This is a genomic window from Coprococcus sp. AM14-16 (assembly GCF_003434675.1).
Lineage (GTDB): Bacteria > Bacillota > Clostridia > Lachnospirales > Lachnospiraceae > Coprococcus > Coprococcus aceti.
Window position 1 is genome coordinate 1 of record NZ_QTLL01000001.1, and the last position, 115,343, is coordinate 115,343.

Below are 115,343 nucleotides of genomic sequence, written 5' to 3' on the forward strand. Positions count from 1 at the left end.
GCTGAGAAGTACTAATAGGTCGAGGACTTATCCTTAGAGGTTTCTAAGAGATAGGCTTTAGAAGATACCTCTTTCTGTGTGAAATTCTGAAGGTACATACCTTTGAATATGGCCTGGTGGCTCAGCTGGTTAGAGCGCCGCCCTGTCACGGCGGAGGTCGTGGGTTCGAACCCCATCCGGGTCGCTGTATTCATAATAGAATACTTTTTAACAAATGGGATCTTAGCTCAGCTGGGAGAGCATCTGCCTTACAAGCAGAGGGTCATAGGTTCGAGCCCTATAGGTCCCACTTAAATGAGGACGTTTAGCTCAGTTGGTTAGAGCAATCGGCTCATAACCGATCGGTCCTGGGTTCGAGTCCCCGAACGTCCACTCTTACTAATAATAAGAAACAATGAATATGGCCTGGTGGCTCAGCTGGTTAGAGCGCCGCCCTGTCACGGCGGAGGTCGTGGGTTCGAACCCCATCCGGGTCGCTGTATTCATAATAGAATACTTTTTAACAAATGGGATCTTAGCTCAGCTGGGAGAGCATCTGCCTTACAAGCAGAGGGTCATAGGTTCGAGCCCTATAGGTCCCATTTTCTAAACCTTTTAATAAGGTGCAGAATGCCGGCGTGGCGGAACTGGCAGACGCACAGGACTTAAAATCCTGCGGGACTAATCTCCCGTACCGGTTCGATTCCGGTCGCCGGCATTAAATTAAAAGCCTGAAACCTAAGAGAAATCAAAGGGTTCAGGCTTTTTTCTTTACTTTAAAATATACCGTAGGGGCAAAAAGTCAAAAAATAGAGATTTATAATTTCATTAAAATAGATAAGAATATGAGAATGCGAAGCAACTTAATTATGGCAAGGCAAAAAAGGCATTCTTTGTAATATAATAAGGCGAAAACCGTTAAAAAAATAAAAAAAGAACAATGCAGTGTAAGAGTATTGACCATTTGGCATGGCAGTGCTAAGATACGAGCCATCAGGAACCAAAAGTTTTATCTGTTTTCCTTAACACCAAAACAGATAGCTGTATGGTTCTTTTTTTGTTTATACCGCGGAAAATGAAAATGTAATACAGAAGATTTAGAACAGGACAAAGGAGTCTTTTCAAAAGTAGTTTGTGTGGAACATTTTAACACACACTGCCGGGGAAGGACTCCTTTTTTAGTGGATATTCAAAGTCAGGAGGAATGAGCTATGAAGAGTTATGATCTGATAATCAAAAATGCGCAGATACACACAATGGATGAGGACAGAAAAGTGTATGCGAAGGGAATCATAGGAATAGAGGGAGAGAAGATAACTCTGATAAAGGAAATGAATGAGCTGACACCGGAGGAGCTTCAGGAATGTGAGGGCGCCGGACGTGTGATAGATGCCGAGGGCAAGGTGGTATTTCCGGGATTTATAGATACACATATACATATATTCCAGTCTTTCCTGAAAGGTCTTGGAGCTGATCACAGATTGATAGAGTGGTTGAATCTTTCAGCACTCCCATATGGACAGTATATGACACCACATCAGCATGAGCTGGCAGCACAGCTTGCATGTATGGAGGCAATAAAGAGTGGATGTACGACCATGAGTGAGTTCTTCTACACCAATCAGGATTCTGAACTGGCTCATTCCTGTATAGAGGGAATGGTATCAACGGGTATCCGTAGTGTATTTATCAGAACATTTCAGGATACCGGAGAGGAATACGGAATGCCGAAGTGCTTCCTTGAGCCTGTTGGCAAGGCCATGAAGGAAGTGGATGCACTGAAGAAAGCATATAAAGAAAATGACATGCTTTCGATATGGACTGGTCCGGATGTTACATGGTCGACCACGAAGGAAGGCTATCAGGAGATGCTTGAGTATTGTCTTAGCGAGAATGTTAGGTATTCAATGCACATCAAAGAGACCGAGGTCGACAATGAGATGTGCGGAAGATATTACGGCAAGGATATAGTGGATATGCTTGAGGAGATAGGATTCCTGACAGACAAATTCCTGGCAGTCCACTGTGTAAACCTCACACCTCATGACATAGAGAGATTTGCAAAATATGGAGTGTCGATAAGCCACAATCCAGCACCTAATCTTTATCTTGGTTCAGGAATACCACCTATTCCAGAGAGCCTTGCAGCCGGGGTAAATGTATCTATAGGAACAGATGGTGCGGCGTCCAACAACAGCACGGATATGCTGGAGAGCATGAAGCTGGCGGCTCTCATACAGAAGGGAATACACAGAGATGCGGCAGTCATCAGCGCAGACGATATCATACACATGGTGACGGCTGGGGGAGCAAAGGCAATAGGAATGGCTGACAAGCTGGGAACATTGGAGTCCGGCAAGAATGCGGACTTAATAATATTTGACCCTAATCATTTGAAGTCGGCACCTATGCATGATGCAAAGGCGACGGTCGTATATGCGTCATCCGAGGAAAATATCGATACAACGATAGTAAATGGAAAGGTTGTATATCAGGGAGGAAAGTTCACTTGTGGCATAGATGAGCGAAGCCTGATAGATGAAATAAACAGCGAGCTTGTGGTTCTCAGAAAGCAGCTTGCAGATAAATTATAGAATGGAAATTCGAATTATATAACAGCAGATAAGGAGGCGCATTTATATGGAAGATAAGAAGATAGTAGAAAATGACAGCCAGCTCATAGTTGGCGTAAATGAGAAGATAAGCTGTGGCAAGGCGGCATTTCTCGGAATGCAGCATGTATTGTCAATGGATCTGTATATCATGCCATTGATACTTGGAGCGGCGATAGGACTTGCCGGAGGAGAGTTATCATTTTTCCTTCAGATGAGTTTCTTTGCATGTGGAATTGCAACTATACTCCAGGCGGGATTCTTCATGAAGTACCCTATCATACAGGGCCCATCATATGTACCGCTTGGAGCTCTGTGTACGATAGGCGCGACCATGGGAGTCAGTGCAATGATAGGAAGTCTGATCCCCGGAGCGATCATGATCATATTGCTGGGTATATTCAAGGGATTCTCAAAATTTGTGAGAAAGGCAATACCTCCATTTATCGGTGGTATCATCATACTTATAGTTGGAATATCACTGACACCTACAGCGGCCAAAGGGATCGCAAGCTCAGATGGAAACTTAAGTGCAAATGTAGCATCAGGTCTTACTGCTGCAGGAGTGCTCATCGTATGTATGATACTTCAGTACAAGCTTAAGCATAACAGGATACTTCACATGGTATCAGTAATACTTGCACTGGTTGCCGGAACCGTGGTTGCTGCAGCAATGGGAGCTGCGGACTTCAGCTCTGTACACGAGGCAGCATGGTTCGAGCTTCCGGAGTTTTTCCACTTTGGACTTCCAAAGTTTGAGATCAAGTCCTGTATACTCATGATGTTCATTTACCTTATCGTACTTCTCGATACAACAGGAACATGGGTGACGATCAGTGCCATCACAGGCGAGGATCTCAGCGATAAGAGAATAGATCGCGCTACTATTGGTGAGGGCGTTGGATGTCTTGTCGGTTCACTGTTCGGAGGAACACCGATGACAGGATATTCGTCAAATGCCGGAGTACTTGCGATAACAAAGGTTGGAAGCCGTATGGCGATCATTGCGGGTGGTATGATACTCATGGTGCTCGGCGTATGTCCAAAGCTTATGACCGTCATATCATGTATACCGACACCTGTCGTAAATGGTGTATTTGCGGTTGTATGTATCCTGCTCATATCAAATGGAATCAAGATCATACAGAGTGAGCCTCTTGATGAGAGATCATCACTTATCGTTGGAATCTCAGTCGTGGCTGCTGTGGCAACTATAGTCATTCCTACAGATGTGATGAGCGCAATGCCTCAGTTCCTGAACTACTTCATGTCATCAGGTACTGCAGTTGGTGCAACCATAGCGGTGGTGCTCCAGCTCTGCCTTCCCAGAAAGAAAAAGGTTGTGAAGGTCGCGCTTGAGGGATAGCCCACTGCGTGACTTCTAAACTAGCGGTTCATTGATTTGACGATCATGGTTTGATATATTGGGTTCATAAGTTATTGAGGCCCTGAATACAGGATCATAAGAGGCTATGGTGGTGGTTCCTTCTTAATTGGGATGATAAATGTAAAAGCTTACCGCCACCGGTTTCCTCATTAATAGGGAGAAATGTTATGAACGAGATATTGCTCAGGCGTAAGAACAAAGTGATACTTGGCATTGGTACTGCAAAGGTGGCAAATGACCGCTGCATAACGACCATTATGAAGAACATCGAAGAACTTGGATATACATTTTCCAGGGAGGTGTTTGACGTTCTCAGAACATACAGCGTCAATGAACTGACAGAATTTTATCTTGAACTCAAAGCTGAGCTTATGAAGCTGAAAGGTGCAAATGTTGTGTATATGCCTATGTATGCCGATTTCCCTAAGGGCGTTATGGATGCACATTTTTCTGAGTTGTATATAAATGCGATGGTGCATTACTGGTCGGATGGTATCCTGTATCCAAAGAATCACAGAAAGCGTGTAAATGACAGACTGCCACTTTTTGATGAGACGAAGGTCAAAGTTCTGCAGCTTGGAAGTGAGGCTGATGTGAGACAGATATTTGACAATATCTGTACGTCGAGAACATCCATATCAAGAACTGACAGGGAGGATATAGCATATTTATTCGAGACTGAGAATATGAAGCTGCCTGATAACATACCACACAAGGAGAATGCTGCGTACATCTCTGCGCTCTATCTGCAGAAGAATCCTCTGGCAAGAGTCAGCGGGCTCAGAAAGTATATAAAGACAGCAACTGATGTGCTGAGACTCGTCACAGCAATGAGCGATGGTGATGTGAGCCTTGCGGAGAATACGAGATATAAGAGTTTTACCCGCAGACAGAGAAGGATGATCATGGAGCTTCTGTCGGGATGTCCGAATATAGAGGGGGACATGCTGAGATATAAGGAGAGATGGATCAGGATTGGAGAGAGGATCCATCCTTCTGAGTTTGACTGCAGCAGATACACTCTGGAGTATGACAGGGCGATAAATGCATTTGACAAGCTGAGAAATAACAGGAAGATAGAGACATTTGCGGGAAAGGTTGAGTTTGACCTTGCTTACGGTGAGTATGAAAGTGCGCTTGCAGAACTGGTGAAGAGACCGGGTGAACTGGCAAGGCGACTGGACCAACTGCTCAGAGTGGCACATAAAGAGTCTGTTATAAGGAGCTTTGCGTCTGTGGCGGAGAAGGTGTCGACACCGGTGCTGCTTCAGGTGAGAGAGCATTTCCTGCACAGAGCTGAGCAGGCGGATGTAAGAGTGTTCTTCCCAAAGGGGAGTCTTGCAAAGTGCCACAGCGAGCGAAACAATCTGCCAGATATAGATGAGAAATACTGTCAGGAAGTTATTCGGATCTGCGAAAATGCGCTTGTGAAGATATATGGACAGAGGGAGCCTATGGGTAAGGTGTACCTGTCTGAGGACTACAGGAATTATGTGGTACCATTCAGCCAGAGAAGCGCCAGCAAGGCGATGAAGACCATAGTCAGGGGTTCAAGACTTCCTATGGATTCGCAGACAAATGCTGTGAGGGCATTTATATGGTGGACGAATATGGACAAATGCGATTTTGAGTCCTATGATTCCGGAAGGATCGATATAGATCTGTCGGCGGCTATATTTGACGAGAACTGGAACTACATGGAGCACGTGTCATATACCAATCTGAAATCTGCAAAATATAAGGCATGCCATTCGGGCGACATTGTAAATGGCGGCCCGGTGGACGGCGATGGTGTCAGTGAGTTCCTTGATGTGGACGTGGATTCCGTTGTGAGATGTGGGGCAAGGTATGTGGTGTACCAGGTGTACAGCTTTACCTGTCAGACCTATGCGGATATGCCTCACGCAATGTTTGGATGGATGGAGAGAGCTGATGTGGATTCGGGCGAGATATATGAGCCAAAGACGGTGGAACAGAAGCTTGATCTGACGGCGGACAGCATGGTGTGCATTCCTGTCATATTTGACTGTGTGAAGAGGGAGTTCATCTGGTGTGACATGAATATGTCGCTCAGTGGCATCCATGCGAATATCGGTGGTAATAATCTGGAGAGCAATCTATCTGGAGTTGCGGCGGTATGCTATTCCATGGTGAATGTGAAGAAACCAGATCTCTATGATCTTATCGCGCTCAATGTCATGGGCAGAGGAGTGCTGGTGGACAACAGGGAGGATGCTGACATTGTGTTTGACACTGAGTTGTATCTGAATAATGACACAGTGGAGAATGAGCGTGATAAAATGGTGATAACCCCATACGACACGGAGCTGTTCATGGGTGAGTATCTGTAATTACATTTTTAGAGAACAGAATGAGCTGCGGCAAAATGGTTATTTTATCATGAACTGCAGCTCAATTATGTACTCACTGTCATCGTTGGTCTCATAATCATCTATATGACACATTTCAACAGGGTCACTGGCAATCTCAAGCTGATGATCCTGTGCGTATGTATAGAGTTGTGGCAGCAGTTCCTTTGTCTTGGTCAGGGCGCCCTTGTATGTCATGGAGAGATATCTTCCTGCTTGAAGTACATAATTGCAATCGGCGTCCTCAAGGTATGGTGCGAAGAAGAATACGTTCTTGGTACGGTAATACTTGGACTTTGGATTGCTCCCGGGGATGTCAAGGGTATAGCAGTCGCAAGCACCTATTGTGTCAATCCTGGTGTTGTGGCTCTGCATGTATTTGACCACATACATTCCGTGCAACCCATGTCAGGATGCGTGCCCGAAGGGATGTATAAGCATAGACGCAAATATTACATCACTTCCAACGGTGACGGAGAATCCATGTATAGGATGTGGTATGTGTGTTGCAAGCTGTTCAGTACAGGCGATATTCCTGGTGGACGAGGATACCGGGGATGGCTATGGAACGGTTACACTTCCGTATGAATTCTTGCCTATTCCTGAGAAAGGAACAAAGGGAGTGGCACTTGGCCGTGATGGACATGAGGTGTGCGAGGCGGAGGTCGTAAATGTCAGGAGTGCTTCATCCTGGAAGATGCGTTGATGTGATGGAAGAGACAATGGGACTCATGGAGGATGGGGATTTCCTCATGGGCGGCCCGTATAATGATGCCCATGGACTTATGTTATATTTCCCTAAGAAGTCGCCTATAGAGAATTTTCCTGTCAATAATGCAAGAGACAGAAGATTCATTGCTATGCCTGCAGATCAAGTCTCAGAGCCATCATGTCACAGAGATTTGACATAGACACCATCAAGATAAAGGGCAGCTCACCGACATCGGCAAATGCGATCAAGATGAAAGAGTACATAGAGGAAAATTATCCTCAGGTAAAAAATATAGTTCTGTGCAAGGATATGGAGGAGGCACTTAAGGATGCCGACATCATAACTGAGGCAGTCTCATGTAAGGAGGGCGAGTGGCCAGAGTACAAGCGAGAGTGGCTCAAGCCTGGAGCGCTGGTCATCTCTACAAGTACCTTCAATATGGTGCATAAGAGTATTGTTGACTTGAAAAAAGTTATAGACAACTACGGAATGTACGAGAATTATGCAGAGGAAGATAATGTTGGATATGATGCGGAGGGCAACAGACTCCACACAGGCTGCATGGGAGAGGATTTCGTATATATGGTGCAGGATGGATTGATAGAGAGGGATTCCCTTACTACATTCGGGGAGATAATCCGTGGCAAGAAGCCCGGCCGTGAATCTGACGACGAGATCATCCTCGTGTCCATAGAGGGAATGCCGACAGAGGACGTCGCCTGGGCATATGAGTGTTACACCTACGCCCTTGTACATGATATCGGCACGAAACTCAAAGTCTGGGATCGCCCATATGCATTTTAACAATTCTGAGAACCAGCTTTGAATAATAAGTCGTAGTCAGGCTCAAAACATATATTCAGCAAAAAAGCCGTGTATGTACATGGACAATCGGTAGTGAATACAGCCGAGCTTCGAGCATTTCTGTGCTAAGGCATAGCACGCAAACGCCCTTATCGCGTGCGGAGCCGCATGCATATAGAAATGCTTGAAGCGACAGCTGTAGAACGTGATTGACCATGTACATACACGGACTTTTTTATGTTGGATATATGTTTTGAGCCGTCCGTCAATTACGCTTCAAACAATTGGTGACAAAGTTTAATGGTTTCAGGGTTTGTGCTGCTGCTGTAGAACTCCACAGTGCCCTTCTCTATGGAAGGCGTGAGAAGCTCAGCGATGCGCAGTCTCCTCTGAAGCTCCAGGGCGGTGCCGTGGGCTCCATTGAAGATCTTCACGTCAGGTCCGGCTATGCGCTGTATAACCTTCTCCACAAATGGATAATGAGTGCAACCGAGAACGATGGCATCCACATGCTTCTCCAGAGATGGGGCGAGCAGTCCCTTCAGAAATTCTGTGATCTCCTCACCGTCGAATATTCCTCTCTCAACATAATCTGCAAGCCCCGGACATGGAACCGGGTAAATATCGGACTCCTTTGAATAATGTTTCATGAGTTCATGAAATTTAGGTAGAGCCAGTGTGGCAGGGGTGGCCATGACAGCTACCTTGTCGTGCTCCTTCCACAGAACCGCAGGCTTCAGAGCCGGTTCAATACCGATGATCGGTATGGAAGGATACTGCTGTCTCAGTGTCGAGGCTGCAACACTTGTGGCGGTGTTGCAGGCGATGACGATCGCCTTCACATCCTTTGCGAGAAGAAAATTGGTACACTGCTCCGATCTCTCAAGAATAGCCTCTCTGGTCTTTGTTCCGTAAGGTGCGTGTGCCGAATCGCCAAAATATATATAATTTTCACAGGGCATGAGCTCCACGATGTCGCGGAGAACGCTTATTCCGCCTAGCCCTGAGTCGAATACTCCAATTGAACGTGTGTCCATAATAAAATCTCCAATGTTTTGTATCACTTGTATTGATGGTTTATCTCTAACCCAAAATTATACTATTATAGTCAATAAAAAACAACTTACGGAAGTATATATTATAGAAGTAACAGAAAATCCGGGCGTAAGGAAGATTAAATGTTTATAAACTGTATAGACTATTCACAAATAGTGGTGTTAGAATGATACGAGTCACAAAGAAAGGCGGATGATGACATGGCACGAGATTTGGTTTCTATAGTAAAAGAGAAAATGATTGAATACTATGCCGGGGATTCCAGACGGGTACATCACTTCCTGAAGGTTCATTCATTTGCGAAGCTGATAGCTGAGATGGAGGGCATGGAGCCCGACGAGATGCAGGTCCTGGAGATCGCAGCACTTGCCCACGATATAGGCATAAAGAACGCAGAACTGAAATATGGATATAATAATGGCAAGCTGCAGGAACAGGAGGGACCTCCTGAGGCAAGACGGCTGCTCAGAGAGGCAGGTGCAGAAGATGCCGCAGTGGAGAGGGCATGTTATCTGGTGGCACATCACCACACCTACAGGAATATAGACGGTCTGGATTATCAGATACTGGTGGAGGCCGATTTCCTCGTCAACATGTATGAGGATAAGGCGGACGCAGATACTATAAGGACGGCATACGATAATATATTTGCCACGGAATCCGGCAAAATGCTGTGCAGACAGCTCTTTTCGCTGGAATATTGAAAAAAAGATGAATTATGTTATACTTAACAGGTCAGAGATGGTGACAGTGTAGATGCCACTGTCAGATTTGGAGGAGAAAGATGAAGCTTTATATATCAAAGTTACTGTCTACAGCTTTGCCAATAGTAGGAGTGCTGTGTATATTTGGATTTGCATTTGCAGGAAATATAAGCATGGGCTGGATTCTGTTCGTAGTGCTTGCGCTTATATCAGGCATTATAAACACCATATTCTTCAGATGTCCGCACTGCGGCAAATCAATACCGGCAAACTGTACGGTCAACCAGAAGTATTGTCCTCTGTGTGGAGAGGATCTCGGTATGAAGCCTTCAAGAATAAGCTACTACGGAAAATGCCGCAAGAATAAGAACGGAATTATGAGAGGTTATTCCACAGTTGGACCTATGGTATTCATAGTAAGCCTGCTCATATTGTTCCTCATTGTGGTGGCTGTATTTGGAGTGGACAGTCTCAATAAAGGTATGGGAAGGATTGCAGTCATACTTGCATTCTGTGTGAGCGCTATACTTGCGATATTCTGCAGGATAGCGGTATCATCGGCGGTGAAGATGGATGACAAGGCGATATATTTCAGTAAGATACCATTTATGTGGAGAAAATACGAGATAGATGATATAGTAGAGAATGAGCGCGTTGTAGAGCCGTTCTATCACGTGAACAGAGGATACATATTTGCAACCTCAAAGGGAATGGTGGCTATACCGATGGCATCATATGCAGGTGGCCAGGAGTTCTTTACGGAATTTACCTCAAGGATAGGCCAGAGCATGCCGGATGTGAGACCGGATCTTGTGTTGTCCAAGAGATCAGATCAGGCAAAGGCTGATGAAGAGCACTATGAGGAAGCGGTGAAGCTTTACAACGAGCATTACGGTGAGAAGAGATAATACACAATTAATTAATGAAAGGATAACGAGATGGACGTAAAAGACATTGGAAAAAAGATTGAGAACGTGGAGCTTGTTGAGGCTATGCACGCAGTTAGAGAAAATGAGAACAAGGATACACTTAAGCAGCTCTTTGAGTCAGTGGTCCATGCAGTATTTATAGTTCCTGCAAAGTTTGACCAGGAGCCAAAGCCTGATGAGAATGGAAAGGTTACATTCCAGGACGGAGTGAAGATCAACTTCTCACTTTTGACAAATGAGCAGGGAGACAAGGTACTTCCATGCTTCACAGATTATGAGTCGATGGCTTCATCACAGTTTAACGATGGCTTCCAGAGGATCATACTTCCATATAAGCAGCTTGAGGATCTTGTGTTCAATTCAAATGGAAACATAAGCGGAATAGCTATGAATCCTTTCACTGAGAACTGCTTTATATCAGGAGAGTTTATCCGTCAGTACAGAGAGAGCTCACGTACAGGACTTGTACAGAGCAAGATCAAGCCAGGCGCAACAGTCAAGCTCAGAACACCAAAGTATCAGCCGGTACAGATGCTTGATGCTGCAAGAGAGTATCTGGCAGACAAAGAGAATGTTGACAGAGCGTATATACAGATGATGGAGGAGCAGGGACAGGAGGATAAGTATCTTGTTGCTCTTGAGGTAAACGGAGACGAGAAGCCTGTATTTGCCGGACTCATACCTCTTATGAAGCCTCATTCATTTGGCATCGAGGTGGCACTGGTCAGAGCAGACAACATGCTTGGTAAGAAAGTGACAGAGGTAACAGAGCCGTTCTATGTTAGAGCTGGACTTGAAAATTAAATGAGAGGATCGTTATGTTAAAAAAATATCTGACTATATTTCTTATATCCATGGTACCAATACTTGAGCTTCGAGGCGCCATACCGTATTCGGTGGGCTTTGGACTTCCGAGTATACCGTCATTTATAGTGTGCGTCATAGGCAATATGATACCGGTTCCATTTATATACTGGTTTGCAAGACGTGTGCTTGAGTGGGGAAAAGACAAGAGATTCATAGGCAAATTCTTCACATGGTGTCTTGTGAAGGGAGAGCACGGCGGACAGAAGCTCATGGCAAAGTCCGGCACTGGAGTGTATATCGCACTTCTGCTGTTCGTGGGAATACCACTTCCGGGAACCGGGGCGTGGACAGGAACACTGGCAGCCAGCTTCCTTGAGCTTGACTGGAAGAAAAGCGTTATCATGGTCATGCTGGGAGTGATCATGGCAGGAGTGATCATGTACCTTGGAAGTATAGGATTGTTCGGAGCGATAGGTCTTTTGAAATAATACTGATATAAGTAAGATTTACAGAGAGGTTGATAAATATGGCATTTAATCCGGGAATGATGTTTAAGATCAAAGGAGCCTGGGAGCGGTTCGTCATGAATCATCCAAAGTTCCCTATGTTCCTCAGGGCAGCCGCAGCCACAGGAATAAAGGAAGGCTATATAATAGAAGTGAAGATCACAGATACAGAGGGCAAGACCATTTGTACCAATGTGAAGCTCACAGATTCCGACATGGATCTCATAGATGTCATAAAAGACATGAGTACAAACGGAAGATAGACGGACAGGATCAAATATACTAGAAATTATATAAAAGACTTCTTGACTTGCATAGGTCGATTGTGTTATTGTAGACTTTGCGATGAAAGAGGTCTTTTTTTTGTGCCTTAAAATAACAATGGAGGTAAGTGGAAATGCGCGTTAAAATAACATTGGCATGTCAGGATTGTAAACAGCGTAATTACAATATGACAAAGGATAAGAAAACGCATCCAGACAGAATGGAAACAAAGAAGTACTGTAGATTCTGCAAGGCTCATACAGTACACAAGGAGACAAAATAGTCTGAACCAGTAAGGAGGAATAGAGTTATGTCTAAATCTAGTAAAGAAGAAAAGTCAAATACTCTCAAGAGAAGCTGGTTTCAGGAATTAAAGGGAGAGTTCAGGAAGATTACATGGCTTGATAAGAGCTCCCTTGCAAGACAGTCATTTGCGGTAGTTGTTTCCTCAGTCGTACTCGGCTGTATCATAGCTATCGTAGATTGGTTGATCCAGATTGGTTTGAATTTCATAGTTGGGTAAAGGATGGTGAAGAATATGTCAGAGGCAGAGAATGCAAGATGGTATGTTGTTCATACCTACTCAGGATATGAAAACAAAGTAAAGGCTGATATTGAGAAAACAAAAGAAAACAGAAATTTACAAGACCAGATTTTAGAGGTAGTCGTTCCGGTTGAAGATGCCACAGAGATTAAGAATGGTAAGCCAAAGTCGATCGAGAGAAAGATACTTCCTGGTTACGTTCTCATCAACATGATCATGAACGATGTTACATGGTATGTTGTGCGTAATACCAGAGGAGTTACAGGATTTGTCGGATCAGATCCAAGAAAGCCTGTACCACTCACTGATGAGGAGCTGAGCAATCTGTATCAGACCTCAGAGGAGGTTGTCATCGATGTTGAAGTGGGAGACTCAATAACGGTTACTTCAGGTGCCTGGGAAGGCACAGTAGCAACAATTAAGGCAATTAATACTGCAAAACAGACCGTAGCCATCGAAGTAGAAATGTTTGGTCGTGTGAATACTGTTGATATTGCGTTTGCTGATATCAAGAAGTTGTAATTATCAAGTGGATTGTACCACAGTATTTTGGAGGAATGCTAAAATGGCAAAGAAAGTAGAAGGATACATCAAATTACAGATACCTGCAGGAAAGGCAACTCCTGCACCACCTGTTGGACCAGCTCTTGGTCAGCACGGTGTAAATATCGTTGCTTTCACAAAGGAATTCAATGCAAGAACAGCTAATGAGGGTGACATGATCATTCCTGTTGTTATCACAGTATACCAGGATAAGAGCTTCAGCTTCATTACAAAGACTCCACCTGCATCACTTCTTATCAAGAAGGCATGTAACATCAAGTCAGGTTCTGCAAACTCAAAGAAGACTAAGGTTGCAACAATTTCTAAGGCTAAGGTTCAGGAGATCGCTGAACTTAAGATGAAGGATCTGAACGCTGCAAGCCTTGAGTCAGCTATGAGCATGATCGCTGGAACAGCTCGTTCAATGGGCGTTACAGTTGAAGAGTAATACAGATATTTAGTGGGAGGGTCGCTCCCGATATGACCACAGGAGGTTTATAATAATGATAAAGAGTAAGAAATATGTAGATGCAAGCAAGCTCTATGATAAGACCGCTGCTTACGAGGCAACTGAGGCAGTTGCTTTAGTTAAGAAGATGGCTTCAGCTAAGTTTGATGAGACAGTAGAGGCACACCTCAGACTCGGTGTTGATGGACGTCACGCTGATCAGCAGGTTCGTGGTGCCGTAGTTCTTCCACACGGAACAGGTAAGACTGTTAAGGTTCTCGTATTTGCTAAGGGTGCAAAGGTTGACGAGGCTCTTGCAGCAGGCGCTGATTACGCTGGTGGAGACGAGCTCGTGCCAAAGATCCAGAACGAGGGATGGTTAGACTTCGACGTTGTTGTTGCAACACCTGACATGATGGGCGTTGTAGGACGTCTTGGTCGTGTACTTGGACCAAAGGGTCTCATGCCAAACCCTAAGGCTGGAACAGTTACTATGGATGTAGCTAAGGCTATCTCAGATATCAAAGCTGGTAAGATAGAGTACAGACTTGACAAAGCCAACATTATCCATGTGCCAGTGGGAAAAGTTTCTTTCACAGAGGAACAGTTAAACGAGAATTTCCAGACTTTAATAAATGCTATTGTTAAGGCAAAGCCAGCTGCTGCTAAGGGTCAGTACCTTAAGAGCGTTGTAATTGCTTCAACAATGGGCCCTGGTGTAAAGATCAACACAACAAGCTACGTATAAAAGCCGGTTGACCTGAGCATCAGTCACACAAAAGCCCCACACCACTATGAGATATCTTCAGGATATTGCGTAGGGTGTGGGGCTTTTTGTGTGCGAATAAGATAGAATAACTAAAATGCTATTGACTGCAAATATTGCAAAGGGTAATATTGTATATAAGTATGTTGTTGAAAGGGAGTTTGCTAGGAAGATGCTTGAGGTAAAAACATATGATCAGGAAAAGAATACATGGAATGTAGAGATAAATGGTAAGATGCATGAGATAAAGATAGACGTGTGGCATGATATCATCGTCGATGGACAAAAAGTAGCTAACCTTTTTGATTTGTGGAAAATGGGAGAATTACAGATATGTCATAATGGCAAGCTGTTCTATCGGGAGCGTAGGAAACCAATGTTCCCTGTAGATGGGGTGATGGTGGAATATAAGCGGTATTCATGGGAAACAACGCAAGACGCTAGAGCCCATCTTCTGGTAGATGGTATAGATCTTGAGACTGGTGAACCAGAGCCGGTAGTTAAGAAAATAAAAAAACCGTGGTGGGTAAATGTGCTTGTTGTAATCTTAAGTCTTGAATTTATTTTTCCATGGTCAGGTATAGTAGGATTTGTATACAGAGCGTCGGCTGCTGCTTTGATACCGCGTATTTCTGTGCTGTCAATAAATGAAAAATACTCTATGAGGAAAAGAGTTATAATAAGCGTGACTATTGTGATAGCTTTTTTTATAATAGGTATTATTTTGTTTATAAATAGCGAGATGGGAATTTACGTGAAGCACGGTCACTACTAATATAGAGCCCCATACTGTGTGATATCTTGAGATATTTCACAGCGTATGGAGCTTTTTGTTGTAATTAAAATATAATTTTATGCTATAAAATAGAAAAACTTAACAGCGTGTTGACAATAATATCATTAGGTGCAATACTATCTTTATGCTCATATAAATTAACAATGCATTAGTAAGACATTATACAAAAAGGAGGTTTATTATGAAAAAGGGATTACTAAAGAGATTGTTACTTGGAATTATGGGAATAGCGCTGGTGTGTGCCATGTGTGTTATTCCCGGAATAAGGCGGGTGTATGCGTCGGATAGTGGTGGAGTTAATTACACTTTTGATTACAAGACGGGCGAGCTTACGCTGTATGCAGATACGTCATCGGTTATGGCGGATTATAGTGCAAATGAAAAGCGTCCTTGGGAATATTATATTGTAAGAAGTGTTGTGGTAAAACAGGGAGTTTCCCATATAGGTGACTATGCTTTTGACGGGTGTGATAAGCTTACATCAGTTGTCGTAGAAGGTGACTCATTTATGACAATTGGTAAAAATGCTTTTTCCGGATGTACAAGTCTGAAAAGCATATCATTCTCTGAGGGAACAGATAGTATAGGTGAATATGCATTTTATAATTGCAGCAGTCTGACTAGTGTGGATCTGTCAGATGCACAGGTAAGTGAGTTGCGTGATTATACATTCGCTGGTTGCATTTCGTTGAAGGAGATAAAATTTTATTCAAACATGTATCGTATTGGGGCTAATTGCTTCAACGGATGTAGTGCATTAGAGTCGGTGAAGTTTCCTGATACCCTGACATATATAGGAGACAATGCGTTTGACCATTGTAAGCTGTTCGACAGGATAGTGATTCCAAGGAGAGTAAGGTATATTGGCGAATGTTGTTTTGCAAATTGCGAAAATCTTCATTATGTGCTGTTCAGTATGGTTCGTTCGGGTCTTAAGATTGGATCAGGTGCCTTCTGTGGAGACGTAAGTTTGTGCACATGGGATGATCCTAAGGTGTTGGAGAAGATATATACAGAATCAGGAACTGTTAAAATAGTTAAAGCAGTATCAATAAATGATCTGAGATTTGAAACAACTGATTTTGAAAACTGTGTGTATACTGGGGAGCCGATAGAGCCACATATTTACTGGCTTGCAGAGAATGAAGATGGAGCAACGGGTTATCATTCGGGTGATATGAGTATAGTATATGAGAATAATATCAATGCAGGAAAGGCCACTGCCAAGGTAACAGGGACAGGAAATATCTGGGGAACAAAAGATTTCACATATGATATAAATAAAGCTCCTTCAAGCCTCAATATTATTTATAACGGCAATGAGTCGGCAAAATCTTCTTATACATATTCATTAAAGACATCCAGTTCATCAGTAACTGCGAAGCTTAAGATAAGCACTTCCAATGGCGGGCCGGTGAAGGTTGTAAGTTCAGACAAGAATATTGTTGATGTAAAATATGACAAGAATTCAGACACATGGTCCATGGTGGTTTGCAAAGCAGGCAACGCTAAGATTACGATCACCGCAAATGATGAGGCTGGTTCAAACTACGAGAAGGTCACTCGTACAATATCTGTAAAAGCAAGATATGTGCAGAATATCACTGTACCAAAGAGTACGGTATATATGAATTTAAAGTCTGGAGCTAAGAAGAGTATAGGAGCCAAGGCTGGCGGTGGAGCGAAACTCACATACAGTTCATCTAATAATGGTGTAGTTAGAGTATCATCTGATGGCAAACTGACTATGAAGGGTGCAGGCAAGGCTGTGGTGACAATAAAGGCTGCAGAAAATAGTAAATATGAGTCAAAGAGTATAAAAGTCACATATTATGTTAGGCCTGTAGTAAAGAAAGCGAAAATTGAGGCCCTGACAACCGGAACCACAGTGACTGTTACGAATCCTACGCCGGGCTCTACACTGATAGTGAAAGTGTATTCTTCAGCTTCAAAGAAGAAGCTTTATACAACACGTACCAAGGCTGTGAAAAATAGCCGCAAGGTAGTGATAAAGACACCGTCATATAGAGGAATATACAAGTGCTACACAGAGGTATATCTCAAGAAAAATGGGGTCGAGTCAAGAAAGTACATAAATAAGTAGAGAAAAGTGTAAGAGAGGATCTGGTATGGCAAATACAGACAGATATAGTTGGAATGTCCAGATAGATGACACCGAGTATTTGGTGGAGTATATGAAGGGGAGTATATATATAAATGGTGGTGAGGCATTCAAACTTAGATCGCTGGAGAGAACAGGTAGCTTAAGAAAGGATAAACAGTTGAGCTATACAGTACCGTTAGCAGGAAAAGAACTGAATCTGGTTATAAGCGCAGTGAGTGGTATCAGTCTCATTATGGATGGAATGGATCTGGGAACATATCCAGATGGTGCAGGAGCTAATCAAAAAGCTCCTGCCTGGATAGTAGTATTTTATGTATTATATTTTATAGAATATTGGGGAATAATGGGTGGTGCCATAGGAGGCTTGCTGCTCGGAACTGCGGCAGTCGTGACGTTTATGGTTGCTAAAAGTGAGAAGCTTTCTACGAGCGTGAAGTTGGTAATATGCATAGCATTGTACGTTGTTGCTACTGCGTTGGAGCTGGTTATAAGATCTGCATTAGCAGGGGTGTCTGGCCGGTACAGATAAAATAAAGCCACATACCATATGAAAAATCTAAAAGATATTTCATGCGGCATGTGGCCTTGTTCTTTATCTTGTATAACTAACTAGTAAATTAGGAAATAGTTCCGTTAGCTGAACATGATATAGTAACTGATTTATTTACTGTCTGAAGCAGTACGCCCTTTGAGGAATACTTTTTTCCAACTGCAGTTGCTGTGGCTTTGTTGCCGGATCTCGTGCAACTGGACACAGACACCTTCCAAGATGAACTATTAGAAGTCACTGCAGCTTTAGCGGATGTGCATTTGCTAGAAGAACCTGTATAACTGAATGTTGCTGCAATCTGAAGACTCCAGAGAGTTTTTCCATTAGAATCGTTGCATAATACGGTTTTTACAGCACTTTTTGTTTTTGTGGCTCTACTCATGGATGGTTGAGTAGGAATTTCTTCGATAATTTCTACGAATGTAAGAGAATCATCACTTGTATCTTCTTCTGCGGCCTTAACAGTTGGAACGTTTATTGTAGACAAACAGATGAAAATCATACAACATATAGTTAATAATCTGCGTAATTTTTTATTCATATTTATTCCTCCATATCTGTATTATTGTTATTATCATTATTCTGAGTTTCCGAGCTATTATTTAATGGTGCGTCTTCAACAGAATCTATCCATGATTCATCAGATAAATCATTTGGCACTACACCCTCTTGAAGGATAATAGTAGTTGATGCAATATCAGTATGTCTAGATATCTGCCATTCCTTATACAACATAACTGATATACATATTGCAAAAACAGCTATAACAGAGAGTCCTGCAATAAAAAGATATTTTCCATATTTCCTTCCATTCATATTGGTACATATGGTGTCTGTTCCTAAAGATTGGACATATTCAGTGGCACATTCCTTAGGACTGCCAAACTCTGTATCCAGATTGGATGCTGTGACTGCCTTGTCGCCCAAGCTTATTGCGTAGTCATACATATTGCTACGCAACAGCTTTAAATATTTTCTTTCCCCCTTTCTACATATTGGAAGCTCTTTTTTAATTGATTTAATATATTTGTCTATTGTTTTTACATTCTCTTTAAATATCAGCTCTTCGTTCAAATTTTGTTCTCCTTTTATTATATTTCCTACATAAACTAATATTATTTTATACTAAAATATCATAAAATCAATAATTTTTTAGACATGAAATAACAAAAATTGATAAATTGTAGCTAATAGCTATAATTTGTCAGATAAAAAGATTTAGAAAAGCAAAAATATATTTAAACATGATCGCCTAAAATGCAGTAGATTACAGCTTTATTGTTGTAGAGAGTGTGTTGAGATTGCATATAATATTTTAAGAATGTTAAAAGAAAAACTAAACAGTTATTGACAAAAATAAATTACGATGCAATACTATTGCTTGATAATATAGCGAAGGAGATGGTGTTGTGTCGCGGGAAGATGATGTTGGAGCTGCGGGCGTTGGAGAAGCTGCGAAGGATAGCAGAGATGAGCTTGAAGACATTTTAAAAGCACTTGAAGCTGGTGATTCTGACAAGCATGGACCCAATATGAAGATCATCATAGGTGTAATAGCTGGGATCGTATTGGTTTCAGTTGTGTTAATCATCATAATGGTTAATAGGAAATCTGTTGTGCCTGATTTTGTTGGGCACACAACGGCGGAGGCAAAACAAATTGCCAGAGAGGCTGGTGTAACGCTTGTGGAGAAAAAAGAATACAGTTCTGAGGTAGAAGAAGGATGCGTTATCTCACAGGATATAGCCAAGGGAATGAAGGTGAAACGTAAGGCTTCAGTTGGAATAACGGTCAGTAAAGGCAAGGAGATGACAGTTCTGCCGGAATTTGTTGGTGAAACCCTGGATGATGCCAGAGCGATGGCTGCAGAGGCTGGTATAGAGCTCGAAGAAACTGAAGAATATAGTAAGGATGTTGAGGCTGGCTTGATAATTGAGCAGCAGGATCCACAGGGAAGCAGCGTAGAGAAAGGAAGTTCTGTGAAGGTCACGGTAAGCCTGGGAGAGCAGACGGTAAAACTTCCTGACTTTGTAGGTATGACCTTGAATGATGCAACTATACAGTGTTCAACCCTTGGAATCACCTTTAGTACCCTCCAGGAGAATTCTGATACCGTTGATGAGAATGTGATCATCAGACAAAGCGTAAAGGCGGGAACTGAGATGACTGAAGATACTCAATTGTATCTGATAGTGAGTAAGGGCAAGAAGACAAGCTCGGCTGTGGCTGCAAGCTCCGGTTCAGCAGGTGGTGGATCGGGATCATCTGGTGGTTCGGGAACAAATGAACAGGCGGACAGCGGAACATCAGGAGTAAATGAAGATGAGTTTATAACAGAAGAAGAAGAGTGGGGTGATTGATCATGAAAAAGGAGTTAAAGAGAAGGATAATTACAGTAATTGTAGGAGCAGTGATTATGTGTATGGTCAGCCTTGTTCCAGAAATGGTACAGGCATATGCTTCGACGAATGCAGTGTCAGAGGATGCTGGAATCAGGGCTGAATATAATGGTGACAGTGGAGTGCTGACATTGGATGTTTCCACAAATAAGGCGATGATTGACTTTGGACTGGAGGACAAGAAGCCGTGGACTAATTTCAATGTTATAAAGGTTGTAGTAAAGCCTGGAGTTACACATATAGGTAACAATGCATTTTCAGGATGTACAAATCTGGAGTCTGTGGTTATAGAGGGAGACGAACCTCTCACTATAGGACGAAGGGCTTTTTATGGATGTACTTCTTTAAAGTCTGTGGAGTTTTCGGAAGGAACCTTGTCTGTAGGCGCATATGCATTTGCAAGATGTTCAAGCCTGAAGAATGTAGATATGTCTGGATCTCAGATATACGAACTTGGTCAGTTCGCATTTGCAGAATGTTATAGCATAACTGATTTGAAATTATCAGAGTATACCAAGAATCTGGGAGACTATTGTTTTCAGGGCTGTAACAGAATAAAGAACATAGATATTCCTGATAATTTATCAAGTGTTGGAAATTGTGCCTTTGCGGGATGCGAATTGTTAGAGCATCTGGATTTTTCGGAAAGACTGACAAAACTGGGCGATTTCTGTTTTATAGGGTGTAAAAATCTTCAATATGTTAGATTGTTAAGAAGACCGGCGGATGCTGATTTTGGAACGGGCCTGTTCAAGGAGGGAAATTCAACTGGAACATATCTGTATACATATGAGGCTGGTAACAACATATATACTCCGGATTCTGATGAGAATGTGATTATCAAGAGGGCTTATAGGTTTGATGAAAACAGTATGAATGTAAGTATTCCGGCTAAGAGTTATTCTTATACGGGAAAGCCTATAAAACCGGTAATTAAAGTTACGGATAATGATGGCTCTGTAGTAAATGCAGATGCATATGATGTTACATACTCGAATAATAAAAATGTCGGAACCGCTGTTATAAAGATTACAGGAAAAAATGAGAATATCGGCACACTCACAATGAAATTCTCAATAGTTCAGGCAGCATGCAAGCTTTCTGTTAAGAAGGATGGTAAGCAGGCCGCAAGTACATATACGCTTCTTCTGAACAGTCGTGGAACAGCATCTATGACCCTGGCAGCTACGACTTCAGGAAATGAGAAGATAAGGTACACAAGTTCAAACGAGAATGTACTCAAGGTCAATGACAGAGGAGCCATAACAGCCACAAAAACGGGTACAGCCAAAATAACAATATGCGCTAATAATAAGACAAAGTCAAATTATAAGCCATGTTCGAAAACAATCACTGTGAATGTAAGAAAGCCTCAGAGCATACAGATAAAGAGCAAAAAGACACAGTATAATTATAAGAAGGGCGTGAAGAGAAGCATAGGAGCCTCAGCAAAGGGTGGAGTCAGACTTACATATAGTTCATCCAACCCTAAGGTTATTTCTGTAGCGAATAATGGAAAGATAACAATAAAGGGTGTTGGTAAAGCTATAGTTACGATAAAAGCAGGTGATAATGGTGTATATGAGCAGAAGGTAAGAAAGATTACATATTATGTAAGACCGGTGATGTCATCTGTGTCAATTGCCCATAACAGCAAAACACTTAAAGTAACAGTAAATAATCCTACTCCGAATTCAAAGGTTATCGTAAAAGTGTATGAATCGTCAAAGATGAAAAAACTATATGGTAAGCCACATATAAAAACTGTAAAGAAAGGCAAGAAAGTAGTTATTACTGTGAATGTATCAAAGTATAGCAGATACTATCCTGTAATTTATGTGAAGAAAAATGGCGTTGAATCACAGAAGGTTACAAATAGCAGAGGAGATATAAGGAAGTAAAGGGGGCATTTCAGATGACGAGAGTAAAAAAACTTATAGCGGCAGTGATGATTGTCTTGGCTATATGTTCATTTGGTATGGTGCAGGCACACGCTGATGAGTCGGATTCGACTGATGCGGTAAAAACCTATTATTGCATAGCAAATTATCCAGTTGGAGTAAGATTAAGTACATCACCAAACGGAAGAGCGCTTGCATGGATAACCATGACCGAGTCTGAAGCAGCGGATGCGTATGTGTATGGAAAAATAGATTACAGTGAGGATAAAGACGAGCTGAAGATACGTGGACTTACCGCACAGTCCATGAGACTCTACTGCGAAAAACTGGCCATAGGCAGTGAGCCATGCAAAATAGACAAGATAATCTCATGTGGAGGCAGTATCATGACTCTTGAGGTTAAGTCTGGTTCATATCTAAAGTGCAATGAAGTCGTGGGGGCTCACCGTTTTGATATTGCTCCAAGCGGACAGGATAATAATGTGTACAAGCCTTCAGCCTTGAATTTGTCAGAGGACAGTGCTGAGGTGATCATTCCAGATGATAAACCATATGTATATACAGGCAAGGCGATAGCTCCGACAGTACAGGTCAAGTATGAGGGAAGAGTTATTGAACAGGGTACAGACTATAAGGTCACCTATAAAGACAATATTAATGCAGGAACACAAGCAAAGATTGTGGTGACTGGATGTGGAGATTATGGCGGAGGGATCCAGAAGGAATTTACAATTAAGCCTGCAAATGTGCAGTCTGCATCGATAGATGTGGCATCTTGTGTATATGACGGAACAGCAAAGTTACCAAAGGTTACAGTGAAGCTGAATGGTGCGGTAATGGGTACTGATAACTATAGGATCACTTTAAAGAATAATGTATCGGCCGGAAATAAAGCGGAGGCAGCCATAGAGGGTTGTAAGAATTTAACTGGAAAAGTAAGTAAGACATTTACAATTTCTCAGGCGGATATAACAAAAGCGACAGTGACATTAGCTGCTAATTCTTATACATATAGCGGAAGTTATTTCAAGCCTGCAGTTACAGTTGCGTATGGAAGTGCAAAGCTGAAGGCATCAGATTATACAGTACAATACGCAAATAATAAAGAGCCTGGTACAGCGACAGTTACTATTACGGCAAATGGTTCCAACTGTGTATCAGGAAAGAGAGTTGTAAAGAATTTTAGAATTGAAAAAAAGGTACCAGTGATCTCGTTCAAGAGTCCTATATCAACAACATGGCACAATGCAAATGGAACACATGGCTTTGAGTGTGTTGCACCTAGTGATTGTCAGGGTACATTTAGCTTCAAATCAAGTAATCCTAAATTGCTTGCGATCAATGCGGCAGGTGGAAGAGTTCAGGTTATGAATAACAAAGCATTTGGCAGTGTAGTGATTACAGCTACCTTTACACCAAAGGGAGCGGATGCTGCGCACTATAGTACAAAGTCTATCACCAGAACTATAAAAGTGGTGCCAAACATAGTTAAGATAGCGAATACAGAATCTAAAAAATCAGGACAGTTATATATACAGTGGTCTAATAGTAAGAAGGAGTATAATGCCAGCGAATATAGGATATATTATTATGGCTACAAGAAGGACAGTGAAGATTGTGGACAGATGTCACTATATAATTCAAAGAGTAAGATAACGGGTACCAGTACAACCATAACCGGACTGAAAGCTGGAAAATATTATATTAAGGTTGTTCCTTGCTATAAGTCAGGCGGAAACGTGCAGAATGGTGCCAGCACAAGTGCTGTAAAGTGTGTTATTAAATAGTCGAAAGAGGAAATCTTATGGAATTTATGACTCCTGTGGATAAATATATGATATCGGGTGTCCATCGTATAAGAATAGGAAGTCTTGACGAGAATGAGATTGTGGTGAGAAGCCCGGAAATGATTGGCGTTCAGGCCGAATTTGCGGAAAATGAAAATGGATGGAGTATATGTGATACTGGCAGCCGTAGCTTGACCGTGAACGGCAATCCGGTACAGTCAGGATACAAGCTTAAATGTGGAGATATTTTAGAACTCGATGCTTTAAGGATAATATATTGTGTGCAGTTTATCGGCGTGCTAATACGGAATCACTTAAAAGATGGTATTATTGTCAATCTGCCATATATGGATCCTGAGAGGCTTCAGTATGCGGATGTTCAGGAAAAAGACAGATTTTTTCACAGATCCCCCAGAAACACGAAGGAGCCGGTTATAGAGTCTGTGACAATTGAGAATCCACCGGCAAAGCAGCAGATAGAAAAGAAGCCACTCTTGATGGTTATAGGGCCAACATTTACAATGATGATTCCAATGATGCTTGGAGGTGTTCTTGCTATGTACAGCTACAGATCATCAGGGAGCAATTCTGGAATGCTTATGTATACAGGCCTTATCACTGCTGCTGCGTCTGCGGTTATAGGCGTGTTATGGGCCTTCATCAATATGCATTATGATAAGAAGAGAAATGCACAGGGGGAGCTTGACAGGAGATCTGGGTATGCCAGATATCTGAGGCGGCAGATAAAACAGATAGCTTCTAATCAGAATACTATAAAAAATATGCTCGGAGATATGTACAAATCTCCTGATGTCATAACGCAATATACAGATCAGTCAACTGAATTGTGGAATAGAAACAGGAATCAGAAGGATTATCTGGTGGAGCGAGTTGGCCTGGGAACTTTGGATGTGTCAGCGTATATAACTGTTCCTAATATACGAATGGAACAGTCTGATGATGAATTGATACAGATCCCGGGCAAAGTAAAGGCTGTATATTCACATATAAAGGATGTTCCGCAGGGAGTGGATCTCGGAGCTACAGGTATAATAGGTATAGTTGGGGTGGGAGATAAGAGTAAAGCATTTGATGTGGCAAGAAACATGATTGCACAGATAGCAGCGAATAATTCTTATCGTGACGTAAAACTTGCATTTGCATTCGATTCCGGAACTGACAGCAGTGAATGGATGAACTATAGATTTATGCCTCATGTGTGGCTGGATGATTATAGTGAGAGACTGATGGCGTCAGACAGAAGCTCAGTGGACGACCTGTTTTTCAGAATTATTGATATCCTGAGAGACAGGGAACAGAAAGATTATTCTATAGATAAGCGACAGTTACCCCACATTGTATTGTTTGTTGCTGATACTTCTCTGCTGGAAGGGCATGCGATAAATAAGTACATAACAACAGATGCACAGAAATATTCTTTCACAGTGGTAACATTGGCTGACAAAGAGTCGCAGTTGTTGAATGACACTATTTATGAGCTTATGATCGACAAACAGTTTTCGGGAATCCATAAGATGAAGACGGATGAGTATAGTCATGTGGATTTTGATAAAGTGACAGAAAGTCAACTGGCAGCTTTTGCCGACAGAATAGCAGTTATAAAGGTGAACGAAGATGTCGAGGCTGGAGGTATCCCCGACAGTCTTACATTTTTTGATATGCTGGGCATACAAAGACTGGAAGAATTGCGGGTTCTCGACAGATGGAAGACAAATAAAAATTACAACAGTATGCGGGCTGTCATAGGTCAGTCGGCTGGAGGCAAGGACTGTATTCTTGATGTACATGAGAAATATCATGGTCCACATGGGCTTGTTGCAGGAACTACAGGATCGGGAAAGTCGGAGACGCTGCAGACATATATTCTCTCAATGGCGATAAACTACAGCCCTGATGATATAGGCTTTTTCATTATTGATTATAAGGGCGGAGGAATGGCAAACCTGTTTGATGACCTTCCACACATGATAGGAGCAATATCGAATCTGTCAGGAAGTGCGATAAAGCGAGCTATGGTGTCCATAAAGAGTGAGAACATGCGAAGACAGAGAGTCTTCAATGAGGCTGGAGTTAACAATATTAATAATTATACCAAGCTTGTAAAAGCTGGTGAGGTAGAACTTCCGGTACCACATCTGTTTATAATAGTGGACGAGTTTGCCGAGCTGAAGCGTGAACAACCGGAATTTATGAAGGAGCTTATAAGTGTTGCACAGGTTGGACGAAGCCTTGGCGTTCATCTGATCCTTTCTACGCAGAAACCGGCAGGAACAGTCGACGAAAATATCTGGTCGAATTCCAAGTTTAAGCTGTGTCTTAGAGTGCAGGATAAGCAGGACAGTAAAGAGATGCTGCACAAGGAGGATGCTGCTTTTATAACCCAGGCAGGAAGAGGATATCTGCAGGTTGGAAATGACGAAGTGTATGAGCTATTCCAGTCTGGCTGGAGTGGAGCTGAGTATCTGGGAGATGCGGATATTGGCCAAGATTCCCAAATAGCAATTTTATCCTACTCTGGAATGGCGGCGTATAGAAAAAAACGAGAAAAACAGACGATATCAGTACATAAGACTACGCAGCTTGAGGCAGTGATCATGTTCCTGGCTCAGACTGCTGCTGAACATGGATATGACAGGGATTATAGCTTATGGATGGAACCGCTAAGAAATCCGATTTATATAGAGGATATAGAGCGTGAATGTCCTAAAAGCATGGATAGAGAGCTGGGGATAATTGCCACAGTTGGTATGTGTGACGATCCTGCTGCACAGAAGCAGTTTCCTTTTAATATCAATATATCGTCAATCGGTAATTTGGCTGTATGTGGAACTAATGTAAGTGGAAAGAGTACGTTTTTGCAAACATTAATATATTCTTTGATAACAAAATATTCTTCAAGCGAATTAAATCTCTATATAGCGGATTTTAGCAATAAGTCACTTATGTGTTATGAAAATGCGCCACATGTTGGTGGTGTGGTATGTGATGAGGATGAAGATCGAATAAAAAAGATGATTTATCTGATTGAACGTATTATGTCAGATCGAAAAAAGATGTTAGGAGGTATAAGTTTTGCCGCATATAATCAAGGTTCTTCTCAAAAAATTCCGGCGATAATTTTGATTATAGATAATTATGCTGGATTTCGAGAGAAAACTAATGAGATATATGATGCTTTCTTTAATATGCTTACACATGATGGTGCTGCATATGGAATTTATATTGTTATGACGGCAAGCGGATTTGGAAGTTCGGCTATTCCAAGCAGGATTGAAAACAATATATCAGAAACCGTTGCTTTGCGTATGAACGAGAGATATCAGTATTCATCTGTTCTTAGAATAGGAAGAATTGAGCTTGAACCAGAGAATTTAAAGGGGAGGGGTTTGGTTAAGATAGAAGATAATGTTCTGGAATTTCAGACGGCACTTGCAGTAAAGGCTGAAAATGAATTCGATAGAATAGAAGCAATAAGAGCAATGTGTAATATGTTATCTGCAAATAATGTATGTGAAATAGCAGAACAGATACCAGAAATACCAGACAAGCCAACTTGGGAGCTATTCAAGGAAAGAACTGATGTTAAGAAAATGCTGATGTCAGGAAGTTTATTGCCGTTAGGATATGATAGAGTGAGCGCAGAGGCATATGGAATAGAACTCAAAAATACTTTTTGCTATTTAATTGCAGGGCAGGCTAGAACCGGGAAGAAGAATCTGATGAAGATACTTGTGCAGGCTGCCGCAGAGAGAGATTCAGATATAGTTGTGATAGAGCATGGAACTTCAGAATTCAGAAATATAGCTATAGATACGGGTGCAAGATATATAGAGGACGAAAAATCACAGGCTGATTATTTCTGTGAATTGTTGCCAGATTTTGTTGAGAGAAACAAATACAAAAATATGTTGAAAGATCAGGGCTATGAGTCAAATGAATTATACGAGAAAATGCTCTGTTTCAAAGAAACATTTATATTTATTTCAGATATAGAAGCATTTATGGAAACAATATATCATCCTAGCAGCGATGTGACCAGAATTGCACCGTTTGTTGAAAATGTGATGGAAAAAGGTGCGTATCATAATATATTTATAATTGCATTAAATGGTACTGAAAGTACCTCTGTATGCAGAGCGTATAAGGCGTATGACAGCATGGTTGGATATCATGTAGGAATTCAAATGGGAGGACGAGCTTCAGAAAACACATTTTTAAATTTTTCAAATATTTCTTTTTCGGAACAAAATAAACCATATAAAGCAGGCGTGGGAATGATTTCACAAGATAACGATGAGAGAGATACGTCATATGTGATTATACCATTGTATAGGAGATATCGGGATGATAAAGATAATTCTGCAAGTGCCAGTCATGGGGAAAGAGATTGACATAGAATGTAATGAAAAGGCTGTGATCAACAATGTTATTGAGGATGCGTTGGATATCTTGGGACAGTATTGGAATATTAGTGCACAAAAGTCAGATAAATGGATATTGATTGACAAAACAATGAATGAGATCATGCATCCGTTGAAAAGTTTAGAAGGTCATGGAGTGAAGGATGGACATGTATTAATGTTATTGTAATTGCGTTTGCGAAGGAGCAGTGTGGTGGTTAAGAAAACGGAAGGAATAATATTATATGTAAAAATAGACAAAGTAAGAGATGAGGAGGACTCGCTAGGGTACATAAGATCACATTTTCAAGAATATGTTAATGATTTTGAAAACTGTATAGATAGTGCAGTTACAAGTAAATATGTTTCAAATTCTAATCTGAGCATACTGAAAAATTGTGACTATGAACTGCAGGAAGCGTTATCTTGTCTGAATACATTAAAAAATACACTTCAATTGGCGTGCAATGAATATGAAGAAAGTAATAAAGCAACGTTGTCAACATATAATATGGGAAATTTATATGCGCATACCCCGTTTTATAAAACAACAACATTTAAAATTGTTGTAGGCGTGGTGGTGGTTGCTGCAGTGTTGGTTACTATCATTTGTGTACCAGAGCTTTTGGGGATAGAGGCTGGGACTATAGCGGCTGGATTGTCAGAAACCCTCGGAGTTGAGATTTCAGTAGAGCTATTGGGTGAAGTTGTTGGAGCAAAAGCTATGGCTGTTACAGTTACATGCGTGTTAATGGATTCTTTAATTTCGGGTGCTGTTTCCGCATTTGAAGGAGGTAGCTTTGTAGATGAATTTGCGGATACGCTTTTTGATGATGCAATAACAGGCATTATAACGTTTCCTGTTGCGTTTGGAAGCGGTATATTGTTTAAAGCCACGGGAAGCGTATTGGCAAAACTCTATATAGGATTGGTGGTGATGGCAAATGCAGGGGCAGTAAATGAAGCATGGTACAGTTTCAAGACGAGTAAAACAGGGTATCACGATGTCGACGATCAGCAGCGTGAAGAGGAATATATTAATGGAGTAATAGGTGAATCAATATTAATAGGAAAATATGCAGAGGAATTGAATGTGCTTGCTTCAAATACTAGAAAGACGAAAAAGGCACTTGAATTGAAGACAGAAGAGATTTATAGCGCTCCGGGTTATGTAAGTAAGACTGCACGTGGAAGAAATCAAAGATCAGGAAAATGTGAACAGACAGATAAAAATAAATCTGAAAATAAAGCGGTTAATAGTACGATAAATGATTTGTCTATATTAAACAATAATGTCGATATAGATGACTCAATTTTCCAAACTGATACAAATAGAGATCCTGAATCAGATTTGTTAGAATCATTAACAAAGAACCAAAACGTGAAAAATATGTATGATGAGATGCAAAAAGAAAAATTTAAAGGAGATGTGAGAAAACGAGAGCAAATGAAAGAATTTGGCATGATTTTATATTAGTTGATTGACAGTAATATGTAAGAATATATAGGAAGTAAAAATGGCACAAACAATAAATGTGGATACAAGAAAACTTGTAAATGATTTGAATAGTATTATGGAAAGTCTGGAAAATATACAGGCGCGGTACGAACGAATAAACGAATTATATGAGAGTGTAAAAGAGCGTTGGCAAGGTCCCGCTGCTGATTCATTTATCGAATGTTTCGATACATATATGGATAATATAAGCAACGTTCAAAATTCACTTTCAGTAAATATTGAGGAATTATATGCCAGATGTGAGGCTTTTACTAATTGTGAACAGTCGGTAGTTTTAAAAGTGAAAGGAATGGGGTGTTGTGGATAATGAATTTGAGAAAATAGTTGTTCCAATAGAGGATATAGTTTTACTTCATGCGTATGTTAAAAGGGGGTATGATACAATTCGGAAAGAGTTTGATAGTATAGTTGATGAGTATAACAAAATAAATGAATATTGGGAGTGCCAGGATTGGGATGATGCGTACAAATTGTTAGCTAAAAATGCGCAGAAAATGGAAGATATCGTAGAGAACCTTTGGGATAGTGCAAGTAAACTTGATACAGTAATTCAGGTATATACAGCTACGGAGGATGGAAATAAATCTATGATAACAGAACTTCCTTATAATGTGCTTAAATAATTGGGGGTGATATATGGATACGAAAGAAAAAATGAGCATGGATGAATATAATGAAATCATGTCAGTAGTAAATCAGATTGAATTTGCTGCAGACGAAATGAAGAATGATACGGTTGCTGGACTGGATAAGATGGTAGAAAAATTGGCCAAAGTGTGGCAGGGTGAGGCATCGGATGAGTATATTTTAAGAATGAAAGCTTTAAGAGATCGGATATTGAACACGGTAAAATCTGTGTATGAAGCTGTGGAAAATATGTCGATAGAGATTAACAACCAATATGTAGATTAGAAACAGGAGGTTATATTTAATGAAATCATTTTCGGTAGAGTCAACGGGACTGATGAATGGAATCGATAGTTTATCAAGGAGAAATGAAGAACTTGGAATTCAGATAAAAAAGATGCAGGAGAGTAAAGAGGCGCTCAACGCAACATGGGATGGTGTTGCGAAGAATACCTTTAGTGCGACAGTGGACAATGATGTGGCAAAGATGAATAATTTCATGAAACTTATTGAGCAGTATTGTTCGGCATTAAAAAATATTATGACAAATTATCAGAATGCAGAGGCAGAAAACGCTAATCAGATGGCAAAAAGAGGATAGAGAGGAGATATAAATATGTCAGATATAAATATAAAGGTTACACCTGCTGAGTTGGAAGCTAGGGCAAATGAGTTTCGAAATGTTATGAACCAGACAAATACACTTACTGCAGATATGATGAAAACGATAATGGGGTTATCGTCTGTTTGGACAGGTTCAGCATCAGAAGAGTACATAAGCCAATTTAAGGGCCTTCAGAAAGATATGGACAAAATGGGAGAACTTATAAATAATCATGTGACAGACCTCCTTGAAACTGCCAAAAGATATTCGGCAGCAGAAAAAAGCAATATATCGGCTATTGGCGGATTGCCAGCTAATGCATTGAGCTGATAGACAGGTAATTGTTGAACATAATTGAGAAAGTATAGAGGGTGACATGGCTAAATATGAAAAATATCTACCGCTAGGTTCAATCGTATTGTTAAAAGGTGCAAAGAAAAGGCTGATGATTTATGGTAGAAAGCAGAAAGAAGCGGATACAGATGAAATATGGGATTATATAGGCTGTTTGTATCCAGAGGGAAATATCAGAGTCGATCAGAATTTTCTATTCAATCATGAACAGGTAGAAAAAGTATATTGCGTCGGTTATATAGATGAGGAAGAGTATATCTTTACGAACAAGTATCTAACTGACTGACACATAAATATTATATAAAATGTGTCACGGAAGACAAATAGGCATGCAATAAATCCCATAGTGAGTTATAATAATATCAATAGGCTGATACATATTATAAGAGGAGGACAAATTCAAACTATGGGAGTACAAAAGAAGAAGTTGTTACACCGGATAATGGCTCTGGCGATCGCAGTTGCGGTTGGATTGTCAGTGATCGTGCCGGGAGGAACAAGTGCTGAAGCGGCGACAATACCTGCGGATGTGACAAAACCATCTGCCAATTGCGTGTTTATAGCAATGAAGGGCAAGTATGTGTCGGAGGCTTCGGCTGCAGTGAAGAGGATCAATCAGATCCGTTATGAAGCATGTAAGCAGGGCGTTAAGATTGATGGACGGAAATTGACGCTTGACGACTATGTGCCGATCAAGTGGTCGGCAGGACTTGAGAAGATAGCAAGGATCAGAGCTGCGGAGGCGAGTGTTACAATGTATCACTCAAGACTCAACGGAAAGTCTGTATTTGATTTCAAATATCCGGGAAATGGCTGGCCGACTTCCGAGGTGCTTGCGTGGAACTGGTCAGAGAGCATGCTCATGGGTATTGAGCAGTGGTACAGCGAGAAGGATGCCTATGTGAAGGGAACTCCTGGAGCGGTGACCGGACATTACACATCCATGATAAATCCAGCAAACAGGTATGTGGGTGTTGGTACATTTATAAATAAGAATGCATCTTATCCGAACACAACTGCAGCCCAGTTCATGGGAAGCGGCAGTCAGGCTGAGACTATGGCTAAGTCCACTGGTGAGAGCGATGTTACGGTGGAGGTGCAGAAGGACAATATCACATCGGTTAAGATGACCGGAAATAAGAACGTGCAGGAGGGACAGAAGATAACCCTCACACTCAAGGCAGTCCTTGGACAGTATGGAAGTACATCGTATAAGGTGCTTGCGGGAGCTAAGTGGAAAACATCGAATTCCGCTATTGCAAAGGTGTCATCTACAGGAGTGGTAACAGGTCTCAGAAAGGGAACTGTGAAGATCACAGCCACAGTTGGATCGCGTTCGGCATCATATACGGTAACCGTAACAGGAAAATGTGCGCATGTATATTCCGGCAAGGTAGTAAAAACAGCAACTACCAGAAACGATGGCAAGGTGTTACATACATGCAGAAAATGCGGCCAGAAGAAGTATATCGTTGTCAAGAAGATAAAGAGAGTTACATTATCACAGACGAGATATAAGTATGATGGTAAGACAAAGACACCTAAGGTGACTGTGAAGGATAGCGATGGTAAGATAATATCATCAAAATACTACAAGGTGACATACCCTAAGGCGAGAAAGAAAGCCGGAACATATACGGTGAAGATAAAGTTTTCCGGAAGGTATAAGGGTACAGTTTCAAAGAAGTACAGAATAGTAAAATAAAAAAATACCGTTGTTCATAAAAAATATGGACAACGGTATTTTTAATCTGAAAGAAATTATTTCTTCTCAGGCTCTGGAGTATAGTCAAGTATGGATGAAATAGCCTTGTGAACCTTTGTATACTCAGTTATAAGAATATGCATACGCTGGAATCCAGGCTGCTCCAGATGATAATATACTCTGGTCATTCTCTTTCCAACCTGCTCTTTGTGATCGGAGATGAAACCGTATTCAATCAGTTTGTACAGTGCAGGATAGAGAGAACCGATAGGAATCTTTATCACGCCGTCTGACAGTGAGTCCATGAGCTGTGACAGCTCGTAGCCGTAATAATCTTTCTGGCTGAGCAGATAGAGTACAAGCAGCTCCACGGAACCTCTGATGAAGTTCGGCTTTGCAACGACTCTTGCATGTACAGCCTCAACTGCTGCTTCCTTTGCGGTATCATTACTTTGATCCTGAACCATAATACTGTTGGAATATATGCTGTTTAATACGTTTTCCATTAAAACCACCTCATACAAAAAAATAGTTACACTTTGTATTGATTGTAATTGCAAAATCATTTAATTGCAACCTTTCTTTTCATTAAAATGAAAATAAGTTGCGTATTTTTGCAATTTTTGCTTATTTGAGAGAGATTTTTGACTGTAACTGCCTGGATAATGCCAATAGACGGCTGGCAGCATCCTTTGGATTGTCAGTTTTCATTATGGCGGACACCACACAGATGCCGGCGATAGGTATGCCCGAGAGGACATCCAGGTTGGTCGGATTGAGTCCTCCGATGGCATTTACCGGGATGGGAACTGCCTTGCAAATGTCTCTCAGTGTATCCGTGGATGTGAGCACTGTCTTGACCTTGGTGGTGGTTGGGTAGATGGCTCCAACTCCCAGATAATCAGCTCCCTGTTCATACGCCTCCACGGCCTGAGGAACAGTCTTGGTGGTTGCGCCCACGATGCGGTCAGGTCCCATGAGTTTTCTGGCTATGGAGACTGGCATGTCTGTCTGCCCCACATGGACACCCTCGGCATCAGTTGCCAGCGCCACATCTACCCGGTCATCTATGATGAGTGGCACGTTGTAGCGGCGCGCAATTGAGTGCACCTTGTCCGCAAGATGTATGTACTCACGGGTAGTTCTTTCCTTTTCTCTAAGCTGCATGAGTGTCACACCGCCGTCCAGAGCACACTCCACTCTGTACAGAAATTCCTCCTCGGACAGACCTGTGCTGTCTGTTATAAAATATAAAGTAGGATCAAATGTATACATTTCAAAGTCCTTTCTAAAATTGTTACACATACAGATAGTCATTGAGTACGGGCTGCAGTCCCTCGCCCTCTATGTCTGAATACATATGCTCAAGACTTCTGTTGTCGTTGATCTCGAACTGCTCGTCGCCCTGTTCACTGCAGGAAGTCTTGCCGCTGTATTTGCTTTCGTGATCGCCGATTCCGGTTGACACGCCCGCCGATACCTTGGTCGCTGCGATCTTCACTATGCCGTTCCTGAAGTCTGCACTCTCCCTTGAAGATACCGTTATTCCGGCAAATGGCAGGAATATCCTGTATGCGCACAGTATCTGGCAGAGCTGCTTCTCGTGTACGTCCAGAGGATTGATCTGATCGTTGTTGATGATCGGTCTCAGTCTTGGACAGGAGAGTGACATCTCTGCGTGTGGGTATTTTCTCTGGAGAAAATACGCGTGAAGGGCTGTTGCCAGTGCATCCTTGCGGAAGTCGGAGAGCCCTAACAGTGCTGAGAATGCAACGCCTCGCATTCCGCCCATGAGGGCGCGCTCCTGCGAGTCGAAACGGTATGGCCATACTCTCTTGTGACCCATCAGGTGAAGAGTCTCGTATTTGTCTGCGTCGTATGTCTCCTGGAACACTGTTACATAGTCCGCACCACACTCATGGAGGTAGCGGTACTCATCGGTGTTCACCGGATATATTTCAAGACCTACCATGCGGAAGTATTTCCTTGCAAGCTTGCATGCCTCGCCGATATACGTTACGTCACTCTGGCTGCGGCTCTCGCCGGTCAGTATAAGGATCTCTTCCATGCCGCTGTCGGCGATGACCTTCATTTCCTTCTCGATCTGCTCTGCTGAGAGTTTCATTCTGTTGATGTGATTGTAGCAGTTGAAGCCGCAGTATACGCAGTAGTTCTCACAGTAGTTGGCTATGTAGAGCGGCGTGAACATGTAGACCGTGTTGCCGAAGTGCCTGCTTGTCTCGCGGCTTGCGCGCTGCGCCATCATCTCAAGAAATGGTTCGGCGGCGGGGGAGAGCAGAGCCTTGAAGTCCTCTATGCTGCACGTCTCGTGTTCAAGGGCCGCCATGACGTCTCTGCCTGTGTAACTGCTGTAGTCGTAGCTGTTCATGTGCTCCATGACCTTGCTGCGGATGTCAGATTCAATAACCTCCATGCCCGGAAGGTATTCCATATGGTTTTTCCTTGACGATGGATCTGTCTCCAGACGGTGCTTGATCTCCAGCGCTTCCGGCGAAAGATATTCCGAGTCTATCAGAAAGTGGTTTTCCATCTGAGTGCACCCCCTTAGTCATGCAGGAATCCGGTCAGTGGATCTGAAGCGGATGCCCCTCTGGTGAGAACTCTTCCAAGACCTGCCAGATAAGCCCTTCGGCCTGAATTTATCGCGTCCTTGAATGCCGATGCCATGAGTGGCAGATTTCCGGCTGTGGCGAGAGCAGTGTTTGCCATGATGGCGGCAGCGCCCATCTCCATGGCTTCACATGCCTGGGATGGCCTTCCGATACCGGCGTCAACTATGATCGGAAGTTCGATCTCGTCGATGAGGATCTGGATGAAGTCTTTGGTAGCTAGTCCTTTGTTGGAACCTATAGGTGATGCCAGTGGCATGACCGCTGCGGCTCCCGCATTTACCAGATCACGGGCGGTATTCAGGTCCGGGTACATGTAAGGCAGTACCACAAATCCTTCATTTGCCAGTGCCTCGGTTGCCTTTATCGTTTCCTGGTTGTCGGGAAGGAGATATTTGCTGTCGCGCATGATCTCCACCTTGACGAAGTCTCCACAGCCCAGAGCCCTTGCAAGCCTTGCTATGCGCACGGCCTCCTCGGCGTTCCTCGCGCCGCTTGTATTTGGCAGGAGAGTAACTCCCTCCGGGATGAAATCGAGAATATTTTCCTCTTCCTTTGTATTTGCACGGCGGACGGCCAGAGTGATGATCTCTGCTCCTGCGTCCTTTATAGCTGATTCGATCAGCTTCATGGAATACTTTCCTGAACCCAGAATAAATCTTGAATTGAATTCATGTCCTCCGATTATCAGCTTGTCTTCTTTCATTATAATGCTCCTCCTCCCATGAAACTCACGACCTCCACACAGTCGCCGTCGTTAAATGTAATGTCTGCGTATGTCTCTCTCGGTATGATCTCCTCGTTGATCTCAACAACTATGCGCACCGGTTTGTAGCCGGATTCTTCAAGAAATGCCGCCAGATTCTGCCCGGCAACGTCGAGATCTTTTCCGTTCACTGTTACCATAGCCCTTTCCTCCAAAGTCTTTTATCTGCACAAAAAAAGAGTTACCGATCTGGTAACTCCAATAAAGTCTGCACTTTAACAAACGACTGCTATCAGGCTTCCCTACGTTGGCATTATCCAAATCAGGTTTCCGGTCGAAGGTCACACCTTCCTCTCAGCCTGTACTACAAGCTCCCGCGTCCTCTTTTTGTTGTCAGATAATAATATACGACCTGAAAACCCGGAATGCAAGAGTAATCTATCAGGCAAATATGCCATTTGACCGCAAATATTCGAAGCTCTCTCAAAAATATACGGAAAATGTACTGCGATTGATGGCTTTTCCTTGACACAGCCCACATATGTATGTACAATTTAGTTGTTTGGCGCGCTAAAGTGTCATACAAAATCAGCAGGTTGCACAAATGCTGATTTGATTTATCTTATGGAGGACAGTGAAGTTATGAGACAGAAGAAGATTCATTACATCTATAATAAAGAGATGGAGTGTATGGATCCTGAGGAGAGAAGAAAGCTTCAGGGGGAGAGACTTAGAAAGACAGTAGAACTTGAATATGCAAATGTACCGGCATACAGAGCCAGAATGGACGAGGCGGGAGTAAAGCCGGAGGATATAAACAGCATAGACGATATCGTCAAGCTGCCATTTATGCAGAAGACAGATCTCAGGGATAACTTCCCATTTGGACTGTTTGCAGCAGACAGGAAGGACATCATCAGAATCCAGGGTTCATCAGGAACCACAGGAAAGCCTATCGTAACAGGATATACACGTAATGATATTGATGTATGGACAGAGATGGTTGCTAGGGCATTCAGGTGTGCCGGAGCCGGAGAGGATGATATCATCCAGATAGCTTACGGTTATGGATTGTTCACAGGCGGACTCGGTGCTCATCAGGGGGCTACCGAGGTTGGAGCCATGGTGGTACCGATGTCATCAGGCAACACCCAGAGACAGATCACGATGATGAAAGAGCTTGGTGCTACAATGCTCTGTTGTACACCATCATATGCTACATATCTTGCAGAGACGATTAGAGAGATGGGTATTGATCCGTCCGAACTTAAGCTTAAGTCCGGATGCTTTGGCGCTGAGCCATGGACTGAGGAGATGAGACAGCATCTTGAGGAGCTCCTCGACTTTGATGCATTTGATATATATGGATTAACTGAGATAGGTGGACCTGGAGTTGCATTTGAGTGCTTTGAGAAGAATGGAATGCACATCAACGAGGATCATGTCCTCGCGGAGATTATTGATCCTGTCACAGAAGAACCGCTTCCTGACGGAGTTCCGGGAGAGCTTGTATTTACAACTCTTACAAAGACTGGTACTCCTATGATCAGATACAGGACACATGATATATGTACACTTACACACGGCACATGTGCATGTGGAAGAACAACTGTCAAGATGAGTCGTATCACAGGCCGTACAGACGACATGCTTGTAATCCGTGGTGTAAATGTATTCCCTAGTCAGATAGAGTCAGTTCTTCTCGGCGTGGAGGAGGCTTCAGCTCATTATATGATCGTGGTTGATCGTGTGAATTCACAGGATAAGCTGACAGTTCAGGTAGAGCTCAAGGAAGATGTGGATATGGGCGATGCTGCAAAGCTTGCGGCTATTGCATCCCGCATCAAGACAGATATCAAGCAGACACTGCTTATCAGCGCAAAGGTTGAGCTGGTTCCACCTAAGACCATTCCACGTTCAGAGGGCAAGGCAAAGAGGATCACAGATAACAGACATATCGGATTCTAATCTATAAGATCAGGTAGTCAAATATAAACAGCCGGCTCGATGGTGGGCTTTCCGGGATCATGACCGGACAAGCCACCATGGGCCGCTTTTTTATTCTGGAGAGCGCTGGCCTCAGTTTATAATAGCCAAATGCTGAAAAATCTTGCATTTTGGCAAGTTTCCGTGTAGAATTTGCTTTGTTATGTGCACTGACAGTGAGATACTGCACTGCAGTGGTAAAGTTGGTGCGGAGCAGATAAATTATAATTATTATGGAAGGTGGATTAACTAATGAATGTTTACGAGATGATTGCGTTTATAGCGTATTTTGTCCTGGTAATCGGTGTAGGAATTTATTTCTTCTTCAAATCCAAGGGGAATGCCGGAGAGAAGGATTATTTTCTTGGAGGAAGAGATATGAATGGTCTGGTGGCTGCACTCAGCGCCGGAGCATCTGATATGAGTGCGTGGGTTCTCATGGGACTGCCCGGAGCATTCTATGCGACAGGACTCAGCAACATGTGGATATCAGTTGGTCTGTTCATCGGAACAGCATGTGCCTGGATATTCATAGCACCGAGACTCAGAAGATTCTCGATAGCGTACAACGATTCGATCACTATACCTCAGTATCTGACAAATCGTTTTCAGTCAGACAATAAGCTGCTTCTCATAATATGTGCAGTTATATTTGTGGTTGCATATTGTATATACGCTGCGTCAAGTATATCGGCCTGCGGTACTCTGTTCAACACTGTTATGGGCATCGATAGGAATACAGCCATGATCGGCGCTGCAGTCATCATCATCGTGTACACATTCCTTGGTGGTTTTAATGCAGTGTGCTGGACGGATTTCTTCCAGGGACTTCTGATGCTTGCAGCTCTCATGATCGCACCTATCATTGCGGTCATCACCATGCAGGGCGCTGGCTTTATAGCACCTGATGTTGTCATTCCAGACAATTATTACAATGCCCTTATAAGTGGTTCATTTGACAAGACCAGTGTGATCAATATCATATCAGGACTTGCATGGGGACTTGGATATATGGGTATGCCACATATTCTTATAAGATACATTTCGATCAAGTCAGAGAAGGAGATGAAGAAGTCCAGAATAGTCGGTACTTGCTGGACGGGAATCATCCTCGTTATGGCATCCGTAGTTGGTATGGTCGGTCTTAAGTATCTTGGCGGTGGACTTACAGATAACTCACAGGTATTCATCAGACTTGTAAGAGGCGTGTTCCCTGCACTTGTAGCTGGTATACTTCTCTCAGCTATCCTTGCAGCGTCCATGAGTACAGCTGATTCACAGCTCCTTGCTTCATCATCAGCATTTTCGTCTGATGTGTACAAGCCTATATTCAGAAAGAGTGCATCCGACAAGGAGATGCTCTGGGCAGGAAGAATTGTGGTCATCATCATCTCAGTTGTGGCACTTGCCATAGCGATGAATCCAGACTGCGAGGGTATCATGGCACTCGTGTCAAATGCATGGGGCGCATTCGGATCGGCATTTGGACCGGTCATCGTTCTGTCACTGTACTGGAAGCGACTGAATTACAATGGAGCACTTGCTTCTATCATAGTCGGATTTGCTGTTGACATGCTCTGGTACAAGTTCCTTGCAACACCAACAGGACTTTATGAGATCGTTCCTGGATTTGCAGCAGCGTTCATTACAGCTATCGTCGTATCACTTCTCACAAAGAAGCCTGACGACAAGGTTGTTGAGATATTCGAGAAGGCTAAGCTTCCTACGGAGTAATTTGCAGTGTAGAGTTAGTTATAAAGCTGGGATCTTTTGGTGGCGGATGAGTTCGTCTGCACACAAAATTATCTATAAATCAAAATAAAAGGCTGAAAAGATACAAAATCTGAAGAAATTGTATCTTTTCAGCCTTTTTTGCTAAATAAGAGATAATTTTGTGCGCAAAAAAAGAACCACCTGAATTGCTAGGCGGTTCTTTTTTAAACAACAACTTAAACAACTAAGAGTAAATTACTTTCTCTTGAACAACTGAGTTCAGTATATACACAAAATATGAACAGAATATGTACAGAAAAAAAACGTTTTGCAAAATAAAATCTTCAAAATTTAAAGATTTTATGACACATTTTTCAAAGTGCACAAAAAGAAAATGGCCATTTGTGCGGTATGCACAGAGCCTTGTAAAAACATGTAAATCCCGCGTAAATATGTAAATAACAGGTAAAGGAGTAAGTATTTCAACTGGTAAAACAGCCTCTTTTTAATTATGATAGGAGATAGGGCGATTATAAGTGTGTGTATGTTTGCCATAACGGGTGGTATATTCGTGTATGCTTACCATCAACCAGTTCCTGCCGAAGTACTGCAGTGTGCTTCTGCGCGATGATTGCAGGGAATACGTTTCGGAGATAATCATAGAGGGACACACGGATACGAATGGTTCCTACATATACAATCTTGAACTTTCACAGCAGCGAGCGTTCTCAGTGGCAAAGTACTGTCTGACGGAGAGCAACGGCATCATAAGCAGTGGACATGGCAGCGTCGAGACGCGTGGAGATCAAGTTCAGGCTTCAGGACGAAGAGATGATAGATGAGATGATGGACATTCTCAAGGACAAATAGATATATAAGAGGAGAGCAATGGCGGTAAACAAGACAAAACTCAAAAAGCAAATATTTGACATAATACAGATAGGGGACAAAAGCAATCTGGCGAGCAGGGCATTTGACATATTCATAGTGGGTGTCATATTGTCGAACATATCGGTGATGTTCCTGCAGACCTACGATCAGCTTGAACCATATTATGGGCTGCTGAGTGTTATCGAGTGGGTGACTACAGGCATATTCTGTGTTGAGTACATTCTCCGCATATGGACGGCGGATTTCCTGTATCCCACATGCACCAGAGGAAAGGCTATAGGAAAGTTCCTCATATCATATGACGGAGTTGTGGATCTGCTCACGATCATACCAGTGTTCTTTCTGTCTGGCTTCGTGGCGTTCAGGATGCTCAGGGTGATCCGTATATTCCATCTTTTCAGGATCAATTCAAAGTACGACAGCTTCAATGTCATCAAGATAGTCCTGCTGAGAAAGAGCAGACAGATCATATCGTCCATGTTCATCATATTTATACTGATGATGGCGAGCAGCCTGTGTATGTACAGCACTGAGCATGCCGCACAGCCGGGAGTGTTCAGCAACGCCTTCAGCGGCATATGGTGGGCGGTATCGACAGTCCTTACCGTGGGGTATGGAGACATTTACCCGATCACGCTGCTGGGCAAATGCATGGCGATAGTCATAGCATTTATGGGAGTTCTGCTGGTAGCGATACCTACAGGTATCATAAGCGCCGGATTTGTAGAGCAGTATCAGAACAATGCCAACGAGGAGTCCAAAGTTGTTGATGTGGACGAGATTGGAGAACTGCTCGTAGATGATGTGAGCAAGTTTTGCGGCAGGACCATACTCCAGGCTACGGAGGAGTATGGTGTGAATATATATATGGTACTCAGGGATAATATGTCTATACTGCCGACAGGTGATCTGGAGATACAGACAGGTGATATTCTGATAGTGAAGTCAAAATTCCTTGAGAAGAGACGTGGAAGCTCATTATCTTAGTTTATGCAAGTAATAAATATAAAATTGAGATTATAAATGAGAAGTTTCTGTAAACTACAAAAAAAACTCAATAATCATATTGATTTATTTTGACTAATTGGGTATACTTTCAACTGAATATGAGAGAAAGTGTTCATATTTATTTTCAGATTATTGAGTGCTGTATAGTTGCGGTGCCGGCAGGGTACAGGCGACATGCACCTATCAATGAAATACATTTAAAGAAAAGGAGTTAAGAAAAATGGCAACAGTTGATTTAACTAAGTATGGCATTACAGGCACAACAGAGATCGTACACAATCCTTCATATGAATTGTTATTCGAGGAAGAGACAAAGGCTGACCTTCAGGGATACGAGAAGGGACAGGTTAGTGAACTTGGCGCAGTTAACGTTATGACTGGTATTTATACAGGCCGTTCACCTAAAGATAAGTATATCGTAGTAGATGAGAATTCAAAGGACACTGTATGGTGGACATCAGATGAGTACAAGAACGATAACCATCCAATGACAGAGGAGACATGGGCATCAGTTAAGGATCTTGCAAAGAAGGAGCTCTCAAACAAGAGACTTTTCGTAGTTGATGCATTCTGCGGAGCAAATGCTGATACTCGTATGGCTATCCGTTTCATCGTTGAGGTTGCTTGGCAGGCTCATTTCGTAACAAACATGTTCATCAAGCCAACTGAGGAAGAGCTTAAGAACTTCGAGCCAGATTTCGTAGTATACAATGCTTCGAAGGCTAAGGTTGAGAACTACAAGGAGTTAGGACTTAACTCAGAGACATGTGTAGCATTCAACATCACAAGCCATGAGCAGGTTATAGTTAACACATGGTACGGCGGAGAGATGAAGAAGGGTATGTTCTCAATGATGAACTACTACCTTCCACTTAAGGGAATGGCTTCAATGCACTGCTCAGCTAACACAGATATGAACGGTGAGAACACAGCTATATTCTTCGGCCTTTCAGGAACAGGTAAGACAACACTTTCAACAGATCCAAAGCGTCTCCTCATCGGTGATGATGAGCACGGCTGGGATGACAACGGCGTATTCAACTTCGAGGGTGGATGCTATGCTAAGGTTATCGATCTTGACAAGGATTCAGAGCCAGACATCTACAACGCTATCAAGAGAAACGCTCTTCTTGAGAACGTTACACTTGATGCAAACGGCAAGATCGATTTCACTGATAAGAGCGTAACAGAGAATACTCGTGTATCTTACCCAATAGATCATATCAAGAACATTGTAAGACCTATATCATCAGCACCAGCTGCAAAGAACGTAATCTTCCTTTCAGCAGATGCGTTTGGAGTACTCCCTCCAGTATCAATCCTTACACCAGAGCAGACACAGTACTACTTCCTGTCAGGATTCACAGCAAAGCTTGCTGGTACAGAGAGAGGTATCACAGAGCCAACACCTACATTCTCAGCTTGCTTCGGTCAGGCATTCCTCGAGCTGCATCCTACAAAGTATGCAGAGGAGCTTGTTAAGAAGATGGAGAAGAGCGGCGCTAAGGCATACCTTGTCAACACAGGATGGAATGGAACAGGCAAGAGAATCTCAATCAAGGATACAAGAGGAATCATCGATGCAATCCTCAGCGGTGCTATCAATGAGGCTCCTACAAAGAAGATCCCTATGTTCGACTTCGAGGTTCCAACAGAGCTTCCTGGCGTAGATCCAGCAATCCTTGACCCACGTGACACATACGCTGATGCTTCAGAGTGGGAGACAAAGGCTAAGGATCTTGCAGCAAGATTCCAGAAGAACTTTGCTAAGTACGAGGGTAATGCAGCAGGTAAGGCATTAGTTGCAGCAGGCCCACAGCTCTAAGATATAGCTTAGGATCATATAGAAGAAAGGAACTGTCATAGTCCAGAGCCTTTCGCATAGAGAAGACCGGATACATTCGTTCAGAGTGTGTCCGGTCTTTTTTGTCTGCGCCATCCATAAGTAAGTAATATTATGCTTTAACCGGCAACCAGAAATTACCTCTTGCAATACCGAACAAATGTTCGTATAATATTATGCATGAACGAGATAATTACAGGACTTACAACGAATGAAAAACTGAATATACTGGCGGATGCGGCGAAGTATGATGTGGCGTGTACATCCAGTGGAGTGGGCAGGAAGGGACAGAAGGGAGCCCTGGGCAACAGTGTATCATGTGGTATATGTCACAGCTTTGCAGCGGATGGAAGATGTATATCGCTGCTTAAGGTCCTTATGACGAACCATTGTGTATATGACTGCAAGTACTGTCTGAACCGCAGAAGCAATGATGTGCCAAGAGCGACATTTGAACCGGAGGAGCTGTGCGATCTGGTCATAGAGTTCTACAAGAGGAATTATATAGAAGGGTTGTTCCTGAGCTCCGGTGTGCTCAGGGATCCGACATACACCATGCAGAGGATGTGTGAGACTCTGTATCTTCTCAGGACGAAGTACAGGTTCAATGGATATATCCATGTGAAGACCATTCCGGGGGCATCGGATGAGCTTATAAGCATGGTGGGATATTTAGCGGACAGGATAAGTGTTAATATGGAGCTGCCGACTGAGGAGAGTCTGAAGAAGCTTGCCCCGAACAAGAGCTTTGACACCATACTTGATCCCATGGGCAAGCTGACCAGCACTATAGAATCTCACAGACTGGCGGTGGGCAAGACTGCGCGTATGGAGAGGAGCGGTATCAACAGATACCTTACTGGAAGCATATTCAACGAGAAGAATCTGCAGAAGGATCTGACCTCATACAAAGCAGAGCTGGCAGGGCAGGAAAGACATGGTGCTCTGCAGATGTCAGCAGCAGAGGCACTCACAGATGGAATGACCTCTGATAAAAGAGACATCGGTGCTGCCTCTTCGCCCCTCCCTGTCATGTTTGGAGATACAGACAGGAGACAGGCATTTGCCCCGGCGGGACAGAGCACACAGATGATAGTTGGAGCCAGCGGAGAGTCGGATTACACGCTCATACACACAGCCCAGAGACTGTATCAGCGATACGATCTGAAGCGTGTGTTCTACTCCGCGTATATACCGATCAACGAGGACTCGGCACTCCCTGCGTTGGATACGGCGGTTCCATTGCTCCGTGAGCACAGATTGTATCAGGCGGACTGGCTGCTCAGATATTATGGATTCCACGCTGAGGAGATATTGTCTGAGAACGAGCCGAACCTCGATCAGAGAATGGATCCGAAGTGCAACTGGGCAGTGAGGCATCTTGACCAGTTCCCGGTGGAGGTGCAGACGGCACCGTATGATCTGCTTCTCAGGATTCCCGGCATAGGGCCGAAGTCGGCGGGCAGGATAGTGAGAGCCCGCAGATACGGAAGTCTGGATTTCGATAATCTGAAGAAGATGGGGGTGGTGCTTAAGAGAGCACATTATTTTATAACGTGTGGCGGACGTATGATGTACAGGATCCCTATAGAGAGGGATTACATTGTCAGGGAGATGACGGATCTGAGCCGGGGAGAGAACTGGCAGGCATCACACGGCAATGAACAGTATAGACAGATGACTTTATTTGATATAGGAATGAAGGCGTGAAGGTGGAAGTTATGGACAATATGAAGGTTTTCACATGCAGAGACAGATATGACGATATGGCTACATGCATATATGAGGCGTGGAGTATGGCACTGCAGGTCGGACACGACCATGTGATGCTTATGAAGGAGCCTGTGGAACAACTGGATATGTTCGCTGACTATATACATGTCGAGCCGGATGCGGACAAGGTGCAGAAGTTTACCCGGTCTGTGAAGAAGGTATCCTGGCTGGTGTACCGCAACGTATTCAATGCACTATTGTCGCATCAGGAGGATGCACTGGACACTGTGTACAGATATCTGATACTGGCATTTGCCGAGGGGCGAAAGGTGGAACATATGCTCATAAGTCCGGAGGTGATGCGTATCATGGAGCTTGGGCGGAGTGTGAGCAACGAGGCACATCTATTCAGGGAGATAGCCAGATTCACTGCTGTCCAGGGGCGGGTGTATGTATGTCATATAGAACCAAAGGACGATGTTGCGCTTCTTGTCGCCAGTCATTTTGCGGACAGGATGCCGTCAGAATACTGGCTGATAGTGGATGATGGCAGACGTTACGCCGTGGTGCATCCGGTGGATTCGGATATGTATGTGAGGCGGCTTACAGATCAGGAGATGGAGACGCTGGGCAGTGCAGAATATATGGAGGATGATTACACAGATATGTGGAGAACATTCTTCAGCGCGGTGAGCGTGGAGCAGAGAGAGAACTACAGATGCCAGAGAAGCATGTTCCCTTTGTGGTCGAGAAAGCATGCCACAGAATTTTTGGGATGATCATAGAAAAAATGCTTGAATTGGCTGGAAAAATATGATAGTATCTGAACTTGTGATGTATTAATCATATTTTCCTTGCTCACAGATGACTGTGGGCCAGAGACCATAAGGAGGTGCAATGTAATGAACAAATATGAATTAACTTTAGTTGTTAGTGCAAAGATTGATGAGGAAGCCAGAACAGCTGTAGTTGATAAGGTTAAGTCTTATATTGAGAAGGCTAACGCAACAATTACAGAAGTTAACGAGTGTGGACTCAAGAAGCTTGCTTACGAGATTCAGAAGATGGGCGAAGCATACTACTACTTCATTCAGTTTGATGCAGAGGCTGGAGTTCCAGCTCAGCTTGAGGCTAACATTCGTATTATGGAATCAGTTCTTAGATATCTTTGCGTTAGATTAGACGCCGAGTAATAGGAGGTATTCTATAATGAACAAGGTAATATTGATGGGTCGTCTCACAAGAGACCCGGAAGTTAGATATTCACAGTCAAACACAGGTGATGGCCAGATGGCTATTGCAAGATACACATTGGCTGTAGACAGAAGATTCAATAGAAATGGCGACCAGAGTGCAGACTTCATCGGCTGCGTTGCATTTGGCAGGAGCGCTGAGTTTGCAGAGAAGTACCTGAAGCAGGGAACGAAGATTGCTATAACAGGTAGAATCCAGACTGGAAGCTATACGAATAAGGATGGTAACAAGGTGTACACAACTGATGTTGTTGTTGAGGAGCAGGAGTTTGCTGAGAGCAAGGCTGCAAGCGGACAGGCATCAGGCGGTGGATATCAGCCAGCAGGAAGACCGGCACCTGGCAATGCAGGAGCTGAGGGCTTCATGAGTATACCGGAAGGTATTGAGGACGATTTACCATTCAAGTAAAATAGGAGGTAAATACAATGGCTTACAATAAGACTGATAGAGCTGACGCTCCAATGAAGAGAAGAAATATCCGTAGAAGAAAGAAAGTCTGCGAGTATTGTGCTAATAAAGAGGCTGTGATCGATTACAAGGATTCAAACGCACTCAGAAAGTATATCTCAGAGAGAGGTAAGATCCTTCCAAGAAGAATCACAGGAACATGTGCTAAGCATCAGAGAGCAATCACAATTGCTGTTAAGAGAGCTAGACAGATCGCAATATTACCATACGTTCAGGATTAATTCTTATCATTGATAAGTATATAAAGGACCCGTTATTCAGCTATGTGCTGGATGACGGGTTTTTGTGTAAATTCATAGAATATTATTTCCTGTAGGCGTATTTTATGAGGACAGAAAGGTGGGGAATAAATGGCAGAGAATGTTGTGAGAGTAAGCGGACTCACGAAGACATTTGGAAAGAATACTGTTTTGGCCAATGTCAATATATCTCTTGAAAGGGGAAAGATATATGGCTTTATAGGACAGAACGGGGCAGGAAAGACGACCATGATCAATCATATCAATGGTCTGTTGTTTCCTGACGAGGGAGAGATAGAGTTATTTGGCGCCAGTGACAGTAAGGGGCTGGTGAATGCCAGAAAGAGGATAGGAACGGTGTGTGAACATGCCGGACTGCACGACAATTATAATGCTAGAGACAATATAAAGCTTAATATGAAGCTGAGGGGGATAAAGAACGACAAGCTCATCGACCAGACCATAGCAAACGTTGGACTGCAGGGTGTTGGTAAGAAGAAATTCAGAAACTATTCGATGGGAATGAAGCAGAGACTGGCAATTGGCTGTGCCATGCTGTCAGGTCCGGATCTTCTGCTCCTGGATGAGCCTATAAACGGGCTTGATCCGGTTGGAATAGTTGAGATAAGAAATCTTCTCAAGCAGATAAATCAGAGGTTTGGCGTGACGATACTTATATCAAGCCATATACTCACAGAGCTTCACGAGCTGGCAACGGACTACATAATGATAGACAGAGGACAGATCATAGACTGCCTCTCCGCAGCGCAGCTTGATGCGAAGTGTCACAGAAGACTGAGACTGCGCACCAATGATGTGAAGAAGGTGCTTGATATTCTTGCTATGAGATACAATATAGTGAATGTGTATGTGAATGGTGATGAGATAATCGTGGACCAGCCGGTAAATTCAGACGAGCTGGCATGGGTTCTCTACAATGAGAGGGTGTTTGTCAGTGAGTACCATCTCGAGGAGGAGAGCCTTGAGAACTACTTTATTCACAGGATAGGGGGTGCTCATTATGCGTGAACTGTTGCCGGCTGAATTTTATAAGCTGTATAAGAGCCTGGGCTTCAGGGTGTGCCTGATAGTTTTCTTTGTCCAGGATATAATATATCTGATCTCGGTGGGATTGGTTGGAGATATTCTCGGAATAGAACTCACGGGAGATTTTCAGTTTCAGTATCTGCTGGGCTCGTTTTCCGGAAGCTCGGTGTCGGGCATGCTGTTTGGATTTATTGCGGCGTCGCTCATCACCAGCGATTACAAGTCCAGGGATATCCAGTGTGCGATAGCCCAGGGACACAGCAGAGCACATATAATGTTTGCGAAGATCATAGTATATATAGTGGCGATCTGGATACTTTCTCTTGAAGATATACTTGTGTATACCGTAGGAGGATGCATTTGTGGAGGCTTTGGAAAGGAATTTACCATGGATGTGGCGGTATATATGCTGAGATCGGTGGCGTGTGAGGGATTTGTGCTTACGATGTTATATATGACATGCGTGTTCCTTGCGTTTGCACTGACGTCCAAGGCTGCGTCAGTATCAGTGAATCTGCTGCTGTTTTTCCTTGTGGATCTCGGCGTGCAGATCATGCCTGTGCTGTTCCAGTCGGATGTTCTGGAGAAAATACTGGGCTATATGCCGTTCAGTTCTGTGAGGGAGATGAGTCAGGTCGATATAGACTGGAGCCATGCTGGAATATCGCTGGCGGTGGCTGCTGCATACGGCACGGTGATGATCGTGGCAACATGGCTGACATTCAGAAAGAGAGATCTTCGATAGAGAATTATGACAGAATATACATTTGCTCAACCGTTCATCTGTGTTGACAAAAGTTCTGTCAAAGTTTATTATAACTCTAGCTATGAGAAAATCTCATAGAGATTTACATGCAGAGGATCAAACAATGTGTAGAAAAGGAGTATAACGATGGGAAAATACACAAAGGAAGACATACTGAAAAAGGTCAAAGAAGATGATGTTGAGTTTATAAGACTTCAGTTCACAGATATTTTTGGTGACCTTAAGAACGTAGCGATAACCTCAAGCCAGATAGAGAAGGCACTTGACAACAAGATCATGTTCGACGGTTCTTCTATAGAGGGCTTTGCGAGAATTGAGGAGTCAGATATGTATCTGTATCCTGATTATGATACATATGAGACATTCCCTTGGAGACCACAGCAGGGAAAGGTTGCAAGACTTATATGTGATGTATATAAGCCTGATGGAACACCATTTGAGGGCGATCCAAGATATGTACTTAAGAGAGCTCTGGCTGAGGCAAAAGAGATGGGTTACACTATGAATGTAGGTCCTGAGTGTGAGTTTTTCCTCTTCCAGACAGATGAGAACGGAATGCCTACAACTAACACATACGAGAGAGCAAGCTATTTTGATCTCGGACCACTGGATTTCGGTGAGAATGCGAGAAGAGATATGGTTCTTACTCTTGAGCAGATGGGATTTGAGATCGAGGCATCACACCATGAGGTAGCTCCTGCACAGCATGAGATAGATTTCAAGTACGGTGAGGCTTTGAGAACCGCCGACAACATCGAGACATTCAAACTTGTTGTAAAGACTATTGCCAAGAGACATGGTCTCTGCGCAACATTCATGCCAAAGCCAAAGTATGGCGTATGCGGTTCAGGTATGCATATGAACATGTCGCTCCAGAAGGATGGCAAGAACATATTTGCAGATGAGAACGATAAGCTCGGACTTAGCCAGGAGGCTTACTGGTTCATCGCCGGAATCATGGAGCATATGAAGGAGATGACAGCCATCACCAACCCACTTGTAAATTCATACAAGAGACTTGTTCCAGGCTATGAGGCTCCTATTTACATCGCATGGTCAGCAAAGAACAGAAGTCCACTTATCAGAATTCCAAGTGCACGTGGTGCAGGAACAAGAGTTGAGCTCAGATGTCCGGATCCAACAGCTAACCCATACCTTGCCATGGCAGTATGCCTTAGAGCAGGACTTGACGGAATCAAGCGTCAGCTTCCAGTTCCGCCAAGTGTAGATACAAATATATTCAACCTCACTGCAGAGGAGAAGAAGGCACGTCATATCCACAGCCTTCCTGCAAACCTCAGAGAGGCAACTCTTGCCATGAGCGAGAGCGACTTCATGAAGGAGGCAGTTGGTTCACACATCTTCGAGAGATATACAAGTGCCAAGATGGATGAGTGGAATGAGTACACAAGACAGGTTACAGACTGGGAGATCTCAAACTATCTGTACAAAGTCTGATCTTATACACGAACAATATAAAATGATGAGTAGTATAGGTAAGCGGAGCGAAAGGTCTGCTTACCTATATATTTGATAATAGCTATACGTACACGATTGAGAGGGCTTTGATTTGGTAAATGTTATAATAGTTTTTCCGAAAATAGAGGAAGCAAAGAGTATAAAGAACCTGCTCATTCGCAATGGTATAAGTGTTACAAAGGTGTGTACAACCGGAGCCCAGGCGGCGCAGGCTGCGGATGCGTGTGACGATGGAGTCATAATATGTGGATATAAATTCCTGGATATGATGTATTCAGATCTTGAGAATTATATTCCAAAATATTTTGACATGATCGTGCTCAGCAGCAAGAAGAATTATGAGGAAGTCCGGGATAGCGGCGTGGTATGTCTGTCTATGCCGATAAAGTCCATGGACTTTGTGAATACCGTAAGTCTCACAATAGAGAATCTTCTGTGGGAGAGAAAAAAGAGAAAGTCCAGGCCAAAGGAGAGAACCGAGGAAGAGAAGAAGGTCATCAAGGCGGCAAAGCTCAAGCTTATGCATGACTTTGAGTATGATGAACAGGGCGCTCACAGATATCTGCAAAAGAAGAGCATGGATAACGGTATAAATATAGTCGAGATGGCATATATGATACTGGATAATTCAGATTGTTTCTAAAACAGATCAAGAGGGAGGCTTTCTATTGCGATTCACGAAGATGGAAGGACTTGGAAATGACTACGTGTACGTGAACTGCTTCAGAGAAAAGGTATATGATCCGGAGATCCTTGCCAGGCTTGTCAGTGACAGGCACAGGGGCATTGGGGGCGACGGACTGATACTTATAGGACCTTCGGCCAGGGCTGATTTTAATATGGATATATACAATGCGGATGGCAGCAGGGCAGAGATGTGTGGAAATGGCATAAGATGCCTTGGCAAGTATGTATACGACCATGGAATGACGGAGAAGACGGAATTTACCGTGGAGACACAGGCGGGTATAAAACGGCTCAGATGCATTCTGCAGGATGGAAGAGTGGTTGCGGTGTGTGTGGATATGGGCAGACCGGATATAGGCGCGGCTGTCGAGATGGCTGTTCTGCCTGATGAAACCGTGGATTTTGTCCGGGTATCCATGGGCAATCCCCATGCGGTTGTGTGGGTGGATGATATATATGTCTGCCAGATGGAGACTCTGGGGCCTGAGATGGAAGTGCATCCCATGTTCCCGAACAGGACAAATATAGAATTTGTCCAGATCGTTGACGAAGATCATATGAGGATGCGAGTGTGGGAGCGCGGCTCCGGCGAGACATTTGCGTGCGGTACAGGCGCGTGTGCGGCTGTGGCGGCGGGGATAGCTGCCGGCAGGACGAGAGATTCGGTAAAGGTCTCATTGCTCGGAGGAACTTTGGATATTGATTACGACAGGCAGAATGAAACTATGTACATGACAGGACCGGCAAGGGAAGTATTTGAAGGCTGGACTGATATATATTAGGAGGAAAGATATGTTTAAGGCAAATGAAAATTATTTAAAGCTTCCGGGAAGTTATCTCTTCTCAACAGTTGGAAGAAAGCAGAGAGAGTACAGCGCAGCACACCCGGACAAGAAGGTTATAAGACTCAGTATCGGTGATGTGACTCAGCCACTTGCACCGGCTATCATAGAGCGCCTTCACAAGGCTGTAGACGAGATGGCAGTTGCGGAGACATTCAAGGGATATGCTCCTGATCTCGGCTATGAGTTCCTCAGAAACACCATAGCAAAGAACGACTATGCTGACAGAGGCGTGGACATATCTGCTGATGAGATATTTGTCAGCGACGGGGCAAAGAGTGACTCAGCAAATATCCAGGAGATATTTACAGCAGACAGCAAGATCGCAGTATGTGATCCTGTATACCCTGTATATGTTGATTCAAATGTAATGGCAGGAAGAACAGGAACATACGACAAGAACACAGAGTTGTGGAGCGATGTAATTTACATGCCATGTCTTGCGGACAATAACTTTGCGCCAGAGCTTCCAAAGGAGACACCTGACATCATATATCTGTGTTTCCCAAACAACCCTACAGGAGCAACGATCAAGAAGGATCAGCTTCAGGAGTGGGTAGATTACGCAAATAAGGTCGGAGCAGTCATCATCTACGATGCTGCATACGAGGCATATATCAGCGAGGAGGATGTTCCTCATACAATATATGAGTGCGAGGGCGCAAAGACATGTGCTATCGAGCTCAAGAGCTTTTCTAAGAACGCAGGATTCACAGGAACACGTCTTGGCTATGCTGTAGTTCCAAAGGATCTGAAGGATGCAGATGGCGTGTCAATGCACAGCCTGTGGGCAAGAAGACATGGAACAAAGTTCAATGGCGCTCCATACATTGTTCAGGCAGCAGGAGACGCGGTGTACTCAGACGAGGGCAAGGCTCAGACAAAGGCTCAGATCGCATACTACATGAACAACGCAAAGGTTATCTCACAGGGACTCAAGGACGCGGGTTACACTGTATCAGGCGGTGTAAATGCGCCATACATCTGGCTTAAGACACCGAACAACATGTCATCATGGGATTTCTTCGATTATCTGCTTGAGAATGCAAATGTAGTCGGAACACCAGGCTCAGGCTTCGGACCAAGCGGTGAGGGATATTTCAGACTTACTGCATTCGGAACTTATGAGAATACAGTTGAGGCTATAGAGAGAATCAAGAATATGTAATACAGCTATAAGCTGTGGTGTATACATGCATGGATCAGCGTGTGTGATCCAAGATATATACGTTACAGTACATAGTGTCTTTGGCATGCCTGCAGGCACTCCGGTAAGGGGAGTCTGCGGGCATGTTTTTTGTTATTTGTCGGTCTTTACTCATATATTCAGATTTGATATAATGACTTATAAGGGTGATTAAAAGCCAATAACGGAGGTATTGAGATGAAGGATAACGGACTTTTGGTACAGTATTTTACAGCGAATACGACCGACAGCCAGGATTTATGGAAAAAGGCAGCAGAGGACGCTGCGGTTCTGAAGAAGATGGGGGCTACGGCTGTATGGTTTCCGCCTGCTACAAAGGGAGCACAGGGCAAAGAAGATATGGGGTATGCTCCGTACGATCTGTATGATCTGGGAGAGTTTGACCAGAAGGGTTCAGTTGGAACCAGATATGGAACTAAGGATGAGTATATAGCTGCTATAAAGGCTATGAAGGATCAGGGGATAAATGTCTATGCGGACATTGCGGTCAGACAGAAGCTCGGCGCTGACAGGATAGAGAAGGTTACAGCAGCCGACTTCAACACCAAAGATATTCCACAGATGATCGGCAATAAGAAGACTGTGGGAGCACTTTCAAAGTTTACATTCCCTGGAAGAAAGTCAAAGTATTCCAAGTTCAAGTGGAACTGGAAGCATTTTGCGGGAATAGACTGGAAGCAGGAAGAATTCAAGAAGCGTGTGTGCGCTCTTGAGGGCAAGGATTATGACGAGGCGGACAAGGAATATTCCAAGTATGACTATATAATTGGAAGCGAGATTGATTTCTACAATCAGGAAGTGTATGACGAGCTCATGGCGTGGGCTCAGTGGTACGAGAAGACCACTGATGTGGACGGATTCAGATTCCAGGAGGCGGAGGCTATCCCTGCATGGTTTGTGAAGGATTTTATTGAAGCGACATCTGATGTCCCTGTAGCCGCTAAGAAGAAGGGCACAGATGAGGCTCCGGAATATGTACATAAGGACATATTTGCTGTCGGTGATTTCTGGCACTGGAATACAGAATATCTGAATGGCTATATCAAGGCCACAGACAATGAGGCATCCATGTTCGATGTGCCATTGCACTTCAATTTCCACGATGCATCTGTGGCAGATGGAGAGTATAACATGGCAGATCTGCTTAAGGGTTCACTTATGATGAGCAATCCGGAGAAGGCTGTTACATTTGTAGATAACCACGAATCCCAGGTCGGAGGAGTCCTGGAATCGTACGTTGAGGATTGGTTCAAGCCTCTGGCGTATGCGGTCATACTGCTCAGAGAGCAGGGCTATCCGTGTCTGTATATCGGCGACTATGCGGGAATACCACAGGTTAAGGTAAAGTCGAAGAAGACGATACTGAATAAGCTGCTCAAGCTCAGAAAGAAATATGCATACGGAACTCAGCACGACTACTTTGATCACAGCGAGGTTGTTGGATGGACCAGAGAGGGCGACGAGGAGCACAAGGATTCAGGACTTGCGGTTGTCATGTCTGATGGAATGGGCGGCACCAAGAGAATGTATGTGGGCAGACAGTTTGCGGGAGCACATTTTGCAGATGTCATGGGTAATGCCAAGTATGACATCAAGATAGATGACGAGGGCTGTGGCGAGTTCTATGTCAACAGAAGAGGCCTTTCAGTCTGGATCAAAAAAGATTGCAAATTATAAGAAAGTGGTATATAGTATATATTACTTTATCACGCTAAAGTCGTGAAAGTCAAAAAGGAGCTTAGACATGGGAAAAACAGTACATACAGAGGCAGTACAGGATCTGTTTGAGGCAATACTTACATTGGAGACAGAAGAGGAGTGCTTTAATTTCTTTGAGGATGTATGCACGGTGAATGAACTGTTATCTATAGCACAGCGTTTTGCAGTGGCCAAGATGCTGAAGGAAGACAACACATATCTGGAGGTTGCGGAGAAGACCGGAGCGTCCACAGCCACGATAAGCAGGGTCAACAGATCCCTGAATTATGGCAAGGACGGATATGAGCTTGTATTTTCAAGAATGAAGAGCTTCCAGCAGAATGACAAGCAGAGCAACGAGAAAACCGACAAGTAGTCAGACAAAACCCCTGAACGATAAAATGTAATCGTTCAGGGGTTTTATTTTGTGTTACAGGCTGGAGTCCTGTGAAATCTGGTCGCAATACTTGTTGCTTGTGCGTAAGCTGACTATTTTTTCTTGCCCTCGGCTGCGGCGTTTGCCTGTGGCTGCTTAGCCTTTGCGGCTTTGGTTGCTGCCTGCTCTCTGGCTTTCTGTGCCTGGGCTTTAGCCTTCGCCTTGGCATCTTCCTCAGATTCCTGTCTGAGCTTGTCTACCAGATGCTCCACATATTTCTTCTTGGCATATATATCAACTGAGAGAAGTGAGATCATGCTGAGATCGTGGAGATAGGAGTCCTTCTCAGGATCGTACATGGCATCAGCCTTGTTGGCTGTTCTCACGATATCCTTGATGATGTCACCGTAATGCTGGGATAGATGCTCATACAAGTGGGCGTATATATCAGAAATATCCTTTCCGTCCTTGTTGGAATCAAAATAACCATCTATAAGAGGCTCAAGCAGAGTCTGTATATCGTTGATGCTGAGCATGTTCTTCAGGTAGTATATATAAATGAGCAGTATAAGGTGCTGCTTAGAATATCTCTTCTTGTTAGGCGATGGCAGAAGATTGTTCTTCGTGTAGTTGTTGATCATGGTCTTGGTCATCACCTTGTCCTCGTCATTGCGCCTGTTCTTTCCAAGCTGATCCTCCATGAAGGTGGTCAACTGATCCATGTACAGGTCAATGGAAGGAATATCCTTAGGGTTTATATAATCAAGGCCACCGGCCATTGATATTATGTCTTTAATATTTGTCTTTTTATCCATATAGACACCTCTTATATTAATTGGAGCACACACAGGAGCTGCTGTGCGAAAATGCTGTTCATAAATACCGTTCACAAATTGACATATTCCAACAGTTGTACGTGCTGTGTATGCAGTATGCATTGTTTACGCAGCATGTGCTGTTTTGTGCAGTATGTGTTGTTTATGCAGTGTGTAATACCGCATATAAACAGTTGATTTTGAATCAACACGACATATTATATAGTATTCAAAACTACATTACAAGGTTGTTTTACTATAAAACGTATTAATTTGTTAAAAAATCAAGAGGAAAGAGAATGCTCAGGACGCTAGCTGGCTGCAAGCTTGACGATTGTATCTTTTTGAGCCGAAAAAAGAGAAAAGCACACAAGCTTTCGCAAGCCTGTGTGCTTTTCGTAAATTCCTTCGACAAATATCACAAAATTGTATCTTTTTCAACGAAAATGTCTGTTTGCGCATAACCCCGCCACCCGGCGCTGGCTTACTCGCCATCGGCGTCGCCTGGCTCCTGCGGAGCCAGCGTGATAAGCACTCTGGCGACTCGCTTTTTGTCCATCTCAAGTACCTTGTAGATGCATGAGATGTCGGTGACGGACTCGCCCTTGGCTGGAATGTGATCCAGCAGCTCGGTTATGTAACCGCCGAGGGAGTCGTAGTCCTCTGATTCTATCTTTAGATTCAGTGCATCATTCAGATCATCCAGCTTGATGGAGCCATCGACGTTGTAGTGGGTGTCGTCAACCTTGATGATGTTGTTGTGTTCCTCCGTGTCGTACTCATCCTTGATGTCTCCGATGATTTCCTCAATGAGATCCTCAATGGTAATAAGTCCTATGCAGATTCCGTACTCATCGAGCACGATGGCCATGGTATTGGAATCCGACTTCATGGAGTGCAGAAGATCATTGGTCTTCTGATATTCATATACATACAGTGGCTTTCTCATGATGTTACGAACGCTGAAATTATTGATATCATGGGTTGCCTTGTAGAAGAAGAGATCCTTAACATGAAGGATACCGATCACGTTATCTCTGGAGTCCTCATATACAGGAATTCTCGTATACGGTACTTCCATGTAGAGCTTCAGCAGATCATCATAAGCCATATCAACAGAGGCGATGGTCATATCTGCTCTTGGGATCATGACATCTCTTGCAATGGAATCTCCGAAGTCCACCACATTGGTTATCATTTCCTTCTCTTTGTCCTCGATGACGCCTTCCTCCTCACTGACGTTCACCATGCTTATGAGTTCATCCTCGGTCATCTTCTGGTTCCCGCCGTCCTTGTCGAGCCTTATGATCCAGAATATAAAATCAGCGATCTTATTCACTATGAATATCACAGGTGTGAGCACTATCATAAGGAACTGGATTATGTCAATGTATAACAGCGATATCTTCAGGTTATAACGCTGAGCCAGGGTCTTTGGTGTGATTTCTCCGAAGAGGAGAACGATCAGTGTCAGGGCTCCGGTTGCAATACCGACAGCAGAGCTTCCAAATGCCTTTGTTACGAATGTGGTCGTGAGAGAAGATGCTGATATGTTGACAATGTTATTTCCTATAAGAATAGTGCTTATCAGCTTGCTTGAATTCTCTGTGACCTTGAGAACCCGTGAGGCCCGCTTGTTGCCGTTGTCTGCAAGAGACCTGAGCGAGAATTTACTCACCGTTGTGAGTGCTGTTTCAGCTGAAGAAAAGAATGCGGACAGTGCGATCAGCACCACCAGAATGATAATGTTTATTATGGAACCTGCGTCCAAGATTTCATCTCCAATCATTTAAAAAATTTTTAATTCTGATTGTACTTAATATATAGCATATTGTCAAGAATCCATACCTTGATGTGGCAAAGAATCAGCGAAGAATGAAATGGGGAATAAAAAGCAGAAAAAGACACACAATAATAAGGCAGCAGAAAAATGCATAGCAAAAAGGAGAGAACATCATGAGAAGTTCAACAGAAACCTACAAAGAAGTTGCAGAGAGATGCAGTGCGTATGAGAAGAAGTGTTCTTGTAAGGGTCTTTCAAACGATGTGACGGGTAAGAGTTGTCTTAACTGCGATCATTTTACAGACACAGAGTACTGTGAGCTTGATCTGTATGATCCTATAGTCAAGAATCTCTAGCTGGCAGCCAGAAATTTCTGGTAAAGGATATCAGAATGGAAGAGTGGAGCGGGGCAGGAAAAGCGCCGCTCTGTACATAAAGTAAAGTTGACACATCTGACATGTATTGATATACTTAATCACTGAAAATGGAGGCGTTTGCGTGTGCAGACAGAGTAAATAGTGAAAGGTATATACGTCGATGATTAGTGCGAATAACGTAACATTGAGATTTGGTAAGAAGGCTTTATTTGAGGATGTAAATATCAAATTTACAGAGGGTAACTGTTATGGACTGATCGGTGCAAATGGTGCCGGCAAGTCAACTTTCCTGAAGATCCTGTCAGGAGAGATAGAGCCGTCAAAGGGTGATGTGACCATGAATGATGGAGAGAGACTTTCAGTTCTCCAGCAGGATCACTACAAATACGATGAGTACCAGGTGCTTGACACAGTAATCATGGGTAACAAGCGTCTGTATGAGATAATGAAGGAAAAAGATGCTATATATATGAAGGAGGACTTCTCAGACGAGGATGGAGTCAAGGCTGCAGAGCTTGAGGCTGAATTTGCTGAGATGAACGGCTGGGAGGCTGAGTCAGATGCCTCAACACTTTTGAATGGCCTTGGTGTAGGCACAGAGTATCACTACAGCCTGATGAAGGATCTGGATGGTGGACTCAAGGTCAAGGTGCTTCTTGCCCAGGCCCTTTTTGGCAATCCGGATGTACTTCTTCTGGATGAGCCTACAAACCACCTTGATATGGATGCCATCGCATGGCTTGAGGAATTTCTCATCAACTTTGAGAACACGGTTATCGTTGTATCGCATGACAGATATTTCCTGAACAAGGTATGTACCCATATAGCAGATATAGATTACAGCAAGATCCAGCTTTACGCAGGTAACTATGACTTCTGGTACGAGTCAAGTCAGCTTATGATCAAGCAGATGAAGGAAGCCAACAAGAAGAAGGAAGAGAAGATCAAAGAGCTCCAGGAGTTCATTCAGAGATTCTCGGCAAATGCTTCAAAGTCCAAGCAGGCGACATCACGTAAGCGTGCTCTTGAGAAGATCGAACTGGATGATATTAAGCCATCGAGCAGAAAGTACCCATATATCGATTTCAGACCTAAGAGAGAGATTGGAAATGAAGTGCTTACCGTGTCACATATTTCTAAGACAGTTGACGGTGAGAAGCTTCTAGATGATATCTCATTCACAGTTGGACATGACGACAAGATAGCATTTGTAGGACCAAATACAAAGTCAACAACCATGCTCTTTAAGATACTTGCAGGCGAGGAGGAGCCTGATGAGGGAAGTTACAAGTGGGGTGTTACAACTTCACAGGGATATTTCCCTAAGGACAACACCAAGGAGTTCGACAACGACCTTGTGATAGTAGACTGGCTCACTCAGTATTCAGATGAGAAGGATGCCACATATGTAAGAGGTTTCCTTGGAAGAATGCTCTTTGCAGGTGAGGATGGAGTTAAGAAGGTCAAAGTCCTCTCTGGAGGAGAGAAGGTAAGATGTCTTCTGTCCAAGCTGATGATCATGGGGTCAAACACCCTGATTCTTGATGAGCCTACAAACCATCTGGATATGGAGTCGATCACAGCGCTCAACAACGGACTTATCAAGTTCCCTGGAGTCGTATTGTTCTCCTCACAGGATCACCAGTTTGTACAGACAACAGCCAATAGAATTATAGAGATAACAAACACCGGTCTCATAGACAAGCAGACTACATATGATGAGTATCTTGCTAATGACGAGCTTGCAAGAAAGAGACAGGTTATGAATATGGATTCTGAGGACTGATATATTGATATATGATCACCTGAATACAGATCATGACAGAAAAAATGGCTGTGACACAACAATATGTCACAGCCATTTTTTCTTATTCTATACCAAGATCAAAAATGTAATTCAACAGCTTGATAATGTGGTCAACATTCTCCTCGCTGTTGCCCGGGAATGAGAGATACACATCGTTGTATCCCAGGTTCATGCGGTTGGCAAAATCCGTTCCGCTGATGTTTATTGCGTATGCGGAAGTGTGATTTGCGGAATCCTGCGCCGTTACTACACGATCCTTGAGCTCTCCCTCGAAGAGAGTTTTGAGAGTGCCATCATATGTATCAAGCGGATGTATCAGATTTATCCAACTGCAGCACTCAACTCCGGCCTTGTCGGATATCAGCACATCATATACATTGTCCTCGCACAGCAGCGGGAAGGAAGAGTATTCCGTTCCATTTGCATCGTAGTCAGCGTCAAATGTAGTCGGATCGTAATGCAGGTTCTGCATATATTTAATCTTGTCCGAGTCTTTATAATTATAGTAGCTCTTATAGTCGTCTATAACGGATGTGTCCACGCTCCATGGATCAGGACTGTTGACCACCGCATATGCAAATACCGTCGGCCGGGTATTGGAATATACCGCCAGTGAGATCCAGGCCAGTGACACTACGATCATCAGTATTCCTATGATCTTCCATTTGTTGCAGTCTATAAAATAATGAAAACGCTGTGAGCGTGTCATGTCCGCTGTCTCAGCCTTTTTTTGCGCCCGTCTGTATCTGCGGCGCTCTGATCTCGTCATGGCGTGAAGCTCAAGACTGTTTTCGGTCGCAAGGTCCGCTTTGGGCGCTGCAGATCTAGGATCTGAGAAACCGTCGGCCACCTCACGCTTGACACCCCTTGGCTGGATCAAAATGTCATCCGGGGCATCCTTCTGTGTGCTTTCCAGCACCTCTTCCTGTGTATTATCTTTTTTGCTCATTCAAAACTCCTCTGCACGAAAAGAGCCGGAGGGCGTCCGGTCTTCCGCGTCAAATATATTTAATAATAGTATACTAACATATAGAAGAGGAGAACAGAACCCCTCCAATAGTGAAAAAAGTCTAAAATTTAAAATTGCACAATAAAACAGATCGGTTTTGCATGCACTATACATAATGACTAAAAGAAAACCCTGTAAATAAGCTGTTTTATATATATAAAGTACAGTTGCCATATTAGCCGGAAAGGCGCACGGAATGTACGAAAAATAGGCTATTTGACAAAAATGATAAAATACACGCCTTATAGATAAAGTTTAATTAGTTATTTTTTAAGCTTAAAAAAAGGCAAATGTGCAAAAAAGATAAAAAAACTCAAAAAAGGGGTTGCCAAATTAGATAATATGCCCTATAATAAGCCTATGTTGACAAGGACGTTGTCAATAAAATCACAACAGAGGTCATGGAAAAGCATGACACGGCATTCCGGATATGCTCGATAAGGCGATTTTAGAGCATAACATTGGAATAGCACACATATTTAAAAGGAGGGTTTTTTTGTGAGAAAAATCAAAAAGGCGTTAGCACTTTCATTAGCTATGGCAATGGGATTATCACTCGTTGCATGTGGCGGAAATGATGATGCTACAACAGAGGCTAAGACAGAGGCTAAGACAGAGGCAACAGAGGCAACAGACGCAGCATCAGATGATGCTACAGAGGCAACAGAGGCAGACGCTTCAGCAACAGGAGCAATTGCAGCACCTAGCACAGATGGCTGGGATGACAGCAAGAAGATCTACGCTTACTCATGGGATGAGGATTTCTCAAAGAAGATGAACGTCGTTCTTGACAAGTTCCCAGAGTACAAGGATTATGTTGAGTTCGTAACACTTGGTGTTGGTGGAACATCAGATGAGTACAAGACAGCTATCGACACAGCTCTTAAAAGTGGAGACAAGTATCCTTCACTTATCCCAGCTGATAACGATGTAGCTAAGTACTGGTCAGAGACAGACGCAACAGCAAACCTTACAGATCTTGGATTCACAGATGATGTTATGGCTAATTCATACGACTTCGCTAAGCAGTATGGAACAAAAGATGGACAGCTTAAGTGCGTTACATGGCAGGCTACAGCAGGTTCTGTATTCTACAGAAGAGACATTGCTAAGGAAGTTCTTGGATCAGATGATCCTGAGACAGTTCAGGCAGCTCTTGCTGATTGGGACAAGTTCTTCGAGACAGCAGACAAGTTAAAGGATGCTGGATACAAGATCGTATCTGGTCCTTCAGATGTTAAGTACGCTATCTGGGATACTCAGTCACAGCCTTGGGTAACAGATGACGGTTCATCAGAGAAGCTTACACTTGATGGTGCAGTTACAGAGTACCTTGAGACAGGTAAGAAGATCTATGATGGTGGATATTCAAACAACACAGCCCTTTGGGATTCATCATGGGCTGCTGATATGACAAATGATTCAAAGGTATTCTGCTACTTCGGATGTCCTTGGTTCATCGGTTCAATGCAGGGTAACGGCGCTGTAGATGGTAACTGGGGAGCTGTTACAGGCCCTACATCATACCACTGGGGCGGTACATACGTAATGGTTGGTAAGGATACACCAAACCCAGAGCTTTGTGCATTCCTTCTTTACGAGTTAACATGTGATCCAGATGTTGGTGTTGAGATCACAAACAAGACAGGTGACTGTGTAAACAACAAGGCAGCTAACGAGAGACTTATCAATGGTGAGCTTTCAAGCGACAATGCAGCTCAGAAATTCCTTGGCGGACAGAACCCAATCGAGGTATGGGCAGCAGCAGCAGAGGGAATCAACCTCAGCAACGTAACATACAATGACGCTTCAATCAAGGGATTCATCGATGAGGCAGCTACAGCTTACAACTCAGGTACATACACATCAGTTGATGATGCTGTTAAGTACATCGAGGACAAGTGTGCTTCAGAGCTTGGTATCTCAAAGTAATCTATCCCTAAAATAAAGGATAAAACTATAAAGTAACAAAATGCACGCATCAGTAATGAAAGTTGCTGGTGCGTGTGTACTATAGACCAATATTTTAAGGGGGGCGTATCACACTATGAAAAAGAACAAGACAGTTGAATACGGCAAGTATGGTTTGATGTTCCTCATTCCGTTCTTCCTTGTTTTCCTTATCTTTCAGCTGTATCCACTTATCTATACGTTCTACAATTCACTTGTCTACTCAGCTAAGAATGGTAGATATGTGACAACAAGCGTAGGACTCGGTAACTTTACCAATTATGTGTTTGCAAAGACCGGAAGTGAGTTCTGGCAGGCACTTGCTATAACAGTTGTTCTGTGGATAGTAAACTTCATCCCTCAGATCCTTCTCGCACTTGTTCTTGCTGCCTGGTTCACAGACATCAAGGTTAAGTTAAAGGGTCAGGGTGCATTCAAGGTAATCATGTACATGCCTAACATCATTACAGCAGCTACAATCGCCGTTCTCTTCTACAGTATGTTCGAGGTTCAGGGACCTATCACGAGCCTGTTCAGAAGTTGGGGATGGTGTGATGATGGTGGTATCCTGAATCACGGCTGGGCATCACTTATAATCATTGCTTTTATCCAGTTCTGGATGTGGTATGGTAATACAATGATTGTCCTTTGTGCAGGTATTCTCGGTATCAATCCATCACTTTACGAGGCAGCCAGTGTTGATGGTGCTACATCAAAGCAGCAGTTCTTCAAAATAACACTTCCACTGCTCAAGCCGATCTTACAGTACACACTCGTAACATCAGCTATCGGTGGTCTGCAGATGTACGATATTCCACAGCTGTTCAACGAAGGTAACCCAGTTGTAAGAGTAGGTGGATCAGATGTCAATTCTACAACAACAGTAGTTATGCTTATCAAGAAGTATGTAAGTGCAGGTCCTACACAGGATTATGGTAAAGCTGCAGCTTACTCAGTAATGCTTTTCGCATTCACATTGATAATAAGCTTACTGTTCTATAAGCTGACATCAGAGAAAACAGCAAAACAAGGAAAGTAGGTGAACAAAGTTGGATCAGACAGAATCAAAAGCAACAGGAACGAGAGTTTTTAGATATGTCATTTGTATCATACTTTGTTTCCTGTCAATCATACCGTTTTATATTTTGGTAATAAACTCAACACTTAAGTCCAGTGATATTCTTACAGGAATAAAGCTTGTTCCTGGATCACAGTTCATCACTAACTTCAAGGGACTTTTAGAGGGTAGTGCTAAGACGAGTGGAGTAAACGTACTTCAGGCTATGCTCAATTCATTGATTATCACAGTACCTGCAACAGCTCTTCAGATCTACTTCGGTTCTCTGACAGCTTACGCAGTTACAGTTTACAATTTCAAGGCAAAGAAGTTTGCATGGGGCTTCATATATGCTATCATGATGATTCCTCAGCAGGTATCTATCGTAGGTTTTATCAAGGTATGTAACCTCACACATATTTATGGTTCATATCTTGCAATGATCATTCCAGCGATCGCAGCACCAACAACTGTTTACTTTATGAAGCAGTACATGGAGACAGGTCTCTCGACAGAGATCGTAGAGGCTGCCAGAATTGATGGATCAGGAGAAATTCATACGTTCAACACGATCGTACTTCCTCTTCTGAAGCCGGCTATGGCAACTCAGGCAATCTTCGGATTCGTTGCATCATGGAATAACCTGTATACACCTTCTATCATACTTGCTACAGAGAGAAAGAAGCAGACAATGCCAATGTACGTTCAGGCGTTAAAGGCAAATGATAAGTCAAGAGATTGGGGTCAGATCTATTGTGGACTTTTCACAACAGTTCTTCCAATTCTCGTAATGTACTTCTTCCTTTCTAAGTATATTATTGCAGGTGTTGCACTTGGTGGTGTAAAGGAGTAATATATATTGTAATCAATTAAATATAATGTAGGTATCGATGACTCTCGGGTTGATCGATACCCACATTATATTATTTTTTTTTCTAACGAGACAATAAGCGAAGAGGACATTTTGAATGAGCGAGATATCAAACAACAGGGAAGAGAGCAGAGAGAATGACAGGGGAAAAGAGAAAGAACCACTTCTGAGACGGGCAATGGATGCGTTTGGAACTATATTTGCACTTAATGTGTGCTTTGTAGTTGGCTGTATACCTATATTTACAGTGGGAGCATCGCTGTCAGCTCTTTATGCTATGTGTATAAGACTGCAGGAGGATGAGGAAGAGACGGTTGTCGCCGGATTTATCCATGAGTTTAAGAGAAACTTTAAACAGTCGACCATAGCGTATTTCTTTATTCTGCTTGCGATATTTGTAATGTATTTTGAATTCCTGCTTGTCAAGAGAGTGACGGGATTCATATCTACATTCTACACAGGAATTCTTGTGACAGAACTTATATTTATGGGACTTATTGTTCCGTTTTTGTTCCCATTGATAGCCAGATACAACAATAAGCTGGGAACCACGGTGAGAAACTCACTGGCTTTGGCTATCACATATAAGGGATCATGGTTAAAAGTATTTATCGCATGGTTTGCACCTATATTTATATGCGTGAGATACCCTATTATATTTGTGAATATATGGTACCTGTGGGTTTTATTCATATTTGGTGCGATTGCATACGGAACCAGTACGACGATGAGGAAGATATTCAGACTCAACGAGAAGAAACTGGAGGAAACCGCCCGAAAAGCCGAGGAAGAGGCGAAGAAGGCAAAGGAGGAGGCTGAAGCTGCTGCGAAACTGTTAGAAGCCGAGGCTGAAGCTGAAGAAAAGAATAAAGAGGATACAGGGAATAAAGAAGACTTGGATTCGGAACAGGCATAAAGCCTGAAGATAGTGATATTTCCCATAAAAGAGGTTAAAGAGAAATCTTTAACCTCTTTTTTTATGAAAAAGTGTCACATTTATGATAATGTAATCGTTATATATAGTGAACGTTCAAAAAGACAGAATATCAAGGGGTGTTCATGGCGGGGAACACATGAAAAAGGATAGGGAAATTATGCATAATGATAAGAAAGACAGCGAATTGATAGCAGAATATTATGACAAGTACGAACAGAAGTTATACAGGCTGTCGTATGCCGTATTGGGAGATATATGGCAGGCGGAGGAGGCTGTACAGGAGACATTTCTGAAAGTCATAAGATACAGGAATATGATAAAAAGGATGCCGGAGGAGAAGAGATCGGCGTACATAACCAAGACTGCAAGAAATATCGCTGTTGATATGTACAGGAAAAATAAAAGAGATAAAGAGGCTGTGTGCAGTCTGCAGGGGGATGACGATTCCTCGGAACTTGCAGACAACATCCTGTGGAGTCATGCCGATCCGTCGGTGAAGAGCAATATGGCTGATGAGGTGGAGAACAGGCAGTTGATAACAGGCATACTTGGAAGATTATCTGATGATGATGCCCTAGTGCTCCAGCTAAGGATAGTGCGGCAGCTCAGTGTAAGAGAGACGGCTGATCTGATGCGGCTGACAGAGGCTGCGGTCCGGAAGAAATATGAGCGCGCAGTAAAGAGAGCGCGAAAACTGCTGATGAAGGAGATGATGCTGGATGGAGAATAGGAATATGGAGAATGTTGATAACGCGGACAATACGGATAATATGGACAAGCTGTCTGAACATGAATTTTCGGCAGAATACAAAGCTAAAAAGGAAAGTCTGCTCGCCGGAATGAGAGACATGGAGGAGTCCGGCAGACCGACAGGCCTCAGGAAAAGACATGGAGGAATGGAGAGATTTATCAAGGTTGCAGCACTGCTGCTGTGTGGTGTGATCCTTATACCGGTATCGATCCATGCTGCGGTCAGCGTGTATAGATTTACGATCGAGAAGAATGGTGGTTATGCAAGTGGAACGATAGAGCTCAATGACGATGGTGTTGCCACAGCTGCAGATGACACCGAGAGCACGGAGACTCTGGACGCGATGAAAAAGAGGATGGCGGAGGAAGAAGAAAATGGAACACAGAGCATAATGAAAGGAAGCGATGGTAATTCATACATGATAAATTCGGGCAAAAGATACGTGGAGATCACTCTTGATTATCTGCCGGAAGGCGTGGTTCAGGTCGAGGAAAGTAAGTATGACAGCCCGGACAGGAAAGGATATATGGGAATATCCATAGCGGCAACCCAGTGGAATGGACAGTCGAATACTGTGATAAACCGAAGCATCGAGGATGCCACAGTCAGACAGGCGGGAAGTTATGAGTACCTGTTGTTTGAGAGGGGAGGAGTTGATTGGGGATTTGATAGAGTGCTGTACGTTCCGATAAAAGAAGAGTCCGTTATTCTGACTGTGTATATCGGCTGCGATATAACGGATGAGGAGCTGGACAAGATCGTGACCGGAATAAATGTCAAGGATGCTGAGGGCGATGATCCATCTAACTGGGTCGGAGTTGACTCAACATTTTATGATGACAATCCGGATAATGTTGATACGATCCAGGTGGATGACAAGTACACATTTATAGGATTGGACGAGCCGTTTGTTGTGGATGGCGTAGAGATGACGGTAAACAGTGTGAACGTATACGATGACACCCAGGGAATAGATCCTGCGGATATGCTCTATGTTGTGGGAGATCTCGAGGAGAAAGGTCTGGTGGATACGGACGGAAACTTTGTGGATGTCAGATGTCGGAGGATGAACGAAGCGACAGATAACAGCTTTACAAGCTGGGGAGATTATAATAACAGCAGCTTGCGGATGGTTGCGGTGGATATCACATATAAAGCGGACTACAGAGCATATCCGTATGACTATATAGTTATAGATCTTGAGAGGGGAGAAAAACTCTCGGGGGACAAGCTGGCGCCACCGGTTGACACGAATTATTATTGCGGAGATGGTGAGCCTCGTGCGAGTTATGAAAGACGGATGACATATGGAGTACCTGCGTATGTAGTAGATGACGGCACAGAGATTGCTGAAAAGAGCGTGGATGGCTATTGCTGCCTGAAGAGGGATGGCGAAGAACATTTGCTGACGGTGTATTTCCTTGTTGACGAGAGTGAGCTTGAGGATTGTTACATGCAGGTAAGTCCGAGCAGTTCAATGGCAAGTTATTATGAGTATATGACAATATATCTTGGTGAAGGAGAGTAAATATGAGGAAAAGAAGATGGATGATATGTGCAGCTTTGGTTTGCCTTGCGATGGCGTGCGGTGGCTGCGCGGATAAGAAAAAGGAAGCAAACACGGCGGTCATAGAGGGCGATGATATCAAGGAATACAGCAGCGGAACGGACACGTCCGGGGACACCGAGAAGGATGCAGATTATGATGACAGTGTGGGCGGACTTGCCAGAACACTCAGCATTCCGACCAGTGTAAGTGTTGATATTCCTGTTGAAAATTGCGGAACTTTGGAGTCTGCAAGCATCAAAGCGTCGGAGATCAAGACTCCGGATGCCGATAAGATGTATACGAAGAAGTTCACCATGGGCAGCATAGGAGCTGAAGACAGGGAGACGATACTCAAAAGCATATTTGACGAGGAGGATGGAGTTTTCGAGTATCCATATGATATGAAGGACAGTGTGACACAGGAGCAGAGAGATGAACTGTTCGCTCATAAGGGTGCCGATGTGGATTATAGCAAGGATTATTTTATTGGGAAGATAGATGGAGTTGAATACATACTGTATTTTTATGATCTGTCGTGGATATCAGATGAGGGATTTTCTATCCAGCTTGCGGTGACGGATCCTGTCCCTGAAGATATGGCGGACAAGGGTGCGACATTCACAGAGTATACTTCATGGGATCCCGCAGACTTAATAACTGCAAATGAAGGTAATCCGTCGGATGTTCAGAATGATGAAACCAATATGAGTGGCATGGACGAGGATGCCGGAATGGTAAAAGCACTGGACTACATGGACAAATGGGGCTTTAAGGATGTGGTTCCAACATCGCAGTCGGAGCTTTACCGTCAATATAGTGATGAGTATGGAGAGGTTGTAGGATATGAGAAGGATGGATACTCTGTGACATTTCAGGCGTCCGTGAATGGACAGCCGCTATATCAGCCGGATGCATTTGGCATAGACACCATCTCAAACCAGAAGAAGGCGGAGGACAGTGGTTCGTTTTCTGCAGAGAAATACTACTACACGGAGCAGTCCACATACAGTATCGCATTTACAGGAGAGAAACTTACGGGATTTACATGCACCTGGCCGATGAAGTCCGCGGGGGATATTCAGGATGCAGGGACACTGATCACCTGGGATTCTGCGGTGACAAGCCTCAAGGGAGTCATGGAGAGCCACTTTGCGGATTATACCGGATATAATTCGGTGGAGTTCAACGATGTGAGACTCACATATTTCAGGATAAAGACAGGGGACGGCGAGTATGAGGCTATACCTGTGTACTCATTTGCACAGTTGGATTCGGATCATTCCGACACTTACCCGATACAGCTTGTACTGATAGATGCGAGGGATGGAAGTGAGGTCAGCATGGTTCAGGATGAGGCGAGATTCCTGAATAAATAGACCGCAAATGAGTTGCATATTTGGCTGTGTAATTGTGCATGTCTGCTTGACAACAGAGAGCGTACATAAGTATAATTAATTGCGATAAAATAAGTCATATTGACTATATTAGGAAAGGAAAAACATCGGTTTCGGTGTTGCAGAGGGTTTATATGGTTTACAGTGTTACGGTTACACAGCTTATAGAGAAGATGGATCTCAAGAACCATACTCCGGAGATCGATACGGATAAGATACTTATCCAGGATCCGGGTATGAACAGACCGGCAGTACAGTTTGGTGGATTCTTCGAACACTTTGATGCGGGAAGAATACAGATTTGTGGTAATGTTGAGCATGCCTATGTGGCAGCTATGCATACTGAGGAGGAAAACAAGCGCATTATGGATGAGTTCTTCTCATACAAGCCGCCATGCCTTATATTCTGCCGAGGTCTTGAGCCATATCCATTTATCATAGAGATGGCGAAGAAGCACGGGGTTCCGGTACTCACATCCGATGCGGTCACATCTGCATTTGTACATGAGGTGGACAGATGGCTGCATGTGGAGCTGGCTCCAAGAATATCGGTGCATGCGGTTCTTGTCGATGTATACGGCGAGGGCGTACTGATCATGGGTGAGAGCGGAATCGGTAAGTCGGAGGCGGCGCTGGAGCTTCTGAAGAGAGGACACAGACTTGTTGCGGACGATGTGGTTGAGATCAAGAAGGTCAGCGATGCGACTCTTGTAGGAAGAGCTCCTGACATAACGAGGCATTTTATTGAGCTCAGAGGAATTGGAATAATAGATGTGAAATCACTGTTTGGTGTTGAGTGCGTTAAGATAGATCAGAATATCGATCTTGTCATCAACCTGGAGGAGTGGAGCAAAGATACAGAATACGACAGACTCGGACTTGAGGACAATTATATGGAGTTCCTGGGAAATAAGGTGGTAAGTCACAACATACCAATCAGACCGGGAAGAAATATCGCGATCATAGTTGAGTCGGCGGCTGTAAACCACAGACAGAAGAAGATGGGATACAATGCAGCTCAGGAGCTTTACAACAGAGTTACACAGAATATTATGAAGGGCAACGGCGGTGGAGACAAGCAGTAGATGACTGCCGGCCGTGATATTACAATAAAAAGCGGAGAATGTGGAAGGAGAAAAAACATGGCTAAGTATGTATTTGGAGTTGATGTTGGAGGAACTACAGTAAAGATGGGACTTTTTACCGTTGAGGGCGAACTGCTCGACAAGTGGGAGATCAAGACCCGCACAGAGGACGGTGGAAAGAATGTTCTTCCGGACATTGCTGATTCTATAAAGGAAGTTATTGAAAGCAAGAAGCTTGCAAAGGAAGATGTTGAGGGTGTTGGAATCGGAGTTCCGGGACCTGTCAAGGAGGATGGAACGGTTCTCAAGTGTGTAAACCTCGGATGGGGAATACTGAATGTTGAGGACGAGCTGGAGAAGCTGGTCGGATATCCTGTAAAGGCTGGAAATGACGCAAATGTCGCTGCGCTCGGAGAGATGTGGCAGGGCGGTGGCAAGGGCCACAGCAATCTGGTAATGGTAACACTTGGAACAGGTGTTGGCGGCGGAATCATACTCAACGGCAAGATGCTGTTCGGCGTGAATGGTGCCGGCGGTGAGATCGGACATATATGTGTTGACGATTCAGAGACTGAGACATGTGGATGCGGAAACAAGGGATGTCTGGAGCAGTACACATCTGCAACAGGCGTGGTAAGACTTGCGGGCAGAGCTATGGCAGCTTCAGATAAGAAGTCAACTCTCCGTGAGCTCGAGGCTGTTACTGCAAAGGATGTATTTGACGCAGCAAAGGCAGGAGACGAGCTTGCACTTGAGATAGTTGATACACAGGCACGTATCCTGGGTCGTGCGCTTGCACAGATAGCATGTGTAGTTGATCCTGAGATATTTGTAATCGGTGGAGGCGTGTCAAAGGCGGGCTCCATACTTACAGATTCAGTAAAGAAGTATTTCGAGCATTATGCATTCCATGCATGCAGACAGACAAAGTTCGCACTTGCACAGCTTGGCAATGATGCAGGTATTTATGGAAGTGCATGCAGCATGCTTGGAAGGTAATTGACCTGAATGTAATTTCGGTAAAATTTACCAGTAGAATTTGTGAAAATATCCAAAGGTTTTGCGAAAGATGGTAAATTTATATTAAATTTTAATATTGAATTATAAAAGTCTTTAATGTATGATGAATTTAATGGTGATGAATAGTGCCGTAAAATCCAATATATTAAAGACTTTTATTGTGTATGTTAAGAAAAAAGCAGTTTTCTGTGACAGGGGGTGCTTTTACTTTTGTTTTAAAATACATGCACATGTGAATAAAATATAGAAGACAGATTGTATGAGGTTGACATGTCAGATTTAGATATATTGAACAGTATTCGAGAGATAACCGGAGAGAAGAATGCAAGCGCAGATGAGGTGATGAGCGCACACACTACCTTCAGGGTGGGCGGTCCTGCCGACTATTTTGCGAGTCCTTCTGATGCAGATCAGGTTGTGGGGATTATAGAACTTTGTCGGAAATGTGAGATACCGTATTTTGTCCTTGGTAATGGCAGTAATCTGCTTGTGTCGGATGCTGGCTACAGGGGCATGATAATCAATATAATGGACAATATGAATGGGATAACAGTTGATGGTGATGTGATAACAGCCCAGGCCGGGGCAAAGCTGGTGAGAGTCAGCAGACTGGCAAGGGATAATTCGCTGACCGGTCTTGAGTTTGCTTCCGGGATTCCCGGTACTATAGGCGGTGCGGTGTATATGAATGCGGGAGCTTATGGCGGTGAGATGAAGGATGTTGTCACCAGTGTCAAGGTGATGGATGCCGATGGACATATATATGATATGTCATCGGATGAACTGGATTTTTCGTACAGACACAGTGCTGTGGAGGCTGAGGGGCTCATAGTTCTTGAGGTTACCATGAAGCTGGCAGCAGGTGTGCAGCAGGATATAGATGACAGAATGAAGGAATTGTCGGATTCCAGAAGAACAAAGCAGCCGCTTGAGTATCCGTCGGCGGGCTCTACATTCAAGAGACCTGAGGGATATTTTGCGGGTAAACTTATAATGGATGCAGGACTCAGGGGATATTCTGTGGGAGGAGCACAGGTGTCCGAGAAGCACTGCGGATTTGTTGTGAACAGGGGCGGTGCAACCGCTGCTGATGTGGCAGGTCTGATCCGTGATGTACAGAAGAAGGTTATGGATCAGTTTGGCGTGATGCTGGAGCCTGAGGTGAAGATGCTTGGCGATTTCTAGCATTCAGTGAGACAGGGAGAACAGAGCATGAGATTTGTTATTGTGACAGGAATGAGTGGAGCAGGAAAGGCAACGGCGCTTAAGACGCTTGAGGATGCCGGATTTTTCTGTGTTGATAATCTGCCTATCCAGCTCATAAAAAGATTTGCCGAGATCGCTTATGATGAGCAGATCCAGGTGGATGATGTTGCTATCAGTGTTGATATCAGAAGTGGAAGGGCTTTGTCACAACTCAATTCGTGCCTGGCGGATATCAGAAGAGAGGGCATGAATTATGAGATCCTGTTCATTGAGTGTTCCAATGCAACTCTGGTAAAGCGTTATAAAGAGACTAGAAGAAACCATCCTCTTTCGGTCAAGGGTGGGCGAATAATAGATGGAATAAACAAGGAGCGTGAGCTTATCGGCTTCCTCAAGGAGGAGGCTGATTATATAATCGATACTACCAACCTCCTTGTGAGAGAGTTTAAGGCGGAGCTTGACAAGATATTTGTGCAGAATGAAGAGTATTCGAATTTCATAATTACGGTCATGTCATTTGGCTTTAAGTATGGAATACCGAGGGATTCTGATATAGTTCAGGATGTGAGATTTCTGCCTAATCCGTACTATGACCTTGAACTCAGGGAGAAAACGGGAAACGACAAAGAGATACAGGACTATGTTATGAACTGCAAGGAGGGCCCTGAGTATCTGGAAAAGTTTATAGATCTGATAACATTTTTGATACCGAATTATATCAAGGAAGGCAAAAATCAGTTGGTCATTTCCATCGGCTGCACAGGCGGAAAACACAGATCCGTCACGATAGCCAATGCTGTCTATGCCCGTTTGCAGAAGTCAAAGTATACAGTGAGGATAGTTCACAGGGATATTTTGAAGGATTCAATAGTCAAGAAGTTGTAGCATGTAATAACAGATAGTATAGCAGGTGGAATATGTCATTTTCTTCAGACGTTAAGATGGAGCTGGCAGGGAATGTTCCGGGAGCGAGGCATTGTCAGATAGCTGAGCTGGCTGCGATGATTTCAATGGTGGCATATGTGAGATATTGGGCTGGCAGACCGGCCGGGCTGGTGATAGTTACAGAGAGAAGTGTTATCGCAAAGGAGATAGCTTCCCTGATAAAGAGGCTGTTCAGATATATTCCGGACTCAAGTGTAAGAAGGACCGGAGCTGACAGCAGAGTATACAGGATGGAGATCAATTCTCCAGAGATTGTCAATACGATACTGATGACCTTGAAGATAGAAAACGAACATGAATATGAGGGACTGATACAGTGTCAGCTCATGAAGGTCAGCAGGATGGATGTTCAGCAGGATTGCTGCAGGAGAGCATATATAAAAGGAGTGTTCATGACCTCGGGATCGATCAGTGATCCGAACAAGGGCTACCACATGGAGGTGGTGTGCGAGAACGAGGGAAGGGCACAGTTCATACAGGAGATAATAAAAGGATTTGGAGTGGAAGCCCGCATAATACAGCGGAAGAAATACTACGTCGTCTATCTGAAGGATGGGGAGATGATAGTTGATATGCTTGGGATAATGGGCGCACACATATCCCTGATGAATATGGAGAACATAAGGATCAGGAAGGATATCCGTAACAATATCAACCGCAGGGTCAACTGTGAGGCTGCAAACCTCAACAAGACCGTGAGCGCTGCCGTAAAGCAGATGAATGACATTAATTACATAATAGAGACAAAGGGCATAGGATATCTGCCCGATAACCTTCAGGAGCTGGCGCTTGCCAGACTGGAGAATGAGGATGCTTCCCTTAAGGAGCTTGGTGAGATGATGACGCCGCCGATCGGTAAGTCGGGGGTTAATCATAGATTAAGAAAAATAAGTGAGATCGCAGAAGAAATGCGGGGCTGTTGATGAGCCCAAGGAGGATGTAATGATCGAAAAGACAGTTGTTGTATCAATGATGGGAGAGGCAGAGGAAAGACCTGTTGCAGTTCTTGTACAGGTTGCAAGTCAGTATGACAGCAAGGTTCACCTTGTTACCGGAGATAAGAGAATCAATGCTAAGAGCATTATGGGTATGATGAGCATGAGCTTCGAGAATGGCAGTGAGCTCACTATAGTTGCAGACGGCGCCGACGAAGAGGCAGCAGTCAATGCACTTTCAGAATATCTGACAAAAAACAATAAGTAATTTGGATGATTTATTGCACCTCGGATGTGTATGTGGTAAAATAAATTTATCAATGGACATTTGTCGGAGGAACAGGATATGGGATTTTTTGACGGATTATTAAAGAAGATACCATTCGTATCCAGATTTTCCAAAAAGAAGGAACCGGTCAACAATGTGGAGCTCCAGTTCAACAAAGCCATGAACCTTATGGACAACGGAGATGCTGAGGAATCAGTAAACATACTTGAACAGGTTGCAGACATAGGAATAATGGATGCGCAGTATAAGTCATATGGGGATGATGCTCTTCTTGCACTTGCAGAGTTTTATGAGAAGGGAAAGTACCGCAACGCAGTTGTGGATGTGAATCTGAACAAGGCTACCAAGTATTACGAGAAGTATGTGAATCAGAACCATGACGGCGATGTTATATTCAAGCTTGCCAAGATGCTTCTGGAAGTCCAGAACTTCTCAAAGGCCATCAAGTATTATGAGCTTGCAGCCACAGATTACGGTATAAAGGCAGCGTATATGAGCCTTGGTTCGATATATGAGAGCGGACTTAACAGAGTGGATGAGTATGGCAACAAGAGTGATTATGTCGTACCTATCGATCTGGACAAGGCCATGATGTGGTACAAGAAACTCGCTGATACCGGCGATGCCAAGGCGAAGGCTTCATACGAGAGAGTTGAGTACATTAGTACCCACGGTGACAGCCTTGAGTTCGAGGAGAAGGACAAGCTGTACACGGATATAGCAGAGGCCAGAAAGGCAAAGGGAAAGGAGCCACGTTACAAGGTTATCGAGGCTTCAAGACTTCAGTATCAGTACACATATGTACATGATCAGGTTGAGGGATTCATCCACAAGCTTCCAAAGGGCTGGGTGAAGACGATCAACGAGTCAACAGGTGAGGAGTATTACGCACCAAGTCTTACATATAAGGATTTTGCAATGTATGTATATTATGACAGTGTGCCAAAGGATTCCAAGATGACTCTTGAGAATTACCTGAGATACTGTAACGATGCGTTTGACGAAGAGCTGCAGCTCAAGGCGTATGTCACAGAGTATGCAGATGGAATATGTACAACTTACTATCACAAGGACATGGAGAAGGGAATCGTGTCATTTGCCTTCTATCATGGACGTAGACTGGCATGTATGAGATTCGTGTGTGCTACAATGGAGATCATAGAGCAGTACGAGGAGATCATATTTGAGACAGCCAACTCATTTGCGTTTGTAGATCCTACGCTGGCCAGTGACCACAGTGCCAACAGAAAGGATATGCAGTATTATAACGAGGCTATATACTGCTACTACCTTGAGGATTATGAGGGCGCCATGAGAGCCGCAAAGCAGGCTCTTAAGCTTGGAAGCATAAAGGCAAGTTACCTTCTGATAGAGCTGTACTACGATGAGGACAGCCCATACAGGGATGTTGAGAAGACTATAAGTTATGCAAAGCAGTTGTTTGAGGCAACTAAGGATCCTGAGCTTGCATTCCTTCTTGGAATCGTATATGACCAGCAGCTCAAGGATTATGTGAAGGCAGTTAACTGGTATGAGAATGCAGAGCGTCTTGGACACAAGAGAGTTGCATTCTATCTTGGAAGAATATATTATTACGGTCTGCTCAGAACGAAGAGAGACGGAGTCAAGGCACTGTCTTACTTCAAGAAGGCCAGAGAGAACGGTATTCAGGAGGCTGAGGGCTATATCAAGGATCTTGAGGATCTCAAGGGAGAGGACCTTCAGACGGCTGTTGAGAAGTGGGAGCGTGCAGTGGAGGCCGGAAGCGAGTCAGCGGCTATCAAGATAGCCATGATGAAGCAGAGACAGATCTTCTACATTGCAACACCATATGAGATTGAGAAGGCTTATCTTGAGGCACTTGGTCTTGGAAGCGCCCGTGCCGGATATGAGCTCGGAAGAATCTATCAGGTACAGGAGAAGCAGGATAACTACAAGGGCGAGATCAAGAGTATCAAGTATTTCGAGAAGGCGTTCAATGCGAACTTCGATGACTGGGATAAGGAGAACTTATTTAAGGTTATTAATTACAAGGTTGAGAAGGGCCTGGCCAGCGATGAGGCGGTCAAGCTGTACATAGAGAATGCAAGTATGGGATATGTTCCGGCTATAGAGAAGCTTATCGGACTTGTGCCTACAACTACCCAGCAGATATGGAGCCTGTACGACGCTCTTATCGATCTTGCTGAGACCGGCGATGAGTCAGCGATAGTTGCGATGAACAAGCTGGAGATGAACTATGTAGATCTCATACTCAGAGAACCTGCCAAGGGACAGAAAGTTGTGGAGAACAAGTTCTTCAGACTCTGTGTTCCAAAGGAATGTAACGCAGTCATCAACGATGATGGCGGTACTATAAAGATGGCTGATTCAGTCGTTGAGTTTGCAGTTGCCGAGATGCCTGTCAATGCTACGGCAGAGCAGGATTACCTGAAGATCTACAAGCTGATAGTTTCAGAGTATCTGCCTGATGAGAATGCGGATGTCATCATTGCCAACTCAAGAATGATCGGATCTGCAATAAGGGCTTCAAAGGATAACGTACATACATTCAGCATCCTTCTGATAAGCTCCAAGAACCAGTACATATTTAAGTTGAGTTCTAAGGACAGACGTCAGATGATGCAGTTCAAGGATGTCGTAGTTGCAATAGCCAAGTCTCTTGTTGAGACAGGTGAGATCTACAAGGCGACAGAGGAGGGCAAGAAGAATATCGGTCTTGCATTCCTGCTGAAGGCTAATGAGAGTGGATTCCTGTCAATCGGCAAGGGTGAGTAATACAACAGGATATCAATTAGATCAGAATGATCCCGGAGGACATATCTCCTCCGGGTTTTTTACCCCATAGGGATAGAGAAAGGGAGCATATTATGCCGGGACTTAACAAGAGAGAGCTCACGAGCAAGCCTTTGAGAATGGATTCCAGAATGGCTAGGGATTTGGAGAGATTATCTGATTATACCGGTTATTCTCAGAATGAGATCATTCTCATGTCCATAAAGAAATATCTGTTTGAAAATCGTGGGTATTTCCTGCGGGATATGGTGGAGGAGAAGTGCCTTTCGCGCATTGAGAAGGAAGTAAGGATCATGCGTGGAGAGACCCATCTGAAGTATGGAGACATGACGGTGGATGTGATGAAGTCAGAGAATGCAAATGGTAATATCAACTTATATGTAGCGACTATAAGACTTCGCAATAAGCTTGGAGAGATATTCTATGAGGATGTACAGGAGCTGGATATGTCGGGAAAAGACTGGGAATATTATAAGGAGTTCCTGTATGAGGTTGTGATGAAGTACATGGATATCGATGAACCAGCACTTAAGACGTATTTCAGGGAAAAATTCCTGTATGAATAGTATAAAGTGATAAAAAATCAGAGAGTGCAATGATATGGGTTTAACTATTTACATTGCAAATTTTTAGTGGTATCCTATAATAGATTTGGAAAAAGTGGTCGAATCGAGGTGAGATGCTTGTTTAGAAATGTTATGAATGACCTTGCAACATGGTATGAGACCGGAGCGGATAAGATTGCAGTTGTCCGTGGTGGCAAGTTTGTTGGCAAGACATGGGCTGTGGCTGATTTTGCCATGGGATTTTTTGAGGATCATATAATAATAGATATGGACAAGTATCCGGACTTTGCCGCATATGCAGCAAAGGAGAGGAGGCCGGAGAAGCTTCATGCCAAGCTTACAACGTCGCTTGACAAGTATGATTTCAAGGATAAGCTTCTTATATTTGACAATGCGCAGAACTGTGTGGGACTGCTCGGCAACCTTGTTGAGTATAGCAGATACAATACTGACTGCAGGATCTGTGTCATTGCGACATCCTGTGGACCAATCCCGGGAGAGGAAGAGTGCCAGGATGACATATGCGTATATGAGATGATGCCTATGAACTTTGAGGAATTTCTGAAAGCGGGAAAGGGCAGAAAGCTCTGTGCATTTATAGAGAACCAGAAGATCACACCGATGCCGGATGAGGTCAGGGACAGCGTCCAGACAATGCTTGAGACTTTCTTCGTGACCGGAGGAATGCCGGAGGCGGTGGATGAATATTATAAGACAGGAGATCTCAGAAGAGTTGATGTGGTTTTGAAGTCTATACTTGACAGAACTACTGAATATCTGATAAACTCCACTCCGAAGAGATATCTTACCAAGGTCATGGCGATATGGAACAGTATTCCGGTTCAGCTTACCAAGGAGAACAAGAAGTTCATGTATGGATACGTTGATCCGAAGGCTCGTGCCAGGGAGTACGAGGCGTCAGTTGATCAGATCGTCAGGATGGGTGTTGTGCGTCAGGTGTACAGAGTTAGGAATGGAGTGCTTCCTCTGGCAAACCAGAAGGATGACAAGTCATTTGAGCTGTATCATCTTGATCATGGTCTGCTCAGGATCATGGCTGGAATACTTGTTCAGGACATTGACACAGACAACGTTCTTGATATGATGGATGGAGTTATAGCAGAGCAGTACGCTCTTGCAGAGCTGTATGTGAACAGGAGTATTGGAGATCTGTATTTCTGGATCTCATCTGCCACAGCGAAGGTTGATTTCGTGTATGAGGGCGATGGAGAGGTCATTCCAGTGGATGTTCAGACAAGTCCGCACACCAAGGCCCAGAGCTCCAGAGTATTCAAACAGAGATATGACAATCAGACTTCAGTGAGGATATCTACAGATGACATGTTTGTCGATAAAGGATTGGTAAATATACCGCTATATGGTATCTGGTGTTTCTAACCGATAGCGTATGGTAGTAATTTATAGATGCCGAAATAGCTCAGTTGGTAGAGCAACGCATTCGTAATGCGTGGGTCGAGGGTTCGAGTCCCTTTTTCGGCTTCAATATTGAGGAAGGCTGCCTGCAAAAGTTTTTGCGGCAGCCTTTTGTACTCAGTGGGAAAGGACGGGATGATATGGATGCTCCAAAATGGTACAGACATTTGAAAACCATAAACAGACATAAGAGAATGGTCATGCATAACTGCTTTAAGTGCGGATTATACTGGCAGGGGCTTGTGCACGATCTGTCAAAGTATTCGTGGACTGAGTTCTCAGTCGGGGCAAAGTATTATCAGGGAACAAGAAGCCCGAATGATGCGGAGCGCGAGAGCAAGGGGTATTCAAGCGCATGGCTGCACCACAAGGGAAGAAACAAGCACCATCTGGAATACTGGGTAGACTACAGTGTTGACAGGAACTGTGTGGAGCTGGTGGGAATGCGCATGCCGGAGAAGTACGTTGTGGAGATGTTCTGCGACAGGGTGGCTGCCAGCAAGAATTATAATGGTGATAAGTATACGGATTCATTTCCGCTTGAGTATTATCTGAGGGGCAGATCCAGACATCATCTGCACCCTGAATCGGCGGATCTGCTGGAGGACATGCTAACGACTCTGGCTGAGAAGGGCGAAGATTATACATTTGACTATATAAGGCGGGAGATACTGCATAACAAATAAGGAGGAGACATATGGAGTTTACACATCTGCATGTGCATACAGGCTACAGTCTGCTGGACGGTGCGGCGAAGATAGACGGACTTGTGCGCAGGGCAAAGGAACTGGGATATGATTCCCTCGCAATAACGGATCACGGCGTCATGTACGGTGTTATAGAGTTCTATGAGACTTGTCTCAGAGAGGGGATAAAACCTATTCTCGGATGTGAGGTGTATGTCAGTCCGGGATCACGATTTGACAGGGAAGTTGGAAAGGGCGATGACAGATATTATCACCTCGTCCTTCTGGCGGAGAATGATCTGGGATATCATAATCTGTCCAAGATCGTGACCAGAGGATTTACCGAGGGCTTTTACTATAAGCCGAGGGTCGATATGGAGGTGCTGGAGAAGTACCATGAGGGAATTATAGCGCTCAGCGCCTGTCTTGCCGGTGAGGTTGCGACAAAGCTCAGAAAGGGCGACTATGACGGTGCGAAGGAGACTGCGATAAGATACAGGAATATATTTGGCGAGGAAAACTATTTTCTGGAGATGCAGGATCACGGAATACCTGAGCAGGCAACTGTGAATGCGGGGATCATGCGTCTGTCAAAGGAACTGGGTATCCCTATGGTCGTGACAAATGATTCGCACTACATCTATGCCGAGGACTGGGAGGCACATGATGTTCTCCTGTGTATACAGACTAACCACAAGGTTCAGGACGAGAACAGAATGCGCTATGAGGGAGGTCAGTTCTACCTCAAATCAAAGGAGGAGATGGCTGAGCTGTTCCCATACGCCCTGGAGGCTCTGGAGAATACACATAAGATCGCAGAGCGGTGTAATGTGAATATCGTATTTGGCGAGCAGAAGGTTCCGAGATTCGATGTGCCGGAGGGATATACCGCGGAGGAATATCTGGATCATCTGGTATATGAGGGTATGGAGAAAAAGTACGGATTTACATATGAGGAGTCCGGTAAGATGGCCGAGGGAACCCACGGCTACGAGGTCAGACAGAGAATAGATTATGAGCTGTCTGTCATAAAGAGCATGGGATTTGTGGATTATTTCCTGATAGTGTGGGATTTCATTCATTTTGCAAAATCGCAGGGAATTGCGGTTGGACCTGGAAGAGGTTCGGCGGTTGGAAGTGTGGTTGCTTACTGTCTGGACATCACGACCATTGAGCCTTTGCAGTACAACCTTCTCTTTGAGAGATTCCTGAACCCGGAGCGAGTATCCATGCCGGATATTGATATAGATTTCTGTTATATCAGACGTCAGGAGGTCATCGACTACTGCGTAAGGAAATATGGCGAGGAGTGCGTGACACAGATAATAGCATATCAGACCATGGGCGCAAGAAACGTCATAAGGGACGTTGGAAGAGCCATGGATCTCCCGTATGCGGTGTGTGATTCCCTTGCAAAGGCAATACCTGCAGAGAAGGATATGACCATAGATATAGCACTCAAGACGAGCAAGGATTTCAGGGATATGTACGAGGGCTCGGACGAGATCAAGGAGCTCGTGGACATAGCCAGAAAGCTTGAGGGACTCCCTAGAAATGCAGGAATGCATGCGGCGGGAGTGGTTATAGGCCGTGAGGCGATAGAGGAGTATGCGCCTTTGTCAGTTGGAGCCGAGGGCGCGGTGGTAACCCAGTTTGAGAAGAACACGGTGGAGCATCTGGGAATGCTCAAGATGGACTTCCTGGGACTCCGAACGGCGACCGTTGTGCAGGATACAGTCAAGCTTGTCAAGCAGACAACAGGCAAGGATATAGACATAGACAATATAGATTACGATGATCCGAATATACTTGGACTCATGGGACAGGGAAAGACCGAGGGTATGTTCCAGCTCGAAAGTGAGGGCATGAGAAACTTCATGATGAAGCTGAAGCCACAGAGTCTGGACGATGTAATTGCCGGTGTTGCTCTGTTCAGACCGGGTCCTATGCAGTTCATAGACGACTACATCAGGGGCAAGGAGAACCGTGAGCTGGTTCACTATGATACTCCTGAGCTCGAGGAGATACTTGAGCCGACTTATGGATGTATCATTTACCAGGAGCAGGTAATGCAGATCGTTATGAAGCTGGCGGGCTATACGCTGGGAAGAAGTGACCTTGTGCGCCGAGCCATGGCGAAGAAGAAGCCTGAGGAGATGGAGAAGGAGCGTCATAACTTTGTGTACGGCAACAAGGAGCTCAATGTTCCAGGATGCGTGGCAAATGGAATCTCGGAGACTGTGGCAAATAAGATATTTGACGAGATGATGAAGTTCGCGGAGTACGCATTTAACAAGTCCCACTCCGTGGCATATGCGGTACTTGCGGCACAGACAGCGTACCTTAAGTATTACTATCCGGTGGAGTTCATGGCTGCGCTGATGTCATCGGTAATTGACAACAATGGCAAGGTTGCAAAGTATATAAGTGTGTGTAAGCAGATGGGAGTTGAGGTGCTCCCTCCGGATATAAATGAGGGAGTGGCAAAGTTCTCCATAAGCAACGGCAAGATAAGATACGGACTCTCCGGTATAAAGAGTGTCGGCGGTGCTGTTGTCGACAGGATAGAGGCGGAGAGGACCAAGAATGGACCGTTTAAGGATCTCAGGGATTTCCTCACAAGGATGCCTTCAAAGGACACAAATAAGAAAACTGTTGAGGCTCTGATACTCAGCGGTGCATTTGATGATATGGGAGCAAACAGAAAGCAGATGATGATGGCTCTGCCGGCCATAGCGGAGGAAGCCGCAAGGGAGAGAAAGAGCAGGGAGTCAGGGCAGATGTCTCTGTTTGACCTGATGGGAGACGATTTTGTGCAGAGCAATCTCGTGCCTTACCCTGATGTGGAGGAGTATTCAGATCAGGAGAAGCTGGCGCTTGAGAAGTCTGTGCTCGGAGTGTATATATCGGGACATCCGCTTGGCAAATACATCGAGCTTATGCAGAGAATATGCACGGCCCAGGCGACGGATTTCGTGGTGGACACCGAGGATGACGATGAGATGAGCCAGGATCAGGGTGACGGAGATGGACAGAAGCTTCAGGACAATGCAATGTATGTCATCGGCGGACTCATATCAAGGGTGACGGTGAAGCTCACCAAGAACAATCAGAATATGGCGTATGTGACTATAGAGGATCTGGTCGGACAGGTCGAGGTTATAGTATTCCCGAGGGATTTCGAGAAGTTCAGGGACAGACTTCTGGTGGATTCCAGAGTGTTTGTCAGGGGCAGGGCGAATCTCGGCGAGAAGGAAAACAAGCTCATATTGTCGGATATGATAAGCTTTGAGGAGGCAGAAGGTGGCAAGAGCTTTCAGTCGGGGAAGCCATGGAACAACAGACAGAAGCCTGTTCAGAGCAACAGCCAGCTCTGGGTATTGTTCGATGATGTGGACGAATATATGAAGAACGAATCTGCATTTATGTCGATCCTTGAGGAGTACAAGGGCACATGTCCGGTGTACGTGCAGCTCAAGAAGTCCAGACAGGCGAAGAATATGGGCCGGGGATTCTGTGTGGATGAGAATTCCGGCGTGGTGTACGCGCTCCAGATGGAATACGGCAAAGACAGAGTATTGCTCAGAAAAGTGTGACAGAAATACCGCAAAAGGAGAAAAAAGTGGAAGTAATTACAGCAAACAGTAATCCGAGGATAAAAGAACTTAATAAGCTGAACAAGGATGCAAAGCTCAGAAAGGACAGAGACGTGTTCGTGGTCGAGGGGATACGCATGTTCAGGGAGCTTCCGCTTCAGAATGTTCAGGAGGTGTATCTGTCGGAGAGTGCGCTTAAGGAATACAGGGATGAATTCAAGAGCATGGGTGTGCTTGATGGGAGGAATACCTGGATACTCAGCGACGGAGTGTTCGCAGGGGTGTCACAGACCAAGACTCCACAGGGGTGCATGGCTGTGGTGAAATGCATGCATTATCAGCTTGATTCCGTGCTCGGCAGGAATGACAGAGAGACATTTCTTGTGCTGGATACGCTCCAGGATCCCGGAAATATGGGAACTATATTCAGAAGCGCCGAGGCAGCAGGTGTGACCGCCGTGCTTATAGGAAAAGGTTCATGCGATCCGTACAATCCGAAGGTAGTCAGATCGACGATGGGTGCCATATTCAGGGTGCCATTTGTCATGTGCGATGACCTGCCCGGGACTGTGGAGGAGCTGAGACAGTCAGGCGTTGTGGTGTACGGAGCACATCTGGACGGCGACGATCTCTACGACATAGGATTCCCGGACAGGGTGGCATTCCTCATAGGAAATGAGGGAAATGGCCTGACGGATGAGGTGGCGTGCAGAGCCGACAGACTTCTCAGGATTCCGATGGAGGGCAAGGTCGAATCGCTGAACGCTGCAATATCGGCGACTCTTTTGTCGTATGAGGTAATGAGACAGCGAAAGAGAGACCGACAAAACTAGATCAAACAAGACAGCATATTTTTGTACTGCGTGGCATAACTTTTAAAGTATGCAAAAGTTTGTTATAACGGAGGGAGAAAATATGACTGAAAAAACATTAAACAACAATCAGGTAGTGGTGGCAGGAGAGATAGCATCAGAGTTCGTGTTCAGCCACGAGATATTTGGCGAGGGCTTCTATATGGTGGATCTCATCGTCAGCAGACTCAGCGATGCTTACGATACTATTCCGCTCATGGTGTCTGACAGACTGTTCGATGTGAACGAATCCCACATAGGGGAGCGCATCATGGCAAAGGGACAGTTCAGGTCATACAACAAGCATGAGGAGACCAGAAACCGCCTTATACTGTCTGTGTTTGTGAGAGAGATCGAGACCATCGACGAGGATGATGCTGAGGATGAGAACAGACCAAATCAGATCTATCTTGACGGTTACATATGTAAGGCACCTGTGTACAGGATGACGCCCCTTGGAAGGGAGATCGCGGATGTGCTGCTGGCGGTCAACAGAGCATACGGCAAGAGCGATTACATACCATGTATCTGCTGGGGCAGAAATGCGAGATTTGCCGGAAAGCTCCAGGTAGGAGAGCATGTGGCCATCTGGGGAAGGATCCAGAGCAGGGAGTATCAGAAGCGTATCGACAATGACCAGGTGATCAGCAAGGTGGCATACGAGGTGTCTGTGAGCAAGATGGAATGTCTTGAATGATATTTCATAAGGAGGGGCCCACGTCAGTGGGAGGAATCCTTGTGAAGCACGCAGTAAAATATATGGTTGACATGGTCTGGATGCGGTGATATAGTAGCACTATCTAAGGTTAAACTGAATACAATATAGTAGAGGCGCGGGATTAATGATTAAGCAGGCTGATGCATGTGGATGCAGAAGATGCCTGACGAAAGGGAAGACCGCCGAAGTGATGGATATTCCACAGGATCTGTTGCTGGTTGTGCAGTTAAGAACTGTATGACTGTCATCTGAGGATGGAGAGCTACTTGTAAGAATGAGATGTTTTTATGGGTTGGCTTTTTGCCAGCCCATTTTTATGCTATATTGTATCGACTATTTATTTTTAAGGAGGACGACAATATGTCAATTTTTACCGGTTCAGCAGTTGCACTTGTAACACCATTTCTTGAAAATGGAGATGTGGATTATGATAAGCTCAAGGAGCTCGTGGAGTTTCATATAGCACACAAGACGGATGCCATAGTTATCTGCGGAACAACAGGCGAGGCTTCAACACTGTCACACGAGGAGCATCTTGAGTGCGTGAAGAAGTGTGTAGAGTTCGCTGACCACAGAATAAAGGTAATAGCAGGAACAGGTTCAAACTGTACTGCAACAGCAATATATCTCTCAACAGAGGCAGAGAGCTACGGAGTGGACGGTCTGCTCGTGGTTACACCATACTACAACAAGGCTACACAGAAGGGCCTCATCGCACACTTCACAGCCGTTGCAAATTCAGTAAATGTGCCTATAATCCTTTACAATGTGCCATCACGTACAGGCTGCAATATCCAGCCGGAAACAGCAGTATATCTTGCACAGAACGTTGAGAACATTGTCGGTATCAAGGAAGCTTCAGGCAATATAAGCCAGGTTGTAAAGCTTGCAAGCCTTGCAAAGGGATGCATAGATATCTACTCAGGAAATGACGATCAGGTTGTACCTCTTCTCTCACTTGGCGGAAAGGGAGTTATCTCAGTGACAGCCAATATAATCCCTGAGGATGTACACGATATGGTTCAGAAGTATCTTGACGGAGATGTTCAGGGAAGTCTTGATCTCCAGCTCAAGGTCATTGATCTCTGCAACGCACTGTTCTGCGAGGTCAATCCAATACCTGTCAAGAAGGCTGTAGAGCTTCTTGGTATGTGTGATGGAACAATGAGAATGCCGCTCACTGAGATGGAGCCACAGAACGTGGAGAAGCTCAAGAAGGCAATGGAAGAGTACGGAGTTCTCTAGGACTGTAATTATCATAGAAACAATACAGATGTCTGCGGTCTCAACTGGCTGCAGACATTTTTATTTGCCGAGGTGGATATAAACGTTGCACAATGGACAGCAAATGTGTAAAATGGAGTACATGTTGAAATATATGCGCATGTCAGCGTGCATAGCCCACACAAAAGACGACAACAAATGACAAAGCTTATATATATGGAGGATAGACAGACATGGTAAAGATCATAATGCATGGTTGCAATGGAAAGATGGGACAGGTAATAACAGGTATCGTTGCAGGCGATCCTGATGCCGAGATCGTAGCGGGAATAGATGTTGTGGACAACAGGGATAACGGATATCCGGTATTTACAGACATAGATGCCTGCGATGTCGAGGCTGATGTCATCATAGATTTTGCAGCGGCTGTAGCTGTTGACAAGCTCCTCGATTACGGTGTGAGGACACAGACTCCTATAGTTCTCTGCACAACAGGTCTCTCAGATGAGCAGCTTGCAAAGGTAAAGGAGTGCAGTGCAAAGGTTGCCATACTCAAGTCAGCGAACATGTCACTGGGAATCAATACACTCATGAAGCTTCTGAAGGATGCTGCGAAGGTATTCTCACCAGCCGGATATGATATAGAGATAGTTGAGAAGCATCACAACCAGAAGGTGGATGCTCCATCCGGAACAGCTCTTGCTCTTGCTGATTCAATCAATGAGGCATGCAATGAGCAGTATGAGTATGTGTACGACAGAAGCCAGGTGAGAAAGAAGAGGGATAAGAAGGAGCTCGGAATCTCTGCTGTCAGAGGCGGCACTATAGTTGGAGAGCATGAGGTGATATTTGCAGGTATTGATGAGGTTATAGAGTTCAAGCACACGGCATATTCCAAGTCAGTATTTGCAAAGGGTGCTGTTGAGGCAGGAAAGTTCCTCAAGGGCAAGCCTGCAGGAATGTACGATATGGCGGACGTTATAGGATAGGAGCGGTTATGGAGATTTCAACCAGGACAGAGGATGGCGAGCTTGTTCTGTGCGCCAGCTCGATATATAATCAGAAGTTTTATCTGAACAAGGAATTTTCAAAGCTTCCTGATGAGATAAAGGACGAGCTTCACGCCATGTGTGGAGCGTTTACACAGGAGGTCGGAGGAATATTTATGTTGGTGTTTGACGACGCCGGCAATCTGAAGATACAGACGAGGGCACTTGAGGATGACCTGTTATTTGACGACATAGGATGCGGACTCAAGGTCAAGAAGCTGCAGAATGAAAAGAAGGAGCTGTTCCAGAGTCTGGAGCTGTTCTATAAGATATTTATACAGGGTGTTGACATTAACAGTCTTGTAAATGAATGATATAAAATAATTGGAAGATCAGGAAGGAAAAAGGGGCATGTTATTTGCTATTGATGCTGGAAATACAAATATTACGATAGGACTGTTTGACGGAGAACGCCTGGAGAAGACCTTCAGGATGACCACCGGGATATCGAGAACATCGGATGAGTACGGAGTATTTCTGTGCGACTGGCTCAGAATGAGACAGTTGTCAACTGATGTTATAGATGAAGTTATAATCGCTTCGGTTGTTCCGAAGATCATGCATTCCCTGGTGAATGGCATAAAGAAATATTTTGGAATAACACCACTCATAGTTGAACCGGGAATAAAGACGGGGATCAATATAGCGCTGCCAAACCCGAAGCAGCTTGGAGCTGACAGAATAGTTGACGCAGTTGCGGCTTATCACATGTATGGCGGACCGGTTCTCACGGTGGACTTTGGAACTGCCACAACGTACGACCTCATCAATGCCGATGGCGTGTTTGAGGCTGAGGTCACATCGCCGGGCATAAGGCTTATTGCAAATGCTCTGTGGACGGGAACAGCCAAGCTTCCTGAGATAGAGATAAAGGTGCCTGAGACGATACTGTGCAAGGACACGATATCCAGTATGCAGGCCGGTGTGTGCATGGGCTATATTGGCCAGACAGAGTATATAGTGAAGAGAATGCGCAAGGAGTCAGGATACGACAACATGAAGGTCGTGGCTACCGGCGGACTTGGAAAGATGATATATGAGAACACGGACTGCATAGATGTGTATGATCCGGATCTCACACTTCACGGACTCAGACTTATCATGGACAAGCAGAAATAAGTCGGATTTTGCAAATTATATATTATTATAGAAGCAATGGAGAAATTTATGGATTTCAGAGATAAATTGATCCTGGCGCCGATGGCTGGTGTATGTGACCAGCCATTTCGTCTTTTATGCAAGGAACAGGGCTGTGATATCCTGTACAGCGAGATGGTGAGCGCCAAGGCAATATATTATAAAAATAAGAACACGAAGCCGCTTCTGGCTATGGATGAGCGGGAGAAGCCATTTGGGCTGCAGCTCTTTGGCTCTGATCCTGAGATCATGGCGGAGATGGCAAAGAGGATAGAGAGCAACGGTTATTCGTTCATAGATGTAAATATGGGCTGCCCTGTGCCGAAGGTGGTCAACAATGGAGAGGGATCTGCGCTGATGAAGGATCCGGTTCTCGTTGGAAGGATAGTCGAGGCCATGGCAAAAGCTATAAGCATACCGCTGACCATCAAGATAAGAAGCGGATTTGATTCAGAGCATATAAATGCGCCTGAGATAGCACATATAGCCCAGGAGAGCGGGGCTGCCGCTGTGGCGGTGCACGGAAGGACAAGGCAGCAGTATTATCAGGGACATGCGGACTGGAGCGTCATAGCCAGGGTGAAGGAGGCGTGCATCATCCCGATCATTGGCAATGGCGATATAAACACTCCTCAGGACATCATAGACATGAGGGCGCAGACGAACTGTGACGGCTTTATGATAGGAAGAGGTGCGAGGGGCAACCCGTGGATATTCCGCGATATGAAATACTACTACGAGCATGGCGAACTGCCGGACAAGCCTGACATATATGAAGTGAAGGATATGATGCTGAGACATGCGAGACTCATGGTTGAGTTCAAGGGTGAGTACACAGGTATCCATGAGATGAGAAAGCACGTGGCATGGTACTCAGTCGGAATGTATGATTCGGCAAAGCTCAGGAGCAATGTGAACCAGGTTGAGACTTACGAGGAGCTTGAGGAACTGCTCTGTATATGGGCTGACAGCGCACCTGAAAAAGTCATTGTGAGTTAACATAAAAACAAAAAATGTAACAGGAAATAAAGAATTTATTAAAAATTCTAAAGTAAAAATATACAAGATGCTAATTTGTTTCAAAAATGTTACGGTACTAAAATGTAAAATATGCACAAAAATGGCATTTTAAAATGTTGCATATTTACATTAACTGAATTAAAGATTTTATGCGAGTTGTGCATGATTTACAAAAATAGCCACTTTGCTTGACCTTTCTTTCGACAGAGATTATAATAGCGTCATGAGTTAAATTTTAACGGTTTTGTAACAATTCTGAAACCGTAAAGAAATTAAGGAGAAAAGGTTATGCAAAAGTTTTCAGATTCATCACGTATGAAATCACAGAAACTAATGAAGACATCACTGAAAAGGAACGTAAAGAAGATTAGCATAGGAGCAGTACTCCTGGCAGTTGGATTTTCATCATACGCAGTTATCGCATCAGATGACAGCATGGTTTCATCCAAGGGCAAGGGAGTGTCGATCGCAGCAGCAGGTAATACATTATACGCAGACAACACAGCAGACTATGGAGAGGCAACATCATCAGTTGCACTGGCAGATGGTACTCTGTCAGATGTCAACAAGACTGGTTCAGTAGCCCTCTCAAGCAAGAAGACAGTTAAGAAGACTTCAGCCATAAGCGGTGGAGTTCAGGAGAGCACAACAGAGGCTCGTGCAACAGAGGCTGCACAGCAGGCAGCAGACACAACAAAGTCAGAACCTACCACACAGATGAAGGTTAAGGATAAGGATAAGTCAGCAGCAGGACTTCCTGACGATCAGATATCAGTTGATCCATCAACAGAGAAGTCAACAGATGGACTTCCTGATGACAAGGTTATTTATGTGAATGGTGAGGCATCAGGTACATATCTCGGAACATTCTGGATTACGGCATATTGTCCATGTCCAATCTGCTGCGGTGAGTACAGCAACATGGATAACCCGACAACAGCTTCAGGTGCACCTGCAGTCGAGGGTGTGACATGTGCAGCGCCAAGTAACTTTGCATTTGGTACAGAGCTTATAGTTGATGGTCATACATACACAGTTCAGGACAGAGGTGGAGCTATCAATGGCAATCATCTTGATATCTACTTCTCAAACCATCAGGCAGCTCTTAACTTCGCAACAGGCTACTATGATGTATATGTAAAGTAATAAAAAGCAGAAATTGTATACAGATATATTAAAGACCCGCCGTAAGGCGGGTTTTTAAATGCAGTGAGATAAGTGTTGGGAAAGTGTTGGAAAAGTCGCACGAATGAGGCGGGCTATAGCTTGTTTTTTATAAAATGCTGTGTTATAATGCACACGATTATTTGTAAGAATACAGGTGATTCCTGAGTTTAGTACATAACGAAATGTTTAAATATATTTATTAAGGAGATTGGCAAATGGAACTTATCTACAGAAGCACAAGAAATGCAAATGAGACAGCAACAGCATCACAGGCTATACTTAAGGGACTTGCTAATGAGGGGGGACTCTTTGTACCAGATTCTATACCAGCACTTGATGTGTCTCTGGAAGATCTTGCAAAGATGAACTATCAGCAGGTTGCATACGAGGTTATGAAGCTTATGTTCACAGACTTCACAGAGGCTGAGCTTAAGCATTGTATAGATTCTGCATATGATTCAAAGTTTGATACACCGGTTATAGCACCACTTGTGAATAAGGCAGGAGCATATTATCTTGAGCTTTTCCATGGATCAACAATAGCATTCAAGGATATGGCACTTTCAATCCTTCCATATCTTCTCACAACATCAGCAAAGAAGAATGGCGTAAAGAATGAGATCGTCATCCTCACAGCAACATCAGGTGATACAGGTAAGGCTGCCCTTGCAGGATTTGCAGATGTTCCTGGAACAAAGATCATCGTGTTCTATCCAAAGCACGGTGTAAGCCCAATCCAGGAGAAGCAGATGGTTACACAGAAGGGTGACAATACATTTGTTGTTGGTATCACAGGTAACTTTGATGATGCCCAGACAGGTGTGAAGAAGATGTTCTCAGATGCTGAGCTTGCAAAGTACATGGATGAGAAGGGCTATCAGTTCTCATCAGCAAACTCCATCAACATCGGACGTCTTGTTCCTCAGATGGTATACTATGTATACGCTTACACAAGACTTGTTGCAGACGGAACCATCAAGGCCGGCGACAAGATCAACGTGGATGTTCCAACAGGTAACTTTGGTAATATCCTTGCTGCATACTACGCAAAGGAGATGGGACTTCCAATCGCAAAGTTCATCTGTGCATCAAATGACAACAAGGTTCTGTTTGATTTCTTCCAGACAGGAACATACGATAGAAACAGAGAGTTCATACTCACAACATCACCATCGATGGATATCCTCATTTCAAGCAACCTTGAGAGATTGATATACAAGATTGCCGGCAATGATGCTGAGAAGAACTCAGAGCTTATGAAAGAACTCACAACAGATGGAGTGTACACCATCACAGACGATATGAAGGCAAAGCTTGCTGAGTTCTATGGTGGATATGCAACAGAGGCAGAGACAGCAGCTACCATCAAAAAGGTATATGAGTCAGATGATTATATCATCGATACACATACAGCAGTTGCGGCTACAGTATATGAAAAGTATGTGGCAGAGACAGGAGATAAGACACCTACAGTCATCGCGTCAACAGCAAGCCCATACAAGTTCACAAGAAGCGTTATGAACGCTATAGACGCTGAGTATGATTCCAAGACAGACTTTGAGCTTGTCGACGAGCTTGAGAAGCTCTCAGGTGTAAAGGTGCCTCAGGCTATAGAGGATATCAGATCAGCAAAGGTTCTCCACGACACAGTATGTGACAAGGAGGATATGCTTGCAGAGGTTAAGGGATTCCTTAATATCTAATGTATATTAAACACAATAAAATAGATTGACAGTTCATTAGTACCATCCTGTCACTAAACAAAACTAGGACATAAGAAGATCAGAATGTCCTATTCTGGTCTTTTTTTGTGGTGAACAGTTGGATGCTTATAGGAGGAGTTATGTATAAGTTAAAGACAAAGGCAAGTTTTGACAGCGCCCATTTTTTGAAAGATTATGACGGTAAATGCAGCAATATCCACGGACACAGATGGACTGTGGAGATCGAGGTCGGTGCAGAGACTCTTGAGAGCGATACACAGAACAGAGGAATGGTGGTTGATTTCTCCAATCTGAAGAAGGATCTGAAGGAGATTGCGGATCACTTTGACCACAGCCTTATCATGGAAACGGGAAGCCTGAAGCCGGCGACGGAGGATGCGCTGCTGGCGGAAAATCTGAGGATCGTGAAGGTTGATTTCAGACCTACTGCTGAGAACTTTGCAAAGTATATATATGATGAGATGGCAGGCCGGGGCTACAAGGTCATAGAGGCAAGTGTGTATGAGACACCGAACAACGTGGCTTCTTATTGTGAGTAAATATATATGATAGGATTCCGGTGAGAAGCTGGCAGGTCTAAAAATCTGGAAGATGTGAGAGAATGGAGAATATACACCGGGAGAAAGGAAATACAGTCGTGAGCACATACAGAGTAGTAGAGAGATTTATAAGTATCAACGGTGAGGCTGCAAGAGCCGGAGAACTTGCCGTGTTCATAAGATTTGCTGGATGCAATCTTGATTGCGGTTACTGCGATACCAAGTGGGCAAATGAGGCAGGCGTTCCTTATGAGGAACTCACCGAGGATGAGATCATCGATTATGTCAGAAGAACAGAGGTGAAGAATGTAACCCTGACAGGTGGGGAACCGCTGATACAGAAGGACATAGATAAGTTGCTCCTTGCATTTGAGCTGGAGGATGATGTAAGGGTCGAGATTGAGACAAATGGAAGTGTGGATATCGCAGAGTTCAAGGCTCTTGGGGGAAATGTATCGTACACGCTGGATTACAAATGTCCATCCAGCGGCATGGAGAATGACATGTGCCTTGCAAATTATAACTATATAGACAAGAATGATTCGGTGAAATTTGTGGTCGGTTCACAGGAGGATCTGGAAAAATGTTTTGAGATAGTTAGGGAGTATGCGCTGGATGAGAAGACGAGAGTATTCATCAGCCCTGTGTATGGCAGCATAGATCCTGCGGATATAGTGGATTTTATGATCGAGAACGATATGAATGATGTGAAGCTTCAGTTACAGCTTCACAAGTTCATTTGGGATCCGGAAGAAAGAGGTGTATAAGATGGCGATAGATAAAGAGGCTATAAAGGAACACGTAAGAGGAATATTGATTGCTCTTGGAGATGATCCTGACAGGGAGGGACTTGTAGAGACTCCTGACAGGGTTGCGCGTATGTACGAGGAAGTATTTGAGGGAATGAACTACACCAATGACGAGCTGGCCGAGATGTTCGGCAAGACATTTGCAGAGGACGGAGTGGCAAGGCAGGCCGGTGACATGGTGTTTGTCAAGGATATAGAGGTGTTCAGCTACTGTGAGCATCACATGGCGCTTATGTACGACATGAAGGTGTCAGTCGCATACATTCCAAATGGAAGAGTGCTCGGACTTTCTAAGATAGCGAGGATCGCGGATATGGTTGCGAAGAGACTTCAGCTCCAGGAGAGGATAGGTTCGGACATAGCCTACGTCATATCCAAGGCTGCGGGAACTGAGGACGTGGCGGTCATGATAGAGGCACATCACAGCTGCATGACGGCAAGGGGCATCAAGAAACCGGGAAGCAAGACCATGACTACCACTCTCAGGGGAAGATTTGAGAGCGATACAGCTCTGCAGAACAAGATGCTGATGATGTACAATGCGGGAAGATAGTCATCGATACACTGAATTGATAATGGTGAATTGGTTTATACGGGACTGTTATAATGCGGCCTGGAATATCATATTTGATTATATATGGAGGATGAGATTATGCAGAATTTAAAGAATAAGGATGAGGCAGTTGTAGTATTCAGCGGCGGACAGGACAGCACAACGTGTCTGTTGTGGGCACTCAAGAAGTATAAGAAGGTGTACGCCGTATCATTTGACTATGGACAGAGACATGCGTTAGAGCTTGAGTGTGCTAAGGAGATCGCGGACAAATTCGGAGTGGAGCATCACATACTCGACATGAGCCTGCTTAACCAGCTTGCGCCAAATTCACTGACAAGAACAGATATGAAGGTTGACGAAAATGCACCTGAGGAGGGCACGCCGAATTCATTTGTCGATGGAAGAAACATGGTATTTCTTACATTTGTAGCAATATTTGCCAAACAGAGGGGAATATCTGATATAATAACAGGAGTGTCCCAGAGCGACTTCTCAGGATACCCGGACTGCAGGGATATATTTATCAAATCGTTAAATACAACACTTAACCTTGCAATGGACTACGAGTTTGATATAATAACACCATTGATGTGGATCGATAAGATGGAGACATGGAAGATGGCTGATGAGCTGGGCGGACTGGACGTCATCAGAGATATGACACTTACATGTTATAATGGCATCAAGGGCGAGGGCTGCGGACATTGTCCATCATGCAAGCTCCGCAAGAAGGGGTATGATCTGTACATGAAGTACAAGGAGGATCACAAGTAAATAAGCAGTATCAAAGGGAAAGGTTGTGTTATTGAAAGTATGAAGAATATGCTGTTCATCATGAATCCCAAAGCGGGTAGGACTACTCTGAAGAATTCTTTGGTGGATGTGCTGGAAGTGTTCTGCAATAACGATTACGCGGTCAGGACATATCTTACGAAATCGGCAGATGACGCAGAGAGAATTGTTCAGGAGGAAGGCGCAAACTACGATGTGATCGTATGTGCGGGGGGCGATGGAACCCTGGGCAACACAGTTACAGGATATATGAAGAGCGGGATAAGGGTTCCACTTGGATATATTCCGTGTGGCTCCACCAATGACTTTGCAAGGAGCATGGACATACCGAGAGAGACGGTTGAGGCGGCTGAGATGATAGTGAAGGCAGAGCCGTTCTCCATAGATATAGGAAGTCTGAACGACAAGAACTTTGTTTATGTCGCAGCTTTTGGAATGTTCTCAGATACATCATATGCAACGCCGCAGAATATGAAGAATATATTTGGACATGCGGCATATGTATTGCAGGGGATAAAAAGCCTGGCAAATGTACCATCTTACAAGATGAAGGTTACAATAGACGGGGACGAGCAGGAAGGCGAGTTTATATTCGGTATGGTGTCCAACTCGGTATCCGTTGGAGGGTTTAAGAGTATAACCCGAAAAGGAGTTGAGTTCGATGACGGACTTTTTGAGGGAGTATTGATAAGGACAATGAAGACACCGGCTGACCTGGAGAGAGTGGTCAGGGCACTTCTTACAGGTGATGTGAATGAGAGGAGCATGGTTTCATTCAGGGCTCACAGGGTCAAGTTTGATGCAGAGGATCCGGTTGCATGGACATGTGATGGTGAGTTCGGCGGAGAATATAAGGAGACCAAGATACACATCCACAGGAGAGCGATAGATCTTCTGGTCGTTCAAGAAAGCGAGCAGGATGAGGTTATAGAATAATAGAATCGAGGATTTTACAATGGGTAAATATTTTGGAACAGATGGATTCAGAGGCGAGGCAAATGTAGACCTTACAGTGGAGCATGCCTATAAGGTTGGAAGATACCTTGGCTACTACTATGGCAAGCAGCATGAGGATGGAAAGGCTCATGTCGTCATCGGAAAGGATACGAGACTTTCAAGCTACATGTTCGAGTATTCGCTGGTTGCAGGACTTACTGCCAGCGGAGCAGACGTATATCTGATGCATGTAACGCCTACACCTAGTGTGTCGTATATAGTCCGCACAGGTGATTTTGACTGTGGTATCATGATCTCGGCCAGCCATAACCCATACTATGACAATGGTATAAAAGTCATCAATGGTCAGGGCTATAAGCTTGAGGCAGCCATAGAGAATGAGATAGAGCAGTATATAGACGGAGAGCTCGGCGAGATACCATTTGCAAAGAAGGACAGCATCGGTAAGACCACCGACTACACCATGGGAAGAAACAGATATATAGGTTATCTGCTCACGATCCCAACCAGGCCTTTCAAGGGAATGAGGATTGGTCTTGACTGTGCAAATGGTGCATCATATCTGGTTGCAAAGTCAGTGTATGACGCTCTCGGAGCAAAGACATATGTCATCAACAATGAGCCAAATGGAACAAATATCAACACGGACTGCGGTTCAACACATATTGATAAGCTCCAGGCATTTGTCAAGGAGAAGGGACTTGATGTGGGATTTGCATTTGACGGTGATGCGGACAGGTGTCTTGCAGTGGACGACAAGGGCGAGATCGTGGATGGAGACAAGATACTCTATGTCTGCGGTCGTTATCTGAAGGATAAGGGCGAGCTGAACAACAATACCATCGTCACAACTATCATGTCCAACCTTGGACTTTACAAAGCACTTGACAAGAAGGGCATCAACTATGAGAAGACGGCAGTCGGTGACAAGTACGTGTTCGAGAATATGATGGAGCACGGACATTCCATCGGCGGCGAGCAGTCAGGACATATCATCTTCTCCAAGTATGCAACAACCGGTGATGGTGTCCTCACCTCACTGATGATCATGGAGACTATACTTGGACGTAAGGTCAAGCTCTCAGAACTGTTCCACAGCCTGACGATATATCCACAGCTCCTTGTGAATGTCAAGGTGTCAAGCAAGGATGCAGTCATGAACGATGCTGATGTGCTGAAACTGAACGATGAGATAGCAGCAGAGCTTGGAGACGACGGAAGACTTCTTCTCAGACAGAGCGGTACAGAGCCTGTCATCAGAGTTATGGTCGAGGCAGCCACAGATGAGCTGTGTGAGAAGTATGTATACAAGATGGTGGATCTCATAAAGGCAAAGGGATACGCAGTGGAGTAGAGAGTGGTATAAAAGCTCAAAAGATACAAAGTACGTAAAATTTGTATCTTTTGGGCTTTTTTCAATTCCAGGTGGAAGCCGGAAGGACTATGTGGTAACCTGCCGCGTCAGGAGAGAAGTACAGCGCGACCGGTGAGGCGAGGTTGTGGCAGAGATATGTGGATTTTCTCAAGTTCAAACAGACAAATACTTGCGAAATATACTGCTGTTGGTGAAAATGCATGAAAAAAGTGGGGTATCAACCTGAAAATGATAGAATTTATCTGTTGACATGTTGTGGCAAAACAGATAAAGTTTTATGTGGCGAAAGATATGACTGTCATCAGACTTACAATGAGAAATATGTGGCCGTGACAGTTACAATAATATAACATGAGAGGCATATATTTATGAACGAATGTTTAAGATCCCATTATTATGACGAGGACGAGATGCACGAGGAGTGCGGAGTCTTCGGTATCTATGATTTCGATGGAAATGATGTGGCGAACACGATCTACTATGGTCTGTTTGCATTGCAGCACCGTGGGCAGGAGAGCTGCGGTATAGCGGTGTCAGACACTGCCGGTCCTAAGGGCAAGGTCAGCTCCTTAAAGGGCATGGGCCTTGTGAATGAGGTGTACACACCTGATTCACTGAGCAAGCTAAAGGGAAATATCGGTGTGGGTCATGTGAGATATTCAACAGCCGGTGCCAGCACTATAGAGAATGCACAGCCACTGGTCCTCAATTATGTAAAGGGAACTCTGGGACTTGCACACAACGGCAATCTGGTAAATGCTCCTGAGCTTAGAAGTGAGCTGGAGCTCACAGGAGCTATATTTCAGACGACTATAGATTCTGAGGTAATAGCTTACCATATAGCGAGGGAGAGAGTTAAGTGCGGTTCCGTTGAGGAGGCTGTCACTAGAGCTCTCAAGAAAGTAAGGGGATCATATTCACTTGTTATCATGAGCCCTAGAAAGCTTATCGGAGCCAGAGACCCATTTGGCTTCAGACCGCTTTGTATAGGAAAGCGTGATAATGCATACATACTGGCATCTGAGAGCTGCGCTCTCGATACCATAGGGGCTGAATTTGTCAGGGATGTGGAGCCTGGAGAGGTTGTAACCATATCACCTGAGTACGGAATCCAGTCGTATAAGAACATGTGCCAGGAGCAGCATGCAAGATGTATATTTGAGTATATATACTTTGCGAGACTTGATTCAGTCATAGATGGAATGTCTGTGTACGATTCGCGTATCACAGCCGGAAGATGCCTTGCAAAGGACAGCCCGGTTGATGCTGATGTGGTAGTTGGCGTTCCTGAATCGGGAAATGCAGCGGCCATGGGCTATTCACTTGAATCGGGTATTCCATATGGAACGGCATTTGTCAAGAATGGATATGTGGGAAGAACATTCATAAAGCCACAGCAGAGCCAGAGAGAGTCCAGCGTGCGTGTCAAGCTGAACGTCCTTAAGGAGGCTGTAAATGGCAAGCGTGTCATAATGATAGATGACTCTATAGTTCGTGGAACTACGAGTGACAGAATAGTTGGCATGCTCAGGGAGGCAGGAGCGACTGAGGTCCATGTAAGGATCAGTTCACCTCCATTCCTGTATCCATGCTACTTTGGAACTGACATTCCGGACAGAGAGCAGCTCATAGCATACAACAGGTCTGTAGATGATATATGCAAGATCATAGGTGCCGACTCTCTGGCGTACCTGAAGATGGAGAGACTTCCGGAGCTCTCAGGCGGAAGACAGTACTGCCATGGATGCTTCAGCGGCCAATATCCTATGAAACCGCCTACAGAGGACATCAGAGGCGACCACGAAGACTTCAAGAGAGGATCGGAGTCACATATTATATCATGAGGAGGGACCCGCGTAAGCGGGAGGAGTCCTGGTGATAGCGCACGAAAGTGCGCACTTGTCGCAAGACAATAATGTAAAAATTCGGAATCATATCAGCGGAAAAAGCGGATATTGATTCCGAATTTCTGGTTTATGCAAAAAAAGCATGGAAATAATCTGAAACCCATGTATAATAGTTGTGTGATAAGATATAAAAGCATTTGTCAGCCGGCAGATGCGGGAGACTACAGGAAGAAAGAGGTAAAGACATGAGTAAGGACAAGTACGAAAGCCCACTGTGTGAAAGATACGCTAGTAAGGAAATGCAGTATATTTTCTCACCTGATATGAAGTTTAAGACATGGAGAAAGCTGTGGATAGCTCTTGCTGAGACAGAGAAGGAGCTTGGCCTCAAGGACGAGAACGGCAATCCAAGAATCACAGATGAGCAGATCGAGGAACTCAAGGCTCACGCTGATGACATCAACTATGATGTTGCCAGAGAGAGAGAAAAGCTGGTTCGTCATGACGTAATGAGCCACGTATATGCATACGGTGTTCAGTGCCCTAAGGCAGCTGGAATAATCCACCTTGGAGCAACAAGCTGCTATGTAGGCGATAACACAGATGTTATCGTTATGACAGAGGCATTAAAGCTTGTCAGAAAGAAACTCATCAATGTTATAAATGAGCTGGCAAAGTTCGCAGATCAGTACAAGGATCTCCCAACTCTTGCATTTACACATTTCCAGCCTGCACAGCCAACGACAGTCGGCAAGCGTGCAACACTCTGGATGCAGGAGCTGCTCCTTGACCTCTCTGATATAGAGTACATGATCAGCCAGCAGAAGCTTCTCGGATCAAAGGGAACAACCGGAACACAGGCAAGTTTTCTTGAGCTCTTCGGAGGAGATCACGAGACAGTGAGAAAGATAGATGGCAAGATCGCTGAGAAGATGGGATTTGCTGAGTGCTATCCTGTATCAGGCCAGACATATTCAAGAAAGGTCGACTCAAGAGTTCTTAATGTGCTCTCAGGCATCGCACAGAGTGCACACAAGTTCTCAAATGATATCAGACTTCTCCAGCACTTAAAGCAGATAGAGGAGCCATTTGAGAAGAACCAGATCGGTTCATCAGCTATGGCATACAAGAGAAATCCAATGAGAAGTGAGAGAATCGCATCACTTGCCAATTATGTAATGTGTGACGCGCTCAATCCTGCTATCACAGCCGCAACACAGTGGTTTGAGAGAACACTGGATGACTCAGCAAATAAGCGTATCTCAGTTCCAGAGGCATTCCTTGCAGTTGACGGAATCCTTGATCTGTACCTGAATGTTGTAGATGGTCTTGTGGTATATGACAAGGTTATCTACCAGTGCTTCATGAAGGAGATTCCATTCATGGCAACAGAGAATATCATGATGGATGCTGTTAAGCGTGGCGGCAACCGTCAGGAGCTTCATGAGAAGATCAGAGAGTACTCAATGCTTGCAGGCGAGCAGGTCAAGAAGTACGGAAGAGAGAATGACCTCGTTGACCGTATCGCAGCAGACCCTGACTTTGGTATGACAAAGGAGGAGATCGTATCTATCCTTGAGCCAAAGAACTTCGTAGGTCGTGCTCCTGAGCAGACAAGAGAGTTCCTTGCAGAGGTCATTCAGCCTATCCTCGATGAGAACAAGGATATCCTCGGTGTTACTGCGGAGATCAATGTATAAAGATCTGAATTAAAATGTATATAGAGTAAATAAGACGCTGGCGCATTTGCAGTGTTGATATGTCTGTTCTGTCATGGACATATCAACAAGCTTATGTGCCGGCGCTTTTTATATATTGAATGGGTGTCATTTTGCGGCGGAATGCGGATTACATGGACTGACAGACAGCTCAATTCTACGCATAAAAATTCTTGTCGTAATTTCATTAGATTTGCATTTGCTAAGGTACGAATAGGTACATTCTAAGGTTTACATTTGGAAATAGATGTGTTAGTATGGTTAGCGAAAACTAACCTAAAAATTAATACAAAAGAGTGTTAAGGGGGCTAAAGAGATGTTGGTGACAATAGTTGCGGCGGTAATTGTTATGGTGGCCTATTTCCTTCTTCTGTACGGAATGGTCGCATTTGTACAGGATAAGAGATTTATGAGCACAGCACCGAAGGAGAATCTGGCGGTGATTCCTGACAGAAAAGAGAGATTTCGCGGAGCTCATGCGGTTGGATGGTGTATAGAAGTAGTTGCACTTCTGCTGTTTATAGGAGCTATCGTGCTTAGCGTGTGGGATGGCGTACGGCATGATTTCGGCTACTGGAAGTTCTTCGCGCGATTTATAGTGATAATGTATGTGATGGAGATCTATGATATAGGTTTCTTTGACTGGGTGCTGCTCTGTCATTCAAACTTCTTCCCGCGTTATTATCCGGAGGTCAAGGGAGTTGTGGGACCTCATATGTTCGGATACAATATGAAGATGCATGTTATGCACTTTATTATATATATTCCTATCTGCGCTGTGGTCGCCGGGGTGTGTATGCTGTTTTAGAAAAGACTAAATCTACTTAGGTTATCTTTTGATATAGTAATGATAGTTATTGAATAGCCTTGGAATGATATAGTATAATATTATAAATAATAATTGGAGGTTGATAGTATGCTAGAAATATCACTGTTTTATGGAATCAGAATAACTATGTATTATGATGATCATAATCCGCCACATTTTCATGCAGAATATAACGGAAATAAAGCTATAATAGATATAAATGAAGCACGGGTTATAAAAGGTGCATTGCCTTCAAGGCAGTTAAAGCTCATACTTGCATGGTGCGTAATTCATCAAGATGAGTTAATGCAGAATTGGGAATTATCGAAGGATGGTTTGCCATTAAACAGAATAAATCCATTGATTTAAAAGTTATGTATTATACAGAGAGGGGGAATTGGCATGATATATGATATAGTACAGGTAGTTCCATTTGAAGATTATACAGTATATGTGTATTTTGAGGATGGCAAAATTGTATGTTATGATGCAAAACCACTACTGGATAAGAAAGTGTTTGAACCGCTTAGAGACAAAGATTTCTTTTTGAATTCATGTACAATTTTGAATGGAACTTTGGCATGGGATGTGACAGGAACGAGGGATACATCAAAATGTCTGGATATTGATCCGGATACGTTATATGAATTGGAAAATGTTAAAGAGAAAATAGCGTAACATAAATCGGTATACAGTAAACTATAAATAGCTGGTGTATGGACGAAACGTCTGTGCGCCAGTTTTTTTGTGCAGACAACAATACAGAGTTTGTATATGCACAGGATTTGGGTGGCTGGCGGGGTAACTATGAAAAAACTGATCAGCGTGATATAATGAGCATTGTTTGATGTATTTATGAAATATAAGGGGATATATTATTATGATGAAACTGACAAAGGAAGAACAGCACAGGCAGTGTATAAAAGAGATCAAAGCGACGTTGCTTGTGGTATTTATATGTTTTTTATGGCATGTGCTAACCGCGTTCCTGCTAAATGGCACCGGGTGGACGGTGTTCCATATGCCGGCGTGGTTTGTGGTCTCGGTGCTTGGAACAGTGGTGCTTGCGGTAATCGGTGTATTCTGGCTGCTTAAGTTTGTGTTTGTAGATTTCCAATATGAAGAGGATGAGAGTGAGGGTGAAAATGAACAGTAATCAGATATTGATCTTATCGGTTTTTCTCGGATATCTGTTATTCAATGTTGTGGTGAGCTTTGTCTACAGCAGAAGGGCGGAGAAAAGTCTGCACACAACGTCCGAGAAGAAGTATTTCATAGGCGGAAGAAATATGAACGGAATCGTCCTAGCCATGACGATCATGGCGACATACACTTCCGCAAGTTCATTTATATCAGGGCCGGGTGCAGCGGGTCTTACATATGGATATGCACAGGCGTGGATAGCTGCTATCCAGGTCCCGGTCACATTTCTGGTGCTCGGTGTGCTTGGAAATAAGCTTGCGATAGTGTCCAGACGAACGGGCGCTGTGACAGTGGTGGGATACTTCAAGGCGAGATACAAGAGCGATGCGCTGGTGGTCATCACGAGCCTTGGACTTATAGTTTTCTTCATAGCACAGATGATAAGCCAGTTTACGGGAGGGGCCACACTTATAGCATCCATAACGGGAATGGATCATGTGAGTTCACTTTTGATATTTGGCACAGTCGTGATATTGTACACAGCTATTGGCGGATTCAGTGCGGTTGTCATAACTGACACGATTCAGGGAATAGTAATGTGTATCGGAACATTCCTGTTTATATTCTTTGTCTTAAGGAGCGGGGGCGGTCTTGCCGCGATAGATGCCGGTCTTCAGACAAATCTGCCGGAGGTGTACGATGACATTTTCTCGAAATACACGCCAGGAGGACTGCTCAGCTATTGGGTGCTTGTGGGATTTGGAACGCTGGGACTTCCCCAGACTGCTGTGCGCGCCATGGGATTTAAGGATACGAAGAGCATGCACAGAGCGATGTGGATCGGAGTTCTCACATGCAGCTTTGTAATCGTGGGAATGCATCTTGCAGGAACATGGGCTGGCGCACTTGTCGATACGGACAATCTTCCAACTTCGGATTATTTTATACCGTATATAGTACAGAAGATCATGCCGCCTGGAATAGCAGCGATATTCCTCGCAGCGCCGATGGCAGCAGTCATGTCGACAGCGGATTCGCTCCTCATACTTGCCGCAGCAGCTATAGTGAAGGATCTGTGGAAGAATTACGTGGTGGGTGATGATCCGGTGAAAAATGAGAAATACGACAAGAATGTCAAGCTGGTGAGCACGATACTTACGATGTTGCTCGGCGTGGTGGTGATGGTTCTCACGATCAATCCGCCGGATATAATTTTCATGCTCAACATGTTTGCATTTGGCGGACTTGAATGCACATTCTTTTGGCCTCTTGTGGGAGGTCTGTTCTGGAAGAAGGGAACTAAGCAGGCGGCGGTGTGCAGCAGCGTAGGTGCGATCGCGACATATATATTTGCAACGTATTTTATCAAGATCGCTGGGATAAATGCGGTCGTGTGGGGACTGATGGTAGGTGCGGTGCTGTACTTTGGAATTGGGTTTATAACGGGAAGAAAAGGACTTGATCCGGATATTCTGGACAAGTGCTTTTGATATGTGCGCAGGATGTATGAACTTGAAAATAGAGTTGAAAGGTAAAATGAAGCATGAATGAGATAAACGACAACAAAAAAGCTATGTCCGAGGATGTGAAACAGGCACTGATAAGGTTTAACAAGGACAACATCTATGTTCAGAACCTGAAGATAGAGCTGGTCGATATGAGCCTTGGATATGTGAAGGGCAAGATGATGGTCACAGAGGATGTCCTTAATCCATATGGTTCTGTGCATGGTGGATGCCTGTACTCACTTGCGGATATAGTGAGCGGAATCGCGGCATGTACCTACGGAAAGTTTTCTTCAACTATAGATGGAACCATGACATATATAGCTCCGGCTATGAACACGGAGTATCTCATCTGTGAGGGAATCGAGATCCGCCAGGGCAAGAAGGTGTCACTGTACGAGGCAAATATTTACGATGACAAGGGACAGCTTGTGGACAAGGCAAGGTTCTCATTCTACATGATGAACCGCTCTGTTGTGGAATAGATGGGAGATGTAAGGCAAGGTGAAATATACAAATGTTATCTCAGGCAAGTTCGTAGAAAGGCCAAACAGGTTCACAGCCCATGTGGAGATAGACGGAGTTACAGAGACCGTGCACGTAAAGAACACAGGGAGGCTTAGCAGTTTGCTGATACCGGGGAACACGGTCAGCCTTGAGAAGTCTGCAAATCCAAACCGCAAGACGAAATACGATCTCATAGCGGTGGAGGATCCAAAGCTTGGCTGGGTGAACGTGGATAGTCAGGTGCCGAATAAGGTGGTTTTGGAATGGCTTAAAACTAAGGATTATGACTTTATAAAGCCGGAGTATGTATACGGGGATTCAAGGATTGATTTCTATATGGAAAAGGATGGCACGAAGTATCTCATGGAGGTCAAGGGCTGCACTCAGGAGATCGATGGGATAGGATATTTTCCGGATGCACCCACCGACAGGGGAGTCAGGCATTTGCGGGAGCTGATGAAGGCGGTCTCCGAGGGATATAAATGCTATGTTGCATTTGTCATTCCGATGACAGGGATAACTGAGGTCAGGCCAAATGCGGAAATACACAGGGAGTTTGCGGAGACTTTCTATGAGGCGAAGGCTGCCGGCGTGGAGGTGTTAAATCTCACGTGCTGGGTTACACGGGATGAGCTTGAGATAGTGGATAAGTGAGATAGGTGAAAATTATAAGGGTAAATGATAAGCAAATATACGTTTGACATGCAAGCGGCTAAATGCTAGTATAATATCAAAAGGTGCTACCGATAGACGGTTAGCCTTGATATATGAATGGTATAAAATAACCGCTCACAGTTTACCAGGCTGGGCGGTTATTTTTTTGTCTTATTCTTGCTCCTAGAGCCAACGGCATAACCAAGATTAAAGCAAGTAAGACATAAGCTGATGATGGCTATAAAAAGATCCGTTGTAAGCATAAGCAAAAACCTCCGTGATAGATTTCCATAAATGGATTTTCTATGTAAACACAGGCTACAAACTCCTGTGGTGAAGGTTAACCGCCTACCGAATAGGGTAGCACCAAATATATTATAACAAACATATGTTCGATGCACAATACTGAATATACATGAGAATGAAAAATGGGCTCGGCAAACACCTGTTACGATAAGTAACAGCATTGTCATAGTGCGTATATGGACTATCAAGGGTTATGATAATAAGCTTGAAAAAAACAGGAGGAATATGGTGATATTGCTAAGATTGAGGAGATAAGTTATGGCGTTTGATTTTAAGAAAGAATATAAAGAGTTTTATTTGCCGAAAAATAAGCCACAGATCGTAACGATTCCAAAGGCGAATTACATAGCGGTAAGGGGCAAGGGCGACCCGAATGAAGAGGGCGGAGAATATAAAGCTGCGATTGGCGTTTTATATACTGTTGCGTACACTCTCAAGATGAGTTATAAGACTGATTACAAAATAGAGGGATTTTTTGAATATGTAGTCCCACCGCTTGAAGGCTTTTGGTGGCAGGATAATGTGGAAGGTGTGGATTATACAGATAAATCTGCATTTAACTGGATTTCTGTTATTCGTCTTCCTGATTTTGTAACAAAGAAGGATTTTGACTGGGCGGTTGAGACTGCGTCAAGGAAGAAAAAGATGGATTGTACCAATGCAGAATTTCTGAGTATTGATGAAGGTTTGTGTGTTCAGATCATGCATATAGGAGCATTTGATAATGAACCTGAGACAGTAGCAGTGATGGATAAATATTTGGAAGATAATGGGTATGTAAATGATTTCACTGATGAACGACATCATCACGAAATCTATCTATCAGACCCAAGAAAAACTGCACCGGAAAAATGTAAAACTGTTATAAGGCATCCGGTAAAGAAGAGATCGTGATTCTATTTTAGAAAATAAAAAATAAGGGACTTTATGGATTACACAATAAGAAGATTAAAACAGGAAGAAACCGGGATATTAGATACATTTTTATATGAGGCAATATTTATTCCGGAGGGCGTGGAGGCACCTCCAAGGGACATTATCAATCAGCCGGAATTGCAAGTGTACGTTGACGACTTTGGAAACAGAGCGGGGGATATGGCATTTGTCGCAGAGACAAATGATAAAGTTGTTGGAGCTGTGTGGGTTCGTATTATGGATGACTATGGGCATGTTGATGACGATACACCGTCTTTTGCAATCTCACTACTCAAAGAATACAGGAATTACGGCATTGGAACAGAGCTGATGAAAAGGATGCTGGAGGAGCTGAAAAACTGTGGATATAAGAGCGGTTCACTGTCTGTGCAAAAGCAGAACTATGCGGTCGGAATGTATAGAAAAGTCGGATTCCAGATAGTGGATGAGAATGATGAGGAATATATAATGGTTTGCAGGCTGTCGTAGATGGTAAGTGATTTAGAAGATATAAGTAGCTTTGATGAGAAATATGTGACAAAAATAGATGGAATTATTTCAAGACATAATTGTCAGGTGGAAAAAACGCCATTTAGAAGTAAAGAAAATATTAGTGCTGGATTTGTTGTGGTGCCGTTGTTTATGACAGTGGTATGTTCAATTGCGTTGATAATAAATGCAAGGGGATATGTATGGAATATTCAGAGCAAATAGCTTATTTTGCCTAGTCTACGAAGCGTAGAACCCGCATAGATTCACCATATTCTACGCCTCGTGGGTGTGATTGGCAATAAAATGGGGAGATAATTGAGCCAGAAAGGAGGAAAGCAGATGAACCAGATTAAAATTGGGCGATTCATCGCTGATGAGAGAAAGAGAAAGGGATATACTCAAAAACAGCTTTCTGAAAAACTTGGAATCAGCGATAAAACAATTTCAAAATGGGAACGAGGAAATGGTTTTCCGGAAGTTTCATTACTGTTGCCGTTATGTGATGAATTAGAGATAACAGTGAATGAATTACTGTCTGGCGAAAGAGTATCTGAGGAGGATTATAGAAAGAAAGCGGAGGTTAATATGGTGAATTTAGTTAGAGAGGCACAGGAAAGCAAAAAGAAAATTATTTTGTCTGCAATGGTCGCGGCACTTACGATAGTTGCGGCATTTCCATTGTTTTTATTGTCAGGAATTCTGGAGATGGAGAATTGGCTGAGGGTTCTGCTTATCGCAATAGGGTTAGTAGTGGTATGTGGCGGAATAGTGATTGCGTGTATTCTTGATAGAGAGGCAGGAGCATTTGAATGCCCTGATTGCAACACAAGGTTTGTTCCGGATATGAAGTCATATGTAATGGGAGCACATACATTAACAAAGCGTAAATTAGTTTGTCCTCATTGTGGTGCACATAGATATTGCAAAAAGGTGCTTACAAAATAGATTTAAGGAGAGGTCATGGAGATAAAAAAGATTGATGAAGAATTTTCAGTGTGTCAGGTGGAAGCTTATACATATGCGAATCTCGATTCTGAGTATTGTTTTCTAGGAAAAACTGATGAGGAAAAGTCTCTGGTATGCCCGGTGAGTGAAGTGCCGGCAAATGTGATAAAGCGTGATGATGGCTGGAGAGCCTTCCGCATTCAGGGCGTATTGGACTTTTCTTTGATCGGAATTCTGGCAAAGATTGCATCTGTTCTGACGGATAACGGAATTTCGATATTTGCAGTATCCACGTACAATACGGATTATGTTATGGTGAAGAAGGAGAATTTTCAAGATGCACTTGAAGTTCTGGCGGCAGCAGGGTATGAAATTGTGGATTGAGAGTTGATAAACCGAAACTTAAAACCGGGATGAGAATTATGGAGAAATGTAAATGGATTATGCCTTATTACAAAAAATATACAATATCAAGTCATTTGTAGGATATACAGATGAGGAGATAAAAGAGCTGAGAGCGGGATTTGAGAGCATCCCACATACGCTATATGAGATATGGAAGAAATGTGGTAAAACAAGCGAGCTGTTTGATCATAGCAATGATCCCTGGGTTACTCTTGATTTCCAGCGCAGATATCAATGGACAAAGAAGATAAAAGGATATTTTTATATCTTGAATGAGAACCAGGGAGTATATCAGGTGGCGATCAGAAGGGCTGATATGGCTGAGAATGATCCACCTGTGTATGTCGTGGAAACTGATGAGGATGGCACTGTAAATGAGGTTGGCCGGGCTGAAAATAGTTTGTCTGCATTTATGATGGGAATGTTGATATATGAGGCGGCAATATCCTGTTTTGAGTTTTGCGCAGAGGATATTATCTGGTATGATGATGGTGACATTGAAAAGATAGATGGCATATTAAATAAATATCCGTATCATGTTTATAACTGGTATTCTGACAGAATTGATCTATACACGAAAACTGATGAAGAGATCTTGTTTGTTATGCAGGGAGATTCTCCGAATGGCACATATTCAGCACGGACAGAAACGGTATATCAGGAGATTGACAGACTGATAGGTGGTATTGGGGAAAGATAAGGAGAAGATTATGGTAGAGATACTATTTGGAGAAAGTTCGGCAGGCTCCATGAAAGCGGCAAAATGCGAGGATGTGGAATATAAGAATGGCCAGCCACTGTGGATACAGGGTTCTTCTGACGAGGTGATCTGCCTTGGTTTCATGCTGGATATGGGATACATAGGTGAGGCCGTTGACAGTCAGTACCGCAAGGACTTTATCTACTCAATGTATGCCCAGAACCAGTGGGAGCAGGACGATGAATATGATAATGAACTTAAGGGACTTGGAGATGTGTACGCCGGTGAACTTGCAAGGTTTATAAGATTTCTTGAAAATGGCGAGCCGGTAAGAATATGGTATAGCGATGCTCCATATTCAAGGTGTGGATTTTATCATGTATGCAGCATCTTGAAGAACTATCCAAATGAAGTGTCTGTTGTCACGCAGCCAGAACATGTTGTGAAGAAAAATGACATAGTGACATATCATAGCTGGAGCGAAGTGGCGGCGGAGGAATTTGCCGGATTTCTCAGAAATGAGAGGAAACTCACATCAAATGAGATAAGAATGTATGCGGAGATGTGGGGCGAGCTTGTCCTTGAAAATGCACCGCTCAGGGCTGTGGTAAACGGAACCGTGCTCAGTGTGTCAGAGGATTTCTATGATTTTATCATTTGGAACAGGCTGACGGACAATCCGGTTAAGGAGTGCAGGCTGATCGGTGACATTCTGGGACAGGTTACGATTGGAGTCGGTGACTGGTGGTATGCGGCGAGGATAGAACATTTCATAAGGCAGGGCAAGATAAAGGTTGTGGAGGATTCGGAGAATAAGTATGCACGTTTGATAAAAGGGTATTTGTAGAATGGAGACTGAGAATAGCGTGGATAAAGAAAAATACAAAGCATGTATTGATGATATAGAGGTTGCAAAAACTGAAATAAAAAATATGAAATTATACCCAGAGGATGTATATTTTTCAGGAAGATGGTTTATATCTTGATGGAGTAGTACAGGGGATAAGGGCCTTTGGAGATAACCCCAAGGCGGTCTCAAAGGAAGTATTTTATCGCGATACGGCAAAAATAAATGGTTTGTCAACCAAACAAAGAGAGTTTTTTGAAAATTTCTATCTTAAAATAGAAGAAATTATAGAGGGTAGGGAATAAAAGATATTACGTGTTGGACATTATAACAAATGGAGTGTTGAGGGCGAGATGTCAGCAGTTTGGATGATGTTCAAATATATAGTGGCTTTTCCTTTCGGACCATGTTAGAATCACATGTATATGCAAATAAATGTGGAAGGAAAGATTACGGGGATTAGTTCCAGGTAAACTATGGTGAAAGTATATGGAAGATATGAAGAATGGTAAGAGAAGTTCATTTTCGGGCAAGCTGGGGTACGTGCTGGCGGCGGCAGGTGCATCGGTGGGTCTTGGAAATATATGGAGATTCCCTTATCTTGCGGCAAAGTACGGCGGAGGGATTTTTCTCATAATATACATCGTGCTTGCACTTACATTTGGTTATACTATGATAGTTGCGGAGACTGCGATCGGACGAATGACGAGAAAGAGTCCGGTTGGGGCATTCAAATCATTTGGAAAGAAGAAATGGCTGTCGTTTGGCGGCTGGATAAATGCCGTTATCCCCGTGCTTATAGTGCCGTACTATTCGGTTATTGGGGGCTGGGTCATCAAATATCTGGTGGAGTATTTCAGAGGAAATGCAAAGCTGCTGGCTGAGGATGGATATTTCACCGATTTCATATCAAATGGTGTGTCAACGGAGCTGTGTTTTGTGGCATTCTGTGCATTTACACTTATCATTATATTTGCCGGTGTGCAGAACGGAATAGAGAGGGTATCCAAGATCATGATGCCTATACTGATCGTTCTGTCAGTCATAATTGCGGTATATTCCGTGACAAGACCGGGCGCACTTGCGGGAGTAAAATACTTCCTTGTGCCAAATGTGAAGAACTTCTCGTGGATGACAGTGGTTTCTGCCATGGGGCAGATGTTCTACTCGCTTTCCATTGCCATGGGAATACTCATAACATTTGGCTCTTACATGAAGAAAGATACGGCGATAGAGGATTCGACCAGAAATGTAGAGATATTTGACACTGGTATAGCGATCATGGCGGGACTTATGATAATCCCGGCGGTATTTGCATTCTCTGGGGGAGATCCGGATACCCTTCAGGCCGGACCATCACTGATGTTTATTACTATTCCAAAGGTATTCCAGAACATGGGATTTGGAACTGTCATAGGAATTGTGTTCTTCCTGCTCGTGCTGTTCGCAGCGGTTACAAGTTCGATAGCACTTACGGAGAGCGCGGTGTCAACATTTGAGGATGAACTTGGATGGGGAAGAAAGAAGGCAACGGTGCTTGTGGGAGTTATCATGCTTGCGCTTGGAAGTCTGTCATCCCTGGGATATGGTCCGCTGGCAGGAATCAAGATCATAGGCATGCAGTTCCTTGATCTGTTCGACTTCCTCACCAATTCGGTGATGATGCCTATAGCGGCACTCCTCACAAGCCTGTTTGTGTCAAGGGTAGTTGGAATAGATAAGATAGAGGAGGAGATAATTCACGGCGAGAGTGCCTTCAGGAGAAAGAAGGTATTTGTAGTCATGATCAAATATCTCTGCCCTGTATTTGCCATCATTATCCTGCTCAGCTCTGTTGCAAATGCACTTGGCTGGATAAAGATGTAGACATGTATATAGATAATAAAGCCGCCCTGTCTGATACGCGTTATATGTATTAGATAGGGCGGTTTGTTATGCTCAGTATTTCTAGTTCTTTGTTGCGATGGTATTCAGATCTGGACTTACACTCTTGGTAGTTTAATTGGCTGTAGCTTGGAACTCGCTGACCTCATCCTGGCAGTCCGTCACAGTGCGCTCAATGGACTTAAGTGATTCATTTGTCTGAGCTTTGCTAGTCTCATCCTGACAGTCCGTCATAGTGCGCTCAATGGATTTAAGTGATTCATTTGTCTGAGCCACGGATTCGCTGACCTCATCCTGGCAGTCCGTCATAGTGCGTTCGATGGATGAAAGAGATTCTTTTGTCCGAGCTATGTCAGCCGGAGTGTAGCTGACCATCTCGTCATCTTGCCCGTCTATGGATTTGGAGTATTTGGCTCCGTTCTTGATATCCTCCAGAATGCCCTCGTACATGGCGATCGTCTCATTTACTCTATCCTGTGTCCACACATATTTTTTGCCACCGGATATATATGAACTACCGATGATACTTTTGAGCTCGACTTTTTCGTTCTCAAGCCATGCCTTATACTCGTCGTATGTCCACCACTCAATATCAGGAGTTGGGAACTTTTCTTCAAACTCGGCGTCGGTCATGGCTTCAAATGTCTTTCCATTATCAAAGCTGTAATATGTCTTGCCGTCATCCGGATTTATATAGGACATTATTGTCTCCGTATCAACCGTGTCTGAAAAAGTGGTATTGGTAGTATCTGTAGCTTCGGTGACCGTACTGGATTCATCGCCCTTGGCCGATGTTGCAAATACTGTCACTGTTCCGGTGACTAAGACCATCGCTACAGCGAATGATATGATAGTCGTCTTTTTTGTTTTCATAATTGCTGTTATCCTTTCTTCGATTGCGTTTCTGCTAAAGTGGTTGCAGAGTGGCATAAAACCGCCCTTTGTCTCCTCTATACTGATCAGAGCATTTGCGTAGGACGCCCTGCTTGTGCCTCCGAAATGGTGAATCACAGCCTCGTCGCAGGATAGCTCTATGTCTCTGTTGGCGAGAAAGTACATAATCCATACCAGGGGGTTAAACCAGTGTATGCAGACCGTGGTGATCAGCAGAAACTTGGTAACTGTGTCAAATCTTCTAATATGTATAAATTCATGTTCCAACACGTAACACAGGGTATCTTCATTTTCCCAGTCAGTTTTCTTGGGCATAAGAATCACTGGATGCCACACGCCAAATGTAAGCGGTGCCGAGATCAGATCTGACTGTCGTATGGGCAGCTTGCGTTTTAAATTGTGAGTCTCCAGCCATCTGCGTGCAAATGCATTTTCAACTGGTAATGATGTCTGAAATTCCCTGTAGCATCTGATATATGCCGAGATAAAAAATACCGCGCAGAGAACAAGTCCTGCCACCCAGATGATATCCCACGCTGAAATCGTGAGAGCAGGAATCTGAGATTGAGGTGCCTGGGTGGAGACAGACCCTTGCGTATTGATCGGCATGAATCTGACAGCCGGTGTTTCATTTATGTCAGAGACTGTCTCCTTTCCCAGCAGAGAATAGATGCTAAACTTAGATGGGCATGAAAATGGTATTAGCAGCCTGATGATCGTGATTCCCCACAGTATCAGGAATGTCTTTTTAGGCAATCGGTTAATTGCCAGAGCGCGAATGACTGTGATCACCATGATCATGACAGCCCCGGCAACGCTCATTTGCAGTAAGCTCATATTCATCACCTCACTCCAAATCGTTGACGATCTGTTTTAGCTTTGCGATCTCCTCAGGGGAAAGCTTCTTTCTGCCGAGAAGAGCGGCAAATAGTTTGTCGGCAGATCCGTCGTAGACCTTATTGATAAGTTCAGTTGTCTCGGCCTCCTGTATCTCCTCCTTTGGTATGATGGCGTGGCACATGAAATTAGGCTCAGAGCGTTCAATTGCTCCTTTTTTGATGCACCTCTTGATCAACGTATATGTAGTGTTCATGTTCCAGCCAATTTCTTCTTTCAGGACATCGGAGATATGTTTGGCAGTTGTGTCGCCCTCGTCCCAGAGGACTCCCATCACCTTAAGTTCTGAATCAAAAAGTTTTATATCCATATGTGTTCTCCTTCACAAA

At 43.9% G+C, this 115,343-nt stretch carries 117 protein-coding genes, 7 tRNA genes and 2 riboswitches; of the genes, 110 read left to right on the top strand and 14 right to left on the bottom strand.

The genetic code is table 11. From position 1 onward, the window contains the following. The first annotated feature begins 110 nt into the window (after positions 1-110). The 9 genes from DW159_RS00005 (at position 111) to DW159_RS00045 (ending at position 6,329) form a co-directional block, all read left to right on the top strand. Positions 111-184, top strand: a tRNA-Asp gene (locus DW159_RS00005). A gap of 32 nt (positions 185-216) precedes the next feature. After that, a tRNA-Val gene (locus DW159_RS00010) sits at positions 217-289 on the top strand. A gap of 9 nt (positions 290-298) precedes the next feature. After that, positions 299-372, top strand: a tRNA-Ile gene (locus tag DW159_RS00015). A 30-nt stretch (positions 373-402) separates the two neighbouring features. Beyond that, positions 403-476, top strand: a tRNA-Asp gene (locus DW159_RS00020). Between the two features lie 32 nt (positions 477-508). Beyond that, positions 509-581: transfer RNA gene (locus tag DW159_RS00025), tRNA-Val, on the top strand. A gap of 30 nt (positions 582-611) precedes the next feature. Continuing rightward, positions 612-697 (top strand) — tRNA-Leu (locus tag DW159_RS00030). A 493-nt stretch (positions 698-1,190) separates the two neighbouring features. Continuing rightward, positions 1,191-2,573 carry an amidohydrolase family protein gene (locus DW159_RS00035; protein ID WP_117548515.1) on the top strand — a complete coding sequence of 461 codons (1,383 nt, stop codon included), beginning with the start codon at positions 1,191-1,193 and terminating at the stop codon, positions 2,571-2,573. A 46-nt stretch (positions 2,574-2,619) separates the two neighbouring features. Beyond that, positions 2,620-3,957: a uracil-xanthine permease family protein gene (locus DW159_RS00040; protein WP_117548516.1), complete on the top strand. Its 1,338-nt coding sequence runs from the start codon at positions 2,620-2,622 to the stop codon at positions 3,955-3,957. Positions 3,958-4,145: 188 nt separating this feature from the next. Further along, the gene (locus tag DW159_RS00045; RefSeq protein ID WP_117548517.1) at positions 4,146-6,329 is read left to right on the top strand and encodes a TerD family protein; all 2,184 of its coding nucleotides are present in this window, start codon (positions 4,146-4,148) and stop codon (positions 6,327-6,329) included. A 39-nt stretch (positions 6,330-6,368) separates the two neighbouring features. On the opposite strand, the gene DW159_RS00050 is transcribed toward DW159_RS00045, so the two are convergent. Next, positions 6,369-6,722 carry a hypothetical protein gene (locus DW159_RS00050; protein ID WP_242992580.1) on the bottom strand — a complete coding sequence of 118 codons (354 nt, stop codon included), beginning with the start codon at positions 6,720-6,722 and terminating at the stop codon, positions 6,369-6,371. On the opposite strand from DW159_RS00050, the gene DW159_RS00055 reads away from it, so the two are divergent. Genes DW159_RS00055 through DW159_RS00060 form a run of 3 tightly spaced genes read left to right on the top strand, consistent with a single transcriptional unit; the run spans position 6,721 to position 7,863 of the window. After that, positions 6,721-7,053 (top strand): 4Fe-4S dicluster domain-containing protein, encoded by a 333-nt coding sequence (locus tag DW159_RS00055; protein ID WP_330410570.1) that lies wholly within the window; start codon positions 6,721-6,723, stop codon positions 7,051-7,053. The two genes, DW159_RS00050 and DW159_RS00055, sit on opposite strands and share 2 nt — an antisense overlap. Next, positions 7,019-7,258, top strand: coding sequence for a hypothetical protein (locus tag DW159_RS13755; protein ID WP_242992581.1), 240 nt, complete (start codon positions 7,019-7,021; stop codon positions 7,256-7,258). The genes DW159_RS00055 and DW159_RS13755 overlap by 35 nt, the downstream gene beginning before the upstream one ends. Beyond that, positions 7,237-7,863: a hypothetical protein gene (locus tag DW159_RS00060; RefSeq protein ID WP_242992582.1), complete on the top strand. Its 627-nt coding sequence runs from the start codon at positions 7,237-7,239 to the stop codon at positions 7,861-7,863. The genes DW159_RS13755 and DW159_RS00060 overlap by 22 nt, the downstream gene beginning before the upstream one ends. Positions 7,864-8,132: 269 nt before the next feature. Here DW159_RS00060 and murI read toward each other — a convergent pair whose 3' ends face one another. After that, complete coding sequence (murI, locus tag DW159_RS00065) at positions 8,133-8,900, bottom strand: glutamate racemase (protein ID WP_117548518.1); 768 nt, start codon at positions 8,898-8,900, stop codon at positions 8,133-8,135. A gap of 219 nt (positions 8,901-9,119) precedes the next feature. On the opposite strand from murI, the gene DW159_RS00070 reads away from it, so the two are divergent. The 13 genes from DW159_RS00070 to DW159_RS00130 all read left to right on the top strand — a co-directional run bounded on the left by DW159_RS00070 (position 9,120) and on the right by DW159_RS00130 (position 17,880). Then, entirely contained in the window at positions 9,120-9,623 is a 504-nt protein-coding gene (locus tag DW159_RS00070; protein ID WP_117548519.1) for an HD domain-containing protein, read from the top strand. A gap of 80 nt (positions 9,624-9,703) precedes the next feature. Next, positions 9,704-10,531 carry a zinc ribbon domain-containing protein gene (locus DW159_RS00075; protein ID WP_117548520.1) on the top strand — a complete coding sequence of 276 codons (828 nt, stop codon included), beginning with the start codon at positions 9,704-9,706 and terminating at the stop codon, positions 10,529-10,531. A gap of 30 nt (positions 10,532-10,561) precedes the next feature. Then, positions 10,562-11,356: an enhanced serine sensitivity protein SseB gene (locus DW159_RS00080; RefSeq protein ID WP_117548521.1), complete on the top strand. Its 795-nt coding sequence runs from the start codon at positions 10,562-10,564 to the stop codon at positions 11,354-11,356. Positions 11,357-11,370: 14 nt separating this feature from the next. Then, positions 11,371-11,847, top strand: coding sequence for a COG2426 family protein (locus DW159_RS00085; RefSeq protein ID WP_022216200.1), 477 nt, complete (start codon positions 11,371-11,373; stop codon positions 11,845-11,847). Positions 11,848-11,885: 38 nt separating this feature from the next. Further along, the gene (locus tag DW159_RS00090) at positions 11,886-12,128 is read left to right on the top strand and encodes a hypothetical protein (protein WP_117548522.1); all 243 of its coding nucleotides are present in this window, start codon (positions 11,886-11,888) and stop codon (positions 12,126-12,128) included. Positions 12,129-12,262: 134 nt separating this feature from the next. Further along, positions 12,263-12,412, top strand: a complete 150-nt coding sequence (gene rpmG / locus DW159_RS00095; protein WP_004849439.1) for a 50S ribosomal protein L33 — start codon at positions 12,263-12,265, stop codon at positions 12,410-12,412. Positions 12,413-12,439: 27 nt separating this feature from the next. After that, positions 12,440-12,652, top strand: coding sequence for a preprotein translocase subunit SecE (gene secE / locus DW159_RS00100; RefSeq protein WP_015533480.1), 213 nt, complete (start codon positions 12,440-12,442; stop codon positions 12,650-12,652). A gap of 15 nt (positions 12,653-12,667) precedes the next feature. Further along, the gene (nusG, locus tag DW159_RS00105) at positions 12,668-13,195 is read left to right on the top strand and encodes a transcription termination/antitermination protein NusG (protein ID WP_015533479.1); all 528 of its coding nucleotides are present in this window, start codon (positions 12,668-12,670) and stop codon (positions 13,193-13,195) included. 43 nt (positions 13,196-13,238) lie between these two features. Beyond that, a complete protein-coding gene (rplK, locus tag DW159_RS00110) occupies positions 13,239-13,664 on the top strand; it encodes a 50S ribosomal protein L11 (protein ID WP_015533478.1) in 426 nt (141 codons plus the stop codon). A gap of 55 nt (positions 13,665-13,719) precedes the next feature. Beyond that, the gene (gene rplA / locus DW159_RS00115) at positions 13,720-14,412 is read left to right on the top strand and encodes a 50S ribosomal protein L1 (RefSeq protein WP_015533477.1); all 693 of its coding nucleotides are present in this window, start codon (positions 13,720-13,722) and stop codon (positions 14,410-14,412) included. Positions 14,413-14,602: 190 nt separating this feature from the next. Continuing rightward, positions 14,603-15,205, top strand: a complete 603-nt coding sequence (locus DW159_RS00120; RefSeq protein ID WP_147323097.1) for a hypothetical protein — start codon at positions 14,603-14,605, stop codon at positions 15,203-15,205. Between the two features lie 202 nt (positions 15,206-15,407). Then, positions 15,408-17,330 carry a leucine-rich repeat domain-containing protein gene (locus DW159_RS00125; protein WP_117548524.1) on the top strand — a complete coding sequence of 641 codons (1,923 nt, stop codon included), beginning with the start codon at positions 15,408-15,410 and terminating at the stop codon, positions 17,328-17,330. Between the two features lie 25 nt (positions 17,331-17,355). After that, on the top strand, positions 17,356-17,880 hold the full coding sequence (locus tag DW159_RS00130) for a hypothetical protein (protein WP_117548525.1): 525 nt from the start codon (positions 17,356-17,358) through the stop codon (positions 17,878-17,880). An 88-nt stretch (positions 17,881-17,968) separates the two neighbouring features. On the opposite strand, the gene DW159_RS00135 is transcribed toward DW159_RS00130, so the two are convergent. Then, on the bottom strand, positions 17,969-18,442 hold the full coding sequence (locus tag DW159_RS00135) for a hypothetical protein (RefSeq protein ID WP_117548526.1): 474 nt from the start codon (positions 18,440-18,442) through the stop codon (positions 17,969-17,971). 2 nt (positions 18,443-18,444) lie between these two features. Next, complete coding sequence (locus tag DW159_RS00140) at positions 18,445-18,975, bottom strand: DUF6120 family protein (RefSeq protein ID WP_117548527.1); 531 nt, start codon at positions 18,973-18,975, stop codon at positions 18,445-18,447. 335 nt (positions 18,976-19,310) lie between these two features. On the opposite strand from DW159_RS00140, the gene DW159_RS00145 reads away from it, so the two are divergent. From DW159_RS00145 to DW159_RS00205, 13 genes are all read left to right on the top strand, one after another. Continuing rightward, positions 19,311-20,261, top strand: coding sequence for a PASTA domain-containing protein (locus DW159_RS00145; RefSeq protein WP_117548528.1), 951 nt, complete (start codon positions 19,311-19,313; stop codon positions 20,259-20,261). Positions 20,262-20,263: 2 nt separating this feature from the next. Further along, positions 20,264-22,201, top strand: coding sequence for a leucine-rich repeat domain-containing protein (locus DW159_RS00150; RefSeq protein ID WP_117548529.1), 1,938 nt, complete (start codon positions 20,264-20,266; stop codon positions 22,199-22,201). A 14-nt stretch (positions 22,202-22,215) separates the two neighbouring features. Then, complete coding sequence (locus DW159_RS00155; RefSeq protein ID WP_117548530.1) at positions 22,216-23,988, top strand: hypothetical protein; 1,773 nt, start codon at positions 22,216-22,218, stop codon at positions 23,986-23,988. Between the two features lie 17 nt (positions 23,989-24,005). Beyond that, entirely contained in the window at positions 24,006-28,400 is a 4,395-nt protein-coding gene (essC, locus tag DW159_RS00160) for a type VII secretion protein EssC (protein WP_117548531.1), read from the top strand. Beyond that, a complete protein-coding gene (locus tag DW159_RS00165; RefSeq protein WP_117548532.1) occupies positions 28,354-28,599 on the top strand; it encodes a hypothetical protein in 246 nt (81 codons plus the stop codon). The genes essC and DW159_RS00165 overlap by 47 nt, the downstream gene beginning before the upstream one ends. 24 nt (positions 28,600-28,623) lie before the next feature. Continuing rightward, on the top strand, positions 28,624-29,886 hold the full coding sequence (locus DW159_RS00170) for a hypothetical protein (protein WP_117548533.1): 1,263 nt from the start codon (positions 28,624-28,626) through the stop codon (positions 29,884-29,886). Positions 29,887-29,926: 40 nt separating this feature from the next. Beyond that, entirely contained in the window at positions 29,927-30,235 is a 309-nt protein-coding gene (locus DW159_RS00175; protein ID WP_117548534.1) for a WXG100 family type VII secretion target, read from the top strand. Beyond that, complete coding sequence (locus DW159_RS00180) at positions 30,228-30,551, top strand: hypothetical protein (RefSeq protein WP_117548535.1); 324 nt, start codon at positions 30,228-30,230, stop codon at positions 30,549-30,551. The genes DW159_RS00175 and DW159_RS00180 overlap by 8 nt, the downstream gene beginning before the upstream one ends. Positions 30,552-30,564: 13 nt before the next feature. Further along, a complete protein-coding gene (locus DW159_RS00185; RefSeq protein ID WP_117548536.1) occupies positions 30,565-30,840 on the top strand; it encodes a WXG100 family type VII secretion target in 276 nt (91 codons plus the stop codon). Between the two features lie 19 nt (positions 30,841-30,859). Continuing rightward, positions 30,860-31,156, top strand: a complete 297-nt coding sequence (locus DW159_RS00190; RefSeq protein ID WP_117548537.1) for a WXG100 family type VII secretion target — start codon at positions 30,860-30,862, stop codon at positions 31,154-31,156. Between the two features lie 15 nt (positions 31,157-31,171). Further along, the gene (locus DW159_RS00195; RefSeq protein ID WP_117548538.1) at positions 31,172-31,489 is read left to right on the top strand and encodes a WXG100 family type VII secretion target; all 318 of its coding nucleotides are present in this window, start codon (positions 31,172-31,174) and stop codon (positions 31,487-31,489) included. A 46-nt stretch (positions 31,490-31,535) separates the two neighbouring features. Then, positions 31,536-31,799, top strand: a complete 264-nt coding sequence (locus DW159_RS00200) for a DUF4176 domain-containing protein (RefSeq protein WP_117548539.1) — start codon at positions 31,536-31,538, stop codon at positions 31,797-31,799. Positions 31,800-31,919: 120 nt separating this feature from the next. Beyond that, positions 31,920-33,218 (top strand): CAP domain-containing protein, encoded by a 1,299-nt coding sequence (locus tag DW159_RS00205; protein ID WP_117548540.1) that lies wholly within the window; start codon positions 31,920-31,922, stop codon positions 33,216-33,218. Positions 33,219-33,274: 56 nt separating this feature from the next. Here DW159_RS00205 and DW159_RS00210 read toward each other — a convergent pair whose 3' ends face one another. The 5 genes from DW159_RS00210 to thiS all read right to left on the bottom strand — a co-directional run bounded on the left by DW159_RS00210 (position 33,275) and on the right by thiS (position 36,754). Then, entirely contained in the window at positions 33,275-33,724 is a 450-nt protein-coding gene (locus DW159_RS00210; protein WP_015533318.1) for a PadR family transcriptional regulator, read from the bottom strand. A gap of 121 nt (positions 33,725-33,845) precedes the next feature. Beyond that, positions 33,846-34,493, bottom strand: coding sequence for a thiamine phosphate synthase (gene thiE / locus DW159_RS00215; RefSeq protein WP_117549391.1), 648 nt, complete (start codon positions 34,491-34,493; stop codon positions 33,846-33,848). Between the two features lie 22 nt (positions 34,494-34,515). After that, a complete protein-coding gene (gene thiH / locus DW159_RS00220) occupies positions 34,516-35,769 on the bottom strand; it encodes a 2-iminoacetate synthase ThiH (RefSeq protein ID WP_117548541.1) in 1,254 nt (417 codons plus the stop codon). A gap of 14 nt (positions 35,770-35,783) precedes the next feature. Further along, positions 35,784-36,554, bottom strand: coding sequence for a thiazole synthase (locus DW159_RS00225; RefSeq protein WP_117548542.1), 771 nt, complete (start codon positions 36,552-36,554; stop codon positions 35,784-35,786). Continuing rightward, a complete protein-coding gene (thiS, locus tag DW159_RS00230; RefSeq protein ID WP_015533314.1) occupies positions 36,554-36,754 on the bottom strand; it encodes a sulfur carrier protein ThiS in 201 nt (66 codons plus the stop codon). Before thiS ends, DW159_RS00225 begins: the two co-directional genes overlap by 1 nt. 82 nt (positions 36,755-36,836) lie before the next feature. Then, positions 36,837-36,942, bottom strand: a riboswitch (TPP riboswitch). A gap of 254 nt (positions 36,943-37,196) precedes the next feature. On the opposite strand from thiS, the gene DW159_RS00235 reads away from it, so the two are divergent. The 18 genes from DW159_RS00235 (at position 37,197) to DW159_RS00320 (ending at position 55,771) form a co-directional block, all read left to right on the top strand. After that, positions 37,197-38,522: a phenylacetate--CoA ligase family protein gene (locus DW159_RS00235; RefSeq protein ID WP_117548543.1), complete on the top strand. Its 1,326-nt coding sequence runs from the start codon at positions 37,197-37,199 to the stop codon at positions 38,520-38,522. Between the two features lie 270 nt (positions 38,523-38,792). After that, on the top strand, positions 38,793-40,274 hold the full coding sequence (gene putP, locus DW159_RS00240; protein ID WP_015533312.1) for a sodium/proline symporter PutP: 1,482 nt from the start codon (positions 38,793-38,795) through the stop codon (positions 40,272-40,274). Positions 40,275-40,828: 554 nt separating this feature from the next. Next, positions 40,829-41,095, top strand: coding sequence for an OmpA family protein (locus DW159_RS00245; protein ID WP_242992583.1), 267 nt, complete (start codon positions 40,829-40,831; stop codon positions 41,093-41,095). Positions 41,096-41,141: 46 nt separating this feature from the next. Further along, entirely contained in the window at positions 41,142-42,131 is a 990-nt protein-coding gene (locus DW159_RS00250; RefSeq protein WP_015533310.1) for an ion transporter, read from the top strand. A gap of 241 nt (positions 42,132-42,372) precedes the next feature. After that, positions 42,373-43,977: a phosphoenolpyruvate carboxykinase (ATP) gene (gene pckA, locus DW159_RS00255; RefSeq protein ID WP_004849399.1), complete on the top strand. Its 1,605-nt coding sequence runs from the start codon at positions 42,373-42,375 to the stop codon at positions 43,975-43,977. A 198-nt stretch (positions 43,978-44,175) separates the two neighbouring features. Continuing rightward, positions 44,176-45,705: a putative DNA modification/repair radical SAM protein gene (locus DW159_RS00260; RefSeq protein ID WP_117548544.1), complete on the top strand. Its 1,530-nt coding sequence runs from the start codon at positions 44,176-44,178 to the stop codon at positions 45,703-45,705. A gap of 11 nt (positions 45,706-45,716) precedes the next feature. Continuing rightward, positions 45,717-46,487 (top strand): TIGR03915 family putative DNA repair protein, encoded by a 771-nt coding sequence (locus tag DW159_RS00265; RefSeq protein ID WP_308936792.1) that lies wholly within the window; start codon positions 45,717-45,719, stop codon positions 46,485-46,487. A gap of 123 nt (positions 46,488-46,610) precedes the next feature. After that, entirely contained in the window at positions 46,611-46,901 is a 291-nt protein-coding gene (rpsF, locus tag DW159_RS00270) for a 30S ribosomal protein S6 (protein ID WP_015533308.1), read from the top strand. Positions 46,902-46,917: 16 nt separating this feature from the next. Next, positions 46,918-47,370 carry a single-stranded DNA-binding protein gene (locus tag DW159_RS00275; RefSeq protein WP_022216615.1) on the top strand — a complete coding sequence of 151 codons (453 nt, stop codon included), beginning with the start codon at positions 46,918-46,920 and terminating at the stop codon, positions 47,368-47,370. Positions 47,371-47,387: 17 nt separating this feature from the next. After that, positions 47,388-47,651 carry a 30S ribosomal protein S18 gene (gene rpsR / locus DW159_RS00280; protein ID WP_015533306.1) on the top strand — a complete coding sequence of 88 codons (264 nt, stop codon included), beginning with the start codon at positions 47,388-47,390 and terminating at the stop codon, positions 47,649-47,651. Positions 47,652-47,780: 129 nt separating this feature from the next. Further along, complete coding sequence (locus DW159_RS00285; RefSeq protein WP_117548545.1) at positions 47,781-48,698, top strand: ABC transporter ATP-binding protein; 918 nt, start codon at positions 47,781-47,783, stop codon at positions 48,696-48,698. Beyond that, positions 48,691-49,461 (top strand): ABC transporter permease, encoded by a 771-nt coding sequence (locus tag DW159_RS00290; RefSeq protein WP_117548546.1) that lies wholly within the window; start codon positions 48,691-48,693, stop codon positions 49,459-49,461. The genes DW159_RS00285 and DW159_RS00290 overlap by 8 nt, the downstream gene beginning before the upstream one ends. A gap of 147 nt (positions 49,462-49,608) precedes the next feature. Further along, positions 49,609-50,940 carry a type I glutamate--ammonia ligase gene (gene glnA, locus DW159_RS00295; RefSeq protein WP_117548547.1) on the top strand — a complete coding sequence of 444 codons (1,332 nt, stop codon included), beginning with the start codon at positions 49,609-49,611 and terminating at the stop codon, positions 50,938-50,940. Between the two features lie 112 nt (positions 50,941-51,052). Further along, on the top strand, positions 51,053-51,604 hold the full coding sequence (locus tag DW159_RS00300) for an ANTAR domain-containing response regulator (RefSeq protein WP_070098466.1): 552 nt from the start codon (positions 51,053-51,055) through the stop codon (positions 51,602-51,604). 25 nt (positions 51,605-51,629) lie between these two features. Continuing rightward, entirely contained in the window at positions 51,630-52,430 is an 801-nt protein-coding gene (gene dapF, locus DW159_RS00305) for a diaminopimelate epimerase (RefSeq protein WP_117548548.1), read from the top strand. Between the two features lie 10 nt (positions 52,431-52,440). Continuing rightward, positions 52,441-53,658: an LL-diaminopimelate aminotransferase gene (locus DW159_RS00310; protein WP_022216612.1), complete on the top strand. Its 1,218-nt coding sequence runs from the start codon at positions 52,441-52,443 to the stop codon at positions 53,656-53,658. Positions 53,659-53,874: 216 nt separating this feature from the next. Next, complete coding sequence (locus tag DW159_RS00315) at positions 53,875-55,374, top strand: alpha-amylase (protein WP_117548549.1); 1,500 nt, start codon at positions 53,875-53,877, stop codon at positions 55,372-55,374. Between the two features lie 67 nt (positions 55,375-55,441). After that, on the top strand, positions 55,442-55,771 hold the full coding sequence (locus DW159_RS00320; RefSeq protein ID WP_015533300.1) for a YerC/YecD family TrpR-related protein: 330 nt from the start codon (positions 55,442-55,444) through the stop codon (positions 55,769-55,771). Positions 55,772-55,884: 113 nt separating this feature from the next. On the opposite strand, the gene DW159_RS00325 is transcribed toward DW159_RS00320, so the two are convergent. After that, the gene (locus tag DW159_RS00325) at positions 55,885-56,586 is read right to left on the bottom strand and encodes a DUF1836 domain-containing protein (RefSeq protein ID WP_117548550.1); all 702 of its coding nucleotides are present in this window, start codon (positions 56,584-56,586) and stop codon (positions 55,885-55,887) included. 484 nt (positions 56,587-57,070) lie between these two features. Then, on the bottom strand, positions 57,071-58,357 hold the full coding sequence (locus DW159_RS00330) for an HlyC/CorC family transporter (RefSeq protein WP_330410571.1): 1,287 nt from the start codon (positions 58,355-58,357) through the stop codon (positions 57,071-57,073). Between the two features lie 185 nt (positions 58,358-58,542). On the opposite strand from DW159_RS00330, the gene DW159_RS00335 reads away from it, so the two are divergent. Both DW159_RS00335 and DW159_RS00340 read left to right on the top strand, forming a co-directional pair. Beyond that, positions 58,543-58,725, top strand: a complete 183-nt coding sequence (locus DW159_RS00335) for a hypothetical protein (RefSeq protein ID WP_015533298.1) — start codon at positions 58,543-58,545, stop codon at positions 58,723-58,725. 181 nt (positions 58,726-58,906) lie between these two features. Next, complete coding sequence (locus tag DW159_RS00340) at positions 58,907-60,532, top strand: ABC-F family ATP-binding cassette domain-containing protein (protein ID WP_117548552.1); 1,626 nt, start codon at positions 58,907-58,909, stop codon at positions 60,530-60,532. 82 nt (positions 60,533-60,614) lie between these two features. Here DW159_RS00340 and DW159_RS00345 read toward each other — a convergent pair whose 3' ends face one another. Then, positions 60,615-61,502: a hypothetical protein gene (locus tag DW159_RS00345; RefSeq protein WP_022216609.1), complete on the bottom strand. Its 888-nt coding sequence runs from the start codon at positions 61,500-61,502 to the stop codon at positions 60,615-60,617. A 558-nt stretch (positions 61,503-62,060) separates the two neighbouring features. On the opposite strand from DW159_RS00345, the gene DW159_RS00350 reads away from it, so the two are divergent. The 52 genes from DW159_RS00350 to DW159_RS00605 all read left to right on the top strand — a co-directional run bounded on the left by DW159_RS00350 (position 62,061) and on the right by DW159_RS00605 (position 113,205). Then, positions 62,061-63,494, top strand: coding sequence for an ABC transporter substrate-binding protein (locus DW159_RS00350; RefSeq protein WP_117548553.1), 1,434 nt, complete (start codon positions 62,061-62,063; stop codon positions 63,492-63,494). Positions 63,495-63,609: 115 nt separating this feature from the next. Continuing rightward, a complete protein-coding gene (locus DW159_RS00355) occupies positions 63,610-64,551 on the top strand; it encodes a carbohydrate ABC transporter permease (protein WP_117548554.1) in 942 nt (313 codons plus the stop codon). A 10-nt stretch (positions 64,552-64,561) separates the two neighbouring features. Further along, complete coding sequence (locus tag DW159_RS00360) at positions 64,562-65,422, top strand: carbohydrate ABC transporter permease (protein ID WP_117548555.1); 861 nt, start codon at positions 64,562-64,564, stop codon at positions 65,420-65,422. 115 nt (positions 65,423-65,537) lie between these two features. Next, positions 65,538-66,356, top strand: coding sequence for a YesL family protein (locus DW159_RS00365; protein WP_117548556.1), 819 nt, complete (start codon positions 65,538-65,540; stop codon positions 66,354-66,356). A 178-nt stretch (positions 66,357-66,534) separates the two neighbouring features. Continuing rightward, positions 66,535-67,107 (top strand): RNA polymerase sigma factor, encoded by a 573-nt coding sequence (locus tag DW159_RS00370; protein WP_117548557.1) that lies wholly within the window; start codon positions 66,535-66,537, stop codon positions 67,105-67,107. Beyond that, the gene (locus DW159_RS00375) at positions 67,097-68,656 is read left to right on the top strand and encodes a hypothetical protein (protein ID WP_117548558.1); all 1,560 of its coding nucleotides are present in this window, start codon (positions 67,097-67,099) and stop codon (positions 68,654-68,656) included. Before DW159_RS00370 ends, DW159_RS00375 begins: the two co-directional genes overlap by 11 nt. Positions 68,657-68,658: 2 nt before the next feature. Then, positions 68,659-70,053, top strand: a complete 1,395-nt coding sequence (locus DW159_RS00380; RefSeq protein WP_117548559.1) for a hypothetical protein — start codon at positions 68,659-68,661, stop codon at positions 70,051-70,053. Between the two features lie 152 nt (positions 70,054-70,205). Beyond that, on the top strand, positions 70,206-71,156 hold the full coding sequence (gene hprK, locus DW159_RS00385) for an HPr(Ser) kinase/phosphatase (RefSeq protein WP_015533291.1): 951 nt from the start codon (positions 70,206-70,208) through the stop codon (positions 71,154-71,156). A 57-nt stretch (positions 71,157-71,213) separates the two neighbouring features. Then, positions 71,214-72,155, top strand: a complete 942-nt coding sequence (locus DW159_RS00390; RefSeq protein WP_120000313.1) for an ROK family glucokinase — start codon at positions 71,214-71,216, stop codon at positions 72,153-72,155. Between the two features lie 291 nt (positions 72,156-72,446). Further along, positions 72,447-73,361, top strand: a complete 915-nt coding sequence (murB, locus tag DW159_RS00395) for a UDP-N-acetylmuramate dehydrogenase (RefSeq protein ID WP_117548561.1) — start codon at positions 72,447-72,449, stop codon at positions 73,359-73,361. A gap of 27 nt (positions 73,362-73,388) precedes the next feature. Further along, positions 73,389-74,267 (top strand): RNase adapter RapZ, encoded by an 879-nt coding sequence (gene rapZ / locus DW159_RS00400; protein ID WP_015533288.1) that lies wholly within the window; start codon positions 73,389-73,391, stop codon positions 74,265-74,267. Between the two features lie 32 nt (positions 74,268-74,299). Further along, positions 74,300-75,250 carry a DNA-binding protein WhiA gene (gene whiA / locus DW159_RS00405; RefSeq protein ID WP_117548562.1) on the top strand — a complete coding sequence of 317 codons (951 nt, stop codon included), beginning with the start codon at positions 74,300-74,302 and terminating at the stop codon, positions 75,248-75,250. 19 nt (positions 75,251-75,269) lie between these two features. After that, positions 75,270-75,530, top strand: a complete 261-nt coding sequence (locus DW159_RS00410) for an HPr family phosphocarrier protein (protein WP_117548563.1) — start codon at positions 75,270-75,272, stop codon at positions 75,528-75,530. A gap of 78 nt (positions 75,531-75,608) precedes the next feature. After that, positions 75,609-78,329: a tetratricopeptide repeat protein gene (locus DW159_RS00415; RefSeq protein ID WP_117548564.1), complete on the top strand. Its 2,721-nt coding sequence runs from the start codon at positions 75,609-75,611 to the stop codon at positions 78,327-78,329. A gap of 92 nt (positions 78,330-78,421) precedes the next feature. Next, positions 78,422-78,913, top strand: coding sequence for a hypothetical protein (locus DW159_RS00420; RefSeq protein ID WP_117548565.1), 492 nt, complete (start codon positions 78,422-78,424; stop codon positions 78,911-78,913). Between the two features lie 117 nt (positions 78,914-79,030). Beyond that, positions 79,031-80,311, top strand: coding sequence for a DUF4143 domain-containing protein (locus tag DW159_RS00425; RefSeq protein WP_330410572.1), 1,281 nt, complete (start codon positions 79,031-79,033; stop codon positions 80,309-80,311). A 29-nt stretch (positions 80,312-80,340) separates the two neighbouring features. Beyond that, positions 80,341-80,413: transfer RNA gene (locus tag DW159_RS00430), tRNA-Thr, on the top strand. A 74-nt stretch (positions 80,414-80,487) separates the two neighbouring features. Further along, positions 80,488-81,033: a DUF5662 family protein gene (locus DW159_RS00435; protein ID WP_015533282.1), complete on the top strand. Its 546-nt coding sequence runs from the start codon at positions 80,488-80,490 to the stop codon at positions 81,031-81,033. Between the two features lie 11 nt (positions 81,034-81,044). After that, positions 81,045-84,629: a DNA polymerase III subunit alpha gene (locus tag DW159_RS00440; RefSeq protein ID WP_117548567.1), complete on the top strand. Its 3,585-nt coding sequence runs from the start codon at positions 81,045-81,047 to the stop codon at positions 84,627-84,629. A gap of 26 nt (positions 84,630-84,655) precedes the next feature. Then, complete coding sequence (locus tag DW159_RS00445) at positions 84,656-85,462, top strand: TrmH family RNA methyltransferase (RefSeq protein ID WP_117548568.1); 807 nt, start codon at positions 84,656-84,658, stop codon at positions 85,460-85,462. An 82-nt stretch (positions 85,463-85,544) separates the two neighbouring features. Next, positions 85,545-86,177, top strand: coding sequence for a single-stranded DNA-binding protein (locus tag DW159_RS00450; RefSeq protein ID WP_117548569.1), 633 nt, complete (start codon positions 85,545-85,547; stop codon positions 86,175-86,177). Positions 86,178-86,298: 121 nt separating this feature from the next. Further along, positions 86,299-86,471: riboswitch (Lysine riboswitch) on the top strand. Positions 86,472-86,558: 87 nt separating this feature from the next. Beyond that, positions 86,559-87,443: a 4-hydroxy-tetrahydrodipicolinate synthase gene (gene dapA / locus DW159_RS00455; protein WP_117548570.1), complete on the top strand. Its 885-nt coding sequence runs from the start codon at positions 86,559-86,561 to the stop codon at positions 87,441-87,443. A gap of 212 nt (positions 87,444-87,655) precedes the next feature. Further along, positions 87,656-88,411: a 4-hydroxy-tetrahydrodipicolinate reductase gene (gene dapB, locus DW159_RS00460; RefSeq protein WP_022216597.1), complete on the top strand. Its 756-nt coding sequence runs from the start codon at positions 87,656-87,658 to the stop codon at positions 88,409-88,411. A gap of 8 nt (positions 88,412-88,419) precedes the next feature. Then, positions 88,420-88,785: a DUF6145 family protein gene (locus DW159_RS00465; protein WP_015533275.1), complete on the top strand. Its 366-nt coding sequence runs from the start codon at positions 88,420-88,422 to the stop codon at positions 88,783-88,785. Between the two features lie 37 nt (positions 88,786-88,822). Then, the gene (locus DW159_RS00470; protein ID WP_015533274.1) at positions 88,823-89,590 is read left to right on the top strand and encodes a type III pantothenate kinase; all 768 of its coding nucleotides are present in this window, start codon (positions 88,823-88,825) and stop codon (positions 89,588-89,590) included. A gap of 48 nt (positions 89,591-89,638) precedes the next feature. Continuing rightward, positions 89,639-90,607, top strand: coding sequence for a tRNA dihydrouridine synthase DusB (dusB, locus tag DW159_RS00475; RefSeq protein ID WP_117548571.1), 969 nt, complete (start codon positions 89,639-89,641; stop codon positions 90,605-90,607). Positions 90,608-90,916: 309 nt separating this feature from the next. Beyond that, entirely contained in the window at positions 90,917-91,774 is an 858-nt protein-coding gene (locus tag DW159_RS00480) for a 3D domain-containing protein (protein WP_117548572.1), read from the top strand. A gap of 236 nt (positions 91,775-92,010) precedes the next feature. Next, positions 92,011-93,498 (top strand): threonine synthase, encoded by a 1,488-nt coding sequence (thrC, locus tag DW159_RS00485; RefSeq protein WP_022216593.1) that lies wholly within the window; start codon positions 92,011-92,013, stop codon positions 93,496-93,498. Positions 93,499-93,638: 140 nt separating this feature from the next. Next, entirely contained in the window at positions 93,639-94,058 is a 420-nt protein-coding gene (gene queD, locus DW159_RS00490) for a 6-carboxytetrahydropterin synthase QueD (RefSeq protein ID WP_187115846.1), read from the top strand. Positions 94,059-94,120: 62 nt separating this feature from the next. Beyond that, positions 94,121-94,825, top strand: coding sequence for a putative 7-carboxy-7-deazaguanine synthase QueE (queE, locus tag DW159_RS00495; protein WP_165854788.1), 705 nt, complete (start codon positions 94,121-94,123; stop codon positions 94,823-94,825). A 1-nt stretch (position 94,826) separates the two neighbouring features. Next, the gene (folE, locus tag DW159_RS00500) at positions 94,827-95,420 is read left to right on the top strand and encodes a GTP cyclohydrolase I FolE (RefSeq protein WP_117548574.1); all 594 of its coding nucleotides are present in this window, start codon (positions 94,827-94,829) and stop codon (positions 95,418-95,420) included. A 99-nt stretch (positions 95,421-95,519) separates the two neighbouring features. Beyond that, a complete protein-coding gene (queC, locus tag DW159_RS00505; RefSeq protein WP_055143853.1) occupies positions 95,520-96,197 on the top strand; it encodes a 7-cyano-7-deazaguanine synthase QueC in 678 nt (225 codons plus the stop codon). Positions 96,198-96,236: 39 nt separating this feature from the next. Further along, a complete protein-coding gene (locus DW159_RS00510) occupies positions 96,237-97,151 on the top strand; it encodes a diacylglycerol/lipid kinase family protein (protein ID WP_022216588.1) in 915 nt (304 codons plus the stop codon). A gap of 19 nt (positions 97,152-97,170) precedes the next feature. After that, positions 97,171-98,526: a phosphoglucosamine mutase gene (glmM, locus tag DW159_RS00515; protein ID WP_117548575.1), complete on the top strand. Its 1,356-nt coding sequence runs from the start codon at positions 97,171-97,173 to the stop codon at positions 98,524-98,526. Between the two features lie 389 nt (positions 98,527-98,915). Next, entirely contained in the window at positions 98,916-100,391 is a 1,476-nt protein-coding gene (gene purF, locus DW159_RS00520; protein WP_117548576.1) for an amidophosphoribosyltransferase, read from the top strand. A 248-nt stretch (positions 100,392-100,639) separates the two neighbouring features. Beyond that, positions 100,640-102,094, top strand: coding sequence for an adenylosuccinate lyase (purB, locus tag DW159_RS00525; protein ID WP_015533264.1), 1,455 nt, complete (start codon positions 100,640-100,642; stop codon positions 102,092-102,094). Positions 102,095-102,428: 334 nt separating this feature from the next. Further along, entirely contained in the window at positions 102,429-102,920 is a 492-nt protein-coding gene (locus tag DW159_RS00530; protein WP_117548577.1) for a hypothetical protein, read from the top strand. A gap of 108 nt (positions 102,921-103,028) precedes the next feature. Continuing rightward, positions 103,029-103,289, top strand: a complete 261-nt coding sequence (locus tag DW159_RS00535; protein ID WP_022059618.1) for a DUF4160 domain-containing protein — start codon at positions 103,029-103,031, stop codon at positions 103,287-103,289. Between the two features lie 33 nt (positions 103,290-103,322). Then, positions 103,323-103,598 (top strand): DUF2442 domain-containing protein, encoded by a 276-nt coding sequence (locus DW159_RS00540; protein WP_022059619.1) that lies wholly within the window; start codon positions 103,323-103,325, stop codon positions 103,596-103,598. Between the two features lie 202 nt (positions 103,599-103,800). Further along, a complete protein-coding gene (locus tag DW159_RS00545; RefSeq protein WP_004849642.1) occupies positions 103,801-104,076 on the top strand; it encodes a YhdT family protein in 276 nt (91 codons plus the stop codon). Beyond that, complete coding sequence (panF, locus tag DW159_RS00550) at positions 104,066-105,553, top strand: sodium/pantothenate symporter (protein ID WP_117548578.1); 1,488 nt, start codon at positions 104,066-104,068, stop codon at positions 105,551-105,553. The genes DW159_RS00545 and panF overlap by 11 nt, the downstream gene beginning before the upstream one ends. A gap of 53 nt (positions 105,554-105,606) precedes the next feature. Beyond that, a complete protein-coding gene (locus DW159_RS00555) occupies positions 105,607-106,053 on the top strand; it encodes a PaaI family thioesterase (RefSeq protein WP_015533260.1) in 447 nt (148 codons plus the stop codon). Between the two features lie 19 nt (positions 106,054-106,072). Beyond that, a complete protein-coding gene (sfsA, locus tag DW159_RS00560; RefSeq protein WP_117548579.1) occupies positions 106,073-106,729 on the top strand; it encodes a DNA/RNA nuclease SfsA in 657 nt (218 codons plus the stop codon). Positions 106,730-107,293: 564 nt separating this feature from the next. Beyond that, the gene (locus tag DW159_RS00565) at positions 107,294-107,929 is read left to right on the top strand and encodes a GyrI-like domain-containing protein (RefSeq protein ID WP_117548580.1); all 636 of its coding nucleotides are present in this window, start codon (positions 107,294-107,296) and stop codon (positions 107,927-107,929) included. A 33-nt stretch (positions 107,930-107,962) separates the two neighbouring features. After that, positions 107,963-108,439: a GNAT family N-acetyltransferase gene (locus DW159_RS00570; protein WP_117548581.1), complete on the top strand. Its 477-nt coding sequence runs from the start codon at positions 107,963-107,965 to the stop codon at positions 108,437-108,439. Beyond that, the gene (locus DW159_RS13675) at positions 108,440-108,664 is read left to right on the top strand and encodes a hypothetical protein (protein WP_187115847.1); all 225 of its coding nucleotides are present in this window, start codon (positions 108,440-108,442) and stop codon (positions 108,662-108,664) included. Between the two features lie 117 nt (positions 108,665-108,781). Beyond that, positions 108,782-109,387, top strand: a complete 606-nt coding sequence (locus tag DW159_RS00580; protein WP_117548582.1) for a helix-turn-helix domain-containing protein — start codon at positions 108,782-108,784, stop codon at positions 109,385-109,387. Positions 109,388-109,402: 15 nt separating this feature from the next. After that, entirely contained in the window at positions 109,403-109,771 is a 369-nt protein-coding gene (locus DW159_RS00585; RefSeq protein ID WP_117548583.1) for an ACT domain-containing protein, read from the top strand. Positions 109,772-109,823: 52 nt separating this feature from the next. Next, a complete protein-coding gene (locus DW159_RS00590; protein ID WP_117548584.1) occupies positions 109,824-110,492 on the top strand; it encodes a hypothetical protein in 669 nt (222 codons plus the stop codon). A 10-nt stretch (positions 110,493-110,502) separates the two neighbouring features. Then, positions 110,503-111,339, top strand: a complete 837-nt coding sequence (locus DW159_RS00595) for a DUF3658 domain-containing protein (protein WP_242992585.1) — start codon at positions 110,503-110,505, stop codon at positions 111,337-111,339. Positions 111,340-111,443: 104 nt separating this feature from the next. Beyond that, positions 111,444-111,644, top strand: a complete 201-nt coding sequence (locus DW159_RS00600; RefSeq protein ID WP_117548586.1) for a hypothetical protein — start codon at positions 111,444-111,446, stop codon at positions 111,642-111,644. Positions 111,645-111,828: 184 nt separating this feature from the next. Beyond that, positions 111,829-113,205 carry a sodium-dependent transporter gene (locus DW159_RS00605; protein ID WP_117548587.1) on the top strand — a complete coding sequence of 459 codons (1,377 nt, stop codon included), beginning with the start codon at positions 111,829-111,831 and terminating at the stop codon, positions 113,203-113,205. 132 nt (positions 113,206-113,337) lie between these two features. On the opposite strand, the gene DW159_RS00610 is transcribed toward DW159_RS00605, so the two are convergent. After that, positions 113,338-114,960, bottom strand: coding sequence for a M56 family metallopeptidase (locus DW159_RS00610; RefSeq protein WP_117548588.1), 1,623 nt, complete (start codon positions 114,958-114,960; stop codon positions 113,338-113,340). A 4-nt stretch (positions 114,961-114,964) separates the two neighbouring features. Beyond that, on the bottom strand, positions 114,965-115,324 hold the full coding sequence (locus tag DW159_RS00615) for a BlaI/MecI/CopY family transcriptional regulator (RefSeq protein WP_117548589.1): 360 nt from the start codon (positions 115,322-115,324) through the stop codon (positions 114,965-114,967). Positions 115,325-115,343 lie beyond the last annotated feature (19 nt).

What these genes read in the sequence shown, in the direction of transcription:
- DW159_RS00035 (WP_117548515.1), top strand. Translation starts at nt 1,191, where the DNA reads ATGAAGAGTTATGATCTGATAATCAAAAATGCGCAGATACACACAATG.
- DW159_RS00040 (WP_117548516.1), top strand. Translation starts at nt 2,620, where the DNA reads ATGGAAGATAAGAAGATAGTAGAAAATGACAGCCAGCTCATAGTTGGC.
- DW159_RS00045 (WP_117548517.1), top strand. Translation starts at nt 4,146, where the DNA reads ATGAACGAGATATTGCTCAGGCGTAAGAACAAAGTGATACTTGGCATT.
- DW159_RS00055 (WP_330410570.1), top strand. Translation starts at nt 6,721, where the DNA reads ATGTATTTGACCACATACATTCCGTGCAACCCATGTCAGGATGCGTGC.
- DW159_RS00050 (WP_242992580.1), bottom strand. Translation starts at nt 6,722, where the DNA reads ATGCAGAGCCACAACACCAGGATTGACACAATAGGTGCTTGCGACTGC.
- DW159_RS13755 (WP_242992581.1), top strand. Translation starts at nt 7,019, where the DNA reads ATGTCAGGAGTGCTTCATCCTGGAAGATGCGTTGATGTGATGGAAGAG.
- DW159_RS00060 (WP_242992582.1), top strand. Translation starts at nt 7,237, where the DNA reads ATGTCACAGAGATTTGACATAGACACCATCAAGATAAAGGGCAGCTCA.
- murI (WP_117548518.1), bottom strand. Translation starts at nt 8,900, where the DNA reads ATGGACACACGTTCAATTGGAGTATTCGACTCAGGGCTAGGCGGAATA.
- DW159_RS00070 (WP_117548519.1), top strand. Translation starts at nt 9,120, where the DNA reads ATGGCACGAGATTTGGTTTCTATAGTAAAAGAGAAAATGATTGAATAC.
- DW159_RS00075 (WP_117548520.1), top strand. Translation starts at nt 9,704, where the DNA reads ATGAAGCTTTATATATCAAAGTTACTGTCTACAGCTTTGCCAATAGTA.
- DW159_RS00080 (WP_117548521.1), top strand. Translation starts at nt 10,562, where the DNA reads ATGGACGTAAAAGACATTGGAAAAAAGATTGAGAACGTGGAGCTTGTT.
- DW159_RS00085 (WP_022216200.1), top strand. Translation starts at nt 11,371, where the DNA reads ATGTTAAAAAAATATCTGACTATATTTCTTATATCCATGGTACCAATA.
- DW159_RS00090 (WP_117548522.1), top strand. Translation starts at nt 11,886, where the DNA reads ATGGCATTTAATCCGGGAATGATGTTTAAGATCAAAGGAGCCTGGGAG.
- rpmG (WP_004849439.1), top strand. Translation starts at nt 12,263, where the DNA reads ATGCGCGTTAAAATAACATTGGCATGTCAGGATTGTAAACAGCGTAAT.
- secE (WP_015533480.1), top strand. Translation starts at nt 12,440, where the DNA reads ATGTCTAAATCTAGTAAAGAAGAAAAGTCAAATACTCTCAAGAGAAGC.
- nusG (WP_015533479.1), top strand. Translation starts at nt 12,668, where the DNA reads ATGTCAGAGGCAGAGAATGCAAGATGGTATGTTGTTCATACCTACTCA.
- rplK (WP_015533478.1), top strand. Translation starts at nt 13,239, where the DNA reads ATGGCAAAGAAAGTAGAAGGATACATCAAATTACAGATACCTGCAGGA.
- rplA (WP_015533477.1), top strand. Translation starts at nt 13,720, where the DNA reads ATGATAAAGAGTAAGAAATATGTAGATGCAAGCAAGCTCTATGATAAG.
- DW159_RS00120 (WP_147323097.1), top strand. Translation starts at nt 14,603, where the DNA reads ATGCTTGAGGTAAAAACATATGATCAGGAAAAGAATACATGGAATGTA.
- DW159_RS00125 (WP_117548524.1), top strand. Translation starts at nt 15,408, where the DNA reads ATGAAAAAGGGATTACTAAAGAGATTGTTACTTGGAATTATGGGAATA.
- DW159_RS00130 (WP_117548525.1), top strand. Translation starts at nt 17,356, where the DNA reads ATGGCAAATACAGACAGATATAGTTGGAATGTCCAGATAGATGACACC.
- DW159_RS00135 (WP_117548526.1), bottom strand. Translation starts at nt 18,442, where the DNA reads ATGAATAAAAAATTACGCAGATTATTAACTATATGTTGTATGATTTTC.
- DW159_RS00150 (WP_117548529.1), top strand. Translation starts at nt 20,264, where the DNA reads ATGAAAAAGGAGTTAAAGAGAAGGATAATTACAGTAATTGTAGGAGCA.
- DW159_RS00155 (WP_117548530.1), top strand. Translation starts at nt 22,216, where the DNA reads ATGACGAGAGTAAAAAAACTTATAGCGGCAGTGATGATTGTCTTGGCT.
- essC (WP_117548531.1), top strand. Translation starts at nt 24,006, where the DNA reads ATGGAATTTATGACTCCTGTGGATAAATATATGATATCGGGTGTCCAT.
- DW159_RS00165 (WP_117548532.1), top strand. Translation starts at nt 28,354, where the DNA reads ATGATAAAGATAATTCTGCAAGTGCCAGTCATGGGGAAAGAGATTGAC.
- DW159_RS00175 (WP_117548534.1), top strand. Translation starts at nt 29,927, where the DNA reads ATGGCACAAACAATAAATGTGGATACAAGAAAACTTGTAAATGATTTG.
- DW159_RS00185 (WP_117548536.1), top strand. Translation starts at nt 30,565, where the DNA reads ATGGATACGAAAGAAAAAATGAGCATGGATGAATATAATGAAATCATG.
- DW159_RS00190 (WP_117548537.1), top strand. Translation starts at nt 30,860, where the DNA reads ATGAAATCATTTTCGGTAGAGTCAACGGGACTGATGAATGGAATCGAT.
- DW159_RS00195 (WP_117548538.1), top strand. Translation starts at nt 31,172, where the DNA reads ATGTCAGATATAAATATAAAGGTTACACCTGCTGAGTTGGAAGCTAGG.
- DW159_RS00200 (WP_117548539.1), top strand. Translation starts at nt 31,536, where the DNA reads ATGGCTAAATATGAAAAATATCTACCGCTAGGTTCAATCGTATTGTTA.
- DW159_RS00205 (WP_117548540.1), top strand. Translation starts at nt 31,920, where the DNA reads ATGGGAGTACAAAAGAAGAAGTTGTTACACCGGATAATGGCTCTGGCG.
- DW159_RS00210 (WP_015533318.1), bottom strand. Translation starts at nt 33,724, where the DNA reads ATGGAAAACGTATTAAACAGCATATATTCCAACAGTATTATGGTTCAG.
- thiE (WP_117549391.1), bottom strand. Translation starts at nt 34,493, where the DNA reads ATGTATACATTTGATCCTACTTTATATTTTATAACAGACAGCACAGGT.
- thiH (WP_117548541.1), bottom strand. Translation starts at nt 35,769, where the DNA reads ATGGAAAACCACTTTCTGATAGACTCGGAATATCTTTCGCCGGAAGCG.
- DW159_RS00225 (WP_117548542.1), bottom strand. Translation starts at nt 36,554, where the DNA reads ATGAAAGAAGACAAGCTGATAATCGGAGGACATGAATTCAATTCAAGA.
- thiS (WP_015533314.1), bottom strand. Translation starts at nt 36,754, where the DNA reads ATGGTAACAGTGAACGGAAAAGATCTCGACGTTGCCGGGCAGAATCTG.
- DW159_RS00235 (WP_117548543.1), top strand. Translation starts at nt 37,197, where the DNA reads ATGAGACAGAAGAAGATTCATTACATCTATAATAAAGAGATGGAGTGT.
- putP (WP_015533312.1), top strand. Translation starts at nt 38,793, where the DNA reads ATGAATGTTTACGAGATGATTGCGTTTATAGCGTATTTTGTCCTGGTA.
- DW159_RS00245 (WP_242992583.1), top strand. Translation starts at nt 40,829, where the DNA reads ATGCTTACCATCAACCAGTTCCTGCCGAAGTACTGCAGTGTGCTTCTG.
- DW159_RS00250 (WP_015533310.1), top strand. Translation starts at nt 41,142, where the DNA reads ATGGCGGTAAACAAGACAAAACTCAAAAAGCAAATATTTGACATAATA.
- pckA (WP_004849399.1), top strand. Translation starts at nt 42,373, where the DNA reads ATGGCAACAGTTGATTTAACTAAGTATGGCATTACAGGCACAACAGAG.
- DW159_RS00260 (WP_117548544.1), top strand. Translation starts at nt 44,176, where the DNA reads ATGAACGAGATAATTACAGGACTTACAACGAATGAAAAACTGAATATA.
- DW159_RS00265 (WP_308936792.1), top strand. Translation starts at nt 45,717, where the DNA reads ATGGACAATATGAAGGTTTTCACATGCAGAGACAGATATGACGATATG.
- rpsF (WP_015533308.1), top strand. Translation starts at nt 46,611, where the DNA reads ATGAACAAATATGAATTAACTTTAGTTGTTAGTGCAAAGATTGATGAG.
- DW159_RS00275 (WP_022216615.1), top strand. Translation starts at nt 46,918, where the DNA reads ATGAACAAGGTAATATTGATGGGTCGTCTCACAAGAGACCCGGAAGTT.
- rpsR (WP_015533306.1), top strand. Translation starts at nt 47,388, where the DNA reads ATGGCTTACAATAAGACTGATAGAGCTGACGCTCCAATGAAGAGAAGA.
- DW159_RS00285 (WP_117548545.1), top strand. Translation starts at nt 47,781, where the DNA reads ATGGCAGAGAATGTTGTGAGAGTAAGCGGACTCACGAAGACATTTGGA.
- DW159_RS00290 (WP_117548546.1), top strand. Translation starts at nt 48,691, where the DNA reads ATGCGTGAACTGTTGCCGGCTGAATTTTATAAGCTGTATAAGAGCCTG.
- glnA (WP_117548547.1), top strand. Translation starts at nt 49,609, where the DNA reads ATGGGAAAATACACAAAGGAAGACATACTGAAAAAGGTCAAAGAAGAT.
- DW159_RS00310 (WP_022216612.1), top strand. Translation starts at nt 52,441, where the DNA reads ATGTTTAAGGCAAATGAAAATTATTTAAAGCTTCCGGGAAGTTATCTC.
- DW159_RS00315 (WP_117548549.1), top strand. Translation starts at nt 53,875, where the DNA reads ATGAAGGATAACGGACTTTTGGTACAGTATTTTACAGCGAATACGACC.
- DW159_RS00320 (WP_015533300.1), top strand. Translation starts at nt 55,442, where the DNA reads ATGGGAAAAACAGTACATACAGAGGCAGTACAGGATCTGTTTGAGGCA.
- DW159_RS00325 (WP_117548550.1), bottom strand. Translation starts at nt 56,586, where the DNA reads ATGGATAAAAAGACAAATATTAAAGACATAATATCAATGGCCGGTGGC.
- DW159_RS00335 (WP_015533298.1), top strand. Translation starts at nt 58,543, where the DNA reads ATGAGAAGTTCAACAGAAACCTACAAAGAAGTTGCAGAGAGATGCAGT.
- DW159_RS00340 (WP_117548552.1), top strand. Translation starts at nt 58,907, where the DNA reads ATGATTAGTGCGAATAACGTAACATTGAGATTTGGTAAGAAGGCTTTA.
- DW159_RS00345 (WP_022216609.1), bottom strand. Translation starts at nt 61,502, where the DNA reads ATGAGCAAAAAAGATAATACACAGGAAGAGGTGCTGGAAAGCACACAG.
- DW159_RS00355 (WP_117548554.1), top strand. Translation starts at nt 63,610, where the DNA reads ATGAAAAAGAACAAGACAGTTGAATACGGCAAGTATGGTTTGATGTTC.
- DW159_RS00365 (WP_117548556.1), top strand. Translation starts at nt 65,538, where the DNA reads ATGAGCGAGATATCAAACAACAGGGAAGAGAGCAGAGAGAATGACAGG.
- DW159_RS00370 (WP_117548557.1), top strand. Translation starts at nt 66,535, where the DNA reads ATGCATAATGATAAGAAAGACAGCGAATTGATAGCAGAATATTATGAC.
- DW159_RS00375 (WP_117548558.1), top strand. Translation starts at nt 67,097, where the DNA reads ATGGAGAATAGGAATATGGAGAATGTTGATAACGCGGACAATACGGAT.
- DW159_RS00380 (WP_117548559.1), top strand. Translation starts at nt 68,659, where the DNA reads ATGAGGAAAAGAAGATGGATGATATGTGCAGCTTTGGTTTGCCTTGCG.
- hprK (WP_015533291.1), top strand. Translation starts at nt 70,206, where the DNA reads ATGGTTTACAGTGTTACGGTTACACAGCTTATAGAGAAGATGGATCTC.
- DW159_RS00390 (WP_120000313.1), top strand. Translation starts at nt 71,214, where the DNA reads ATGGCTAAGTATGTATTTGGAGTTGATGTTGGAGGAACTACAGTAAAG.
- murB (WP_117548561.1), top strand. Translation starts at nt 72,447, where the DNA reads ATGTCAGATTTAGATATATTGAACAGTATTCGAGAGATAACCGGAGAG.
- rapZ (WP_015533288.1), top strand. Translation starts at nt 73,389, where the DNA reads ATGAGATTTGTTATTGTGACAGGAATGAGTGGAGCAGGAAAGGCAACG.
- whiA (WP_117548562.1), top strand. Translation starts at nt 74,300, where the DNA reads ATGTCATTTTCTTCAGACGTTAAGATGGAGCTGGCAGGGAATGTTCCG.
- DW159_RS00410 (WP_117548563.1), top strand. Translation starts at nt 75,270, where the DNA reads ATGATCGAAAAGACAGTTGTTGTATCAATGATGGGAGAGGCAGAGGAA.
- DW159_RS00415 (WP_117548564.1), top strand. Translation starts at nt 75,609, where the DNA reads ATGGGATTTTTTGACGGATTATTAAAGAAGATACCATTCGTATCCAGA.
- DW159_RS00420 (WP_117548565.1), top strand. Translation starts at nt 78,422, where the DNA reads ATGCCGGGACTTAACAAGAGAGAGCTCACGAGCAAGCCTTTGAGAATG.
- DW159_RS00435 (WP_015533282.1), top strand. Translation starts at nt 80,488, where the DNA reads ATGGATGCTCCAAAATGGTACAGACATTTGAAAACCATAAACAGACAT.
- DW159_RS00440 (WP_117548567.1), top strand. Translation starts at nt 81,045, where the DNA reads ATGGAGTTTACACATCTGCATGTGCATACAGGCTACAGTCTGCTGGAC.
- DW159_RS00450 (WP_117548569.1), top strand. Translation starts at nt 85,545, where the DNA reads ATGACTGAAAAAACATTAAACAACAATCAGGTAGTGGTGGCAGGAGAG.
- dapA (WP_117548570.1), top strand. Translation starts at nt 86,559, where the DNA reads ATGTCAATTTTTACCGGTTCAGCAGTTGCACTTGTAACACCATTTCTT.
- dapB (WP_022216597.1), top strand. Translation starts at nt 87,656, where the DNA reads ATGGTAAAGATCATAATGCATGGTTGCAATGGAAAGATGGGACAGGTA.
- DW159_RS00465 (WP_015533275.1), top strand. Translation starts at nt 88,420, where the DNA reads ATGGAGATTTCAACCAGGACAGAGGATGGCGAGCTTGTTCTGTGCGCC.
- DW159_RS00470 (WP_015533274.1), top strand. Translation starts at nt 88,823, where the DNA reads ATGTTATTTGCTATTGATGCTGGAAATACAAATATTACGATAGGACTG.
- dusB (WP_117548571.1), top strand. Translation starts at nt 89,639, where the DNA reads ATGGATTTCAGAGATAAATTGATCCTGGCGCCGATGGCTGGTGTATGT.
- DW159_RS00480 (WP_117548572.1), top strand. Translation starts at nt 90,917, where the DNA reads ATGCAAAAGTTTTCAGATTCATCACGTATGAAATCACAGAAACTAATG.
- thrC (WP_022216593.1), top strand. Translation starts at nt 92,011, where the DNA reads ATGGAACTTATCTACAGAAGCACAAGAAATGCAAATGAGACAGCAACA.
- queD (WP_187115846.1), top strand. Translation starts at nt 93,639, where the DNA reads ATGTATAAGTTAAAGACAAAGGCAAGTTTTGACAGCGCCCATTTTTTG.
- queE (WP_165854788.1), top strand. Translation starts at nt 94,121, where the DNA reads ATGGAGAATATACACCGGGAGAAAGGAAATACAGTCGTGAGCACATAC.
- folE (WP_117548574.1), top strand. Translation starts at nt 94,827, where the DNA reads ATGGCGATAGATAAAGAGGCTATAAAGGAACACGTAAGAGGAATATTG.
- queC (WP_055143853.1), top strand. Translation starts at nt 95,520, where the DNA reads ATGCAGAATTTAAAGAATAAGGATGAGGCAGTTGTAGTATTCAGCGGC.
- DW159_RS00510 (WP_022216588.1), top strand. Translation starts at nt 96,237, where the DNA reads ATGAAGAATATGCTGTTCATCATGAATCCCAAAGCGGGTAGGACTACT.
- glmM (WP_117548575.1), top strand. Translation starts at nt 97,171, where the DNA reads ATGGGTAAATATTTTGGAACAGATGGATTCAGAGGCGAGGCAAATGTA.
- purF (WP_117548576.1), top strand. Translation starts at nt 98,916, where the DNA reads ATGAACGAATGTTTAAGATCCCATTATTATGACGAGGACGAGATGCAC.
- purB (WP_015533264.1), top strand. Translation starts at nt 100,640, where the DNA reads ATGAGTAAGGACAAGTACGAAAGCCCACTGTGTGAAAGATACGCTAGT.
- DW159_RS00530 (WP_117548577.1), top strand. Translation starts at nt 102,429, where the DNA reads ATGTTGGTGACAATAGTTGCGGCGGTAATTGTTATGGTGGCCTATTTC.
- DW159_RS00535 (WP_022059618.1), top strand. Translation starts at nt 103,029, where the DNA reads ATGCTAGAAATATCACTGTTTTATGGAATCAGAATAACTATGTATTAT.
- DW159_RS00540 (WP_022059619.1), top strand. Translation starts at nt 103,323, where the DNA reads ATGATATATGATATAGTACAGGTAGTTCCATTTGAAGATTATACAGTA.
- DW159_RS00545 (WP_004849642.1), top strand. Translation starts at nt 103,801, where the DNA reads ATGATGAAACTGACAAAGGAAGAACAGCACAGGCAGTGTATAAAAGAG.
- panF (WP_117548578.1), top strand. Translation starts at nt 104,066, where the DNA reads ATGAACAGTAATCAGATATTGATCTTATCGGTTTTTCTCGGATATCTG.
- DW159_RS00555 (WP_015533260.1), top strand. Translation starts at nt 105,607, where the DNA reads ATGAATGAGATAAACGACAACAAAAAAGCTATGTCCGAGGATGTGAAA.
- DW159_RS00565 (WP_117548580.1), top strand. Translation starts at nt 107,294, where the DNA reads ATGGCGTTTGATTTTAAGAAAGAATATAAAGAGTTTTATTTGCCGAAA.
- DW159_RS00570 (WP_117548581.1), top strand. Translation starts at nt 107,963, where the DNA reads ATGGATTACACAATAAGAAGATTAAAACAGGAAGAAACCGGGATATTA.
- DW159_RS13675 (WP_187115847.1), top strand. Translation starts at nt 108,440, where the DNA reads ATGGTAAGTGATTTAGAAGATATAAGTAGCTTTGATGAGAAATATGTG.
- DW159_RS00580 (WP_117548582.1), top strand. Translation starts at nt 108,782, where the DNA reads ATGAACCAGATTAAAATTGGGCGATTCATCGCTGATGAGAGAAAGAGA.
- DW159_RS00585 (WP_117548583.1), top strand. Translation starts at nt 109,403, where the DNA reads ATGGAGATAAAAAAGATTGATGAAGAATTTTCAGTGTGTCAGGTGGAA.
- DW159_RS00590 (WP_117548584.1), top strand. Translation starts at nt 109,824, where the DNA reads ATGGATTATGCCTTATTACAAAAAATATACAATATCAAGTCATTTGTA.
- DW159_RS00595 (WP_242992585.1), top strand. Translation starts at nt 110,503, where the DNA reads ATGGTAGAGATACTATTTGGAGAAAGTTCGGCAGGCTCCATGAAAGCG.
- DW159_RS00600 (WP_117548586.1), top strand. Translation starts at nt 111,444, where the DNA reads ATGTATATTTTTCAGGAAGATGGTTTATATCTTGATGGAGTAGTACAG.
- DW159_RS00605 (WP_117548587.1), top strand. Translation starts at nt 111,829, where the DNA reads ATGGAAGATATGAAGAATGGTAAGAGAAGTTCATTTTCGGGCAAGCTG.
- DW159_RS00610 (WP_117548588.1), bottom strand. Translation starts at nt 114,960, where the DNA reads ATGAATATGAGCTTACTGCAAATGAGCGTTGCCGGGGCTGTCATGATC.
- DW159_RS00615 (WP_117548589.1), bottom strand. Translation starts at nt 115,324, where the DNA reads ATGGATATAAAACTTTTTGATTCAGAACTTAAGGTGATGGGAGTCCTC.